Annotated in this window: 105 protein-coding genes and 4 pseudogenes (1 of these 109 only partly in view); 60 read left to right on the top strand and 49 right to left on the bottom strand. The window is 68.2% G+C overall.

Translation table 11 applies throughout. The features are described from left to right. Nucleotides 1–695: 695 nt before the first annotated feature. Nucleotides 696–995 carry an H-NS histone family protein gene (locus HWX22_RS00005; protein WP_175914775.1) on the bottom strand — a complete coding sequence of 100 codons (300 nt, stop codon included), beginning with the start codon at nt 993–995 and terminating at the stop codon, nt 696–698. 246 nt (nt 996–1,241) lie between these two features. Here HWX22_RS00005 and HWX22_RS00010 point away from each other — a divergent pair. From HWX22_RS00010 to HWX22_RS00015, 3 genes and pseudogenes are all read left to right on the top strand, one after another. Continuing rightward, nucleotides 1,242–1,340: pseudogene (locus HWX22_RS00010) on the top strand (4Fe-4S dicluster domain-containing protein); the annotation flags it as partial. A gap of 22 nt (nt 1,341–1,362) precedes the next feature. Then, nucleotides 1,363–1,461 (top strand): annotated as a pseudogene (locus HWX22_RS31870) (LysR family transcriptional regulator); the annotation flags it as partial. 559 nt (nt 1,462–2,020) lie between these two features. Continuing rightward, entirely contained in the window at nt 2,021–2,599 is a 579-nt protein-coding gene (locus tag HWX22_RS00015; RefSeq protein WP_059699963.1) for a DUF4337 domain-containing protein, read from the top strand. A 523-nt stretch (nt 2,600–3,122) separates the two neighbouring features. On the opposite strand, the gene HWX22_RS00020 is transcribed toward HWX22_RS00015, so the two are convergent. Continuing rightward, the gene (locus HWX22_RS00020; RefSeq protein ID WP_175914776.1) at nt 3,123–4,283 is read right to left on the bottom strand and encodes a DUF4382 domain-containing protein; all 1,161 of its coding nucleotides are present in this window, start codon (nt 4,281–4,283) and stop codon (nt 3,123–3,125) included. A 366-nt stretch (nt 4,284–4,649) separates the two neighbouring features. Between HWX22_RS00020 and HWX22_RS00025 the strand changes: the two genes are divergently transcribed. Next, nucleotides 4,650–4,862, top strand: coding sequence for a hypothetical protein (locus HWX22_RS00025; protein WP_059524815.1), 213 nt, complete (start codon nt 4,650–4,652; stop codon nt 4,860–4,862). A gap of 48 nt (nt 4,863–4,910) precedes the next feature. Here HWX22_RS00025 and HWX22_RS00030 read toward each other — a convergent pair whose 3' ends face one another. The 4 genes from HWX22_RS00030 to HWX22_RS00045 all read right to left on the bottom strand — a co-directional run bounded on the left by HWX22_RS00030 (nt 4,911) and on the right by HWX22_RS00045 (nt 8,241). Then, a complete protein-coding gene (locus HWX22_RS00030; RefSeq protein ID WP_175906399.1) occupies nt 4,911–5,213 on the bottom strand; it encodes a hydrogenase maturation factor in 303 nt (100 codons plus the stop codon). Nucleotides 5,214–5,299: 86 nt separating this feature from the next. Next, nucleotides 5,300–5,722 (bottom strand): NUDIX hydrolase, encoded by a 423-nt coding sequence (locus HWX22_RS00035; protein WP_175906397.1) that lies wholly within the window; start codon nt 5,720–5,722, stop codon nt 5,300–5,302. A 98-nt stretch (nt 5,723–5,820) separates the two neighbouring features. Continuing rightward, on the bottom strand, nt 5,821–7,209 hold the full coding sequence (locus tag HWX22_RS00040; protein WP_059818823.1) for a uracil-xanthine permease family protein: 1,389 nt from the start codon (nt 7,207–7,209) through the stop codon (nt 5,821–5,823). 36 nt (nt 7,210–7,245) lie between these two features. Then, nucleotides 7,246–8,241, bottom strand: coding sequence for a LysR family transcriptional regulator (locus HWX22_RS00045; RefSeq protein ID WP_175906863.1), 996 nt, complete (start codon nt 8,239–8,241; stop codon nt 7,246–7,248). 133 nt (nt 8,242–8,374) lie between these two features. On the opposite strand from HWX22_RS00045, the gene HWX22_RS00050 reads away from it, so the two are divergent. From HWX22_RS00050 to HWX22_RS00060, 3 genes are all read left to right on the top strand, one after another. Beyond that, complete coding sequence (locus HWX22_RS00050; RefSeq protein WP_175906395.1) at nt 8,375–9,091, top strand: SDR family oxidoreductase; 717 nt, start codon at nt 8,375–8,377, stop codon at nt 9,089–9,091. Nucleotides 9,092–9,267: 176 nt separating this feature from the next. Further along, nucleotides 9,268–9,603 carry a putative quinol monooxygenase gene (locus HWX22_RS00055; protein ID WP_175906393.1) on the top strand — a complete coding sequence of 112 codons (336 nt, stop codon included), beginning with the start codon at nt 9,268–9,270 and terminating at the stop codon, nt 9,601–9,603. Continuing rightward, on the top strand, nt 9,600–10,757 hold the full coding sequence (locus HWX22_RS00060; protein ID WP_175906391.1) for an iron-containing alcohol dehydrogenase: 1,158 nt from the start codon (nt 9,600–9,602) through the stop codon (nt 10,755–10,757). Before HWX22_RS00055 ends, HWX22_RS00060 begins: the two co-directional genes overlap by 4 nt. A 13-nt stretch (nt 10,758–10,770) precedes the next feature. Here HWX22_RS00060 and HWX22_RS32330 read toward each other — a convergent pair. Next, nucleotides 10,771–10,884 (bottom strand): annotated as a pseudogene (locus tag HWX22_RS32330) (LysR family transcriptional regulator); the annotation flags it as partial. Nucleotides 10,885–10,914: 30 nt separating this feature from the next. Here HWX22_RS32330 and HWX22_RS00065 point away from each other — a divergent pair. Next, nucleotides 10,915–11,499, top strand: coding sequence for a putative glycolipid-binding domain-containing protein (locus HWX22_RS00065; protein ID WP_175906862.1), 585 nt, complete (start codon nt 10,915–10,917; stop codon nt 11,497–11,499). A gap of 20 nt (nt 11,500–11,519) precedes the next feature. On the opposite strand, the gene HWX22_RS00070 is transcribed toward HWX22_RS00065, so the two are convergent. Both HWX22_RS00070 and HWX22_RS00075 read right to left on the bottom strand, forming a co-directional pair. Then, entirely contained in the window at nt 11,520–12,512 is a 993-nt protein-coding gene (locus HWX22_RS00070) for a sulfonate ABC transporter substrate-binding protein (RefSeq protein ID WP_175914777.1), read from the bottom strand. 209 nt (nt 12,513–12,721) lie between these two features. Then, complete coding sequence (locus HWX22_RS00075) at nt 12,722–13,129, bottom strand: DUF427 domain-containing protein (protein WP_175906386.1); 408 nt, start codon at nt 13,127–13,129, stop codon at nt 12,722–12,724. A gap of 361 nt (nt 13,130–13,490) precedes the next feature. On the opposite strand from HWX22_RS00075, the gene HWX22_RS00080 reads away from it, so the two are divergent. Next, complete coding sequence (locus HWX22_RS00080) at nt 13,491–15,152, top strand: ABC transporter substrate-binding protein (protein ID WP_175914778.1); 1,662 nt, start codon at nt 13,491–13,493, stop codon at nt 15,150–15,152. A gap of 43 nt (nt 15,153–15,195) precedes the next feature. Here HWX22_RS00080 and HWX22_RS00085 read toward each other — a convergent pair whose 3' ends face one another. The 6 genes from HWX22_RS00085 to HWX22_RS00110 all read right to left on the bottom strand — a co-directional run bounded on the left by HWX22_RS00085 (nt 15,196) and on the right by HWX22_RS00110 (nt 21,112). Then, the gene (locus HWX22_RS00085) at nt 15,196–16,143 is read right to left on the bottom strand and encodes a TauD/TfdA family dioxygenase (RefSeq protein WP_175914779.1); all 948 of its coding nucleotides are present in this window, start codon (nt 16,141–16,143) and stop codon (nt 15,196–15,198) included. A gap of 171 nt (nt 16,144–16,314) precedes the next feature. Further along, nucleotides 16,315–17,271: a TauD/TfdA family dioxygenase gene (locus HWX22_RS00090; RefSeq protein ID WP_175906381.1), complete on the bottom strand. Its 957-nt coding sequence runs from the start codon at nt 17,269–17,271 to the stop codon at nt 16,315–16,317. Nucleotides 17,272–17,434: 163 nt separating this feature from the next. Continuing rightward, nucleotides 17,435–18,292, bottom strand: a complete 858-nt coding sequence (locus HWX22_RS00095) for an ABC transporter ATP-binding protein (protein WP_175906379.1) — start codon at nt 18,290–18,292, stop codon at nt 17,435–17,437. Nucleotides 18,293–18,327: 35 nt separating this feature from the next. Continuing rightward, on the bottom strand, nt 18,328–19,152 hold the full coding sequence (locus HWX22_RS00100) for an ABC transporter permease (RefSeq protein WP_175906377.1): 825 nt from the start codon (nt 19,150–19,152) through the stop codon (nt 18,328–18,330). A gap of 22 nt (nt 19,153–19,174) precedes the next feature. Beyond that, complete coding sequence (locus HWX22_RS00105) at nt 19,175–20,014, bottom strand: ABC transporter permease (RefSeq protein ID WP_175906375.1); 840 nt, start codon at nt 20,012–20,014, stop codon at nt 19,175–19,177. A 15-nt stretch (nt 20,015–20,029) separates the two neighbouring features. Beyond that, nucleotides 20,030–21,112, bottom strand: a complete 1,083-nt coding sequence (locus HWX22_RS00110) for an ABC transporter substrate-binding protein (RefSeq protein WP_175906372.1) — start codon at nt 21,110–21,112, stop codon at nt 20,030–20,032. A gap of 39 nt (nt 21,113–21,151) precedes the next feature. Between HWX22_RS00110 and HWX22_RS31770 the strand changes: the two genes are divergently transcribed. The 13 genes from HWX22_RS31770 (at nt 21,152) to HWX22_RS00170 (ending at nt 32,410) form a co-directional block, all read left to right on the top strand. Next, nucleotides 21,152–21,529, top strand: a complete 378-nt coding sequence (locus tag HWX22_RS31770) for a hypothetical protein (protein ID WP_175980754.1) — start codon at nt 21,152–21,154, stop codon at nt 21,527–21,529. 336 nt (nt 21,530–21,865) lie between these two features. Beyond that, nucleotides 21,866–22,048 carry a Flp family type IVb pilin gene (locus HWX22_RS00115; protein WP_044843866.1) on the top strand — a complete coding sequence of 61 codons (183 nt, stop codon included), beginning with the start codon at nt 21,866–21,868 and terminating at the stop codon, nt 22,046–22,048. An 88-nt stretch (nt 22,049–22,136) separates the two neighbouring features. Continuing rightward, nucleotides 22,137–22,616, top strand: a complete 480-nt coding sequence (locus HWX22_RS00120; RefSeq protein ID WP_175906371.1) for a prepilin peptidase — start codon at nt 22,137–22,139, stop codon at nt 22,614–22,616. A 20-nt stretch (nt 22,617–22,636) separates the two neighbouring features. Then, nucleotides 22,637–23,677, top strand: a complete 1,041-nt coding sequence (gene cpaB / locus HWX22_RS00125; protein WP_175906369.1) for a Flp pilus assembly protein CpaB — start codon at nt 22,637–22,639, stop codon at nt 23,675–23,677. Nucleotides 23,678–23,731: 54 nt separating this feature from the next. Then, on the top strand, nt 23,732–25,114 hold the full coding sequence (locus HWX22_RS00130) for a type II and III secretion system protein family protein (RefSeq protein WP_059818834.1): 1,383 nt from the start codon (nt 23,732–23,734) through the stop codon (nt 25,112–25,114). Between the two features lie 12 nt (nt 25,115–25,126). Then, nucleotides 25,127–25,510 carry a CpaD family pilus assembly lipoprotein gene (locus HWX22_RS00135; protein WP_059524851.1) on the top strand — a complete coding sequence of 128 codons (384 nt, stop codon included), beginning with the start codon at nt 25,127–25,129 and terminating at the stop codon, nt 25,508–25,510. A gap of 22 nt (nt 25,511–25,532) precedes the next feature. Then, the gene (locus HWX22_RS00140) at nt 25,533–26,756 is read left to right on the top strand and encodes an AAA family ATPase (protein ID WP_175906367.1); all 1,224 of its coding nucleotides are present in this window, start codon (nt 25,533–25,535) and stop codon (nt 26,754–26,756) included. Next, nucleotides 26,753–28,183: a CpaF family protein gene (locus tag HWX22_RS00145; protein WP_175906365.1), complete on the top strand. Its 1,431-nt coding sequence runs from the start codon at nt 26,753–26,755 to the stop codon at nt 28,181–28,183. The genes HWX22_RS00140 and HWX22_RS00145 overlap by 4 nt, the downstream gene beginning before the upstream one ends. Then, a complete protein-coding gene (locus HWX22_RS00150) occupies nt 28,180–29,157 on the top strand; it encodes a type II secretion system F family protein (RefSeq protein ID WP_175906362.1) in 978 nt (325 codons plus the stop codon). The genes HWX22_RS00145 and HWX22_RS00150 overlap by 4 nt, the downstream gene beginning before the upstream one ends. Further along, a complete protein-coding gene (locus HWX22_RS00155) occupies nt 29,154–30,098 on the top strand; it encodes a type II secretion system F family protein (protein WP_175906353.1) in 945 nt (314 codons plus the stop codon). Before HWX22_RS00150 ends, HWX22_RS00155 begins: the two co-directional genes overlap by 4 nt. Continuing rightward, complete coding sequence (locus HWX22_RS00160; protein WP_175906351.1) at nt 30,095–30,952, top strand: tetratricopeptide repeat protein; 858 nt, start codon at nt 30,095–30,097, stop codon at nt 30,950–30,952. Before HWX22_RS00155 ends, HWX22_RS00160 begins: the two co-directional genes overlap by 4 nt. Beyond that, nucleotides 30,949–31,377 carry a TadE family protein gene (locus tag HWX22_RS00165; protein WP_175914780.1) on the top strand — a complete coding sequence of 143 codons (429 nt, stop codon included), beginning with the start codon at nt 30,949–30,951 and terminating at the stop codon, nt 31,375–31,377. The genes HWX22_RS00160 and HWX22_RS00165 overlap by 4 nt, the downstream gene beginning before the upstream one ends. Then, nucleotides 31,370–32,410 (top strand): TadG family pilus assembly protein, encoded by a 1,041-nt coding sequence (locus HWX22_RS00170; protein ID WP_175914781.1) that lies wholly within the window; start codon nt 31,370–31,372, stop codon nt 32,408–32,410. The genes HWX22_RS00165 and HWX22_RS00170 overlap by 8 nt, the downstream gene beginning before the upstream one ends. Here the strand turns inward: HWX22_RS00170 and HWX22_RS00175 are convergent. Together HWX22_RS00175 and HWX22_RS00180 are read right to left on the bottom strand one after the other, a co-directional pair. Beyond that, nucleotides 32,374–33,636: a glycosyltransferase family 87 protein gene (locus HWX22_RS00175; RefSeq protein ID WP_175914782.1), complete on the bottom strand. Its 1,263-nt coding sequence runs from the start codon at nt 33,634–33,636 to the stop codon at nt 32,374–32,376. The genes HWX22_RS00170 and HWX22_RS00175 overlap by 37 nt on opposite strands. A 16-nt stretch (nt 33,637–33,652) precedes the next feature. Continuing rightward, nucleotides 33,653–34,729, bottom strand: coding sequence for a glycosyltransferase family 2 protein (locus HWX22_RS00180; RefSeq protein WP_175914783.1), 1,077 nt, complete (start codon nt 34,727–34,729; stop codon nt 33,653–33,655). Between the two features lie 290 nt (nt 34,730–35,019). On the opposite strand from HWX22_RS00180, the gene HWX22_RS00185 reads away from it, so the two are divergent. Next, nucleotides 35,020–35,394, top strand: coding sequence for a phage protein NinX family protein (locus HWX22_RS00185; RefSeq protein WP_175914784.1), 375 nt, complete (start codon nt 35,020–35,022; stop codon nt 35,392–35,394). A 16-nt stretch (nt 35,395–35,410) separates the two neighbouring features. Here HWX22_RS00185 and HWX22_RS00190 read toward each other — a convergent pair whose 3' ends face one another. Continuing rightward, nucleotides 35,411–36,400, bottom strand: a complete 990-nt coding sequence (locus HWX22_RS00190; RefSeq protein WP_175914785.1) for an ABC transporter substrate-binding protein — start codon at nt 36,398–36,400, stop codon at nt 35,411–35,413. Nucleotides 36,401–36,611: 211 nt separating this feature from the next. Then, nucleotides 36,612–37,490, bottom strand: coding sequence for a LysR family transcriptional regulator (locus HWX22_RS00195; protein WP_059524865.1), 879 nt, complete (start codon nt 37,488–37,490; stop codon nt 36,612–36,614). A 100-nt stretch (nt 37,491–37,590) separates the two neighbouring features. Between HWX22_RS00195 and HWX22_RS00200 the strand changes: the two genes are divergently transcribed. Then, a complete protein-coding gene (locus HWX22_RS00200) occupies nt 37,591–39,159 on the top strand; it encodes an MFS transporter (protein WP_175914786.1) in 1,569 nt (522 codons plus the stop codon). A gap of 63 nt (nt 39,160–39,222) precedes the next feature. On the opposite strand, the gene HWX22_RS00205 is transcribed toward HWX22_RS00200, so the two are convergent. The 4 genes from HWX22_RS00205 to HWX22_RS31875 all read right to left on the bottom strand — a co-directional run bounded on the left by HWX22_RS00205 (nt 39,223) and on the right by HWX22_RS31875 (nt 43,361). After that, nucleotides 39,223–40,401 carry a LysR family transcriptional regulator gene (locus HWX22_RS00205; RefSeq protein WP_175914787.1) on the bottom strand — a complete coding sequence of 393 codons (1,179 nt, stop codon included), beginning with the start codon at nt 40,399–40,401 and terminating at the stop codon, nt 39,223–39,225. A 24-nt stretch (nt 40,402–40,425) separates the two neighbouring features. Then, nucleotides 40,426–41,154, bottom strand: a complete 729-nt coding sequence (locus HWX22_RS00210) for an aspartate/glutamate racemase family protein (protein ID WP_175906333.1) — start codon at nt 41,152–41,154, stop codon at nt 40,426–40,428. Nucleotides 41,155–41,176: 22 nt separating this feature from the next. Further along, on the bottom strand, nt 41,177–42,709 hold the full coding sequence (locus tag HWX22_RS00215; protein ID WP_175914788.1) for an NCS1 family nucleobase:cation symporter-1: 1,533 nt from the start codon (nt 42,707–42,709) through the stop codon (nt 41,177–41,179). 319 nt (nt 42,710–43,028) lie between these two features. Continuing rightward, nucleotides 43,029–43,361: a hypothetical protein gene (locus HWX22_RS31875; protein WP_244135171.1), complete on the bottom strand. Its 333-nt coding sequence runs from the start codon at nt 43,359–43,361 to the stop codon at nt 43,029–43,031. Nucleotides 43,362–43,393: 32 nt separating this feature from the next. Here HWX22_RS31875 and HWX22_RS00225 point away from each other — a divergent pair, with 32 nt between their 5' ends. Beyond that, nucleotides 43,394–43,942, top strand: coding sequence for a DUF3005 domain-containing protein (locus HWX22_RS00225; RefSeq protein ID WP_175914789.1), 549 nt, complete (start codon nt 43,394–43,396; stop codon nt 43,940–43,942). A gap of 51 nt (nt 43,943–43,993) precedes the next feature. Here HWX22_RS00225 and HWX22_RS00230 read toward each other — a convergent pair whose 3' ends face one another. Together HWX22_RS00230 and HWX22_RS00235 are read right to left on the bottom strand one after the other, a co-directional pair. Next, on the bottom strand, nt 43,994–44,758 hold the full coding sequence (locus HWX22_RS00230) for a DUF4397 domain-containing protein (RefSeq protein ID WP_175914790.1): 765 nt from the start codon (nt 44,756–44,758) through the stop codon (nt 43,994–43,996). A gap of 427 nt (nt 44,759–45,185) precedes the next feature. Further along, nucleotides 45,186–46,493 (bottom strand): MFS transporter, encoded by a 1,308-nt coding sequence (locus HWX22_RS00235; protein ID WP_175906325.1) that lies wholly within the window; start codon nt 46,491–46,493, stop codon nt 45,186–45,188. Nucleotides 46,494–47,026: 533 nt separating this feature from the next. Here HWX22_RS00235 and HWX22_RS00240 point away from each other — a divergent pair. Beyond that, the gene (locus tag HWX22_RS00240) at nt 47,027–47,473 is read left to right on the top strand and encodes a MarR family winged helix-turn-helix transcriptional regulator (protein WP_059818847.1); all 447 of its coding nucleotides are present in this window, start codon (nt 47,027–47,029) and stop codon (nt 47,471–47,473) included. Between the two features lie 36 nt (nt 47,474–47,509). On the opposite strand, the gene HWX22_RS00245 is transcribed toward HWX22_RS00240, so the two are convergent. The 5 genes from HWX22_RS00245 to HWX22_RS00265 all read right to left on the bottom strand — a co-directional run bounded on the left by HWX22_RS00245 (nt 47,510) and on the right by HWX22_RS00265 (nt 53,375). Then, entirely contained in the window at nt 47,510–49,789 is a 2,280-nt protein-coding gene (locus HWX22_RS00245; protein WP_175906323.1) for a molybdopterin cofactor-binding domain-containing protein, read from the bottom strand. Nucleotides 49,790–50,009: 220 nt separating this feature from the next. After that, nucleotides 50,010–50,657: an isochorismatase family protein gene (locus HWX22_RS00250; RefSeq protein ID WP_175914791.1), complete on the bottom strand. Its 648-nt coding sequence runs from the start codon at nt 50,655–50,657 to the stop codon at nt 50,010–50,012. Between the two features lie 19 nt (nt 50,658–50,676). Beyond that, nucleotides 50,677–51,717 (bottom strand): 2,5-dihydroxypyridine 5,6-dioxygenase, encoded by a 1,041-nt coding sequence (locus tag HWX22_RS00255; RefSeq protein WP_175914792.1) that lies wholly within the window; start codon nt 51,715–51,717, stop codon nt 50,677–50,679. A gap of 48 nt (nt 51,718–51,765) precedes the next feature. Beyond that, nucleotides 51,766–52,596 (bottom strand): alpha/beta hydrolase, encoded by an 831-nt coding sequence (locus tag HWX22_RS00260; RefSeq protein WP_059818851.1) that lies wholly within the window; start codon nt 52,594–52,596, stop codon nt 51,766–51,768. Nucleotides 52,597–52,622: 26 nt separating this feature from the next. Then, a complete protein-coding gene (locus HWX22_RS00265; protein ID WP_175912500.1) occupies nt 52,623–53,375 on the bottom strand; it encodes an Asp/Glu racemase in 753 nt (250 codons plus the stop codon). 299 nt (nt 53,376–53,674) lie between these two features. On the opposite strand from HWX22_RS00265, the gene HWX22_RS00270 reads away from it, so the two are divergent. The 4 genes from HWX22_RS00270 (at nt 53,675) to HWX22_RS00285 (ending at nt 58,516) form a co-directional block, all read left to right on the top strand. Next, entirely contained in the window at nt 53,675–54,838 is a 1,164-nt protein-coding gene (locus HWX22_RS00270) for an FAD-dependent monooxygenase (RefSeq protein WP_059818853.1), read from the top strand. 196 nt (nt 54,839–55,034) lie between these two features. After that, complete coding sequence (locus HWX22_RS00275) at nt 55,035–55,541, top strand: (2Fe-2S)-binding protein (protein WP_059818854.1); 507 nt, start codon at nt 55,035–55,037, stop codon at nt 55,539–55,541. Continuing rightward, nucleotides 55,531–57,966, top strand: coding sequence for a c-type cytochrome (locus tag HWX22_RS00280; protein WP_175914793.1), 2,436 nt, complete (start codon nt 55,531–55,533; stop codon nt 57,964–57,966). Before HWX22_RS00275 ends, HWX22_RS00280 begins: the two co-directional genes overlap by 11 nt. Before the next feature lie 217 nt (nt 57,967–58,183). Continuing rightward, nucleotides 58,184–58,516 (top strand): hypothetical protein, encoded by a 333-nt coding sequence (locus HWX22_RS00285; RefSeq protein WP_059818855.1) that lies wholly within the window; start codon nt 58,184–58,186, stop codon nt 58,514–58,516. A 112-nt stretch (nt 58,517–58,628) separates the two neighbouring features. Here the strand turns inward: HWX22_RS00285 and mmsB are convergent, their stop codons facing one another. The 3 genes from mmsB to HWX22_RS00300 all read right to left on the bottom strand — a co-directional run bounded on the left by mmsB (nt 58,629) and on the right by HWX22_RS00300 (nt 62,601). Beyond that, nucleotides 58,629–59,519, bottom strand: coding sequence for a 3-hydroxyisobutyrate dehydrogenase (mmsB, locus tag HWX22_RS00290; protein ID WP_175914794.1), 891 nt, complete (start codon nt 59,517–59,519; stop codon nt 58,629–58,631). A gap of 113 nt (nt 59,520–59,632) precedes the next feature. Then, nucleotides 59,633–61,159, bottom strand: a complete 1,527-nt coding sequence (locus HWX22_RS00295; protein WP_175914795.1) for a CoA-acylating methylmalonate-semialdehyde dehydrogenase — start codon at nt 61,157–61,159, stop codon at nt 59,633–59,635. Nucleotides 61,160–61,281: 122 nt separating this feature from the next. Then, on the bottom strand, nt 61,282–62,601 hold the full coding sequence (locus HWX22_RS00300) for an MFS transporter (RefSeq protein WP_175912505.1): 1,320 nt from the start codon (nt 62,599–62,601) through the stop codon (nt 61,282–61,284). A 156-nt stretch (nt 62,602–62,757) separates the two neighbouring features. Here HWX22_RS00300 and HWX22_RS00305 point away from each other — a divergent pair, with 156 nt between their 5' ends. Further along, complete coding sequence (locus tag HWX22_RS00305) at nt 62,758–63,711, top strand: LysR family transcriptional regulator (protein ID WP_175914796.1); 954 nt, start codon at nt 62,758–62,760, stop codon at nt 63,709–63,711. Between the two features lie 123 nt (nt 63,712–63,834). Here the strand turns inward: HWX22_RS00305 and HWX22_RS00310 are convergent, their stop codons facing one another. Together HWX22_RS00310 and HWX22_RS00315 are read right to left on the bottom strand one after the other, a co-directional pair. Next, nucleotides 63,835–64,557 carry a haloacid dehalogenase type II gene (locus HWX22_RS00310; RefSeq protein WP_175912507.1) on the bottom strand — a complete coding sequence of 241 codons (723 nt, stop codon included), beginning with the start codon at nt 64,555–64,557 and terminating at the stop codon, nt 63,835–63,837. Between the two features lie 307 nt (nt 64,558–64,864). Further along, entirely contained in the window at nt 64,865–65,503 is a 639-nt protein-coding gene (locus HWX22_RS00315) for a hydrolase (protein WP_175912508.1), read from the bottom strand. Nucleotides 65,504–65,737: 234 nt separating this feature from the next. On the opposite strand from HWX22_RS00315, the gene HWX22_RS00320 reads away from it, so the two are divergent. After that, nucleotides 65,738–66,631, top strand: coding sequence for a LysR substrate-binding domain-containing protein (locus HWX22_RS00320; protein WP_175912509.1), 894 nt, complete (start codon nt 65,738–65,740; stop codon nt 66,629–66,631). 244 nt (nt 66,632–66,875) lie between these two features. Next, nucleotides 66,876–69,128: an EAL domain-containing protein gene (locus HWX22_RS00325; protein ID WP_175912510.1), complete on the top strand. Its 2,253-nt coding sequence runs from the start codon at nt 66,876–66,878 to the stop codon at nt 69,126–69,128. 4 nt (nt 69,129–69,132) lie between these two features. Here the strand turns inward: HWX22_RS00325 and HWX22_RS00330 are convergent, their stop codons facing one another. From HWX22_RS00330 to HWX22_RS00340, 3 genes are all read right to left on the bottom strand, one after another. Further along, complete coding sequence (locus tag HWX22_RS00330) at nt 69,133–70,242, bottom strand: diguanylate cyclase (protein ID WP_175914797.1); 1,110 nt, start codon at nt 70,240–70,242, stop codon at nt 69,133–69,135. 55 nt (nt 70,243–70,297) lie between these two features. After that, a complete protein-coding gene (locus HWX22_RS00335) occupies nt 70,298–71,302 on the bottom strand; it encodes a chemotaxis response regulator protein-glutamate methylesterase (protein ID WP_175914798.1) in 1,005 nt (334 codons plus the stop codon). A 393-nt stretch (nt 71,303–71,695) separates the two neighbouring features. Then, the gene (locus HWX22_RS00340; RefSeq protein WP_039357299.1) at nt 71,696–71,920 is read right to left on the bottom strand and encodes a hypothetical protein; all 225 of its coding nucleotides are present in this window, start codon (nt 71,918–71,920) and stop codon (nt 71,696–71,698) included. A gap of 345 nt (nt 71,921–72,265) precedes the next feature. Here HWX22_RS00340 and HWX22_RS00345 point away from each other — a divergent pair, with 345 nt between their 5' ends. From HWX22_RS00345 to HWX22_RS00360, 4 genes are all read left to right on the top strand, one after another. Further along, a complete protein-coding gene (locus tag HWX22_RS00345) occupies nt 72,266–72,955 on the top strand; it encodes a DUF969 domain-containing protein (protein ID WP_059689837.1) in 690 nt (229 codons plus the stop codon). After that, complete coding sequence (locus HWX22_RS00350; protein ID WP_175912056.1) at nt 72,952–73,902, top strand: DUF979 domain-containing protein; 951 nt, start codon at nt 72,952–72,954, stop codon at nt 73,900–73,902. Before HWX22_RS00345 ends, HWX22_RS00350 begins: the two co-directional genes overlap by 4 nt. A 10-nt stretch (nt 73,903–73,912) precedes the next feature. After that, nucleotides 73,913–74,935, top strand: coding sequence for a DUF2891 domain-containing protein (locus HWX22_RS00355; RefSeq protein WP_059700026.1), 1,023 nt, complete (start codon nt 73,913–73,915; stop codon nt 74,933–74,935). 257 nt (nt 74,936–75,192) lie between these two features. Then, nucleotides 75,193–76,257, top strand: coding sequence for an asparaginase (locus HWX22_RS00360; protein WP_175914799.1), 1,065 nt, complete (start codon nt 75,193–75,195; stop codon nt 76,255–76,257). An 81-nt stretch (nt 76,258–76,338) separates the two neighbouring features. On the opposite strand, the gene HWX22_RS00365 is transcribed toward HWX22_RS00360, so the two are convergent. Beyond that, nucleotides 76,339–77,313, bottom strand: coding sequence for a LysR family transcriptional regulator (locus tag HWX22_RS00365; RefSeq protein ID WP_059689844.1), 975 nt, complete (start codon nt 77,311–77,313; stop codon nt 76,339–76,341). Between the two features lie 154 nt (nt 77,314–77,467). On the opposite strand from HWX22_RS00365, the gene aspA reads away from it, so the two are divergent. Both aspA and HWX22_RS00375 read left to right on the top strand, forming a co-directional pair. Continuing rightward, on the top strand, nt 77,468–78,874 hold the full coding sequence (gene aspA / locus HWX22_RS00370) for an aspartate ammonia-lyase (protein WP_175914800.1): 1,407 nt from the start codon (nt 77,468–77,470) through the stop codon (nt 78,872–78,874). 103 nt (nt 78,875–78,977) lie between these two features. Further along, nucleotides 78,978–80,477, top strand: coding sequence for an amino acid permease (locus HWX22_RS00375; protein ID WP_059524912.1), 1,500 nt, complete (start codon nt 78,978–78,980; stop codon nt 80,475–80,477). A 33-nt stretch (nt 80,478–80,510) separates the two neighbouring features. Here the strand turns inward: HWX22_RS00375 and HWX22_RS00380 are convergent, their stop codons facing one another. After that, a complete protein-coding gene (locus tag HWX22_RS00380; RefSeq protein ID WP_175912052.1) occupies nt 80,511–81,200 on the bottom strand; it encodes a phospholipase in 690 nt (229 codons plus the stop codon). Continuing rightward, the gene (locus tag HWX22_RS00385; RefSeq protein ID WP_175912050.1) at nt 81,197–81,592 is read right to left on the bottom strand and encodes a hypothetical protein; all 396 of its coding nucleotides are present in this window, start codon (nt 81,590–81,592) and stop codon (nt 81,197–81,199) included. Before HWX22_RS00385 ends, HWX22_RS00380 begins: the two co-directional genes overlap by 4 nt. Before the next feature lie 96 nt (nt 81,593–81,688). Between HWX22_RS00385 and HWX22_RS00390 the strand changes: the two genes are divergently transcribed. From HWX22_RS00390 to HWX22_RS00410, 5 genes are read left to right on the top strand one after another with little or no spacing between them, the layout of a single operon-like run. Further along, nucleotides 81,689–84,091, top strand: coding sequence for an MCP four helix bundle domain-containing protein (locus HWX22_RS00390; protein ID WP_175914801.1), 2,403 nt, complete (start codon nt 81,689–81,691; stop codon nt 84,089–84,091). Between the two features lie 2 nt (nt 84,092–84,093). Then, nucleotides 84,094–84,834, top strand: coding sequence for a methyl-accepting chemotaxis protein (locus HWX22_RS00395; RefSeq protein ID WP_244135172.1), 741 nt, complete (start codon nt 84,094–84,096; stop codon nt 84,832–84,834). Further along, entirely contained in the window at nt 84,831–85,415 is a 585-nt protein-coding gene (locus tag HWX22_RS00400; protein WP_175914802.1) for a hypothetical protein, read from the top strand. The genes HWX22_RS00395 and HWX22_RS00400 overlap by 4 nt, the downstream gene beginning before the upstream one ends. A gap of 26 nt (nt 85,416–85,441) precedes the next feature. After that, entirely contained in the window at nt 85,442–86,401 is a 960-nt protein-coding gene (locus tag HWX22_RS00405) for a chemotaxis protein CheX (RefSeq protein ID WP_059818871.1), read from the top strand. 36 nt (nt 86,402–86,437) lie between these two features. Further along, nucleotides 86,438–86,803, top strand: a complete 366-nt coding sequence (locus tag HWX22_RS00410) for a response regulator (protein ID WP_175914803.1) — start codon at nt 86,438–86,440, stop codon at nt 86,801–86,803. Nucleotides 86,804–86,840: 37 nt separating this feature from the next. Here the strand turns inward: HWX22_RS00410 and HWX22_RS00415 are convergent, their stop codons facing one another. Beyond that, complete coding sequence (locus HWX22_RS00415) at nt 86,841–87,722, bottom strand: LysR family transcriptional regulator (protein WP_175914941.1); 882 nt, start codon at nt 87,720–87,722, stop codon at nt 86,841–86,843. 117 nt (nt 87,723–87,839) lie between these two features. Between HWX22_RS00415 and HWX22_RS00420 the strand changes: the two genes are divergently transcribed. After that, a complete protein-coding gene (locus tag HWX22_RS00420) occupies nt 87,840–89,291 on the top strand; it encodes an MFS transporter (RefSeq protein ID WP_175914804.1) in 1,452 nt (483 codons plus the stop codon). Between the two features lie 183 nt (nt 89,292–89,474). Beyond that, the gene (locus tag HWX22_RS00425; protein WP_175914805.1) at nt 89,475–90,269 is read left to right on the top strand and encodes an enoyl-CoA hydratase; all 795 of its coding nucleotides are present in this window, start codon (nt 89,475–89,477) and stop codon (nt 90,267–90,269) included. Between the two features lie 139 nt (nt 90,270–90,408). On the opposite strand, the gene alr is transcribed toward HWX22_RS00425, so the two are convergent. Next, a complete protein-coding gene (gene alr, locus HWX22_RS00430; RefSeq protein WP_175914806.1) occupies nt 90,409–91,530 on the bottom strand; it encodes an alanine racemase in 1,122 nt (373 codons plus the stop codon). Between the two features lie 303 nt (nt 91,531–91,833). On the opposite strand from alr, the gene HWX22_RS00435 reads away from it, so the two are divergent. After that, nucleotides 91,834–92,205: an MAPEG family protein gene (locus HWX22_RS00435; protein ID WP_175912041.1), complete on the top strand. Its 372-nt coding sequence runs from the start codon at nt 91,834–91,836 to the stop codon at nt 92,203–92,205. Nucleotides 92,206–92,253: 48 nt separating this feature from the next. On the opposite strand, the pseudogene HWX22_RS00440 reads toward HWX22_RS00435, so the two are convergent. Further along, nucleotides 92,254–92,577, bottom strand: a pseudogene (locus tag HWX22_RS00440) (LysR family transcriptional regulator); the annotation flags it as partial. 281 nt (nt 92,578–92,858) lie between these two features. Here HWX22_RS00440 and glnH point away from each other — a divergent pair. From glnH to HWX22_RS00475, 7 genes are all read left to right on the top strand, one after another. Then, the gene (glnH, locus tag HWX22_RS00445) at nt 92,859–93,611 is read left to right on the top strand and encodes a glutamine ABC transporter substrate-binding protein GlnH (RefSeq protein ID WP_059450633.1); all 753 of its coding nucleotides are present in this window, start codon (nt 92,859–92,861) and stop codon (nt 93,609–93,611) included. 15 nt (nt 93,612–93,626) lie between these two features. Continuing rightward, complete coding sequence (gene glnP / locus HWX22_RS00450) at nt 93,627–94,334, top strand: glutamine ABC transporter permease GlnP (protein WP_175912039.1); 708 nt, start codon at nt 93,627–93,629, stop codon at nt 94,332–94,334. Beyond that, entirely contained in the window at nt 94,331–95,059 is a 729-nt protein-coding gene (gene glnQ / locus HWX22_RS00455) for a glutamine ABC transporter ATP-binding protein GlnQ (protein ID WP_014899691.1), read from the top strand. Before glnP ends, glnQ begins: the two co-directional genes overlap by 4 nt. 20 nt (nt 95,060–95,079) lie before the next feature. After that, the gene (locus HWX22_RS00460) at nt 95,080–96,129 is read left to right on the top strand and encodes a C45 family peptidase (protein ID WP_175912037.1); all 1,050 of its coding nucleotides are present in this window, start codon (nt 95,080–95,082) and stop codon (nt 96,127–96,129) included. A gap of 15 nt (nt 96,130–96,144) precedes the next feature. Continuing rightward, nucleotides 96,145–97,479: an aspartate aminotransferase family protein gene (locus tag HWX22_RS00465; RefSeq protein ID WP_175914807.1), complete on the top strand. Its 1,335-nt coding sequence runs from the start codon at nt 96,145–96,147 to the stop codon at nt 97,477–97,479. Between the two features lie 25 nt (nt 97,480–97,504). Further along, complete coding sequence (locus HWX22_RS00470; protein WP_175914808.1) at nt 97,505–98,059, top strand: carboxymuconolactone decarboxylase family protein; 555 nt, start codon at nt 97,505–97,507, stop codon at nt 98,057–98,059. Nucleotides 98,060–98,388: 329 nt separating this feature from the next. Further along, nucleotides 98,389–99,201 (top strand): extensin, encoded by an 813-nt coding sequence (locus HWX22_RS00475; protein WP_175912033.1) that lies wholly within the window; start codon nt 98,389–98,391, stop codon nt 99,199–99,201. A gap of 114 nt (nt 99,202–99,315) precedes the next feature. Here HWX22_RS00475 and ahpF read toward each other — a convergent pair whose 3' ends face one another. Next, nucleotides 99,316–100,914: an alkyl hydroperoxide reductase subunit F gene (gene ahpF, locus HWX22_RS00480; RefSeq protein ID WP_175914809.1), complete on the bottom strand. Its 1,599-nt coding sequence runs from the start codon at nt 100,912–100,914 to the stop codon at nt 99,316–99,318. A 124-nt stretch (nt 100,915–101,038) separates the two neighbouring features. Further along, nucleotides 101,039–101,602, bottom strand: coding sequence for an alkyl hydroperoxide reductase subunit C (ahpC, locus tag HWX22_RS00485; RefSeq protein ID WP_059607791.1), 564 nt, complete (start codon nt 101,600–101,602; stop codon nt 101,039–101,041). A 321-nt stretch (nt 101,603–101,923) separates the two neighbouring features. Between ahpC and HWX22_RS00490 the strand changes: the two genes are divergently transcribed. The 3 genes from HWX22_RS00490 to HWX22_RS00500 are packed head-to-tail and all read left to right on the top strand — an operon-like array spanning nt 101,924 to nt 104,903. Then, the gene (locus HWX22_RS00490; protein ID WP_175914810.1) at nt 101,924–102,880 is read left to right on the top strand and encodes an ABC transporter substrate-binding protein; all 957 of its coding nucleotides are present in this window, start codon (nt 101,924–101,926) and stop codon (nt 102,878–102,880) included. Nucleotide 102,881: 1 nt separating this feature from the next. Beyond that, the gene (locus HWX22_RS00495; RefSeq protein WP_059818882.1) at nt 102,882–104,186 is read left to right on the top strand and encodes a cation:dicarboxylase symporter family transporter; all 1,305 of its coding nucleotides are present in this window, start codon (nt 102,882–102,884) and stop codon (nt 104,184–104,186) included. A 15-nt stretch (nt 104,187–104,201) separates the two neighbouring features. Further along, nucleotides 104,202–104,903 (top strand): amino acid racemase, encoded by a 702-nt coding sequence (locus HWX22_RS00500; protein WP_175914811.1) that lies wholly within the window; start codon nt 104,202–104,204, stop codon nt 104,901–104,903. A 21-nt stretch (nt 104,904–104,924) separates the two neighbouring features. On the opposite strand, the gene HWX22_RS00505 is transcribed toward HWX22_RS00500, so the two are convergent. Beyond that, nucleotides 104,925–105,818, bottom strand: coding sequence for a LysR substrate-binding domain-containing protein (locus HWX22_RS00505; protein ID WP_175914812.1), 894 nt, complete (start codon nt 105,816–105,818; stop codon nt 104,925–104,927). A gap of 177 nt (nt 105,819–105,995) precedes the next feature. On the opposite strand from HWX22_RS00505, the gene HWX22_RS00510 reads away from it, so the two are divergent. Genes HWX22_RS00510 through HWX22_RS00520 form a run of 3 tightly spaced genes read left to right on the top strand, consistent with a single transcriptional unit; the run spans nt 105,996 to nt 108,968 of the window. Next, on the top strand, nt 105,996–107,162 hold the full coding sequence (locus tag HWX22_RS00510) for a branched-chain amino acid ABC transporter substrate-binding protein (RefSeq protein WP_175914813.1): 1,167 nt from the start codon (nt 105,996–105,998) through the stop codon (nt 107,160–107,162). Between the two features lie 17 nt (nt 107,163–107,179). Next, on the top strand, nt 107,180–107,719 hold the full coding sequence (locus tag HWX22_RS00515; protein ID WP_175914814.1) for an L-2-amino-thiazoline-4-carboxylic acid hydrolase: 540 nt from the start codon (nt 107,180–107,182) through the stop codon (nt 107,717–107,719). Beyond that, a complete protein-coding gene (locus HWX22_RS00520; RefSeq protein ID WP_175914815.1) occupies nt 107,712–108,968 on the top strand; it encodes a Zn-dependent hydrolase in 1,257 nt (418 codons plus the stop codon). Before HWX22_RS00515 ends, HWX22_RS00520 begins: the two co-directional genes overlap by 8 nt. Nucleotides 108,969–108,989: 21 nt before the next feature. Here the strand turns inward: HWX22_RS00520 and HWX22_RS00525 are convergent, their stop codons facing one another. Both HWX22_RS00525 and HWX22_RS00530 read right to left on the bottom strand, forming a co-directional pair. Continuing rightward, entirely contained in the window at nt 108,990–109,826 is an 837-nt protein-coding gene (locus HWX22_RS00525; protein ID WP_175914816.1) for a cytochrome c, read from the bottom strand. A 233-nt stretch (nt 109,827–110,059) separates the two neighbouring features. Next, on the bottom strand, nt 110,060–111,036 hold the 3' portion of the coding sequence (locus tag HWX22_RS00530) for a hypothetical protein (protein ID WP_175914942.1). Its footprint extends 322 nt past the window's final position; only the last 977 of its 1,299 coding nucleotides appear in the window; its start codon lies beyond the right edge, outside the window; its stop codon occupies nt 110,060–110,062.

The following is a 111,036-nucleotide window of genomic DNA, read 5'->3' on the forward strand; positions in this document are numbered from 1 at the left end:
TACCTTGCGCCGTCAGAGTTTGCGGCGAAACATCGGGCAACCGCGGATACTCCTGCCGCTTTCCAGGAGTTGGTTTAATGGGACTTTGCTAGAAGCCCATTGGCCCTATTGATGGGGGCAGGTCATTGAGGCATGTGTGCCACGCGATGCGCCAAGGCGATTTTTCGTCCCTGAGCGATTCAGCGGATGTGTTGCGTTGAATGGTGGAATCCGCGTCGATCTGAATCAATTGCGGTGATAGAGAGATGCCGCTTACGCTGGCAGCTCAGTCAAAATGTCCGAATGATGAGTTTCTGTCGCATAGCAGCTTTATGCCGCGGCGTCGGTCGAATGGCGGGTTTAGGCAAGCACCGATATTCATCTTCGTGAGGCGGGCGCCCGCCCGCAACCCACAGCAGTCACGTGCGCAGATGGTGTCAAGGACGGCTTCTGGCCGAGCTCAGTCCAACGTTGAACTGGCACGGTGCTCAGCCATTGTTTGGTCCACGTAGGTCGGAGGTCTCCGCATTTGCGCCATTCAGCGAATGCTCGCGAATGTCGCCAACCTGCTACGGAACGTGACCCAGTCGGCTGGTGTGCAATAGCGTAGCGGAACCAGGACTGTGTCCGGTGTGTTCATCGGGCGCTTTATGCACGTGCTTTGGCTGCCGCGGATATTACCTTTCCGCGGTCAGCCACGTCATGGGTGAAGTGACTTACTCCTGAATCAGGAATCGATTGCGGTTCTTGGCATCTTTGATCCAGGCAGGCGCGCGGCCGCGGCCCGACCAAGTTGCGCCGGTCTTGGGATCGCGATATTTTGCTTCTAGCGGCGCCGTTGTCTGCTTTGCCGACCGGCCGCGACGCGTACCAAAGATATCCTGCTCGGTAATGTCGTACTCGGTGACCTTAGCACGGATGTCGTCAACAACAGATTGGAATTCTGCTACCCGGGCGGCTTCAGTCTTCGCAGCCAAGGCGTCCATTTGAGCTTTCAGCTCCTTGTAGGTTGCCATGTTTTCCTCCTCTGGTTGTGCTGCGCACATGATAGCGGTTTCAACTTACGAGAAGGAGCGAATCGAGAGGTACGCATTACTCAATCGTGGCCGTGGCCGACGGACACGTTCGAGTTCCCGGATTTTGAATCCTGGGCGGACCACCGGTTTCCATTCCGGCTCGAATTCCACTGGAAGCGCGGCGGTACAGCTCCGAGTACAGCCACGATTGCTTGAAGGCGTTCGGGTAGGCGTTGAGCTCGTCCGAACTGCGTGCACTGCAAGACCTGCGACATCAATGACGCGACGCAGAACATCGTGTGGGTCACGCCGGAAGGCGGCGGCCCGAACTGTCCAAACATGTAAACGCAGAGGCCGGGAGTGTAATCGCCATGCCGCAGAGGCGGAGAGCGCCGCGGTCTAGATGGCCGCGCAGCCGCGCGGGCTGGCACGACTCGCCGTGCCGATGTCGTTCGGGTTGCGCTGGGGCGCGCTTTCGTGAACGCAGGCGGAACAGGCTAATTCCTGGGAAACTGAATATTCTGTTGCGTCGGCGGTTCCCGGAAGCTTGGAAAACAGGTGCGGACCGCCGATTTTTTAAGCATCCGCGTATTAAAGCGACAGGAATTGAGTGTTATTGCCGGCCGGCAAGTCTGTCGTGTGCCCGTTTCGCACCTCAAAACGACGAGAATTGGTTGTCAAACCGCAACATCAATTGATTAACTCTACACCATCGGGAGCGCTTTTTTCGTAAGTGGGGCGGGTTTTTCTGCACGTATCATGTCGGCGCTCTACGATTGGCCGATCTTCTTGACGGCTTCCGCGAGCCGGGCAGTTATCCGGCGAGCGAATCGCGCGAGTGTCGAACGAGGCTGCAACGATGAATTCTTGGCTTCGACCGAGCGACGATGATCTCTGCGCGCTTGCAACATGGCCACTGCTATGACGCACACGCGTTCGGTGCCCGGGGCGTTGCCCGAAATCGCCCTCGTGCCGGATAATCGCCGCATTATCCCGACAGAACGCGTATCACGCGGGTGCCAAGGATGTCTGAAGAATACGAAGTTCATGGTCCTCACGACCATGCGGTGGAACATCACGCGGCTCACGATGGTGATCACGGTACGTCGCGCATCGCGGTGCTGACGGCCGTGCTTGCCTGCTTCGGCGCGATATCTGCCTATCAGAGCGGTGCCGACGAAAGCCTTGCGTTGCTCTACAAGAATGACGCCGCGATCCGGAAAACCGAGGCTGCGAACCAGTGGGCCTACTATCAGGCGAAGGGCAATAAGCAGAACCTCGCCGAACTCGGTGCGGCGTTGAGCCCGGAGACGTCGCCGCAGCGAAAGCGGTTCGAGACGGATGCCGCGAGATACCGCGCCGACAAGGAGCCGATCCGGGCACGTGCCGAGGCGCTGGAAAAGGAAGTCGAGAAGAACAACGTGGCGAGTGAGGAGCGGATGCACCGACACCATCGATGGTCGCAGGCGACGACCATCATCCAGATCTCGATTGCACTAGCGGCGATCACGATCCTCACGCGACGGTCATGGATGCAGGGTCTGTCGATCGGCGTGGCCGCGATTGGCATCGTGATCGCGGGTTTGGCCTTCTTTGGGGTTTGATTGACGGGGATGCCGTCACGGTCCAGTCGTGTTGCGCTCGTGTATGCGTGAGGTCACGCGCGCATCAGAGGTGATCGCGGAGGATTGGCACGAGACAGGGTTCTGGGGAGTTCCTGCCGTAGAGCGTGTAGCTAGAGGTCTCGGCGCACGCGCGACCTACGATTTCCGCCGAATTGAGGGGAGCTTACCTGGCGGTACGGTGCGAGCGGTGATTGTAGTCGGCTGCCTTCCGCCATTCCCACGCCATGTCTGTCTTGCAGCGGCCATGAAAAAAGGCCCGCGTACGCGGGCCTCGTTCAATCAGCAATTGCCTTTCTTTGCCTGTCCGGGCGGGCAGAACCCGTTCCCCGGCCCGCCTTGCGGTGCGACGACCACCGGCGGACCCGGAACATATGCGACGCACCCGCTGAGCGCGCCGACCACGCTCGCCGCCGCGAGCAATGCGATAACTCCTTTCTTCACTTCGTTCTCCCGTTTATTGATGAAAGGGCCGTGCGGCCCTTTCGATGATGCTGTCGATGCGTCAGAAACTGAAATTGACGTTCGACTGGCTGGTCGTTGCATTGACGTTCGTCGATTGCGTTGCGCCCGACGCTGCGTCCGCCTCGATCGTATATTGTGCCGCGGCGCCCGGCGATGCAGCCAGCGCGACCGGCAGCGATCCCGAGTAAGTGCCGACGATCGGCGCGGCCGTGGGTACATTGAGCGCGTACGCGCCCGTATCCATGTTCGCGTTGATCGACGTGATCTCGTACGCTTTTGCATCGACGGTCTGCAGTGCCCGCACGAACGCGTCGGCGCTTGCCGTCACCGTGCCGCTGACCGTGCTCATCGTCGATGCCGGCAGCGCGATCGGCGCGTTCGACGTCGACACCGCCGTGGTCGTATTCACGACGACCGGAACCGAGCGCACGATGCCAGACGCGAAGTTGTTCTGCACGACCACCACATCGTAGTTGCCTTGCGTCGAGCTCTGGATCAGCGGCGACAGCACGAACTTCCCGGTGCCATCGGCAACCGTGCCGCGGACCACCTTGCCGCCTTGTTCCGCATACACGGTCGCGCCGGCTTCGGCCGATGCGACGTAACCGGAGATCGCACCGCTCACGACGGTCGGGATCGCGGTGACGACCGGCTTCAGCGCATACGTGCCGTTGCCCCGTTGGACGATCGACTTGCACGCGTTGAAGTCGAGCACGAGGTCGACGAGCGTGTTCGGTTGAACCGTGAAAGGTTGGATGATCTTGTAGCCGCTTTGGGTTGCGCTCGGCGTTGCCAGTGCCTGCTCCGAGCCGCCCGTCGGGACGACCGAGTTCGCGAGATTGTTGCCCTGGTTCGACGCGAGAACCAGGCGGACCTGCTGATACTGGCCGGCCGGCAGCGCGGTCTGCCCGATATCGGCGAGCGCGCCGTTGGTCAGCGACAGCAGGTCGATCCTCTGCGGTGTGGCCAGCGTGATCGTCGACCAGCCGGCGTCGTTGTCGGAAGCATTCCCGTTCGCATTGACGCGAACCTGCGAAACGGTAATGAAGACATGATCGAAGCCGCATGAAGGCGCATCGGTCATCGCGACATGCAGCGTGCCGGTTTGCGGGCTGCCGCCATCGTCGCCGCCGCCGCACGCTGCAAGCGCGAACGGCACCGCTGCCGCACATAGTGCGGCCTTCCAGAATGTATTGTTCATTGTTTTGTCCCCCTCCGAGAAATTATTGTGGGTGCAACGAAGCATAGCGTCGGGGAACGTCCACAGTGTGGACAGCTTTGAAACGAACCGTAAATTCTGCGTCGGAGCGTAAGGGGAGGCGCTTCTCCACCGGTATTCGCGACCCCGTGGCACGTATTGCGGCGCGCGGGGAATGAATCATGCTCCGAACCGATCGGCGAGAACGAGTGTCGCCGGAACACGGCCCATTTCGCGATCGGCGAAAACTTGATCGGTGAAAGCACTGAATCCGCCCCGATTATTTCGCCGCTATAGTCGAAGCACGAACGGTAGTCGCGAGCGCCATGCGCCGCCCCCGTTCAGGTAACAACTGTAGACGGGTGCTGTATGAAAAACACAATCGAAAAGACCACCGGACCGGTATGGGGTGTGGCGGCAGGCGTGCTCCTGGCTGCCGCGGGACTGAGTCTCGGCATTTTCCCGAAGTCGCTGAACAGCATGGGAACCGCAAACGACTTCATGGCATCCGGCGTCGCGATGCTGGGGATCTTCCTCGTCGTCTATTCCACGCACGAACTACGACGAAAACGCCTGAACTGAGCGTCGGGGCACCGTCTCCGCGCAGAACGCTCCGGCCCAATTGCCGGCTCAGGAATGCGCGCGCCCGTCGGTGGAGCCGGAATCGACCAACAGGTCGTCGACGATGATTTCGCCGGCCGCCCGGCCGGCGCGCAGCGCGTTGAGGGTGTCGTCGAACAGGCGGCCGCCGTCGTCGCCGAGCCGGACCGGCGCCAGCAGGCGCGGCGCACTGCCGGCCGCGCGAACCTGCACGACCGCCACGAACCCGAACCGAAGCGTGGCGGGTGGCGGCGCGTGGTCGCGCGGTTCGTCGAGCCGGAATTCGCAGCGGACATCGATGGTGTATCCGCGGTAGGTGTACGCACTGTTCATCTGCAGCTCGCTCGAAAGGGAACGCGACGACGGACCGTGGGCGCATGATATCGGCTCGTGCGAGCCGGTGGGGGTGGGGTGTCTACCTACTTGAGGATTTCGTGCCGGTAGACGAGCTCGACGATGCGCTTCGTCGGGATGCTCGCGCGCAGCGCATCGACGTTGTCGATGCGAAACCACTTGCACTTCTCGATCTCGTTGCTCGCCTGGGCCTTGTGCTCCGGGCCGACTTCCGCGAAGAACACGTGGTGCACCTTCGCGAGCCCGGTGAACTGCATCGAATAGACGAGGTTCTGGCCGACGATGCCGGTTTCTTCCAGCAGTTCCCGATGTGCGGCCTCGAGCGGCGTTTCGCTGCGCTTGATCGTGCCGCCGGGCAGCGCCCAGCGCGACGAAACGCGCGCAACGAGCAAGACCTGTTGTTCGCGGTAGCAGACGACGGTCGCGCGTTCCTTGACGAGGACCGCACTGGCTTCCGGCGCATTGGTGGAGACGGGGGCTTGAGGCATGCCCCGATTCTAGCGAGACTCGGGCGCCCGGCCAAGCCGGAGCCGCCGAGCGCGACGCGGCCCGTCGGTCGGGCCGCGTCGTCATGGAGTGCGTAGCGTTACTTCTGTTCCGGCAAGAACCAGTTCATCACGAGCGCGCAGATGCCGCCCGTCGCGACGCCCGATTCCAGCACGTTCTTCAACGCATGCGGCAGGCTGTTCAGGATGTCCGGCACTTGCGACACGCCGAGGCCGAGCGCGAGCGACACCGCGATGATCAGCAGCGCGCGGCGATCGAGCTGGATGCCGGACAGGATGTTGATGCCCGATGCGGCCACCGCGCCGAACATCACCATCGCCGCACCGCCGAGCACGGGCTCGGGCACGGCCTGCAGCGCGCCCGCGACGACCGGGAACAGGCCGAGCACCACGAGCATGCCCGCGATCCAGATGCCGACGTAGCGGCTCGCGACGCCGGTAATCTGGATCACGCCGTTGTTCTGCGCGAACACGGAGCTCGGGAACGTGTTGAACACGCCGGCCAGCAGCGAGTTCGCGCCGTTCACGAGCACGCCGCCCTTGATCCGCTGCATCCACACCGGCCCCTCGACCGGCTCCTTCGAGATCTTGCTGGTGGCGGTGACGTCGCCGATCGCCTCGAGCGACGTGACGAGGTAGATGATCAGCATCGGCACGAACAGCGACCACGAGAAACCGATGCCGAAGTGCAGCGGCGTCGGGACCTGGAACACCGCGGCCTGATGCACGCCCGTGAAGTCCAGGCGGCCGAGCACCGCGGCCGCGGCATAGCCGATCGCGAGCGCGATCACGAGCGCGGTGCTGCGCACCCACACGATCGGCACGCGGTTCAGCAGGATGATCGTGCCGAGCACGAGGCACGACAGCGTCAGGTTCTGGGCGCTCGCGAACGTGCCGTTGGCCATCGCGCCGTAGCCGCCGCCCATGCTGATGAGGCCGACCTTGATCAGCGTGAGGCCGATCAGCAGCACGACGATGCCGGTGACGAGCGGCGTGATCAGGCGCTTCACGAACGGCAGGATGCGCGACACGCCCATCTCGACGAACGAACCGGCGATCACGACGCCGAAGATCGCGGCCATCACGGTCTCGACCGGCGTGCCCTGCTTGACCATCACGCTGCCGCCGGCGATCAGCGGGCCGACGAAGTTGAAGCTGGTGCCCTGCACGATCAGGAGGCCGGCGCCGAGCGGACCGAAGCGCTTGCACTGCACGAAGGTCGCGATACCGGAAATCACCAGCGACATCGACACGATAAGGGTCGTATCGCGGCTCGATACGCCGAGCGCCTGGCAGATCAGCAGGCCGGGCGTGACGATCGGCACGATGATCGCCAGCAGGTGCTGGAGCGCCGCGACGAAGGCGACCATCGGCGCAGGCCGGTCATTGGGGCCATAGACGAGGTCGCGCGACGAATCTGCGTCGTCGGCACCGTGGGAGGCGGATCGGGCGGGGGAGGCGGGTTGCATGGCGAGCGGGCCGGACAGGATGGAAAGTGCGGCATTTTAGCCGAAGGGCCCGCCGGCGCCGTCGGGCGCGTTGCAATGGCCGCGCTTCGGTGCGCGCGGTGCGCGGGCCGCCGGATACGCGCGTTTGCACACGTCGATGACGGCCTCGCGCAGACGGCGATGCACGGGATCGCGCTGCATCCGCGGATGCCAGAGCGCGGAGATCAGGATCTCGGGCAGCCGGACCGGTATCGCGAAGCTGCGCAGCCCCAGTGCGTCCACGAGCCCCGGCGTGAAGGCGTTGCCGAGGCTCGAGCGCGGCACGAGCGCAATCAGGTCGGTGCCGGCCGCGACGCGCATTGCATCGGGGTAGCCGGGCACCACGACCTGCACGATGTGAGCGGGCGCGAGCGTGTCTGCCGGATCGTTCGCCGGCCCGCCGAAGTCGCCGAGCTGCGATGCGATCACGTGACGGCAGGCCGCGTAGCGCGCAGGCGTGATCCTGGCCGCCGCGAACAGCGGATGCCCGGCGCGCGCCACCGCGACGTGTCCGTCGTGAAAGAGCTCGCGCGTGTGCAGCTCGGGCGCGTCGTCGCCGCGCTTGCCGATTTCCAGGTCGACCGTGCCGTCGCGCAGCGGCCCCGGATCGCGGTCGAGCCTGGCGACGAAACGCACGCGCACGCCGGTTGCGATGTCGCCGATCGTGGCGACCACCGGGCCGGCGAGCATGTCCATGAACGACGCGGCCGCCCGGATGGTGAACGTGGACGACAGCGTGGCCATGTCGACGTCGGCCGAGGCCGGACGAAGCACGGCACGCGCGTCGCTCGCGATGGCGTGCACGCGATCGCGCAATGCCGATGCGTGCGGCGTCGGCACGAGCCGGCGTCCGGCACGCACGAGCAGTGGATCGCCCGTGGTGGTGCGCAGTCGCGTGAGCGTGCGGCTCATCGCGGAGGTGCTCAGTCCGAGCCGGCGCGCGGCGCCGGTCACGCTCCCTTCGGTCAGCAGCACGTCGAGCGCGGCGACGAGGTTCAGGTCGATGTCTTCCATCCGGACAGCATACGACATCGCACGGCATGACAGGGCGTTCAACGCAACTATTGGTTGAGTTTGGTGCGTCTGGTGCATGTGATGGTGCGCGCCTATAGTGGCCGGATGACGAACTCCGGCAAAGGTGAAATCCATGCAATCGACCGTATCGAACCCCAGGACACCGTCGATCCTGCTCGTCGCGGCCTCGCGCGGCCTCGGGCTCGCGATGGCGGAACAATTCCTGAACAAGGGCTGGCACGTCACCGGAACCGTGCGCGCGGCACCGGCGCGCACGCAGCTGCACGCGCTCGCCGAACGCTTCGACGGACGGCTCGAGATCGAGACGCTCGATATCTGCGCGCCGGAACAATTGGCCGCACTGCGTGCGCGTTTGTCGGGCCGGCGCTTCGACATGCTGTTCGTGAACGCCGGCACGACCAACGACCCGAACGAAACGATCGGCGACGTCACGACCGACGAATTCGTGCGCGTGATGATCACGAATGCGCTGGCGCCGATGCGCGTGATCGAGGCGCTGCAGGATCTCGTGACCCCGGATGGCCTGATCGGCGCGATGTCGTCGGGGCAGGGAAGCGTCGCGAACAACGTGAGCGGCATGCGCGAGGTCTACCGTGGCAGCAAGGCCGCGCTGAACCAGTTCATGCGCAGTTTCGCAGCGCGCCAGGCCGGCACGCCGCGCGCGATGGTGCTGATGGCGCCGGGCTGGGTCCGCACGGAACTCGGCGGGCCCGATGCGCGATTGACGATCGACGAAAGCGTGCCGAGCCTCGTGAACGTGTTGATCGGGAAGCAACGGCGCGCCGGGCTCGAATACCTCGATTACCAGGGGCATACCGTGCCGTGGTAGCGGCCGGCGCAGCGGGGCGCGTGACGATGCGCTGCGCACGCGGCGCCGATTCAATACAATGCGACGTCGGGGCGTCGGCACCGCGTCGGGCCGCCGACCGCCACTTTCGGCGCGCAATCGCGCATGGTGGAATGACGGCCCGTCATGACGGGCCGCTGGCGAATACGGAGCGCAGCATGAACGAACCTTACCTGCAGGTCATCGCGCATTTCTTCGCGACACCCGGCAACGGCGACCGCGTGATCGAACTGCTGGCCGAACTCGCGCCGGCCACGCGCACCGAGCCGAAAAACCTCGACTATGAATACTTCCGGTCGCCGGTCGATCCCGACCACATCGTGATCCTCGAGCGCTATCGCGAGGCCGACGGCCTCGACGTGCATCGGGAAACGCCGCATTTCCAGCGGATCGGAGTCGGTGCGATCTTTCCGTTGCTCGATCGCCGCGACGTGACGCGCTACATGGTGCAGCCGGACACCGGCACGGCGACGCCACCGGGAGGCACCCGATGAACCCGTTTCAATTCCGTACCGTTCCGACGCAGATCGTCGAATTCGGCGCTGCTCGCCGGCTCGGCGCGCTGTTGCGCGAACGCTTTCCGGCGCTCGCGCGGCTGTGCGTCGTCACCGATGCGTTCCTGCATCGCAGCGGCGTGCTCGCGCCCGCGCTGGAGAGCCTCGCCGCGCACGGCTGGCAGGTGACCGTGATCGACGACGTGATCGCCGATCCGCCCGAGCACGTCGTGCTCGAAGCGACCGCGCGGGCGGTGGCGGCCGATGCGGAAATCGTGCTCGGCCTCGGCGGCGGTTCGTCGATGGACGTCGCGAAGCTGATCGCGGTGCTCGCGCCGGGGCGGCAGGCGCTGGCCGACATGTACGGCGTCGACAAGGTTGCGACGTCGCGGCTGCCGCTCGTGCAGATACCGACGACGGCCGGCACCGGCTCCGAAGTGACGGCCGTGTCGATCGTCACGGTCGGCGAGGCGCGCAAGATGGGCGTCGTGTCGCCGCACCTGTTCGCGGACGTCGCGATCCTCGACGCCGAGCTGACACTCGGGCTGCCGCGCGCGGCCACGGCCGCGACCGGCATCGACGCGATGGTGCATGCGATCGAGGCGTATACGTCGTCGCGGCTCAAGAATCCGGTGTCCGACATGCTGGCCGTGCAGGCACTGACGCTGCTGTCGCGCAACCTGCTGAAGGCATGCGACGACGGCGGCGATCGCCACGCGCGCGAAGCGATGCTGGTCGGCGCGATGTTCGCCGGCCAGGCATTCGCGAACGCGCCGGTCGCGGCCGTGCATGCGCTGGCCTATCCGGTCGGCGGCATTTTCCACGTGCCGCACGGGCTGTCGAACGCGCTCGTGCTGCCGCATGTGCTGCGCTTCAACGCGCCGGCTGCCGCACCGCTGTATGCCGAACTCGCGGCGATCGTCGCGCCATCGGCGACGGGTAGCGACGAAGCGAGAACGCAGGCGTTGATCGACGAGATCGATCACCTGATCGTCGCGACGGGCATTCCGCGCACGCTGCGCGAGGTCGGCGTCGGCGAGGGCGACCTGCCGAGGATGGCGTCGGACGCGATGCTGCAGACGCGCCTGCTCGTGAACAATCCGCGCGAAGTCACGGAAGCCGACGCGCTGGCGATCTATCGGCAGGCGTGGTGATCGCGACGCGCTTGCCGTGCGCGAGCGCATTGCCGCAGGCCGGTGCCTGCACGACGCCGATGCCGCCGCCGGCCAGGATCGTGTCGAACATCGGGCGTCGGTGGCGCGTCGCCGTCACCGTCTGGATCAAAGGCTCATGCAACCGACGGGAGGCGACATGACGCAACGGGACGAAGCAGCGCGCACGCGATGCGTCGCGTGGCAGAACACGCAGACCTGGCAGGCGGCCGAATGGTGCCGGCTCGTCGAGACGCATGCGGGCATCGACCTGTCGGGCGCGGTCGCGGGCGCGATCGACGGCACGCCGTTTCGCGTCGACTATGCGATCGCGTGCGGCGCCGACTGGCTGACGCGATCGGCGCACGTGGCGTACTGGCTCGGCGCAGCGCCGCCACGGCAGCTCGCAATCGAACGCGACGCGGCGCGCTGGACGATCGACGGCGTCGACGCACCGGCCCTCGCGGGCGCGACCGACATCGATCTCGGCTTCAGTCCGTCGACCAACACGCTGCCGATCCGGCGTCTCGGGCTGGCGGTCGGCGCGTCGGCCGTCATTCACACGGCCTGGCTGCGTTTTCCGGCGTTCGAGATCGTGCGCGGCGAGCAGCGCTATGCGCGCACGGCGAAGCACGTTTACCGCTACGAGAGCGGCACGTATGCGGCTGATATCGCGGTCGACGATGCGGGCCTCGTCACCGATTACGACGAGTGGCGGCGCATCGGCGCGACGCGTTCGCCGTAACGCGGCGCAGCGACGGCGCGTCAGCGCGCGTTGGCGACCGTCACCTTGCCGGGAATCAGCTTCAGCGCGCTGAACGCGTCGGCGATGCTCTGCTGATACGCGAGCGTCGCATCGGTGACGGGCTGCACGCCGTAGCCGGCGCGCTTGAGCGCGACTTCGAGCGTCGGCGCGTCGAGGCCGACGAGCGGCGACAGTTGCGCGGCGACTTCCGGAACGTGGTCGCGTCCCCAGCGATCGACCGCGTCGACTTCGTCGAGCAGCGTGCGCAGCACCTGCGGTTGCGCGGCGGCATATTTGCGCGCGGCGAGGTAGTACTGCGTGTTGCGCACGAGCCCGTCGCCGTTCGCGATCACGCGTGCGCCGAGCTGCCGTTCGGCGGCCGCCAGATACGGATCCCAGATCACCCACGCGTCGACACTGCGCTGCACGAACGCGGCGCGCGCGTCGGCGGGCGTCAAATAGATCGGCTGGATGTCGGCATACGTGAGGCCCGCATGTTCCAGCGCCTTCACGAGCAGATAGTGGACGTTCGACCCCTTGTTGAACGCGACCTTCTTGCCGCGCAACTGCGCGACGGTGCGGATCGGCGAATCGGGCAGCACGACGATCGCCTCGCCGTGCGGCGCGGGCGGTTCGTTGCCGAGATAGACGAAATCGACGCCCGCGGCCTGCGCGAAGATCGGCGGCGTTTCGCCGACCGTGCCGACGTCGATCGCGCCCGCGTTCAGCCCCTCGAGCAATTGCGGGCCGGCCGGGAACTCGAGCCACTGGACCGTCACGCCCTGGATCGCGAGCCGCTTCTCGAGCGTGCCGCGCGCCTTGAGCACGACGAAGTTGCCGTATTTCTGGAAGCCGACGCGCAGCCGCTTCTCGCTGCCCTGCGCCAGTGCGGGCGTGCCCGCGAGCGGGCCGAGCGCGAGCCCGGCCAGTCCGGCGGCCGCGCCGTGCAGCCACTGGCGGCGGCGCGGATTTGCCGGGGTCGTTTCAACGTCTGCGTGTGATTCGTCGTTCATCGAGGCGTCCTGCTGGCGGGTTCACGGGTCGCGCGCGCTTGCGGCGCGATCGGCACGGGACGCAGCCGGATGCGCAAGCTGCGCGCGGCCGGCCCGCGCCGGATGCACGACGATACGGCCGCGCGAATCGGCGGCCAACCAATGAATCCGCATATGCAAATCAGCGGCCGGACGATACGTGAACGACGGGCCGGCAGGCGCCGCCGCACTCAATCGGTGCCGAGCGGGCTTTCCTCGATCGAGTCGACGCGATCCGGGTAGAACGCGAGGTGCGCGCGAATCGATTCGACGGCCGGGTTCGGATGCTCGTACGTCCACACCGCGTTGGTCGCGCGTTCGCCGCCGGCGGGAATCGAGTAATACGCGCAATCGCCCTTGTACGGGCAGTACGTCGCATGGTCGGTGCGTTGCAGCAGCGCAATGTCGGCGTCCTCGCGCGGAACGTACAGCACGGCCGGATAGCTGGCCTCGCGCAGCGCCAGCGCGTGGCGCGTATCGGCGACGACCTTGCCGGCCACCTTGACCACCACGCGCGACGGATGCGGTTCGATCGTGATCGGATGATCGGGGCCCGGCGACTTCACGGGACGAGAGGGCGTATCGGGGCTGATCGACATCGTGGGTCCTCCAGGAAGGGGCAGCGCGCCGGCAGGCACGCCGCGCCGCAACGTGCGCGCGGGCGAATGCGCGCGCGCCGGTGCCGGCGTTGACCAACCGATACGATGCGCCAATTCCGGAGAACCTGCAGGGGGCCGGAAGGCGGACCGCGAACGGCGTCGCTGCATGACGCGGAGCGGTGGCGCTTGGCAGCCGGAATTCGCCGGCATGCCCCGACGCTCGTGCGGACATTTTCATGCAGCGGCAGCGCGATGCATCCGCCGCGATAAGCAACGCGGAATTAATTGGTAAGCGATCGGCGGGCGGCGCGCGAAGATCGGCGGTCGTCATTCGCATGACAGTCCTTTCTCGATCGCCACCATGAAGATTCCATTCGTTTTGTTCTCAGCGCATCGCGCGCGGCCCGCATCCGTTGCCGTTGCAGCGCTGCGCGGCATGGCCGCGTCGCTGCTCCTCGCCGGCGCGGTCACGCACGCGTTCGCGGCGCCGGCCGGCAAGACGCTCGTGTTCTGCAGCGAAGGCAGCCCGGCCGGCTTCGACCCCGGCCAGCACACGACCAGCACCGATTTCGACGCGAGCACGTACACGATCTACAACGGGCTCGTGCAGTTCAAACGCGGCACGCTCGATCTCGCGCCGTCGCTCGCGGCGAGCTGGGACGTGTCGTCCGACCAGCGCGTCTACACGTTTCACCTGCGGCGCGGCGTGAAGTTCCAGACGACCGCGTGGTTCAAGCCGACGCGGCCATTCCAGGCGGACGACGTCGTGTTCACGTTCCGCCGGATGCTCGACCCCGACGATCCGTTCCGCAAGGCCTATCCGGTCAGCTTCCCGTACTTCAGCGATCTCGGATTCGACCGCAACATCGAGCGTATCGAGAAAATCGATGACGACACGGTGCGCTTCGTGCTGAAGTCGCCCGACGTCGTGTTCGTGCGCAATCTCGCGATGGCGTTCGCGTCGATCCTGTCGGCCGAATACGCGTCGCAGTTGACGGCAAGCCATCGCGAGGCCGACATCAACCAGTTCCCGGTCGGCACGGGGCCGTTCCAACTGCGCGCGTACCAGAAGGACGCGACGATCCGTTACGACGCGAACCCCGACTACTGGAAGCCGGACGACGTGAAGCTCGCGCATCTCGTGTTCGCGATCACACCCGATCCGGCCGTGCGCCTGCAGAAGCTCACGGCGGGCGAGTGCCAGGTGTCGGTGTTTCCGCGGCCGGCCGATCTCGAGACGGTGCGGCGCGATCCGAAGCTGACGCTGTTTTCGGGGACGGGCTTCAACGTCGGCTTCGTCGCGTACAACACGCAGCATCCGCCGCTCGATCGCGTCGACGTGCGGCGCGCACTCGACATCGCGATCGACAAGACGGCGATCATCAAGACTGTGTTCAACGGCGACGCGACGATCGCGACGAACCCGATGCCGCCCGCGCAATGGTCGTACAACCCGCGCCTGAAGGACGCGCCGCGCGATCCGGCCGCGGCGAAGGCGCTGCTCGCGCAAGCAGGATTCCCGAACGGTTTCGACCTGACGCTGTGGGCGATGCCGGTGCAGCGCCCGTACAACCCGAACGCGCAGCTGATGGCGCAACTGATCCAGCAGGACTGGGCGAGGATCGGCGTGCGCGCGAAGATCGTCAGCTACGAGTGGGGCGAGTACAACCGCCGCGCGAAACGCGACGGGCAGCACGACGCGATCCTGTACGGCTGGTCGGGCGACAACGGCGATCCCGACAACTGGCTCGGCACGTTGCTCGGCTGCGACGCCGTGCACGGCAGCAACCTCGCGAAGTGGTGCAACGCGGATTTCGAGCGGCTCGTCGATGCGGCGCGCACGAACGCGGACGTCGCGAAACGCACGTCGCTTTACGAGCAGGCCCAGGTCGTATTCAAGAGTCAGGTGCCGTTCACGCCGATCGCGACATCGATCGTGTCGCTGCCGATCTCGAAGCGCGTGCACGGGGTGACGTTCTCGCCGCTCGGCGGGCACCGGTTCGACGGCGTCTGGCTGGATTGAGGAAGGCAGGCCGGCGCGCGTGCGCCGGCTGTCGACGCGACAATCAGTTCAGTGCGACCGCGGCCGCTGCTTCGACCGGCGAGCCTTCGAGCGCGACGGATGACCGGCCGTCGGGGCCGACCGGCACGTCGCCGACGAGCGTCGTGCGATAGAGCTGGCGATCGAAGTCGAGATCGAAGATGTCGACCGGCGCGAGATGCGCGGTCGCGCGGTTGTCCCAGAACGCGATGCTGCGTGGCTCCCACTTGAAGCGGATCGTGAATTCCGGCCGCGTCACGTGCTCCCACAGCAGTTCGAGCAACGCCTGGCTCTCGCGCGGCGTCAGCCCGACGATCGACTTCAGGAAACTCGGGCTCACGTACAGCGCACGTTCGCCGGTCTCCGGATGCACGCGCACCAGCGGATGCTCGGTCACGAGCGGGCGGCGCTCGACGGCTTCATCGAATGCGCCGGTCGCGCGCGCACCGGCCGGCGGCGTGAAGCGGTGGATGCCGCGCAAGCCGTCGACGAAGCCGCGCAGCGGCGCCGACAGCGTCTCGTACGCACGCACGAGGTTGGTCCAGTGCGTGTCGCCGCCGTACGGCGGAATCGTCACGCCGCGCAGGATCGACGCCCACGGCGGATTGACCGCGGCCGTCACGTCGGTGTGCCAGCCCGTCCACGGCCGGCGCACCGGCTCGCCTTCGAAGCGCGTCGCCTTGCGATGCTTCGCGATCGAATAGACGGCCGGGTGATCGTCGACGTGCCCGAACACCGGATGGCCGACGGTCGGCTCGCCGAACTGCGCGGAGAACGCGACATGCTGCTCGTGCGTGAGGAATTGCTCGCGGAAGAAAATCACGCGCCATTTCAGCAGCGCGGCGCGAATCGCGGCGATCTGCGGCGTGGTCAACGGCTGGGTGAGGTCGATGCCGCGAATCTCCGCGCCGATGTGGGCGGACAGCGGGATCACGTCGACCGGCTGGGCGGCGGGTTCGGGTAGGGCGCTCATGCGACGCTCCTGGCGGAAGTGAACGGGGTGGACGGCCGGCGACATCGTTGCGCATGCAAGCGTCGGCCCGGTGGCGGAAACGTCATGGTCGGATCCTCCGGTCGGCAATGCGGGAATGCTGGAAGGGGGCGGCACGGCGGCGGCCGAAGTCGCCGCCGCGCGCGGCGAACGTCATTGCAGCGTCGCGCCGGGCCCCTTCAGCACGACGCTGCGGCGGCCGTCGACGCCGACCGGCACGTCGCCGTGAACGGTCGCGCGACGCACGACGCGGTGCGCATCGCCGTAATCGTTGATCGCATAGTGCTGCGTCGCGCGGTTGTCCCAGATCGCGACGTCGCCTTGCTGCCAGTTCCAGCGCACGGTGTTCTCGAGGCGCGTCACGTGTTCGTGCAGCACCTGCAGCAGATGCGCGGAATCCTGCGACGACAGCCCCTTGATCTTCTGCACGAAGTGCCCGAGCACGAGCGTGCGTTCGCCGGTCTCCGGATGCACGCGCACGACCGGGTGTTCGGTTTCGTAGACGGTCGACGTGAACACTTCGCGGTAGCGCTTCAGTTGCGTGTCGTCGGCATGCACGTGCGTCGACGCGTAGTCGTAAGCGTTCGTATGCACTGCCGACAGCGTGTCGGCGAGCGCGCGCAGCGATTCGGGCAGATGCGTGTACGCGGCGGCCGTGTTGGCCCACACCGTGTCGCCGCCGAATGGCGGGATCACGACCGCGCGCAGGATCGACACCTTCGGATACGCGTCGACGAAGGTCACGTCGGTGTGCCACGAATTGGCGCGCGCGCCGTGCGCGGAATCGAGTTCGAGCAGGTGCGCGCTGCCGTCGACGGACGGCACGGTCGGGTGCGCGACGATATCGCCGAAGCGGCGGGCGAAGGCTTCCTGCGCCGTGTCGTCGAGATGGCCCTGGTTGCGGAAGAACAGCACCTTGTGGCGCAGCAGCGCGGCCTGGATCGCGTCGAACGTCGCGTCGTCGAGCGCGCCGGACAGCCGGACCCCGGCGATCTCGGCGCCGATCCGGCCGGCGACCTGGCGAACCTGAAGCGGGACGGCGGCCGTGCGCGGTGCGGCGGCGTGCGAAGCATGCGATGACGGGTGAGCGGCGTGCTGGACTTCGGACATCGGGAGTCTCCTGGATCGGATCGGTCGAGTCTCCATTCAAGCAGGGATCGCGCGGAACCGGAACCGATGAATCGTCACATCCTTAGCGCGCGCCGCGATGATCGATATGTGTCGTCATGCTGAGCAATTCGGGCACGGTGTCGGGTCATGCGGCGCGACCGTGTCACCACGCGAGCCGCCATTCGCCGATCCGGTGCGCATCGGGCGCATCGACGCGCCTTGCCCGACCGCCATCGCCACCATCGCCGCCACCCGGCGGTGCACGATCGTCGAAATCGGCGAGCACCGTGTCGCGCAGCCGCGCGAATTCCGGCGAATCGCGTCGGCGCGGTCGCGGCAGCGCGACGTCGACGATGCGCTCGATGCGCCCGGGGCGCGGCGCCATCGTGACGACGCGATCGCCGAGATAGACGGCTTCGTCGACGTCGTGCGTGACGAGCACCATCGTGATGCGTTCCTGCTCCCAGATGCGCAGTAGTTCGTTCTGCATTCGCGCGCGCGTCTGTGCATCGAGTGCGCCGAACGGCTCGTCGAGCAGCAGCACACGCGGCCGGTTGACGAGGCCGCGTGCGATCGCGACGCGCTGCGCCATCCCGCCCGACAACTGGTTCGGGTACGCATGCTCGAAGCCGTTCAGCCCGACGAGCGCGATGTGCTCGGCCACTGCGCGTCGCTTGCTCGCGGCGTCGAGCGGCGCATTGCGCAGCGCGGCCTCGACGTTCTGCGCGACCGTCAGCCACGGGAACAGCCGGTGATCCTGGAACACGATCCCGCGCTGCAGCGACGTGTCGCGCACCGGTTCGTCCCCGGCGCGGATTTCGCCCGCGTAGTCGGTGTCGAGCCCGGCGATCAACCGCAGCAACGTCGACTTGCCGCAGCCGCTCGCGCCGACGATCGTGACGAATTCGCCGGCACGCACGTGCAGCGACACGTCGTCGAGCACTGCAAGCGTCGCGCCGCGTTGCGCATAGCGCTTGCTCACGTGGAGGATATCGAGCGAATCGGAAGCGAGGTTCGTCATGGCGGAGAAGGAAGCGACAGGAAGAAGGAGGGCGATCAGCGGCGCAGCTCGCCGCGCCGGGCCAGCACCTTGCGTTCGACCGCACGCGCGATCGCGTTCAGCGCCCAGCCGGTCACGCCGACGACGATGATTCCGAACAGCACGAGGTCCATCCGGAACTGCTCGCTGCCGTCGATCAGCGTGTTGCCGATCCCGCTGCCCGCGACGAGCAGGTACTCGGCGCCGAGCGTCGCGAGCCACGAGTAGATGAGGCCGAGATACAGCCCGGTGAAGATCGATGGCAGCGCGGCGGGCAGGAGCACGTAACGCACCAGCTGAAGCCGCGAATAGCGCAGCGCGCGGGCCACGTCGACATACGCGCGCGGCACTGCATGAATGCCGTCGCACGTATGCGTGGCGACCGGCAGAAGCGCGGCGAGTGACAGGAACACGACCTTGGCGGCGTCGCCGAGGCCGAACCAGACGGAAATCAGCGGAATCCACGCGAACAGCGAGATCTGCTTGAACGTGTCGAAGCTCGGGCCGACCACCCGCGCAGCGATGCGCGACAGGCCGAGCGCGGCGCCGAGCAGCAGGCCGCCGGTCGCGCCGATCGCGAAGCCGCACGCTTCGCGCGCGAGCGAAGCCGACAGCGCGCGCGCCAGCGCACCGCTGGTCGTCTGGGCCCACGCCGTGTGCAGCACGTCGGTGGGGCCGACCAGCAGCCCGCTTTTGACGAGATGCGCGGACGAGACGGCCCACCAGAGCGCGAACGCGCCGAGTGGCAGGACGAAACCGCGCCAGTCGGGCACGGGAAAGCGCCGGGCGGTCGAGACGGCGGGCGACGAGGCGTCGGGTATCGACGTGGCGGCAGGCGGCATGAGCGGCATCCTTGGATCGGGTTCAGCCGCGGAACGCGGACGGCACGCCACGGCGCAGCCGTGCTTCGAGCGCGTCGAGCAGCCGGTTGATTGCGAGGCCGACCGCGCCGACGACAATCACCGCCGCCATCACGAGGTCGAGCTGGAACAGCTGGCGCCCGTACACGATCAGGTAGCCGAGCCCTTCGGACGATGCGACGAGTTCGACGACGACGAGCGCGAGCCAGGATTTCGTGAAGGCGAGTCGTACACCGGTCGCGAGCGTCGGGATCGCGGCGGGCAGCACGACGTGGGCGATGCGCTGGCGGCGCGTATAGCCGAACACGCGCGCGACTTCATCGAGCACAGGCGGCGTCTGGCGGAAACCCTGCAGCGTGCTCATCGTCACGGGGACGAGTGCCGCATGCGCGATCAGCAGGTACTTCAGCGGCTCGCCGACGCCGACGAGCAGCAGCAGGAACGGCAGCCAGCCGAGCACGGGAATCTGCACGAGCGCGTTGAAGCCGGGCAGCACGTAGGCTTCCAGCGCGCGCGACAGGCCGAGTGCCGCACCGGTCGCGAAACCGAGCAGCGTGCCGGCCGCGAAGCCGACCAGCACGCGCTGCAGGCTGATCAGCGTATGGCGCGCGAGATCGCCGCTGGCGGCGAGTTCCGCGAGCGAGTCGGCGACCTGTTCGGGCGGCGGCAGGATCTGCGGCGCGATCCAGCCGCGCGCGCTGCCGACGCTCCACAGCGCGAACAGCAGTGCGGGCAGCGCCCACGGCGCGAGCCGCCACGCCACGCGCTTCACGGCCGCCGCGCGGGACTGCGCCGCGAGCGCAGGCGGGTCGGACGACGGAATCGGGATCGCGGTGTCGCTCATCGGGGCCGGTCCGGGTCAGGAGAGGGGCTTGCCGGACGCGTCGTAGCGCGGCCAGTAGTGCTCGAGGTGCTGCGCGCGCAACGCGTTGTCGAGATACTTCGGTTCGAACCAGCCGTCGACGTCGACCGGCTGGCGGATCAGTTTCAGCTTCAGCGCGTCCTGCGCGACGGCCTTGTAGCGCGCGACGAGGAATGGATCGATCAGCGGCGACAGGCGGTCCTTCAGGCGCTGGTTCGCAAAGTCGGCCTGCCACGACGCATACGGCACGCCGCTTTTCGCCCAGAGCTTGAACAACGCGTCGCGGTTCGCTTCATCGGACGACCATTGCGCGCCCTTGACCAGCGCGTCGACGACACGCTGCACGATGTCCGGATGCGCGCGCTCGAAGTCGTCGAGCACGAGCAGGTGGGTCTGGCGCGTGAACTGCGGGCCGTCGTTCTGCGATTCGTAGATGATCTTCGCAAGCCCCGCGTCGCGCAGTTTGTACAACTGATAGTCGCCGACCGATGCATCGATACCCTTCGACGCGAGCGCGGCAAGCGAACTCGCCGAATCGAGGTTGATCACGCGCAGGTCGCGTTCGCCGAGGCCGTTCTTCGCGAGTGCATTGTCGGCGACGAGCTGCAGGTTCGTGCCCCGGAAGATCGATACGCGGCGGTCCTTCAGGTCGGCGATCGAGCGGATCGCGGAGTCCGGCGGCACCGCGATCTTCACGCCCGAGCGCACGCTCGCGGCGAGCAGCAGGCGCGTCCTGATTCCGTTCGAGCGTGCGAGCACCGCCGGCAGGTCGCCCTGGTAGGCAAAGTCGAGCGCCTTGTTGGCGATCGCCTCGTTGACGGCCGGGCCGGCGCCCTTGAAGAACAGCCACTGCACCTTGATGCCGTCGGTCGCGAACTCCTTTTCGACCAGTTGCTGCAATTGCGCGGTGGCCGCGCTCGACCCGCCGAAGGTCTGCGGATCGCCGGCGCCCTGCTGGGCGACGCCGATGCGGATGGTGGCGGGCTTGTCGGCGTGCGCGGCGACAGCGGGGAACGCGACGAGGGACGCGATCAGCAACGATCGCAGCAGGCGCAGGGGGGACGGGAATCGGTCGATCATGGCGCGTCGGATGGCGAGGAGTGGAAATCGGGCCGGAGGATGTCGAACCATTCTGGAGGACGCCGCCGGCGCGGGACAAGCAACGATTTGAACTATGCTTATCGCCGCGTTTCCGGTTGGCAAATCACGCGTGGCGCCACTTGGAAATGTCGAATCGCGCCAACGCCGAGCACCGATCCCGCAGCCGATCGGCGCGTGCAATATTTTCCGGATCGCGCTGGAATGCACGAAAGGATTGCCGGGCAACGCACGCGGGAGTTTGTTCTGAATTCGTCAATGCGAAGCGCGCGGCATATCGAAAAACTGAATAAAAAACCATCGAAGTTAACGCCGGCGGCAATGATGCGGCCGGGCATTAACATTCTTACTCCGAGCCATGACCGGCCTGCCGCGCCACGATGGAAAAGCGGTAAATGACGTGCGCGTATTTCATCGCTGAAGCGCTCCGCTCATAAATGCATTCCGACGCCAAATTATTTGAATTCGCCCAAAAAATTGTATATACCCTAGACGAATCGGCGTGTTCCGCATCGTGTCAATGCGGCTCGCCACAAACGCGCGAATGTAGCGGCCAATGCCGCCGCCGCACACCACGCGTTGCAGCGATCGAATGGATTCCGGGGAATGCGCACGGTCCGATGCCGGGGCCGCCGCATGAGTCACGAATGGGCGAACGCCGTGCGCACCACCCCGTGCAACACCGCGTCATTACATTCAACGGTCGATCACCGACCCCGCCACACGGAGGTTGTCATGCTGCAATACGTCAAGACCTTGCTGCGCGATGAACGTGGTGTCAGCTCGCTCGAATATGCGGTTCTGGCCGGTATCGTCGTGGTCGCGCTGGCGGCGGTCGGGGTGATTCTCAGCAGCACGTCCGGCGGCTTGCCGGCCGTGTTCACCGCACTGATCAACAAGGTCACGGCGTTGATCTGATCTCCTGAACCCGCGCGCCGTCGGCGGACACACGGATCCGCAGCGGTACGACGTATCCAGCCGGGGCGCGCCGACGGACGGCTCTCCGATGCTCTTTCTCGTACAGTCGGCGGCGACGCTCGTGCTGGTGTCGCTCGCGACGCAGGACCTGCGCGAGCGGCGCTTGTCCAATCGCGCCGTGCTGGCGTTCGCGATGCTGTATTTGATCGCGGCGGCACTCGCGCGCGACGGGCTCGCGCAACTCGCCGGTCACGTGGCGACCGCCGCGGCGATGCTGCTGCTGTTCGCCGGCTTGCGTCACGCGGGCTGGATGGGCGGCGGCGACGTGAAGCTGGCGGCGGCGGTGTTCCTGTGGGCCGGCCCGACGCTCGCGTTCCCGGTGCTGACGCTCGTCGCCGCGAGCGGCGCCCTGTATGGCGTCGCCGCGCTCGCGGCCGTTGCATGGCGGCGTCACACCGCGCCGGCACGTGCGATCGCGCCGCGCGGCGTGCCGTACGGCATCGCGCTCGCGCTCGGCGGCATGCTGGCCGTCTGGGCGCCGTTTCCTCACGCGGTTTCGCTTACCTAGACCGGGGGACGCACGCCGCCATGCCCAAACCCCTGAGAATGGCCGTGCTGATCATCGCTGCCGCGATCGGCGCGTTCATCCTGCGTCAGCTGTATGTCTCCGCGTCGACGCCTTCCGCGCCCGGCGAAGCGGCCGAGGTGAGTGTGCGCGTCGCGGCGGCGGACCTGCCCGAAGGGCTGCTGCTGCGCGATAACGATCTCGCGTGGAAGCGCATGCCGCGCACGCAGGTGCCGGCCGGTGCGTTCGTCGAGTCGCAACCGGGCGCGGACCTGAAGGGCGCGCTGCTGCGCAACCGTGTCGACGCCGGTGCGCCGATCCGTGCGGACAACGTGATTGCGGCCGGCGCGCCGGATTTTCTCGCGGCCGCGCTGCAGCCCGGCATGCGCGCGATCTCGGTGCCGGTCGACGACGTGTCGGGCAACGCGGGGCTGATCCAGCCGGGCGACTTCGTCGACGTGGTGCTCACGCAGGAGATCGGCGGGTCCGCGACGACGCCCGGCACGTTCGAAGCGGAGACTGTCGTGCGGCGCGCGCGCGTGCTCGCGGTCGGCTCGGAATTCCAGCGTGCGAAGACACCCGCGAGCGCACCGGACGCGCCGGTCCGCGCGCGCACGGTCACGCTCGAGGTCGCGCCGCGCACCGCTCAGGTCGTGCTGGTCGCGACGCGCCTCGGCTCGCTGTCGCTGGCGTTGCGCAGCTTCGCGACGAGCGATCGCCGCCAGGCGGCGGGCGGCGACGAACAGGAGCCCGATACGCCGCCGGTGTGGGCCGGCGACGTGTCGCGCGCGGCCCGTGACGCGGCGCGGGCGCCGTCCGGGAGAACGGACGGCGGCACGCGGCCGACGGTGCAGGGCAACACGGTCGTGATCTATCGCGGCTCGTCGGTCGACGACGGGTCGCGCGGCGGCGGCATCGGCACGCCGGGCTTGCCGCCGCTGCCGTCCGGGTGGCCGGCTATGTCAGGCACGCCAGGCATGCCGGTTGCGCCGGCTGCGCCCGCGGGCGGGAATGCTGCCGCGGACGCGACGGCGCAAGCGCCGCGCGCGGCCGTGCCGCAGTGACGGCATGACGATTCGGGCCGGCCGCCCGGCGGCCGGCATTTGACGGGAAGACGCATGGTGCGCATGGTTCGTTGGATCGCTTTCTGGTGCCTGGCCTGCATCGTCGCGCCGGGCGTCGTGCTCGCGCCGCGCGCGCAGGCGGCGGACGCCGGCGCGGCGTTGTCGATCGCGACCGGCAAGGGCGAGATGCTATCGCTGTCCGAACCCGCGACCGCGATGTTCGTCGCGGACCCGAGCATCGCGGACATCCAGGTGCCGTCGCCGCGCACCGTGTTCGTGTTCGGGAAGAAGGCCGGCACGACTACGCTGATCGCGCTCGGCGCGAACCATCGGCCGATCCTGCGCCGGACGGTGATCGTGCAGGTCGATACCGTGTCGCTGCAGGCGGTGCTCGACAGCCGCTTTCCGCAATTGAAGCTGTCGGTGTCCGGCGCGCCGGGCTCGCTGATGGTGTCGGGCAAGGTGCCGAGCGCAGCCGACGCGGACGCCGTGATGCAGTCGCTCACACCGTATCTCAACGACAAGGAAAAGATCGTCAACCGGCTCACGCTGTCGCGCCCGATCCAGGTGAACCTGCGCGTGCGCGTGACCGAGGTGAGCCGCAACGTCACGCAGCAGCTTGGCATCAACTGGAGCTCGCTCGGCGCGGCCGGCAACTTCGTCGGCGGGTTGTTCAACGGACGTACGCTGATCGATCCGACGACCAAGCTGTTCAACCTGTCGCCGACCGGCGCGTATTCGATACTCGGCGGTTTCCACGCGGGGCGCTGGTCGATCGACGTCGTGCTCGATGCGCTCGACCAGGAAGGCCTGATCACGATGCTCGCGGAGCCGAATCTCACCGCGATGTCCGGGCAGACCGCGAGCTTCCTCGCCGGCGGCGAAATTCCGATTCCGGTCGCGCAGGCCGGCACCACGACCGGCGCGATCACGGTCGAGTTCAAGCCGTTCGGCGTGTCGCTCGACTTCACGCCGACCGTGCTCGCCGACAACCGGATCAGCCTGAAGGTGCGGCCGGAGGTGAGCGAGGTCGACTCGAGCAACAGCGTGACGACCGGCGGCGTCACGGTGCCGGGACTCTCCGTGCGGCGCGTCGAGACGACGGTCGAGCTGTCGAGCGGGCAGAGCTTCGCGATCGGCGGCCTGCTGCAGAGCCAGACGGCCGATACCGTGTCGCAGATCCCGGGGCTCGGCCGGCTACCGATCATCGGCCGGCTGTTTTCGTCGAAGAACTTTCAGGACAACAAGACCGAGGTTGTCGTGATCGTGACGCCGTACATCGTGCAGCCGACCGGCCCCGGCCAGCTCGAGCAGGCGCTCGACACCGTCGCGCGGCCGAGTAGCGATCTCGAGTTCGCGATCCAGCGCAATCTCGGGATCGACATGCTGTCGGGCGACACGCCGCGCCTCGTCGGCGCCGCGGGCTTCGTGTACTGACCGGAGGACCGCATGCGAATTCGAACCATCGTCTCCGTCCTGTTGCCGCCGGCGCTGGCGGGCTGCCTGTCGGCGCCGCCGCCGATCAACCTGCCCGATGCGCGCGCGATCGGCTTCGACGGCGTGCACGCGGTGCCGCCCGACTGCGCGAAGCTGATGCAGCCGTCGCATCTCGTCGATGCCGGGTTCGGGCGGCCCGGCGTGCCGTTCGGCTGCGCGACCTACACGAATCTCGCGACGATGCTCGCGCGCCCGGAGGATCTCGTCGCGCCCGTGCCGTATGGCGGCGCGGACGCGCAAGTCGCGGCCGACGCCGTGCGCCGCTACGTCGAGGATCGCGTGAAGCAGCCCGCGCCCGGCAAGACGTTGACGACGACCGGCTCGCCCGGCCATTGACCCACTCCCGATGCGAAGCGCGATGCCGCCCATGAACGTCCTCGACCGCCAGAATGCCAAGCACGCCGCCGCAGCCGGAGCGGCGGACCTCGTCGCGGTCGTGTCCGATGCCGGCAGCGAGGACGTGATCCGGCGCGTCGCGCAGGATCTGTCGATCACGCGCGCTCATGTGCAGCCGGGCAATTGCGACGACGCGATCCGGCTGTTGCAGCAGCATGAACGCTCGCCGCGCCAGCTGATCGTCGACGTATCGAATTCGGTGCTGCCGGTATCGGACCTGATGCGGCTCGCCGACGTGTGCGATCCGTCGGTGAGGGTCATTGCGATCGGCACGCAGAACGACGTCGGGCTGTTCCGCAACCTGCTCGGCATCGGCGTGCAGGACTACATCGTGAAGCCGCTGACCGTCGAGTTGATGCGGCGCGCGCTGACCGCGACGGAATCGGTCGTGCAGGCGCGCACCGGCAAGATCGTCGCTTTCGTCGGCGCGCGCGGCGGGGTGGGCACGACCACGATCGCGGTGAGTCTCGCGCGCTGCCTGGCGGGCGAGAAGCGCCGCCGCGTCGCGTACGTCGACCTCAACCTGCATGGCGGCGGCGCGAACTCGATGTTCGGGCTGTCGAGCAACAACGGGCTGATCGAATTGCTGAACATGGAGCAGCGCCCCGACGACGCGTTGTTCGACCGCATGTTCGTCACGAAGGGCGACCGCTTGCACGTGCTGTCGGCCGAACTGGCGTATGGCGAGGACGCGCCGCTGCGCGACGATGCGGTCGCGTTGCTCGTCGACATGCTCAAGGACCGCTTCCACTACGTGCTGTTCGACGTCGGCACCCGCGCCGGCAAGCTGTTCGAGGACGCGCTGGCGGTGTCCGATCTCGTCTATATCGTCGCCGACCGTTCGGTGCACGCCGCGTACGAAGCCGCGCGGCTTGCGCGCTTCGTGAAGGAGCTGCCCGGCGAGCGGCTGCTGTCGATGATGCTGAACAACCCGCTCGAACCGGTCAAGGGGCGCGTCGCGCAGACCGACTTCGAGGACGCATTCGGCGGCGTGAGGCTGCGCGAGCTGCCGCACGAGCCGCAGCCGCTCGCGGTCGCCGAGAACCTCGGCGAGCCGATCGAGCGCGCGAAACGTCACGGCTTCCTGGACGAGATCCGGCTGCTCGCGAACGGCATCACCGGCGAATCGATGGCCGTCGCCGAGCCGTGGTACGCGCGCTTCGTCAAATGGAGGAAGGGATCGTGACGTTCGGCACCCGCAAGCAGTCGACGCCGGACCCGGCGCCGGCAGGGGCGCCCGCCGCGCCGCCCGACGGCGCGCCCGGGCCGGGCCCAGGCGCGGGTCCGGCCGCGAGCCCGGCGCCCGCGTCCGCGTCCGCGCGCGCGCTGGCGTCGGCCGATACCCAGGAGGCGCTCATTCGCTCCGGCAAGTTCGATGCGATTCGCACCGCGGTGTTCTCGTCGATGAACATGTCGGCGGCGCTGATGAAGACGCGCGACGAAGTGCGTGCGGGCATCGAGCAGGTGGCCGCGCACACCGTCGAGCGCGAACGCCTGAAGATCACGACGGGCGAGCAGGTGCTGATCGTCGATGCGATCCTGAACGACATGTTCGGCGTCGGGCCGATCGAGCCGCTGCTCGCCGACGACACCGTCTCCGACATTCTCGTGAACGGCCCCGATCAGGTGTACGTCGAGCGCGCGGGCCGGCTCGAACTTACGCCGCTGAAGTTTCGCGACAACGCGCACGTGACGAGCGTCGCGCAGCGGATCGCGGCGGCGGTCGGGCGTCGCGTCGACGAAAGCAGCCCGATGGTCGACGCGCGTCTCGCCGACGGCAGCCGCGTGAACGTGGTCCTGCCGCCGATCGCGATGCGCGGCGCGTCGATCTCCATCCGCAAGTTCGCGAAGCGCGACATCACGCTCGCGCGCATGGCGCATCAGGGCAATATCTCGCACGGGATGCTTCAGGTGCTGAAGATCGCGTGCGCATGCCGGCTGAACATCGTGATCTCGGGCGGTACCGGTTCGGGCAAGACGACGCTGCTCAACGCGATGTCGCAACATATCGAGGAGCACGAACGGATCGTGACGATCGAGGACGCGGCCGAACTGCAACTGCTGCAACCGCACGTCGTGAGTCTCGAGACGCGGCCGGAGAATACGGAAGGGCTCGGCGGGATTTCTCAGCGCGACCTCGTGCGCAATGCGCTGCGGATGCGGCCCGACCGCATCATCCTCGGCGAAATCCGAGGCGCGGAGGCGTTCGACGTGCTGCAGGCGATGAATACGGGGCACGACGGCTCGATGACGACGATCCACGCGAACTCGCCGCGCGACGCGATCAGCCGGCTCGAAAGCATGGTCATGATGGCGAACGCGAATCTGCAACTGCTGTCGATCCGGCGCCAGATCGCGAGCGCCGTGCACCTTTTCGTGCAGGTCGAGCGGATGCGCGACGGCGTGCGCCGCGTGACCCGCATCACCGAGATCGTCGGGATGGAGGGCGAGGTGGTGATCACGCAGGATCTCTTCGCGTTCCGTCAGGAAGGCGACACGACGCGGGACGTGGTGAAGGGCGTGTTCGAGGCGTCGTCGCTGCGGCCCGCATTCGCACCGCGCGCCGCGTATTACGGCGTCGAGGACGCGCTTTCCGAGGTATTCCGGCAATGAGCGCCGCGGACCTGTTCGCGCTCGGCGCATTCGTCGTGATCCTCGCGGTGGGCCTCGCGCTGTCCGCGCTGCTCGATCGTGCGCGCCACACGCCGGAGCAGCGCATTCGCGCGCGGATGCGGCACCTTGCGCCATCGCTGGCGGGCCGGGAGGCCGGTGCGGCCGCGGCGCCCGGCATCGCGCTGTTCAACCTGCCGCGCCGGCAAAGCCGCGCGCGTGCGTGGCTACAGCGTTACGTGACGCGCGTGCGGGCGGTCGGTGGCGAACGCGGGATGCGGATCGTCGTCGCCGGTACGCTCGCCGGCGCGATCGCCGCGATCGCCGTGGTGGAGCTCGTCGCGCTGCCGAGCGTACTTCATCCGCTGATCTACGTCGGGCTGCCGCTGGTAGCGATGCGCGCCAGTTACCGCGCGCTGGTCGAGCGGTTCCGGCTGCGCTTTCTCGAAGCGTTCCCGGACGCGATCGACCTGATCGTGCGCGCGGTGCGCGCGGGCATTCCGGTCACGCAGGCGATCAGCACGGTCGGCGACAGCGCGGCGGAGCCGGTGCGCTCGACCTTTCGCACGATGGGCGACAGCCTGCGCGTCGGCGCGGATCTGAAGGACGTGCTGACGCTCGCGGCGGACCGGCTGATGATCGCGGACTTCTCGTTCTTCACCGTCTACCTGCTGCTGCAGCGCGAGACGGGCGGCAGCCTCGGCGAGACGCTCGACGAGCTGTCGAGCATCATTCGCACGCGCCGCGACATCCGTCTGAAGACGCGCGCGTTGACCGCCGAGGGGCGGATCACGACGAAGATCATTTCGGCGGTGCCGTTCGTGATGATCGGTGCGCTGTTCCTCGTGAACCGTGCGTACGTGATGCTGCTGTTCGACACGCATCCCGGACGCGTGATGCTGACGATCGCCGCGGCGCTGCTGACGATCGGATTACTGACGATCCGCAAGATCTCGAAACTGGATACCGCGCGATGACGATGTCGATGCTGGCCGCCCGCGGCCTCGAACTGTTGTTGTTGCTCGCGTGCGTCGCGGCGGCGCTCGTGCCGCCCGGCGGCGGTACACGCCGACGGATCGCGGAGCGAGTGCAGCAGGCGGCCGGGCAACGCTCGCTGTCGCTGGCGTCGGGGCGGCTGCAGCCGGGCGAGGTGCGTCAGGACCTGACGCGGCGGCTCGCGCAGCTCGGCGAGCGGCTGCCCGTGCTCGACCCGATGCAGCGCGCGAAGCTCGGGCTGCAGCTCACACGCGCGGGTTTTCGCGAGCGGCGTGCGGTGTCGTCGATGATCGGCATCAAGCTGAGTTGCGGCGTGCTGTTCGCGGGCGTCGCGATCGTGTTCAGCCCGTACATTCCGCGCTTCGGCGAATACTTCGTGATCCGGGCGCTGGCGATGGTCGCCGCGTTCGTGATCGGCGTGATCGTGCCCGAATACGTGCTCGGCGCGATGATCCGGCGGCGTCGACGCATCATCTCCGCGTGCTTTCCGGATGCGCTCGACCTGCTCGTGATCTGCACGATGGCCGGCAACAGCCTCGCATCGGGCGTGCGGCGCGTCGCGCGCGAACTCGAGCGGATCTGCCCGCCGCTCGCCGACGAGCTGAAGGTGTGCGCGGACGAGCTGACGCTGAGCGGCAACGTGGCCGAAGCGCTTGCGCATTTTTCGATACGCGTCGACTTCGCGTCGGCACGCTCGCTTGCCACGACGCTCACGCAATCGCAGCGATTCGGCACGCCGATCACGCAGGCGCTGCGGACGCTGTCGCGCAGCGAGCGGACCGAGCAGATCGTCGCGCTCGAGGAACAGGCCGCGAAGCTCGCGCCGAAGATCACGCTGCCGATGATGCTGTTCATCCTGCCGACGGTCGGCCTGATCGCGGCGGGCCCGGCGGCGATCCGCCTGCTCGAGGTATTCAAATGACACGATCCGTCCTCCGTGCGCTCGCGTTCGCGGCCGTGTTGCCGGTGCTGGCCGGCGGGTGCGCGCCGGGTATCCAGACGCGGCCGGCGTTGTCGCACAAGAGCGACGACCCGCAGGCCGAATTGCGCATTGCCGACAGCGCGCTGGCCGGCGGCAACGTCGATCTCGCATCGACGCTGTACGAGAAGGTGCTTGCCCGGCATCCCGATTCGCTCCCGGCGCGTCTGGGGCTCGGCGACGTCAACTACCGCGCGGGCGATCTGGAGCGCGCGCGTATTCTCTACGAGCAGGCGCGGCAGCAGGCGCCCGCCGAACTCGGGCCGCAGATCGGGCTTGCGCGGGTCGCGTTGCGGCAGCGTCGGCTCGACGAGGCCGCACGGCGCTACCGCGACCTGCTGGCCGCGCAGCCGAACCTTCCGCTCGCGGCCGAAGGGCTCGGCACGGTGCTCGATCTGCAGGGCCGCCACGAGGACGCGCAGGCCGTGTACCGGGATGCGTTGCGCGCGCATCCGGATGCGCAGGGGCTGCGTGTCGACCTCGGGCTGTCGCTCGTGCTGGGCAACCGGCCACGCGAGGGCGTGAACGTATTGCTCGACGTGGCTGGGCTGCCCGACGCGCCGTGGCAGGCGCGCCAGAATCTCGCGTTCGCGTATGGCGTGCTCGGCAACACCGATTCGGCGAAGAAGCTGCTGTCCGCGGATCTGCCCGCGTCGGCGGTGGCTGACAATCTGCGCGTCTACCAGGCGGTGCGCGCGCAGCTCGCGTCGCGCCCGGCGTCCGCCGCGGCACGACCGTCGACAGGCGCCGCGCTCGAGCCGCGCGCCGTGCGGCCCGCCGCGGAGGCCGAAAAATGACACGCGGGGCGATGGGCGCGCGCCGCGCGCGCGGCGTCATATCGCTCGAATTCGTGCTGATGCTGCCGTTCCTGTTGATGGTGCTGATCGGCATCATCGACACCAGCCTGCTGCTGTGCGACAAGGCCGTCATCACGAACGCGAGCCGCGAGGCCGCGCGCGCCGGCGTCGTGCTGCGCGTGCCGATGCTGACCACGACGCAGATCGCCAGCGTCGCATCGAGCTACACGCAGAACAGCCTGATCACCGGCGGCACCGCGACGACGCCGACCGTGACCGTGACGCAGGCGAACGGCACGACGTCGGGCACCGCGCTGACGGTAACGGTGACCTACACGTATTCGGGGCTGGTGCTGGGTTCGGCATTCAGCGCGCTGACCGGCCCGGTGACGATCTCGGCCAGTTCGGTGATGCTCTATGAGTGACGCCGCCGACGCGCCAGGGATCGGCGCCGTGCGCGAGCGCGGTTCCGTCGCGCTGTTCTTCCTGATGTTCCTGATTCCGCTGCTGTCGTTCGGCGCGCTGGCGATCGACATCGCGTGGGTGGCCACGGTACGCAACCAGCTGCAGAACGCCGCCGACGCGGCTGCGCTCGCGGCGGCCGACGCGATGATGTCGCCGACCGGCGGCGCGCTGAACTGGTCGCAGGCCGCGCCCGCGGCGAACGGCGTGATCGCGCGGAACGCGGCGGCAGGCGCACCGCTGGCGACCGGCACGGTGACGACCGGCTACTGGAACGTGACGCGCAGCCCCGCGTCGATGCAGCCGACCACCATCACGCCCGGCTCGTACGATGTGCCCGCGGTGCAGGTGACCGTGTCGCGCGCGCCGGGCGTGAACGGCGGGTCGATTCCGCTGCTGCTCGGCGGGCTGCTCGGTATTCCCGGCGCGTCCGGCAGCGCGACCGCGATCGCGGTGCTCGCCGCGCCCGGCGGGGTCGCGGCGGGCGGGCTCTTTCCGATCGCGATCGACCAGTGCGTGTACAACCAGTACTGGAACGCGGCGACCAACCAGCCGCTGATCAATCCGTTAACCGGCCTGCCGTACGAATTCTCGATCACGAACGGCCAGACCTACGGCACGCTGTGCATGGGCGGCCAGTGGACGTCGTTCCAGTCGACCGCGACCGACACGACGACGATGGGCGGCCTGATGGTGACCGGCAACCCGACGACGCTCAACATCGGCGACAGCATCTATCTCGCGACCGGCGTGAAGGCCACGCTCTACACGTCGGTGCCGGTCGGCACGACGGTCGTGCTGCCGGTCGTCACGCAGACGGCGAGCAGCACCTACGTGCCGATCGTCGCGTTCGCGGCGTTCCACATCGACGTGTCGCTCGGCGGGACGTACAAGTACATCCAGGGGCACTTCGTCGCCGGCGTGAAGATGACCGGCGTCGCGACGGGCGTCGGGCCGTACTACGGCGTATACGTGCCGCCGCGGCTCGCGCTGTGAGCGTCGTGGCGCGCGCGGCGCAGCAGCACGAGCAGCGCGAAGAGCGTCACGGCCGGGCCGATCTGCGGCCACTGGAGCCACGGGTTCAGGTATTCGACGATCGGCAGTGCCCACATCAGCGCGATCGCGGTCTGTTCGCCGCGCAGCCACCCGTCGCGCCAGCCGATCGACAGCATGCAGGCGATCGCGATGGCGAGCCATGAGAGTTCGTAGTGCCACAGGTACGGGTTGGCCACGAGCGTCGCGACCGTCAGCACGGCGGCGCGCACGCGGGTATCGCGCGACTGCGTCCATGCGATGCAGGCGGCCGCGATCGCGATCGCGGCGATGCATGCCTGGGCGGCATACGCGGCGCCGAGCGGCACGCCCGAGAGCCGGAACGCCGCGAACGGCGTCGGCGACGCGAGCCAGAACACGACGCCGTGTTCGAGGACGATCGAGCGTACGAGGTCCGTGCCGGCGGCGAACAGGCGCAACGACTCGATGCCGCAGACCAGGACGCTTAGCGCGACGAACGTGCCGGTGGCGAGCGCAGCCCACGCGATCGTGCGCCATGCGCGTGTCGCCACCAGAACGAACGGGAACAGTAGCGCCATCTGCGGCTTGACGGACAGCAGTCCGATGCAAAGGCCCGCCCACATCGGCCGCCGCTCGGCCCAGTAGACGGCCAGCGCCGCGCACGATGCGGTCAGGAACGCGTTTTGCCCGAGCGCCCCGGTGACGAACACGCACGGCGCGCCGAGCAGCGCAACGATGCCGGCGCGCCATGCGCCGGGAATCACGCCGAGACGCGCCACGCGCCACGCGGCGAGGCCGAGCACGGCCACGCCGAACGCGACGAACAGCGGATAACCGAGCGCGAAGGGAAGCAGCGCCAGCGGCGTCACGAGCAGCAGATACGTGGGCGGGTACAGCCACGGAGCGAAGGCGTCGCGACGAAGATTCGGGAACAGTTCGGCCGTCAGCCGCGAGAATACGGAGAAATCGTATGCCTGCGAGGGCGAGCCGTGCAGCATGACGTACGACGCGGACCAGAACACTGAGAAGTCGGCGCCGGCGCGTGACAGGACGCTGCCGTGCGCATGGCGCACGACGGATATCCAGATCGCGACGAACAGCGCGGACAACGCCAGCATCAGCATGCTGTACAGGATGACGCGTCGCGGTGTGAGCCACGCGACGACCGGGCGCTCCGCCGAGCGCAGCGATTGCCGGGGAATGTCCAATTGCGGCCGCCCGGTTCTACTTGAACGACGCCTTGCGAGCGGCGACGCCGGTTGCCGCCGGCAGCGCCGTCCGGCGGCGCGCGGCGTTCGCGCGCTTCAGCGGGAACTGCAGCAGCTTCGATGCCGGCTGCCCGGCGGCATCGCGCTCGGTACGATAGCGTCGCCTCACGAGATAGACGGGGCGCTGCTTGGACTCGTGATAGATCCGGCCGAGGTATTCGCCGATCACGCCGATGCCGATCAACTGGATGCCGCCGACGAACAGCACGACGGAAATCAGCGACGGGTAGCCATGCACCGGGTTGCCGAACAGCAGCGTTCGCACCACGATGAACGCGCCGTACACGAGCGACAGCATCGCGAACGTGAGGCCGACGTAGGTCCACACGCGCAGCGGCACGGTGCTGAAGCTCGTGATGCCCTCGAGCGCGAAGTTCCAGCGGCGCCATCCGGAGAACTTCGAGCGGCCGCCGCTGCGCGGCGCGCGCGTGTATTCGACGATCGCGGTGCGAAAGCCGACCCACGCGAACAGCCCCTTCATGAACCGCCGCCGCTCCGGCAGCGCGCGCAGCGCATCGACGACCTCACGATCCATCAGGCGGAAATCGCCGACGTTTTCCGGCATTTCGACTTCGGACAGCGCATTGTGCACGCGATAGTAAAGTGCCGCCGCCGCGCGCTGAAGGTACGGATCGCACATCCGGTCGGTGCGTTTCGCGGCGACGACTTCGGCGCCGCCGCGCCAGTGTTCGATCATCGCGGGAATCAGCGCGGGCGGGTCCTGCAGGTCGGCGTCGATCAGGATCACCGCGGCGCCGGCGGCCTCGTCGAGGCCCGCGGTGAGCGCCGCTTCCTTGCCGAAGCGGCGCGTGAGATCCACGACGTGCACGCGCGGGTCGCGGGCGGCGACCGCGACCAGCCGGTCGAGCGTGCGGTCGCGGCTGCCGTCGTTGATGCAGACGATCTCGAAGCGCACCCCGGCGACCGACTCGAGAACGGGCAGCGTTTCTGCAAAGAATGCGTCGATCGTTTCCTCTTCGTCGTGAAACGGCACGACGAGCGATATCAGCGGCTTCCTGGCGTGCGTGGACATGCTGCGGTTCCCCCGAGAGATCCGGCCTGCGCTGCACCGTATGGTTCCGGTTGTCGTTTGCCGAACGGGCCCGGCCCGGTTCGGCGTGAAGTCGGTTCCGGCCTGTTCGTCCACCGCGTACCGGACGACAGGCGTTGCGTTCATTGTAGGCAGGAATCGCCGATTCGTAACACGTATCGATGGATTTGCACGCCGGACAGGTTTGCCGGGGGAAACATCGGACGGCGGCGCGTCGGCGAACCGCGCGCAGCGGCGCTAGGATGGCGTTTTCAAGGCCGCTGGAGGGCGCGATGCAGGTTCAGGATCTGGCCGGTGCGCCGCTCGATTTCTGGGTGGCGATGGTGGAAGACCTCGGCGCGCCGCGCGTCGATGCCGCAGGGTGCACGGTCATTCGCGAATCGGGCGGCACGCCGGTGCTGTACGCGCCGTCGTCGTCATGGGCGGACGGCGGCCCGCTGGTCGAACGCTTGCCGTTCGGCGCGTTCGAGCGCGACGGCGGGCACGGCGCGTGGCGCGCGGTGCTGCATCGGGCCGTGCCGGCGGCAGGCGAGCGCTGCACGTTCAACCAGTCGGGGCCGACGCTGCTGGTCGCCGCGATGCGCACGCTGGTCGCGTCGACGTTCGGCGACGACGTCCCGGATCTCGACATGTCGAAACCGCGCTGAGCGCGCGCGAAACCGATTAGGCGGCCGACAGGTTGCGTATCGCGATCGACGCGACGTCGACGCGCTTGGGCAGGATCGCGTCCGCGGCAGCACGGTCGGCGATCCGTTGCAGCACGTCGATGTCCGCGCCGGTGACGCCGCGCTGCGCGAGCGCCGCCCGGCGGACGATGTCGGCGGCCGCATCGCGCGGCAGGCGCGTGAGCGACGCATAGACGGCCCCGTAATCGACAGGGTGCGACAAGGCCCACTGGCCGGCGCGGGTCAGGCGCGCGAGCACGTCCGACAGCGCCGCGCGCTTGGATCGATCGTCGAGCGTGTCGACGGGCGACGTGAGGAACGCGAGCCCCGAATTGATCCCGCTGCCGTCGCGCACGATGCGCGCACCGCGCCGAACCACGTGTCCGTAATACGGATCGAAGGTCGCCCAGATGCCGATCTGCTTCGCCTCGAATGCGGCGAACGCATCGACCGGCAGCACGAAGCGCACCTCGACGTCGCCCGGTGCGAGGCCGTGTTCGCGCAGCGCGCCGTACAGCTGGTATTGCGAGATGCTGCCGCGCGCCGACGACACGACGACGGTGCGCCCCTTCAGGTCGGCGACGGTGCGCACCGGCGAATCGGGCTGCACGACGATGCCGAGCGACGTCGGCGAGCCGACGCGCGTCGCGACGATCCGCAACGCCGGATCGCCGAGCGCGGCCGTCAACACCGGCAGGTCGCCGGCCGGCGCGAGATCGATCGCGCCCGCGCGCTGCGCTTCGAACAACGGTGCCGCGCCCTGGAAATTCGCCCAGCGAAACCGGTACGGCACGCCGTCGAGCACGCGCGCGGCTTCGGCCAGCGCGCGCAGGCCGCCGGCCTGGTCGCCGAGCACCAGCGTGACGTTCGACAGGTCGGGACCGGCCGCGCGCACGGGCAATGCTGCGGCACCGGCCAGCGGTGCGGCGGCCAGGGCGGCGACGCGCAGCAGGGCGCGGCGGCGGGCCGGGGCGGGGGGCGAAGTCATCGGCGGCGGGTCCTCGGTGATCCGCGCGCAGGTCGCGCGGTTGCCGGGCAGATTACGGAATCGGTTTCGCGCCGGCAAACATCGAATCGCGAAATGCTTATTCACGCGAGGCTGGTGAGTGGCGGTGTGGAGAAGCCAAGGCCGCGGCCGCCCTCGACGCATGCTCGGCGGCGGCGGGGCGGCGCCAGTCCGTTGCTGGCGCGAACAGGCCCTAGCCAGCGGCCGGAACGGTGCGCAGGAAGGCGCGCACCGCGGGCGCCTTTTCGAAGCGCCGATGCGCGAGCGCGAGTTCGGACATGATCGGCTTGCCGGCGATCGGCCGGTACACGACGCCCGGCAACGACACGCAGCCGGCGAGCGCGTCCGGGATCACGGCGACCCAGCCGTTCACCGACACGCACGCGAGCACCGCGAGCAACCCGCCGGGCCGCGCGGCGATCACCGGCGCGAAGCGGCCGCGGCGTGCGACTTCGAGCGTGCCGCGTTCCTGTTCGGGTACCGCGAAGCGTGCGTCGGCGAGATCGGCGGCGCGCACGGCGGTCATCGCCGCGTAACGCGAATCGGCCGGCACCGCCGCGACGAACACGTCGCGTTGCAGCGTGACGATCCGCAGCCCGCCCGGCAGCGGCAACGGCGGGCGCACGTATGCGAGGTCGAGCCGGCCCGTGTCGAGCTGCTTCGCGACGTCGTCCATCGGCACCTCGCGCAGGTTCAGCTCGATACGCGGATGCGCGGCGCGGAACGCGCCGACCGTGCGCTGCAGCGTGCCCGAATAGACGGCCGACGACACATAGCCGATCTCGAGGCGGCCGAGCTCGCCGCGCTCGGCGAGCGTCGCGAGTTCGCGCCCGCGCTGCAGATGCTCGAACGCGGCGCTCGCCTCGGCGAGAAACGCCTCGCCGGCCGCCGTCAGCGTGACCGCGCGGCGCGAGCGCTGGAACAGCCGCACGCCGAGCACCCGCTCGGCTTCCTGGATCTGCCGCGTGAGCGCGGGCGGCGCCATGTCGAGCGCGTCGGCCGCGCGGGCGAAATGCAGGTGCTGCGCGACGGCCAGGAACGCGCGCACGTGACGGAATTCAAGCGGATTCATGATTGCGATTTTCGTCAATGAAACTGCATGGATATGTCAATGACAGGCAATACGGGCCAGCCTAGCATACGGCTCGTCCCTCTTGCTCTGGAGCCCGTCGATGTCCCAGTCTTCTCCCGCCCGGCGCGCGGGCGCGCCCGCCGCCGCGCATCCGCGTGCCCGCCTGCCGGCCGCCGCGACGCTCGCGGTCGCCTCCGCGACGTGCTCGCTGATCGTGCTCGACACGAACGTCGTCGCCGTGTCGCTGCCGAGTGTCGCGCGCAGCTTCCATGCGAGTTTCGCCGACATCGAGTGGGTCGTGAGCGCCTACATGACCGCGTTCGCCGCATGCCTGCTGCCGGCCGGCGGGCTCGCGGATCGCTTCGGGCGCAAACGCATGCTTGGCGCGGGGCTCGCGCTCTTTGCGCTCGCGTCGCTCGGGTGCGGGATCGCGCCGTCGGCCGGCTGGCTGATCGCCGCGCGCGCGGTGAAGGGCGGCGGGGCCGCGCTCTTGCTGACGGCCGCGCTCGCGGTGATCGCGAACCGCTTTCCGGACGGGCGCGAGCGCGCCCGCGCGTGGGCGATCTGGGGGATGTGCATGGGGATCGCGACGGCCGTCGCGCCGCTGGTTGGCGGCGCGATCACGCAGTGGATCGGCTGGCGCTGGGTGTTCCTGCTGAACCTGCCGGTGTGCGCGCTGCTCGCGATCGGCACGCGCGTCGCGATCGACGAGTCGCGCGACCCGCATGCGAAACGGGTCGACGCCGCGGGCAGCCTGCTGTTCGGCACGGCGCTCGCGTGCGCGATCGCGGCGCTGATCGGCGCGCCGTCGCACGGCTGGCTGTCGGCCGCGACGCTCGGCCGGTTCGCGCTCGCCGGTGTGCTGCTGGCCGCGTTCATCGGCGCGGAGCGCTGGCAGGCGCGGCCGATGATCGATCTCGCGCTGTTTCGCCAACCGCGCTTCGTCGGCGCCGTGCTCGCGATGTTCGGCTACGCGGCGTGCGCGCAGGTGATGATGACGTTCCTGCCGCTGTACCTGCAGAACGCGTTCGGGATGTCGGCGATCGACGCGGGGCTCGGGATGTTGCCGTTCGCGTTCGCGATGATCGCGGGACCGTCGCTCGGCGGCATGCTCGCGTCGCGCGTGTCGTCCGGCGGCGTGCTGGCGGGCGGGCTCGCACTGATCGGCGCGGGCAATCTCGTGACCGCGGCGCTGACCGCCTGCGGCGACTACCGGCTCGTGGCGCTCGGGATGTTCGTGACGGGCTGCGGTGCCGGCATCATGAACGGCGACACGCAGAAGGCCATCATGGCGTGCGTGCCGCCGAACCGGACCGGAATGGCGTCGGGCATTAGCACGACCACCCGCTTCTCGGCGATCGTGACGGCCGTCGGCGTGCTCGGCGCGGTGCTGGCCGCCAGCACGCACGCGCGACTCGACCGGATGTTGTCCGCCGTGGCGGACGTGCGCGCGTTCGTCGATGCGCCGTTCATGTCGAGCCTGCTGGCCGGCGATCTCGGGCAGGCGCTGGCGCACGTGCCGCCGTCGGCCGCGCGCACGCTCGCCGACGCGGCGCCCGCGGCCTTCGCGAGCGGATTCGCGGCCGCGCTGACGTTGAGCGGCGTGCTCGCGCTGGCTGTCGCCGTCGTTGCATACACGTTGCTTGCGCAACCGATGCGCGATGTGTGACGTGTGCCGCGAGCGACGCGCTTCCCGTTGCACGCGACGACGCGGCGTCGTCGAGCCCGCGGTTCAGCGCGATTTCATCGCGAGGCGATGGATGCGCGCCGCGCGCGCGACGTGCGGTCGCTGCGATGCACCGCAATGCGTCGCCTGCCGGCGGCGTGTGCGCCGCGTCGGCTCGGGCGGGGCATCGATGATCGGCGCGTTCGTTCGCGCGTCCGCATCCGCGTTCGCATTCGCGGCGACCGCCGCAACGGCCGGCCGTGCCGCTTCCGCATCGAGCCAGCCGCGCGTCGCCTCGGCGATCAGCCCGCGCAGCCAGCGCACACCGTCGACGCAGGCGCCCGATTCGTTCCACGTCATCCGGTACACGATGTCGGGCGGCTCGGCCGGCAGCGCGACCGTGCCGAGCGGCAGCAGCTTCGCGTAGTGGCGCGCGAGCCGGTACGTGGTGGTCAGGATCAGATCGGAGCGCACCAGCGCATGCGCGGCGAGTTCGAAGTGCGGCAGCGTGACGACGATCCGCCGTTGCAGGCCGACGCGTTCGAGCTGCCGGTCGATCGCGCCGGACGCTTCGAGCCACGACGGCGTCGGGCACAGTTGCGGCGCCTGCGCGAACTCGGCGGCCGTCATCGCGCCGCGCCGCGCGAGCGGATGCGTCGCGCGCATCAGGCACACGACGCGATCGTCGAACAGGTCGTCCTGCCGGAACCGCGACGAGCGGGCAGGGCGGTTGTCGATCACGACGTCGAGCTCGCCGTCGGCGAGTGCCCGTTCGTCGTCGAAGCCGTCGCCGAGCGGATGAAACACGAGCTGCGCGTTCGGTGCGCGTTCGCGGAACAGCGCGACGAGCTTCGGCACGAACAGCACGTTCAGGTAGTCGGGGCAGCCGATCCGGTAAGTGCGCACCGACGTGCGCGCGTCGAAGGTCGGCTGCTGGATGCGGATGAAGTCGATCACGCGCAGCGCGTTGCGCAGCGGCTCGATCAGCCGCGCGCCGAACTCGGTCGGCACCATTCCGTAGCGGCTGCGCACCAGCAGCGGATCGCCGAGCAGCGTGCGCAGGCGCTTGAGCGCGGCGCTCGTCGCCGGCTGCGACATGTTCAGCCGCACGGCCGCGCGCGACACGGTGCGCTCGGTGAGCAGCACGAGCAGGATGCGCATCAGCCGCGCGTCCAGCACGTCGAGCGCGCCCGTTGCGTCGGACGCGTCGAGGGCAAGGCCGTTCGGCTTCGGTGCGTCCCGCATGGCGCTACGCGTTCGCGCGGCCCGTCATTTGGCGAAGGTGCCCGGCCAGCCGACGATCCGCTTCGGACGCGGCGGCGCATACGTACGGACCTTCGACGTCTTCAGCTTCAGGCGCACCAGCGATTCGGCAAGAGCGACCGCGGCCGACACGCCGTCGACGACCGGCACGCCCGTGCATTCCTCGATCTGCCGGTCGAGGCCGGCCATCCCGCCGCAGCCGAGGCAGATCACTTCCGCGTGATCGTCCTTCACCGCGCGCTGCGCCTCGCCGACGATCGACTCGATCGCGCGGGCCGGGTTCTCCTCGAGTTCGAGCACCGCGAGACCGCTCGCGCGCACCGATGCGCAGCGCGCATCGAGTCCGGCGAGCTTCAGGCGATCCTCGATCAGCGGCACCGTGCGGTCGAGCGTCGTGACCACGGAATAGCGGTGGCCGAGCAGCATCGCGACGCTCGCGGCCGCTTCGGTGATGTCGACGACGGGCACCGTCAGCAGTTCCTGCAGCCCTTCGCGGCCGTGTTCGCCGTAGCCGGCCTGGATCACCGCGTCGTAAGGCTCGTCGTAGCTCAACACGCGGTCCATCACGGCGATCGCCGCGAGGTAGCTCTCGAAGTTGCCCTCGACCGACTCCGCGCCGAAGCGCGGCGTCAGCCCGACGATCTCCGTGCCGGGCGACGCGGCGGCGCGCGCCTGCGCGGCGATGGCGTCGGTGATCGATTCGGTCGTGTTGACGTTGACTACCAGGATTCTCATCGGTGCACTCCGTATGCTGCGTTCAGTGTCGGGCGCAGGCGACCGCAATGTGTTCGCCCGAGCGCTCCTCGTATTGCCGTTTGCGATCGGCCGTCAGCCAGTAAACGCTGCCCGCGATGGCCGCGCCGAGCAGCCAGGAGAACGGCGTCATCGCGCTGAAGGCCGGCACGACGGCGAGCGTGATCGAGATCAGCGCGGACGGCAGCAAGGCCGCGAGCGCCTTGTGGTTCACGCCGCGCGTATGGAAATAGGCGCCGGTCGGCGCTTCGGTATAGAGATCCGGCACGTTCACGCGCTGCTTGCGCAAGAGCCAGTAGTCGACCGTGATGATCCCGTACAGCGGGCCGAGCAGCGCGCCGAGGCCGGACAGGAAATAGACGATCACAATCGGGCTGTTGTACAGGTTCCACGGCAGGATCAGCACCGCGACCGTCGCGCTGATCAGGCCCGCGCGGCGGAACGTCAGGCGGTGCGGCGCGAGGCTCGTCAGCACGAAGGCCGGTGCGACGAAGTTCGCCATGATGTTCACCGCGACCGTCACGATCAGGAATGCAAGACAGCCGAGCACGAGGAACAGCTTGTTCGGCACCGTCGCGATGATTTCCGTCGGGCTGTGGATGATCTGGCCGTTCAGCTTGAACTGTGCGCCCGCGAGCACGAAGCTGATCGCGGCGAACACCACGATGTTCACCGGCAGGCCCCAGAAGTTGCCGACCCGCACCGTCTTCGCACTCGGCGACGAGCGCGCGAAATCGCAGAAGTTGAGCACCAGCGTGCCGTAGATCGCGAGCCACAGCGAGCCGCCCGCGAACACCTCGGTCCACATCTTCAGGCCGGTCATCGGCTTGCCGATCGACATCGCGAGATGGCCACCGGTGCGGCTGAACATCCATGCGGCGAGCGACAGCGTCGTGACGAGAATGACCGGGCCGGCGAGCCCCTCATACTTGCGGACCATCTCCATGCCGTAAGTCAGGATGCCGATCTGAACCAGCCAGATTGCGACGAACGTGATCCAGCCGAGCGTCGACAGCCCGAGGATCGCATCGTGGTCGAAGGCGGCGAGGCCCGGCCAGATCGCGGTGAGCAGCACGCGCAGCACGACTGACGCGAGATAGGTCTGGATTCCGAACCATGCGATCGCGATCACCGCGCGGATCATCGCGGGCAAGAGCGCACCGTAAATGCCGAAGCTCATCCGGCTGATCACCGGGAACGGCACGCCGGTCTTCTGGCCCATGTAGCCGGTGAGGTTCATGAAGCAATACACGAGCACGGCGCCGATCGCGAGCGACGCGAGCATCTGCCAGCCCGACAGGCCGAGCGCAAACAGGCCGATCGCGAACGAGTAGTTCGCGATGTTGTGCACGTCGTTGGTCCAGAGCGCAAAGATGCTGTAGCGGCCCCAGGTGCGGCCCTCGGCCTTGGTCGGCGCGAGGTCGGCGTTGTGCAGCCGCGGGCTCAGCGCGGGATCGCGCGCGGCCGTATCGGTTCGATGCAGTGCGTCCTGCGCGCCGAGCACGATGCCCGCGCGGTGGGTGGCTTCCAGTTGCACGCCTTGTCTCCTTCCATGTGCGGGGCGCGAACCGGCAGCGTGTGCACGCAGCGCGGGCCGGCCGCCGTGGACGTTATGTCTCGGATTTGTTCGCGAGTATGGGCGGCGGGCGCGGCGATGGGAAATTAAATATTCGGCTGGGCGTCATTTGAAAAATGAATGGGGATCGATCGACTGCGCGGCACGCGAATTGCGTATTGAAGGGTTCCATCCACATCGACATCAGCGGAGGTGTCATGCAGCGATATTCCATTCGTCACGTATCGCGGGCCGTCTTCGCCGGCATCCTGATCGCCGGCCTGGCGGCGGGTGCGGGTTGTCAGAAAAAGAGCGACACCGGCACCGGCGCGAGTTCGGACACGAGCGCCACCGGCGGCATGGCGCCGGCGCCGTCCACCGCACCCTCGGGCATGCCGGGCAGCGGCACGGCCGGCGGCGCGGCGAGCATGCCGGGCGCGGCATCCGCGCCGACGGGCGCAAGCGGCGGTTGATCGCGGGAGCGGGCGGCGTGCGCGGGCAGATTGCCCGTGCGCCGCCGTAACGGCGTTCCGCTCGGCACGTGCGTCGCAGGACGTGCGCGGGTAGCGCGCTGCGTGTGAAAGATTTGCAAGGACCGTTGTAGCGATTCCCGGAGCGGCGCCGGCCGCGTCATGCCGGCGCGCGCCGTCGGGAACAGGAGGTGCGATGCAGAACGCGGAATCGAACCCAACCCCGGAACAGCAGCGGGAACAGATCCAGAAGAGCCCGGTGAAGACGCCGGCGGCCGGCGACATGCCGGATGCGGCGACCCAGGCAGCCGAAGTCGCGAAGCATCCGCTGACACCGGAGGCGGTCGCGGCGAAAACGCCGACCGGCCTGCCGCCGATCGACGTCGACGCGAATGCGGTCGACAGCGGCGACCCCGTGCGTCGTGCGGCCGGCCGGATCGTCACGCTCGACAACGCCAACATGGCGATGACGGACAACACGGTCGACGTCGACGGCAAGGGCCTGGAGGCGCGTTCAGGCGCGACCGAATGGCACGACAACGTGATTTACTCGAACGCGTCGCTCGACGACGCGGTCGACACGCCCGACGAAGGGCTCGGTGGGATCGAGAGCCGCCCGGGCGGCAACATGCCGCAAATCGCGACGCGGCCGGGCTGGCGCGTCCGCTATGTCGGCGACGTCGATGTCGAGCACGGCGACGGCACGCGGGCCGAGCACGTGATCCGCCTCGAGCGGACCGACTGACGCATAGATGGACGCGGGGCGGACCGCCGGCCGGCGGTCCGCCGATGGCCGTTACTGCGGGCCGAGTTCCTGCGCGGACGTGTCCGCATCGTTGCCTTGCGCGACGAGCACGTGGACGTCGTTCGGCGTCACGTCGCCGATGCCGCCCGACGGAATCGTCACCAGCAGCCAGTCCGCGTTGTTGTTGATGCTCACGGGTGCGGTCTTCAGGATAGGCGACTTGCTGCCGGCCGTCGTGACGATCACCTGGTAGCTGCCGCCGTTCAGATAGACCGAATCCTGCCCGGATGCCGGCACGGCGTTCTGATACGCGGCGCCCGCCAGCGTCGGGCTTTGCGCGTTGATGTCGGTGCCGGGAGGCACGACGTACACGTCGATGTTCTGCGCGTTCGGCGACGCGTTGAAGCTGCGCACGCGCGCCTTGTCGGACAGCAGCTTCTTGTCGAACGGGTCGTCGATCACCGAAATCGCCGACGACGTGCTCGGCAACGCGATCGTGGTGTAGTGATGGCCGTTCGCCGCGCCGAACGACTGCGACGCGACGGTCGTGGTCGTTCCCGATACGTCGTAGCTGACGGTCTGCGTGCCCGAGTCGATGTCGTGATAGCGGGTGACGCCTTTGTACGCGACGCCCGACGCGTCGACCTTCGCATTCAGGTAGTAATCGAGATTCGGGCCGGCCGGCACCGCGTTGATGAAGCGCGCCTGCGGTTTCGAGATGCCGAGTTCGGTGCCGACGTCGTTGCCGTCTCCGCCGCATGCCGCGAGCATGGAAACGACCGAGCACAGGGCTGCTATTGTTCGAATGGATTTCATTGTCGTCCTCTCATTCAGGGAACCTGATTGCGATGCGGTGTCGCCGCGCGAGGCATCGCGCGGTACGCAGCGCCGGATTGAAGGAAGGAATTGCCGTCCGCCGGGGCGGCGGGCGCATGGATGTCGCAAGCGATGTGCCCACGCGACGGAATCGGCACGGGCGCCCGTGTGGCGGAGGTGCGGCATGCAGGGCAGTTGCGTGCCGCGCCGGATCGTGCGAGTCGGGGTTGGATGCTTGTAAAAAGGCGATGCAACCAGGGAGCGCGCGACGTGTGCCGAAAAGGCGTTTCAAACGTCGACCGTTGTGCGCTGCGGCCGACGCGGGACAGGGGGCGGTGATTTTCGCGCATATCGTTGCGTGCGCATCGATATGAGGAAGATCATGCGGTCGCGCGGCGACCTGGCGGCGCCGCGCGCGTGATGTGCATCACCGATTCACGAGCTTCGCCGGATACGCGAGCGCGAGTGCGCAACCGACCAGCATGCATGCGGCAAAGCCGTATAGCCCCGCGCTTTGCGAATGGAACGTGTCGCGCAGCCAGCCGATGAAGTAAGTGCTACCGAAGCCGCCGAGGTTCGCGATCGAACATGCGAAAGCGATCCCGCCCGCCGCAGCCGAGCCTTTCAGGAACGTGGACGGCAACGCCCAGACGACCGGCATCGCGGCGGCCGCGCCCGCGTTGATTAGCGAGAACAGCAACACGGTCGCGAGCGTGCCGTGCGACGACGCGGCGGCAAATGCGAGCGCGACGGCCGACACCAGGAACGGCACGACGATATGCCAGCGGCGCTCGCGCGCACGGTCGGAGCTCGCGCCGCAATACAGCGTCGCGAGCACGGCCGCGGCATTGGGGATCACCATCAGCCAGCCGATGTGATACGCGTCCTTCACGCCTGTGTCGCGCAGGATCGTCGGCAGCCAGAAGCTCACCGCATACAGCCCGAGCAGCACGCAGAGGTCAATGAGACCGAGGGCCCACACCTTCGGGTCGGTGAACGCACGGCCGAGCGCATGACTCTTGTTCCCGGACGGATCGGCGTCGAGGTTGGCGCGCAGCGTGCGCTTCTCATCGGGGTTCAGCCAGCGCGCGGTTTCGATGCCGTTGGGCAGCCAGCGCAGTACCGCGAAGCCGAGCAGCACGGACGGCAATGCCTCCAGCAGGAACAGCCACTGCCAGCCGCCGAGCCCGTGCGCGCCGTCGAACGCCCGCATGATCCAGCCGGAAATCGGGCTGCCGATCATGCTCGACAGCGGCAGACCGACCATGAACAGCGCGACGATCCGCGCGCGGCGCGCATCGGGATACCACTGCGTCAGGTACAACAGCACGCCGGGCAGGAAGCCGGCTTCGGCGGCACCGAGCAGGAAGCGCACGATGTAGAACTGCATCGGCGTCTGCACGAACATCGTCGCGCCCGACAGCAGACCCCACGTGATCATGATCCGCGCGATCCACAGCTTCGCGCCGACGCGTTGCAGCACCAGGTTGCTCGGGACTTCGAACAGGATGTAGCCGCCGAAGAACAGGCCGGCGCCGAGCCCGTACACGGTGTCGCTGAACTTCAGCGCGTCGAGCATCTGCAGCTTCGCGAGCCCGATGTTGATGCGGTCGAGATAGGCCGCGAAATAGCACAGGCAGAACAGCGTGATCAGGCGCAGCGTGACCTTGCGGTATAGCGCGCCGTGCAGCGTGTCGTCGGCGGAGACGGCTGCGCTCGGGTGTGCGGTAGACATGGGATTGCCCCTGTTCGAATGTGACGGATGAAGTGGGTGGCCGTTCGACGCGAGCGAAGGTTCGCCGCGCGCTGGAGTCTGTATAGCACGCCAATTACATAGCGTACACACTAGAAAATACGGAATCGCACTGGCATGAAAACATCCGTTTTAGGATCGATCGATGTGCCGTATAAGGCCTATGTTTTTCGAGGAATTATTCGGGGAAAAGCACATATTTTCGCGAACATCACGAGCGGATCCGGATGCACAAAACTCGTGCGTGTGCGCTTAAAAGTGGAGTGTGTGCATGCAAGTGCCTCGGTGGTGCGATAGCGTGCGTTCGGTAGTCCGCAGGATGGTGCGAACGGCACCCTTGGGGCGCGGTGTCGTGGGCGGGTCGGCACAGTCGGGCAATCGTCAGGTCAAAGACGGAGCGGGCGCGACGAACCCTGACGTGCCGCAATGAAGCGACCACCGCGCGAACGATCGTGCCGATTCGAGGGTGTACACTGCTTGCCTTTCTCATTCATGCCGCGCGGGCCTTCATCTTCATGGCGTCTTCCAAGGATTCCTACGACTTTCACGACCAGGTCGGGCACCTGCTGCGCCGCGCCTATCAGCGGCACGTCGCGATCTTCCAGGAAGCGATCCCCGATTCGGACCTGACGGCCGCGCAGTTCGTCGCGCTGTGCGCGGTCAAGGAAAAGCAGGCGTGTTCGCTGAACGACATCGTCAAGGCGACCGCGATCGACCAGGCGACGATCCGCGGCGTCGTCGATCGGTTGAAGGCGCGCGAGCTGATCGAGGTGCTGCCCGACCCGAACGACGGCCGCAAGCTGATCGTGCGCGCGACCGCGGCGGGCCTCGCGCTGATCGACCGCACGGTGCCGTTCGCGCGGCAGGTGACCGAGCGCACGTACGGGCCGCTCAATCCGGGCGAACGCGTCGCATTGCAGTATCTGCTGCGCAAGATGATGGAGGCCGATGGCGACGCGTGACGCGCGGCGCCGTCCGGCCCTCGACGCGAACCACCCTTACACCGCGCGTGCTGCGGCGGGCGCTTCCGCACCAGGAAGCCGGCCGGCCTCGCGCAGCGCTGTACGCACCGTCTCGGGCGTGAACGGCGGCGCGTAGAAGCGCACGCCGGTCGCGTCGAACAGCGCATTCGCGACGGCGGCTGGCCCCGGCACCGACGCCGATTCGCCCGCGCCGAGCGGCGGCTCGCCTTGCCGCGGCATCAGCACCACGTCGACATCCGGCACTTCGTCGAACGTCAGGATCGGATAGCTTGCCCATTCCCGCGAAGCGACCTTGCCATCGGCAAACCGCACACGCTCCTTCAGCGTGCGGCTCAATACCTGGATCACGTTGCCGTGGATCTGGTGACGCACGCCGTCCGGGTTGATCATCGTGCCGGTGTCCTGGCCGACCGTCACGCGCTCGATGCGGATTTCGCCGGACACGCGATCGACGCTCAGGTCGACGATCCATGCGGACCATGCCGCGCCGAAACCGGGGAAGCGACTGTGCACGTAGCGCGCATACGCGACGCCGCGCCCGCGCACGACGCGCGATCCTTCGTGTTCATGGTTGCGGCCCGCGCACGGGGTCCAGCCCGCGCGATCAGCCACGGCCTGCAGCAGTTCGCGCGCGCGCGTGTCCTTGAGATGCCGAAGCCGGAACGCGACCGGATCGATGCCGGCCAGCACCGCGCATTCGTCGACGAACGCGTCGTGCGCGAACGAGTTCGGTAACGCCGACACGCCGCGCAACCACGATGCGCGCACGAGCGGCGCGAGATCCTCGCAGACGAAGCGGCGGTTCGGGCTTTCATACGGCGACACGGCCGTGCGGTCGCCCATCTCGAACACGCGCGGCTCGGGTGCGATCGCGCCGGTCAGGAGCGTTGCGAGCAGCGGCGCGTCGTTCGATGGATAGCGCGTCGTGAAGTCGTAGCTCAGCAGGCGGCCGTCGCGCGTCACGGTGCCCGTCACCTGCATTAGTTGCCCGGCGCCCTTCGGTTCCCACAGATGTTCGTCCGCGCGTGACAGTTGCACGCGCACCGGACGGCCGACCGCGCGCGACAGCAGCAGCGCGTCGCCGCATACGTCGTCCGCGCCGTTGCGGCCGTAGCAGCCGGCTGCTTCCATTCGTACGATGTCGAAATCGGCTTCGTCTCGCGCCACGAGCGTCGCGAGGTCGTAGCGCAGCGATACGGGGTTCTGCGTGCCGGACCATACGGTGATCCGGCCGTCGCCGGGCGCGCGATAGTCGGCGAGCGCGCACGACGGGCCGATCGAGCCATGCATCTGGAACGGCCATGCATAGGTGCGCGACAGCGTGATCGTGTCGGGTTGCGTGCGTGCCGCGTCGACGTCGCCTTCGTCGAGCAACAAACGGCGTTGCGCGGGCGCGGCGGCGATCGCGGCCGCGGGCGTATCGAGCGGCGGCAGCGCGGGATGCGGCCGCCACGTGACGCGCAGCTGGCGCGCCGCGCGGATCGCGTGTTCCTCGCGCTCGGCCACGACGCCGACGAAATCGCCGATCGCGACGATCGCCACGGGCCCCGGCACGTCGGCGACCGACGCGCGATCGACGTCGACCAGCGACGTGCCGACGAACGCGCCGCTGTCGTGGCCTGCATACGGCGGCCGCACGACGCGGCCATGCAGCATGCCCGGCACGCGCATGTCGTGCACGAACGTGAGCTGGCCCGTTGCTTTCGCGGGCAGGTCGACGCGCGGCGACGATCGGCCGACGATCCGGTAGTCAGCGGGATCCTTCGTGCGGGCATTCAGGTCGAGCGTCAGTGCGATGCGGTGCTCCGCGACGAGCGCGGCGAACGTCGCGGCGTGCCCGTGTGCCGGCGCGGAGATCGTTCCGTCGTCGATGCTCAACTGCGCGAGATCGACACCGAAACGCTCGGCGGCCCGCATCAGCAATGCGTGGCGTGCCTGCGCGGCCGCGCAGCGCAAGGGCGTCGCGGAAATCTGGATCGTCGCGCTCGCGATGGTCGGACCCTGGTTCGGCGTCGCGGCCGTGTCGCCGAGCACCATCGTCACGCGCGCGGGCGGCACGTCGAGTTCCTCGGCCACGATTTGCGCGAGCGACGTGCGAATGCCGGTGCCGAGGTCGACATGGCCGTTGAACGCGAGGATGCGTCCGTCGTCGAGAATCGCGACGAACACCTCGGGTAGCACCGGCACGTACGACGACAGGCTGCCCGGCTGGCCGGGCGCCGGCCTGGGCGGCGGCGCGGGCGGCCGGATCACGGTCAGGCAGCCGTCGCGCGCAAGCAGTTCGGAGCGATTCACGATCGAGGTGTCCTGTCGGAGAGGGCGCGGCTGGCGGGCGCACGGGCTTCGGCGTGCAGACGCTGCGTGCCGCGCACGAGGTGGCGGCCTGGGCTTGCGCGACGGCGCACGCGGTCAATCTAGGTCGCCAAAACCGCAGCGTCAATCGCACGCGGGTGAAGGGTGAGGGCGCGGGCGACGGCCAGGCCGCCGCCCGCGCGGCACGGAGTGGCGTGGCGGCTCAGCGCGCGTGCACGGTATCGATCGCCGCGATCGCATCATCGAGCGGCATCACGGCCGCATATTTCTGCTGCATGTCGAACAGGTTCGCGTCGTGCGGCGCGATCGCGCGATCGCCGACGCAATCGGCAAGCACGAGCGGACGGAACCCGTGCGACATCGCGTCGACCACGCTCGCGCGCACGCAGCCGCTCGTCACCGCGCCGGCAACGAGCAGCGTCTGCACCGCGCGCTGCGCGAGCCACGGTGCAAGCTGCGTGCCGAAAAACGCCGACGGCACGGTCTTGCGCACGACGAGTTCGCCGGCGGCAGGCGTGAGTTCGGGCACGATCGCGCTGTTCGGATGGTGCTCGGTCAGCGTCGCCATGCCGGGCACCTTCAGCGAGAACACGTTGTCGTCGCTGCCGTCGTCCGCGTACACGATGCGGCTGTGCGCGACCGGCCAGCCGCGTTCGCGCGCGAGCGCGAGCGCCCGCGTCGTGCGCGCGATCGCCGGCGCGATGTTGCCGCCGCCGAACGTCGCGGGATCGGCGAAGCCGGCCACGAAGTCGACGATCAGCAGTCCGATGTTGCCGTGCGGCGGCAGCGGCGTGCCGAAACCCTGCTGGCGATAGACGTTCGCTTCGGCATGATGGGAAAGGTCGGTCATGGTGTCGGGCACTCGTCTGTCAGGCGGGTTGGTCGGTCACGCGGCCGTCGCGCACGACGGTCTCGCCGTCGAGCTCGACCGTGCAGCGGCGCAGCGGGATGTCGATGTGGCAGGTGGTCGTTCGATTGCCGCCGCCTTCGTTGTTCGGGCCGAGCGAGAACAGGAAGTTGCCTTCGAACGCTCGCGCATCCATCCCGATCGTCGCCTCGCGGTCGTACAGGCCGAGCGTCGACCAGCGCGCACGCGGCTGCAGCCCCCAGCCGATGTGCGAGATCGCGTAGCCTTCCGGGTCGGCGAAGGTTTCCATGTAGTCCCGCAGCAGATCGGCGTCGATGCCGCCTTCGATGCGCGTCGCGTAACCGCCTTCGACGGTCAGCGCGATCGGCTCGCTCACGTAGTGCTTCTGCGGCAGCAGGATGTCGCCGCGATCGATCACGATCGTGCCGCGCGCGGTGCGATCGTTCGGGTAGGTCAGCGCGAAACCGCTCGGCCAGTGGTCCCAGCGGCCCGGCGCGTCGACGAAGCCGTATTCGGCGGTCGGCGGGAAATCGCCGAGCGGGCACACGAGGGCGGTGCCGGCCGCGGAGGTCACGCGCATCTCGCGCGCGGCGGCGATTTTTTTCGCGGCACCGAGCACGCGCGTGCGATCGGCCAGCGTTGGCAGCATGCGCACCAGCACCTCGGGCGGCTCGACCGCGAGCAGGATCTTCGTGCCGGACTTCAGGATGTCGTGCTGCTCGGGCGAGAACAGCAGCGTCATCAGGTCGAGCACGAGGTCGCTCTCGCGCAGCGCGGCGATTGCGGCTCGGTTGCCGGTCAGCGGCGTCGTGCCGAGATACGCGAGCGGGTCGCGGCTGAACGCGTTCTCGCCGTTCACCGGCGGCAGGTCGAGCCGGTTGACGATCGCGCCCATCGATTGCGTCGCGATCAGCGCGCACGACAGCGTCTGCGGGTGAGTGGCCGCGCTCGTCAGGATCGTGACGGTCTGGCCCGGTTCGAGGCGCGACAGCGTGAGCACCTGCTTCCACGCGTCGATCAGTTGATAGTCGCTGACTGGCATCGTCGGCTCCGGTAAAAGCGTGAAGGGAAAAGGGGGGGCGACGTGGAATCAGGCCGCGAGCGGCGCGCCGAGGAAGTCGCCGAAGGCCGCGTAGAAGCCCGCCGCGTTGTCCCACGGGATCATGTGGCCGGCGTCGGGCACGCGCACGTGCCGCATCGACGGTGTCGCGTGCTGCAATTCAGCGACGTCGTCGTCGCGCACCACGTCGCCGCGCTCGGCCGTGATCAGCAGGGACGGCACGGTCAGTCGTGCGGCATCCGCGTGGAAGTCGTCGGTGTGGAAGCCTTCGTACGACGCGCGCACCGCTCGCTCGTCGCACGTGTGCAGCCATTCGGCGCGCAATTGCAGTTCGGCGTCGGTCCAGGTCGGACAGAACGCGCGCATCCCTTCGGCGTCGGTGCCGGCGCGCGCGAGCGTCATCGAGTCGATGTACCACGGCAGCTTGCCCGGATAGTCGCGGCGGTTCGGGCCCGACACCGGCGGATCGACGAGCACGACCGACTCGAGACCGCCGATGTCGCGCCGCGCCGCGCGCGCGGCGATCCGCGCGCCCATCGAATGGCCGACGAGGCTCGTGCGCGGCAGGCCGAGCGCGGCGATGAGCGCCGCGACGTCGTCGGCCTGCGCGTCGAGGCCGTAGTCGAGCGACGGCGACGCGTCGGACAGCCCGCGACCGCGCACGTCGAGCACATAGGTGTCGAACGCCGCGCCGAACACTTCGCCGACGAAGCCCCACGTGATCGCGGGGCTCGTGATGCCGGGAATCAGCACGATGGCGGGTCGCGACGCGCGCGCGCCTGTCGCGCCGCCGTAGCGCAGGTAGTGCTGGCGGATGCCGTTCGCGCGGACGTTTGCGCCGTACAGGAAAGTCGAGGACATGGAGAGGCTCCGAAGTAGCGGGGGGCTCAGTACGCGCCGGACAGCAGCGCGCCGGCGCCCGGCACGACCGGTTCGAGATCGAGTTCGCGCAGCATCGCGTAGGTCGTCGCGATCGCAGCCGTGATCACGGGCTTGCCCGTCATCGCCTCGACTTTCGCAACAGCCGGCAACGACGGCATCTGCACGCACGCCGACAGCACGATCGCATCGGCGTCCTGGTACGGCAGCGTCTTCACAATGTCGGGCAGGCGTGCCGGGTCGTGGCGGCCGACGTCGAGGTTGTCGGGAATCTCGAGCGCGCGATACGCGATCACTTCATAGCCTTCGTTGCGGATGTAATCGACCACGAGTTCGGTCAGCGGCAGCATGTACGGCGCGACCACCACGATGCGCTTCGCGCCGATCACCTTCAAGGCGTCGACGAGCGCGCCCGCGCTCGTCAGCACCGGCGCCTGCGCGCCGTTGTCGGCCGTGTGTTTCGTGAGGCGCGCCTGCGACACGCGGTGATAGCCGCGGCCCATCGCCATGATCGCGACGAGGCACGCGTAGCCGAGCACGTCGACGCGCGCATCGCTCAGCTCCACCGCGCAGCGGTCGGATTCGGCATCCATCGCCGCGAGTTCTTCCTTGACGACCTTCTTCATCCGCATCCGGCTCGAGTGATACGTGAAGCGCTCGGGCCGGATCGCCTCGCGCAACCGCAGCATCGCGGGAATCTCGGTTTCCATCGTCGTGTTGGAACTCGGCACGATCTGGCCGATGCGGTAGGTCTTGCTCATGACGGGAGGCTCCGTGTCGGTAAGGGTGGGGCGGCACGCTGGCGCGAGATCGCCTGATTTCGAGCAAAGTCTAGTGTGTACATTTGAAAATGGCAATGGATCAAAATGATCGCCGTTCGGCAGTCATCATTTACGAGTGCGTAAAGTTGAGGAAATATTGGTGTTTTCCCGGATGATTGAATCGCCGACAACAATCCGCTTGTTCTGAATAAATTGAGTGTGTACGCTACATAGACGCCATTCAATTCGCCCGTTCTCCGTGCCGCGTTCGGCGACGGGCTCACGATCAGGAGATCCGCATGAGCAAACCACGTATCGCAATCATCGGCGCCGGTCTCGGCGGCACGGCCGCCGCGGCGCTTCTGCAGCGCCGCGGCTACGACGTCGCGCTGTACGAGCAGGCGCCGGCGTTCTCGCGCCTCGGCGCGGGCATTCATCTCGGCCCGAACGTGATGAAGATCATGCGGCGCATCGGGTGCGAGGACGCGCTGGAGACGATGGGCTCGCATCCGGATTACTGGTACAGCCGCGACTGGCGGACGGCCGACGTGTTGTCGCAGATTCCGCTCGGCGACTACGCGCGCAAGACCTACGGCGCGAGCTACCTGACCGTGCATCGCGGCGATTTCCATGCGCTGATGACGCAGGCGGTGACACCCGGCACGATCCGCTTCGGCAAGCGGCTCGCGTCGGTGGAGGACACCGGCGACGCGGTGCGTCTGACGTTCGCCGACGGCAGCGCCGAGACGGCCGACATCGTGATCGGCGCGGACGGCGTGAATTCGCGGATCCGCGAGCATCTGCTCGGTGCGGAGCCGCCGCGCTATACAGGCTACGTCGCGCATCGCGCGGTGTTCCCGGCATCGCTGCTCGGCAACAAGCCGTACGACATGTGCGTGAAGTGGTGGTCGGAGGATCGTCACATGATGGTCTACTACGTGACCGAGAAGCGCGACGAGTACTACTACGTGACCGGCGTGCCGCAGGCCGAGTGGCCGGAAGGCGTGTCGATGGTCGACAGCAGCCGCGATGAAATGCGCGAGGCGTTCGCGGGTTTCCATGCCGACATCCAGCATCTGATCGACGTGTCGCCGTCGATCACCAAGTGGCCGCTGCTCGAACGCGACCCGCTGCCGTTGTGGAGCCGCGGCCGTCTCGTGCTGCTCGGCGATGCGTGCCATCCGATGAAGCCGCACATGGCGCAGGGCGCGGCGATGGCGATCGAGGATGCGGCGATGCTCACGCGCTGTCTCGACGAAGTCGGCATCGGCGATCACGCGGGTGCGTTCGCGCTGTATGAGACGAATCGCGCGGCGCGTGCGTCGAAGGTGCAGCTCGTGTCGCACAACAACACGTGGCTGCGCACCAACGAGGATCCGTCGTGGGTGTTCGGCTACGACGTGTTCGACGTGCCGCTCGTGTCACCGTCACCGTCGCGCGGCAACGTGGCGGCCGTTGCCTGACGCGCGCGCGGTGTCCGAGCCGGATGCCGCGCCGCCATATCGTCGATCGACGCGGCGGCACGCGCGCATTTCGGCGTGTTATACGTCGGCGTTGCGCGCGATGCCGGCCGTCGCGAGTCGGCGGCCGTGCCCGCCGCCGGCCCCAGGCCTCGGCCCGCCGGTCTTCCGGCCCGCGCCCCGCATTCCGGATCCATTCATGTCCCATCCCGCTTCTCCGTCGCGGCCGCTCGCGTTTCGCGTGAACGGCACGCCGCTCACGTTCGACGCAGCCGCGCCCGACGCGCCGCTGCTGCTGATCCTGCGCAACGACTGCGCGCTCAACGGCCCGAAGTACGGCTGCGGGTTCGGCCAGTGCGGTGCATGCACGGTGCTGGTCGACGGGCAGGCGACGCGCGCGTGCGTCGTGCCGGCCGCCGCCGCACATGGGCGCGACGTGACGACGCTCGAAGGGCTCGGCTCGCGCGCCGCGCCGCATCCGATCCAGCGCGCGTTCATCGACGAGCAGGCCGCGCAGTGCGGCTATTGCCTGAACGGGATGATCATGAGCACGAAAGCGCTGCTCGACCGCAATCCGTTGCCGGACGATGCGACGATTCGCGACGCGTTGCGCTTCAATCTTTGCCGCTGCGGCACGCACCTGGAGATCATCCGCGCGGTGCATCGGGCCGCGCGCTATCTGCGGGATGACGGCGATGAAGCATGACCCGAGCGTGCCCGCGCAGCCCGAAACCGATGCGGACGATGTGCGATGCGATGAAGTGGCGGCCGGTTCGGCGCGGCGTGCGGATGACACGGCGTGCACGCATCGCGGGCGCTACGAGTGGCCGATCGGCGATACGCGCGCGCAGGCGTCGTTCGATGTCGAAACAAGGACCACCGCCGATGGCCGGATGACGACGTGGCGCTATCGCGCGCAGGCCGGTGAGACGGCGGATGTGCGGCGCGCGATGGCGGAGGGCGGGGCGTTGACACCATCTTCGCCGTTCGTCTATCGACATGCGCAGACGTCGATCGAGATGGCCGACATCCACCACGCGATTCCCGGCCATGCGCACGCGTTCGCGCGCGAATCGTTCGTCGACGAGCTGGCCGGTGCGCTGAAGCGCGATCCGGTCGCATTGCGTCTGCAGCATCTTGATGCGTCGCGCGATGCTGGGCCGCGCGAGATTATCCGGATGGTCAGCGAACGCGCCGCGTGGGGCGAACCGGCGACGGCGCACGTATCCGACCGCTTGAACGGACGCGGCTTTGCATTCGACGGGGCCGGTGCGCCCGATGCGTCGTCCGGGGACGAAAACGTGCAAGCCGATGCGGGTCGCGACAACGCCCCGCACTGGTCCGCGTGGGTCGTCGATCTCGACGTCGATCGTGCGACGGGCGAGGTCGCGGTGCGCCGCGTCGTCGCCGGACAGGGCACCGGCAATCCCGGGCGGGCGTCGATGGCGGGCTTGCCCGCATGGCAGATCGAGGCGACGATTTCGCGCGTGATGGGCGCGCGGCTGTCCGCGCGGCCGGCGCATGACGAGACCGGCGGCGATGTCGCGCCGGATGCGATCGCGCATGAACTCGTCGCGTTCGACGACGCCGCGCCGGGCGCGGATCGCGCCCGCTCGCTGTCGGCGTACGATGCGCAACGGATCGAGCAGGCGGCCGCGCCGGCCGCGGCCGCAATCGCGAACGCGCTGCATGACGCGACGGGCGTGCGTTTTCGCGCGCCGCCGTTCGATGCCGCGCGCATTCGCGAGGCGCTGACTCGGCCGGCACCGGTGGATTCAGGCGAGAGCCATTCCGGCACGTCGCGCCGTGCGTCGTCGCGCTGGCGCCGCTGGCTCGCTGGCGGTGGCGCGGGCGGGGTGGTCGGCGGGCTGATCGGGCTCGCGTGCGCGATTCTGCCGGGCCCGGCACCGATCGCGCCGATCGCATCGGGCGGTGCGGACGGCGCGATGTGGAGCGCGGCGACGCTCGAACGCGGTCGCCTGATCGCGCTCGCCGGCGATTGCGCGGTCTGTCATACCGCGCCCGGCGGCGCACCCAACGCGGGCGGTCTCGCGCTCGACACACCGTTCGGCACGATCTACACGACCAACATCACGCCCGATCCGGAAACCGGCATCGGCGCATGGTCGTATCCGGCGTTTGCGCGTGCGATGCGCGAAGGCATCGGCCGCGACGGCACGCATCTGTATCCGGCGTTTCCGTACACCGCGTTCGCGAAGCTGAGCGAGCCCGACCTGCTCGCGCTCTATGCCTATCTGATGTCGCGGCCGCCGGTGACGCATGCACCGCCGAAGACGAAGCTGCCGTTCCCGCTCGACCAGCGGCGCCTCGTCGCCGGATGGAACTGGCTGTTTCACGACGCGCGGCCGTTCGCGCCGGACCCGGCGCGCTCCGCGACATGGAATCGCGGCAAGTATCTGGTCGACGGCGCCGCGCACTGCGGCGCTTGCCATACGCCGCGCAACGCATTCGGCGCGGAACAGGGCGGGCGCGCGTACCTGGCCGGCGGCGAGGCCGAGGGATGGGTCGCTCCGCCACTCGTCGCGTCGCCGGCGTCACCGGTGCCGTGGACCGAAGACGCGCTGTTCGACTACCTGCGCACCGGTTTCTCCGCGCAGCACGGCGTCGCGGCTGGGCCGATGGCACCGGTGGTCGCGGGGCTCGCGGCGCTGCCCGAATCGGACGTTCGGGCGATCGCGCATTATCTGACGTCGCTGTCGCCGCCCGTCGATGCGGCCGTGGCGGCCGACACGGCGACCCGCCGTGCGCACGGTGCGGAAGCCGTCGCGACGCTCGGCCTCGAGAGCGGTCGGCGCGCGTTCGATGCCGCGTGCGCGGTGTGTCACTCGGAATCGGGCGGGGTCGGGCATTTCGGCGTGCGTCCGCTGATGGGGCTCAACACGAGCGTCAGCCAGGCCGCGCCCGACAACCTGCTGCGGGTGCTGCACGACGGGATCGACCATCCGGCCACCGACGCGCTCGGCTACATGCCGGGTTTCCGCGACGCGTTCGACGACCGGCAGATGGCCGAGCTTGCCGCGTACATCCGCGCGCGCTACGCGCCCGGTCAACCGGCGTGGCGAAACCTGGAGGAAGCCTCGGCGAGAATCAGGCAGGCACGCTCGCACTGACCGGCGCACGTGAAGAAGCAGTACGGCGGCCGGAGAAAAAGCGACACACGGGGCAACGCCGGGCGCGCCGCGGCCTCGTAAATCTTGCCGCGGACACCCATCGTTTAACCATTCGAAACAATGTGTTCATCGAAAAGGGCATGATCTCCGGCAATCGGGCAGGCATACTGTCGCCTATGTTGCTCAATGCCGTCGAATCGACGTGCGCTTGCCCCCCATGTCCATCCCTGTACCTTTTCGATCCCTGCGAGGGTTGACCATCGCGGCCGCTGCATGCTTGCTCGCCGCGTGTTCAACCGCCTCCGACGTGACCACGACGTCGAACCCGAACGTCTTCACCGTGACGACGCGCACGCTCGGCATGTCGACGACGTGGGCCGACGCCCATGAAAAAGCCGTCAACGAAGCGACCAACTACTGCACGCAGCGCGGCATGCGCGCGAGCCTGAAGCAGGAGTCGGTGACCGGCGGCCGCCGCGTCGACGCGCGCTCGGAACTCGCGTTCGAGTGCCATCCGACCTTCGAGACGGCGTCGAACCCGCGCGGATAAGCGCCGCGTCGCCCGCGCGGCCGTGGCCTCCACGCCCGTGCTGCTCCGGAAACGAATCGACCCGCGATGCCGTTGACGGGCATCGCGGGCCGACGCACGTCCGTCGGTCGCGTTACGCGGGCTGCGCCTCGTACAGCTTCACGCACGCGGAGAAGTCCAGCGTGCCGAGCCCTTGCTGGTTCATCGACTGATAAAGCTGCTGCGCGAGCGCACCCATCCACACCGGCTGCCGTGCGCTGCGCGCGGCTTCGGTCGCGAGCCCGAGATCCTTCAGCATCAGGTTCGCGGCGAAACCGCCCGAGTAGCCGCGCGCGGCGGGCGCCGCGTCGTTCACGCCCGGGTATGGGTTATACGCGTCCGAGCTCCAGCAGCGGCCGGTCGACGTGTTGATGATGCCGGCCAGCACGGCCGGATCGATGCCGAGCGCGGCGCCGAGCGCCATCGCTTCCGACACGCCCATCATCGAGATTCCGAGCAGCAGGTTGTTGCAGATCTTCGCGATCTGCCCGGTGCCCGTGCCGCCGCAATGCACGACATTCTTCCCCATGTCGAGCAGCACCGGGCGGATGCGCTCGAACAGCGCGCTTTCCGCGCCGACCATGAAGGTCAGCGTGCCGGCCTGCGCGCCGCCGGTGCCGCCCGACACCGGCGCATCGGCGAGCGGGAAGTCGCGCTGCGCGGCGGCGTCGGCCAGCGCGCGCACGGTGTCCGGATCGATCGTGCTGCAGTCGACGAACGTCGCGCCGGCGTGCGCGCCGGCCAGCACGCCGTCGTCGCCGAGATAAACCGCGCGCACGTGCTGCGCGGCCGGCAGCATCGTGATCACCAGCGACGCGCGGGCGGCCGCGTCACGCGGCGACGCGGCCGCCGTCGCGCCCGCACGCACGGCGGTGTCGACCGCGTTCGCATCGAGGTCGAATACCGTCAGCGTGTGACCGGCCTTGAGCAGGTTGGCGGCCATGGGGCCGCCCATGTTGCCGAGTCCGATGAATGCAATTTCCATGTACAGGCTCCTGTGTCGACCGGACTTGGCGCTTCAGCGCTTAGTCCGGTCCCATGCTTCGCGGTCGACCGGACTTGGCGCTTTAGCGCTTGGTCCGGTCCCATGCTTCGCGCTCAGCGCAACGCGATCGTCGTGTTCACGCCGCCGGCCGTCGCGTCGTCGTCGAACCAGCGCGCGGTGACCGTCTTCGTCTGCGTGTAGAACTGCACGACCTGCTTGCCGTACGGGCCGAGATCGCCGAGCTTCGAGCCGCGCGAGCCGGTGAAGCTGAAGTAGGGGACCGGCACCGGAATCGGGATGTTGATGCCGACTTGACCGACGTCGATCTCGCTCTGGAACTTGCGCGCGGCCGCGCCGCTCTGCGTGAAGAGGCCGACGCCGTTGCCCATCGGGTTCGCGTTGACGAGCGCGATCGCGTCGTCGAGCGTGTCGGCTTCGAGCACGACCACCACCGGCCCGAAGATTTCTTCCGTGTAGATCGACATGTCGGTCGTCACGCCCGAGAAGATCGTCGGGCCGACGAAGTTGCCGTGCTCGTAGCCGGGCACCGTCACGTCGCGGCCGTCGAGCAGCAGCGTCGCGCCTTCCTTCACGCCCGCGTCGATCAGCGACAGGATGCGCGCCTTCGCCGCCTTCGACACGACCGGGCCGACGTCCGTGCCGGCTTCCGCACCGGCGTTGACCTTCAGCGCCTTCGCCTTTTCGACCAGATCGGGCAGCCAGTCACGCGCCTTGCCGACCAGCACCACGACCGACGTCGCCATGCAGCGCTGGCCGGCCGCGCCGAAGCCCGCGCCGACCAGCGCGTTGATCGACTGCTCGCGATGCGCATCCGGCAGCACGACCGCGTGATTCTTCGCGCCCATCATCGACTGCACGCGCTTGCCGTGCTGGCTGCCGAGGTTGTACACGTGCGTGCCGACGCGCGTCGAGCCGACGAACGAGATCGCCTTGATGTCCGGGTGCGTGCAGAGGCGGTCGACCACCATCTTGCCGCCGTGCACGACGTTCAGCACGCCCATCGGCACGCCGGCCTCGATCGCGAGCTCGACGAGCTGCATCGTCGACAGCGGATCCTGCTCGGACGGTTTCAGCACGAACGTGTTGCCGCACACGATCGCCATCGGGAACATCCACAGCGGGATCATGCCGGGGAAGTTGAACGGCGTGATGCCCGCGCACACGCCGATCGGCTGGCGCAGCGTGTAGGTGTCGACGCCGCCCGCGACGTTCTCCGCGAACTCGCCTTGCTGCAGCGTGCCGATCGAGCATGCGTGCTCGACCACTTCGAGGCCGCGGAAGATGTCGCCCTGCGCGTCGGGCAGCGTCTTGCCTTGCTCGGCCGTCAGCGTGTGCGCGATCCGTTCGAGATTGCGGCGCACCAGATCCTGGAACTTCAGCATGATGCGCAGCCGCGCGCCGATCGGCGTCGTCTTCCAGGTCTGGAACGCGCGCTGCGCGGACGCGATCGCGGCATCGACCTCGTCGAGCGTCGCGTACGGCACGCGGCCGATCACTTCCTGCGTCGCGGGGTTGACGATGTCGCCCCATTCGGCGCTTTGCGAATCGACGAACGCGCCGTCGATCAGCAGCTTGGCGGTGGGCAGGGCGAGGGTGGTCTGGGGAACTGCGGCGTTCATGGAACTCTCCGGAAACGGTGGTGCGAAGAAAATGGGTGCCCTGCGTCCGTCGCGCGTTCGGCCACGGCGGACGGCAGGTCGAATGGAAACCGGGTAAGGACGGGCCGGCGGGCGTCGATGCGTTACGTCCGTGCCGGACGCATCAGTGCGGTGCACGCGAGCGCGAATACGCCGAAGCCGACGAGGTACGCGATCACGTAGTGCGGCTGGCCGCCGCCCGCTTTGAGCAGCGACGTCGCGATCATCGGCGCGAAGCCGCCGCCGATCACGCCGGCGAGCTGCACCGACAGCGAGATGCCGCTGTAGCGGATTTCCGCCGGGAACTGCTGCGCGAACAGCAGCGACTCCGGTGCGTAAAGAATCGGGAACACGACGCCGAGGCCGAGCACGATCGCCCACCATGCGTACGACGTCTGCTGCGTGCCGAGCATCATGAAGAACGGCGCGGCGAACGCGCACATCAGCACGAGGCCGATCGCGAACATCCGGCGCTGGCCGATGCGGTCGCTCAGATGCCCGCACAGCGGCATCGTGACGAGCGACAGCGCCGCGCCGGCCGTGATCGCGTGCAGCATGTCGGCCTTCGGCAGGTGCAACTGCTGCGTTGCATAGGCGAGCGCGAACGTGACGACCATGTAGAACCACGTGTTCTCGGCGGCGCGCGCGCCGACGATCGTCAGCACCTCGCGCGGATGGCGGCGCAGCGCGGCCGTCACCGGCGACTTCTCGGCCTTGCCCTGGCGCTGCATCTTCTCGAAGTCCGGCGACTCCGGCACCTTCGCGCGGATGAACCAGCCGAGGCCGACGAGCGCGATGCTCGCGAGGAACGGCACGCGCCAGCCCCACGACAGCATGTCGGCTTCGGGCAGCGCGGCCACCGCCGCCATCGCGACCGACGACAGGATCAGCCCGAGCCCGACGCCCGTCTGCGGCAGGCTGCCGAACAGCCCCTTGCGGCCCTTCGGCGCGTGCTCGACGGCCATCAGCACCGCGCCGCCCCATTCGCCGCCGACCGCCATCCCCTGCAGGAAGCGCATCGCGATCAGCAGGGCGGCAGCCCAGTAGCCGATGCGGTCGTACGACGGGATCAGCCCGATGATCATGCTCGGCACGCCCATCAGCAGCAGCGTGATCATCAGCATCGACTTGCGGCCGATGCGGTCGCCGAAGTGGCCGAACACGATGCCGCCCATCGGCCGCCCGATGAAGCCGACCGCGAACGTGCCGAACGCGGCGAGCGTGCCGACGACGGGGTCCAGCGACGGGAAGAAGATGCGGTTGAATACGAGCGCGGCGGCGGTGCCGTAGAGGAAGAAGTCGTACCACTCGATCGTGGTGCCGGCCATGCTGGCCCAGCCGGCCAGCAGGTAGTGCCTCGCGGTGCGGGCAGGGGCCGGCGTCGCGACGGCGGCATGCTCATCGAGGGTGGATCGCGTCTGCATGGTGTCTCCGTATTTATTGCCCGCGGCTCATGGTCCGCAGGTCACGGTCGAGTATAGTTATGCGCGGATCCACGATGTACCGACAAGAAAACCGGTTGGATGTGCATTTATGCATATCGACGGCCGGCCCGGAGACTCCTGCCCTTTTTCCCGCCGATGCGACACGCCACCGAGCCGGTTTCCGGCAACCTGAACTGGGACGACCTGCGCTTCTTCCTCGAAGTCGCCCGCACGCAGCGCGCGAGCGGGGCGGCGAAGCGTCTCGGCGTCGACTACACGACGGTCGCGCGGCGCATTCGCGCGCTCGAGGCCGCGATGGGCACGCTGCTGTTCGACAAGTCGCGCTCCGGCGGCTTCACGCTGACGGCCGAGGGGCAGCGGCTCGTCGCGTATGCGGACGCGATGGAGACGACCGTGCACTCCGCGTGCGACCAGGTCGCCAATACCGGCGAGGCGCTGTCGGGCCACGTGCGGATCGGGTCGACCGAGGGGTTCGGCTGCTTTTTCCTCGCGCCGCAGCTGGCGCGGTTTCGCGTCGCGCATCCGCACGTGACGGTCGATCTGCTGCCGGTCCCGCACTTCGTCAACCTGCCGAAGCGCGAAGCCGATCTGGCGATCACGCTCGAGCGGCCCGAACGCGGGCCTTACGTGGTCACGAAGCTGTGCGACTACCAGTTGCGGCTCTATGCGACGCGCGACTATCTGGCGAACCACGCGCCGATCACGTGCACCGACGATCTCGCGCGGCATGCGTTCATCAGCTACGTCGACGATCTCGCGTTCAGCAGCGAGCTGCTGTATCTGGAGCGCGCGGTGCCCGGCGCGACCGCCGGATTGCGCACGACGAGCGTGATCGCGCAGGTGTTCGCGGCGCTGCAGGGCGGCGCGCTCGCGATCCTGCCGTGCTTCATGGCGGCCACGCAGCCGGCGCTGGTGCCGGTGCTGCCGGACGACGTGGTCGTCACGCGGTGCTTCTGGCTGACGTGTCGCGAGGACCTGCGCAAGCTGCGCCGCGTGACGGCGCTATGGGATTACCTGCGCGCGGCGGCGGACGCGAATCGGGCATTGCTGATGGGGGAGTCGGAGCAGGTGCGATTCGTCGGCGATTGAGCGCGGCGGTGCGTCACGGGCGATTCGTCCCGTGTTGATCGGCGGCGACGACGAACGTAACCGGGCCGCGGTGACGACCCGGACGTTCATGTCGTCATCGCGATCCGGGCACGCGGCCGTGCGTCAACCCGGACAGCCGAGCCGATCGGCGAGTTCGTGCAGGTTCTTGACGTCGAAATCCCACGCGCCGTCGGCTTTCAGATCCGTCGTCTGGTTCGGCCCGTGTTCGGTCGGCCGCAGCACGAACGCGGTCGCGAGCCCCAGTTGCCGCGCGGCGGCCAGATCACCGTTGTGCGCGGCGACCAGGCACAGCTCGGCCGGCTCGACGCCGAGAATCTCGACCGCTTCGGTGTAGACCTTCGGCGACGGCTTGTACGCGTGCGCGACTTCGGCGCCGAGAATCGCGTCCCACGGCAGGCCGCCGTGTTTCGCGACGTCGACCATCAGCCGGATGTTGCCGTTCGACAGCGGCGCGATGATGTAGCGCTGTTTCAGCCGCTGCAGCGCCGCGACGGAATCGGGCCATGGATCGAGCCGGTGCCACGCGAGGTTGAGCGCGTCGATCTCCGCGTCGGGCACGCCGTCGATCCCGTAGCGGTCGAGCGTGCGCACGAGGTTCTCGCGATGCAGCACGTCGAGCCGCACGTAGCGCCTGCGCCCGCTGCGGATTTCCTCCATCGACGGCGCATATTCGCGGCGCCATGTATCGGCGAATTCGAACGGATCGCGATCCGGCGCATGGCGCGCCAGGAACGTGGCGGCTTCGCGCGCGACGCCGTTTCTCCAGTCGACGATCGTTCCGAACACGTCGAAAACGAGCGCCTTGATGTCGGCAGGGTTCGTCATGGGATTCCGTGAAGGTCGGTCGAGGGAGGCGCGATGCGCGGCGTGGCGACACGCGTGACGCCGGTTCGAACGACATTGAAGCACGTATCCGTGAACGTGGCTGGCCGTGCGGCATCGAAGGTGCCTGGAGGAGGGCAGCCACGGCATCCGACGCGGATCCTGGGGCCGCGCCGGAGACGGCTTACCCGTCGGACAGCGACCACGTGGTGTAGATCGCGTTGTTGCCCGCCCGGGCCGACCGGCTCGGGCGGGTCAAGTCACGCAACGCGCGCTTGCGGCCGCGACGCGCGTCGGGTTCGCGCCGGAATCAGCTCTTGTCGTACGCGAACTGGATGCCCGCGGTGCCGCCAGTTTCGATGAACAGTTTCATGAACGCGGGAACGGTTTCGCTGCGCGCCCAGTCGCGCTGCAGTTCGCAGAACAGCTGCGCGACGCTGATCATCTGGCCGCCGGCCTGCTCGATGCGACGCAGTGCGGCCTCGTGCGCGGCGACCGACGTGCCGCCGACCGCGTCGACGACCACATAGACTTCATAGCCGGCCTTCAGCGCGTCGAGTGCCGGGAAGGTCAGGCAGGCCTCGGTCCACAGCGCGGTCATGATGAGTTTCTTGCGGCCGGCGGCCTCGACGGCCTTGCGGAACTCGACGTCTTCCCACGAGTTGATGCTGGTGCGGTCGTAGGTCGGATAGCCTTCGAGCGCGGCGCGCAATTGCGGGATCGGCGGCTTGTTCAGGCCGGTCTTCACGTTGACGGTCGAGTGGACGATCGGCAGGTTGTACGTGACCGCGGCCTTCGATGCGCCGACGATGTTGTTGATCAGCAGCTGGCGATCCATCGACGCGATGGAGTTCACCTGGACCGGCTGGTAATCGATGACGATGAACGCCGCGTTCTGCGGGGTGAGCAGGTGGTCGTTCGCCGGATCGCGAATCGGTTCGCTTGCCATGGTTATCTCCAGAAACAAGGCAGGAAGTGAGAGAAATCCCGACGGTCCAGGGTAGGGCTGCCGCGGCGTCGGGATCGCCGTCGCGGCGGTGCGCCCGTGCCGTCGCAGACGTCCGATGTGATCGCACGGCGGGCGAATGCTGCTGGCCTGGCCATCGAATAAAGATGCTATTCGCGCAACAACCGGGTTTCCAGCCCCTTAGAATGCCGTCAGTGTTCTATGGATGGAACAATCATGGATGACCTGAACGACCTCTACTATTTCGTGAAGGTGGTCGAGCACGGCGGATTCACGCAGGCGGGGCGGGCACTGGATGTCCCGAAGTCGACGCTGAGCCGGCGCATCGCCGCGCTCGAAGCGCAATACGACGTGCGGCTGCTGCAGCGGACCACGCGTCATTTCACGGTCACGGAAACCGGCCGCGAATTCTACGAGCGCTGCCTCGCGGTGCTGGTCGAAGCCGACGCCGCGCGCGAGGTGATCGAGCGCCGGCACGCGGAGCCGCGTGGGATCGTCCGGGTGAGCTGCCCGACAGCACTGCTCGAATATCGCGTGAGCGAACTCATCGCGCGCTTCATGGCGATCCATCCGGCGGTGCACGTACATCTCGAGGCGACGAACCGCCGCGTCGACCTGTTGAGCGAAGGCTTCGACCTGGCGCTGCGCGTGCGTTTTCCGCCGCTGGAAGACAGCGACCTCGTGATGCGGATCCTGGGCGACAGCCCGCAGCGGCTGGTGGCCGCGCCGCAGTGGCTGAACGGGCGCGCCGTGCCGACCGAACCGGCCGAGCTGGGCGGCGAGCCGAGCCTCGACTGGGGGCCGGCGCGGCATCATGCGTGGCAGCTGGTCGGGCCGAACGGCGAGCAGGCGCAACTGCGCCATCACCCGCGCTACATCTCCGACGACATGCACGCGTTGCGCGACGCGGCGATGCACGGCGTCGGCATCGTGCAACTGCCGTGCATGGTCGTCGAGGATGCCTTGCGCGACGGCACGCTGATCGACGTGCTGCCGGGGTGGGCGCCGAAGGGCGGCGTGATTCACGCAGTGTTCCCGTCGCGGCGCGGGCTCCTGCCGCGCGTGCGGCTGCTGATCGACTTCCTCGCCGAACATATCCGCAAGGACTGACGGCGGCGTAATAATCAGACGAATCGGGTTCCGGCGACCGGCCGGCCGCGACCGCGCGTAAGCCCTGATGCGCAGGGACGCGCAGGGCTGCACGGATTGGTATTAAATGTACTTTGGTGCGCATCAGGGGCGCACCCGAATGGGGACGCACCGGGGGCACGACGTAATCCCGGTGCGGAAAACGGCACGAAGCATCGCTAACGAATCGGGCGCATCAGACCCGGTCGAACTGACGGCAGGATTCATGTCGAATACCGAACCGCAAAGTTCTCGCTACAGCCTCGGCCTCGCAGCGGAAGTGCTCGCATCCGAGCAGAGCGTGCTGAGGCTGATCACGCGCAACACACCGCTGCCGGAACTGCTCGTCGAGGTATGCCGGCGCGCCGAGGCGCTGCTCGGCGACGGCGCCTCGTGCACGATCCTGCTGCTCGACGCGGACGGCGTGCACGTGCGCGTCGGCGCCGCGCCGTCGCTTCCCGCGCAGTACAGCGCGGCGATCGACGGAGCGTCGATCGGTCCCGCCGCGGGCTCGTGCGGCACGGCGATGTACGAGCGCCGGATGGTCGCCGTCGACGACATCGAAACCGATCCGCTGTGGGCCGACTTTCGTTCGTTCGCGTTGCCGTTCGGCCTGCGCGCGTGCTGGTCGGTGCCGTTTCTGGACGAAGCGGGCACCGTGCTCGGCGCGTTCGCCGTCTATCACCGGACGCCGCGCCGGCCCACCGACACGGAAACCGACCTGTTGCGCGACATCGGCAACAGCGTCGGCCTCGCGGTGCACCAGGACTGGATCGCGCGGCAGCTCGTGCGCAGCGAGGAACATCACCGCCTGGTCGTCAACAGCCTGAACGAAGGGATTCTCGTCGTGTCGCCCGACGGCGTGGTGGTCGCGAGTAATCCGAGCGCGAACCGGATGATGCGCGTGAAGGGCGATCTCGTCGGCCGCCGGTTGTCGACGGTGATCCTGTACAAGCTGTACGAGGACGGCACGCCGATCGCGCCCGACGACTGGCCGAGCCGGCGCGCGTTCACCACGGCGATGCCTCAGCTCGACTACTCGGTCGGCTTCGGGCTCGCCGATGGCGACGTCATCTGGGTGCGCGGCAACGCGGTGCCGATCGTGAAGCCGGGCGAGTCGCAACCCGAATCGGTGCTGGTGTCGTTTCACGACATCGGCCCCGTGCGCGAGGCGCAGCAGCAGCTGCGCTACCTGGCGACGCGCGACGCGCTGACGGGCCTCTACAACCGGCGCTGGCTCTCCGACCGGATGCGCGAGCTGTTCGGCGCGCGCGATGCGGCGGCCGGGCCTGCGCGTGTCGCGATCCTGTTCATCGATCTCGTCGGCTTCAAGAAGGTCAACGACACGGCCGGGCACGACGCCGGCGACGCGCTGCTGCGCAGCGTCGCGGCGCGCCTCGCGGCGTGCGCGGGCGGGCGCCACGCGCTCACGCGCGTCGGCGGCGACGAGTTCGTGATCCTCGTCGACGACTGCGACGATCCCGACGCGCTCGCCGTGCTCGCGCGCGAGGTGATCGATACGATCGCGAAGCCGTTCGAGATCGCGAACAACGAGTACTGGCTCGGCGTGTCGATCGGGATCAGCGTCGCGCCGCGCGACGGCGACGACGCGGCCACGCTGATGCGCAATGCCGATTCCGCGATGTACGACGCGAAGCAGCGCGGCCGCAACCACTTCACGTTCTTCACCGCGCAGTTGAACCTGCGCCTGCAGCGCCGCTTCGCGATCGAGCAGTCGCTGCGGCGCGCGATCGCCTCGGATGCGCTGCGGCTCGCCTATCAGCCGGTCGTCGACGCGCGCAGCGGCCGCACGGTCGGCGCCGAAGCGCTGCTGCGCTGGACGAGCCCCGAGCTCGGGCCGATGTCGCCGGCGGAATTCATCCCGGTCGCGGAAGATACCGGGCTCATCGTCGCGATCGGCCAGTGGGTGCTCGAAACGGCCTGCCGGCAAGCCGCCGAATGGCGCCGCACGATCGCCCCCGACCTGATGCTGGCGGTCAACCTGTCGCCGCGGCAGTTCCACGAGGGGCTCGTCGAGTCGGTCGACCGCTGCCTCGAACAGACGCGGCTCGATCCGGGCGCGCTCGAACTGGAAATTACCGAAGGACTGCTGATGAACGACACGGACACCGTGCTGCCGATGCTCGAGGCGCTCACGGACATGAACGTGCGGATCTCGGTCGACGACTTCGGCACCGGTTATTCGTCGCTCGCGTACCTGAAGCGTTTCCCGCTGCACAACCTGAAGGTCGACCGTTCGTTCGTGTCGGGCGTGCCCGATCATCGCGACTCGGTCGCGATCACGCAGGCCGTCGTCGCGATGGCGCATTCGCTCGGGATGAAGGTTACCGCGGAAGGCGTCGAGACCGAGGCGCAGTCGTGGTTCCTGCAGCAGATCGGCTGCGACATGCAGCAGGGTTACCTGTTCGGCCGGCCGCTCGATCCGGCCGACTACGCGCGCCGGCTCGTCACTGTCTAGGCGTTCACGCGAAACCGCCGCCGTCCGGCGACGCAGGCGGGGTACTGGGTGCCGGCGGTGCGGGCGGCGCATCGATCTCGACGCGATTCTTGCCGTCGTGCTTCGCGCGGTACAGCGCGTGATCGGCGGCCTCGATCAGCGACGTCGTCGGCAGGCCGGCGGCCGGCACGATGCTCGCGCCGCCGATGCTGATCGTCACGTAGCGACCCGTCGACGAGTGCGCGTGCTCGAGCCGCAGCGACTCGACCGCGAGGCGGATCTTCTCGCCGAGCAGCCGCGCGGCGCCCGGCGACGTGGCCGGCATCACGACCGCGAACTCCTCGCCGCCGAAACGCGCGGCGAGATCGCCGGATTGCCCGAGACAGCGTTCGATGGTGGCCGCGACCTGCTTGAGCACGCCGTCGCCCGACACGTGGCCGTACGTGTCGTTGTACAGCTTGAAGTTGTCGACGTCGATCATCAGCAGCGACAGCTCGCTGCGCTCGCGCGTGCCGCGCCGCCATTCGGCGGCCAGATATTCGTCGAGATAGCGGCGGTTCGACAGCCCGGTCAGGCCGTCCGAATGCGTGAGGCGCCGCAGTTCGAGATTGGCCTCCAGCAGTTGCTGCTGCGATTGCCGCAGCGCGCGATAGGCTTCGTCCCGCTGCAGCAGGTTCATGTACGAGCGCGAGTGATAGCGGATCCGCGCGATCAGCTCGATGCGGTCCGGCAATTTCACGAGGTAGTCGTTCGCGCCGGCCGCGAACGCGGCGCTCTTGATCACCGGCTCTTCCTGCGTCGACAGCACGATGATCGGCACGTCGCGCGTCGCCGGATTCGCACGGTACGCCTTCACGAGGCTCAGACCGTCGGTGCCGGGCATCACGAGATCCTGCAGGATCACGGTCGGCCGCGTCTCGATCGCGGTCGCCAGCGCGTCGTCCGAGCGCGGGCAGTAGTGGAAATCGATGCCGTCCTCGTCGACGAGCGCGCGTCGGATGGCTTCCGCGACGATCGTCTGGTCGTCGACCAGCAGGACCATCGCGGGCGCGTCGGCGTGCGGCGTGGGCGCCGCGTGCGCGGCGTCGAACGCCGCATGCAGCCCGCCGGGCGGGCGGGTGAGGTCGCTAGTCATGATTGATGCAGGGTTGCGCCATGGTAGCGATGGGTGTGACAGGGTTTCATCGGGTTCAGATTCGCGCGAGCGCCACCAGCTCGCCCGCGATGCGCTCGAGCGGCAGGATCGCGCGCGCGGCGCCGAGCGTCGCGGCCGCCTTCGGCATGCCATAGACGGCGCTGGTCGCCTCGTCCTGCGCGATCGTATGACAGCCCTTCATCCGCAATGCCTTCAGGCCGATCGCGCCGTCCCGTCCCATGCCGGTCAGCAGCACGCCGATCACGCGTCCCGGCCAGTGCTCGGTCAGGCTGTTGAAGAATACGTCGACCGACGGCCGGTACGGCGTGGCGGCCGGTTCGCGCGTGTATTCGAGCGTGCCGGTGCGCGTGACGCGCAGGTGATCGTCGGTCGCCGCGAGCAACGCGACGCCGGGCTGAGGGCGGTCGCCTTCGTGCGCGACGCGTACGGTCAGCGGTGTCTGGCCGTCGAGCCATTGCGCCATCCCTTCGGCGAACGCGCGATCGACGTGCTGGACGATCACGATCGGCGCGCTGAAGTCGGCCGGCAGGCTGCCGAGGATCGACGCGAGCGCGCCGGGGCCGCCGGCGGACGCGCCGATCGCGATCAGCGGGCCGCCGCTCGTGCGCGAGGTCGTGCCGGCCGCGCGGACGCCGCCGGGCGCGTCGAGCAGCCGGCCGATCTGGTCGATCTTCGCGAGCAGCAGCCGCGCGGTGTCGCCGCACGCGCCTTCGCCGAGGCGTGGCGTGTCGACCGCGTCGAGCGCGCCGGCGCCCATCGCTTCGAACACGCGCCACGCGTTCGCGCCGATGCAGCTCGTCACGATCAGGATCGCGCACGGGCGGCTGGAACGCATGATCCGCCGCGTCGCCTCGATGCCGTCGAACTTCGGCATGATCAGGTCCATCAGCACGACGTCGGGCGGTTGCGCGGCGCACATTTCGACGGCTTGCGCGCCGTCGGTCGCGACCCACAGCACGCGATGCTCGGGCCGGTGCGCGAGCGCGCGGCGCATCGCCTCGACGGCAAGCGGGAGGTCGTTGACGATGCCGATGTTCACAAGCGGGATACTCCGGTCGGTTCGTAGTGTTGGATATGGGCCGGGTTCATGAAAGGCAGTGCCGGGCCGGCGCCGCCGAACGGCATCGGCGGGCGGATGGCACGAAATTCTTTTCGACTGGCGACGCCCCGAATGCTGTCATGCGGCGCGAGCGGCGGCAATCGAAAAAATTGGGCATTGCGTCGATTCCGACCCTTTCCTCTGTGGGCAGACGGCATTTTTTGCCGCCCGGGAAGACGGACAGCGATGTGCAGGATTATGCGGCAGCGCGGCAATCCGTCGTCGACGCGTTCGTGACGGCGCGAAGCGCGGCGCCCGGCACGGGCGCACGCGCAGGCACCGGCGAGCCGGTCGCGCAGGCCGGCACACCGCGCGCGGTGCGCGTCCAGTCGTTCAATGGCTGCGGGCGTACCCCTGGATCAGCGCGCGCATCATCCCTTCGACCGTTGCGTCGAGCAGATCGGCTTCCTGCTCCGATTCCTCGACGAGCGCGGCATAGGCGGTTGCGAGCGTCACGCGGTCGACTTCGTGGCGTTGTTCCATCAGCGTCACCATCCCGTCCTTCGCCAGATGAGCGGAGAACGCGCGGCTGCCGATGGTCTGGAATACGTCGATCATGGCGGCTCTCCCGAACGTTGCGATGCCTTCCAGTGTAGTCGGCGCACCGGCGCTGCGCCATGCGCGGCGGGGCGCGGGCCGTCCACGGCACGCCGGCCGGAATCGTGCGTTGCCGCGCGCGCGTTGCCGCCGCCGGCCGCCGCCGCCGGCCGCGATTCGTTCCGCCGAAACACAGCGGACACACGACCGGCGCAACGTGGCATCGGTTTCAACGTTTACCCGAAGCTTCAAATTGTCGACTTTTTATCGATAAAGTCTCGTGTTAGATTTTGCCGCCTGAACCCGGTCGAAACCGGGCGGGAGGCGCGCCTTCACGGCGCCACGAATCCATCGCAAGGAGGGGCAATGCTGGTGCTGATTGGGGTGCCGATCGTCGTGATCGGTTTCGCGCTGCGCTTCAACGCGCTGCTGGTGGTGACGATCGCGGGCCTCGCGACGGGGCTGGCGGGCGGGATGAATCTCGTCGACATCGTCAGCGCATTCGGCAAGGCGTTCACCGACAACCGCTACATGGGGTTGATCTGGCTGACGCTGCCGGTGATCGCGCTGCTCGAACGCAACGGGCTCAAGGAGCAGGCGAAGCGGATGATCTCGCGCGTGCACGCGGCGACCACCGGCCGCGTGCTGATGCTGTATTTCGTGCTGCGCCAGGTGACGGCCGCGCTCGGCCTCACGTCGCTCGGCGGCCACGCGCAGATGGTGCGGCCGCTGATCGCGCCGATGGCTGAGGCCGCGGCCGTCAGCCGGCTCGGCGACCTGCCTGAATCCGTGCGCCAGCAGATCCGCGCGCATGCGTCGGCCGCCGACAATGTCGCCGTGTTCTTCGGCGAGGACATCTTCATCGCGATCCAGTCGATCCTGCTGATCAAGGGCTTTCTCGAACAGAACGGGATCGTGGTCGAGCCGCTGCACCTGTCGGTCTGGGCGATCCCGACGGCGATCGCCGCGCTGCTGATCCACTGCACGCGGCTCGCGCTGCTCGATCACCGGCTGTCGCGCAGCTTCGGCGCATTCGGGCGGGAGGGCGCGCGATGATCGGCCTCGAACCGCTGTACACGCTCGCCGGCCTGATGTTCGGCGCGTTCGCGTGCTTCAACCTGATGGACCGCACGAACCCGCGCCGCGTCGTCAACTTCGCGTTCTGGGCGATCTACGCGCTCACGTTCCTGTTCGGCGCGCTGCTGCCGCACTTCGTGACGGGCTGCCTCGCGATCGCGCTCGCGCTGATCGCGGGCTCGGGCAAGCTCGGACGCGGCAAGTCGGACGAATCCAGCGAAGCGGCGGGCGCGCGGCGCGACGCGAAGGCGCTGCGCTTCGGCAACCGGCTGTTCCTGCCGGCATTGCTGATTCCCCTCGTCACGCTGATCGGCACGTTCGCGCTGAAACGGGTGCCGTTCGTCGATCCGAAGAGCGTGACGCTGATCTCGCTCGTGCTCGGCACGCTCGTCGCGTTCGCCGTCGCGCTCGCGATGCTGCGCGATTCGCCGGTTCACGCGCTGAAGGAGGCACGTCACACGATGGACGCGGTCGGCTGGGCCGCGATCCTGCCGCAGATGCTCGCGGCGCTCGGCGCGCTGTTCGCGGTCGCGGGCGTGGGCGGCGTGGTGTCGGGGCTCGTGAGGGAGTGGGTGCCGATCGATTCGCCGTTCGCGGTCGTCGCCGCCTATACGGTCGGCATGGCGCTGTTCACGATGATCATGGGCAACGGGTTCGCCGCGTTCCCCGTGATGACGGCCGGCATCGGCCTGCCGCTGATCGTCCATCAATTTCACGGCAACCCGGCGATCCTCGGCGCGATCGGGATGCTGAGCGGCTTCTGCGGTACGCTGATGACGCCGATGGCCGCGAACTTCAACATCGTGCCGGCCGCGCTGCTCGAACTGAAGGACAAGAACGGCGTGATCAAGGCGCAGTGGCCGACCGCCGTGCTGCTGCTGGCCGTCAACACGCTGCTGATGTACGCGTTCGTATTCCGCTTCTGACGAGGTGTCCATGACCGACCGGCTGACTCCCGAACTCGCATCGAAATTCGCGTCGCTCGCGCTCGCGCACCTGACCCGCGAATATCCGAACAAGCTCACGCATTCGCTCGAAGGCCCGCACGACGTGCAGGGGCCGCGCGCGCTGCACCCGATCTTCTACGGCAGCTACGACTGGCATTCGTGCGTGCACGGCTACTGGCTCGTGCTGAGCGTGCTCGAACGCTATCCGGCGCTGCCGGAGGCCGAGCGGATCATCGCCGTCGTCGACGCGCACTTCACCGACGCGAACGTCGCCGGCGAACGCGCGTATCTGGCGCTGCCGCACAACAGCGGCTTCGAGCGGCCTTACGGATGGGCGTGGCTGCTGGCGCTGTCCGCGCAGCTGGAGCGGCTCGCGCTGAAGGGCGTGGTGCCGCAGGCCGCACGCTGGGCGAAGACGCTCGCGCCGCTCGCCGACCTGTTCGTCGCGCGCTTCGAGACCTTCCTGCCGAAGGCCACCTATCCGCTGCGGGTCGGCACGCACTTCAACACCGCGTTCGCGCTGGCGCTCGCGCTCGACTTTGCGCGCGCGACGCAGCGCGACGGGCTCGCGGCGCTGATCGTCGATACGGCGAAACGCTGGCATCTGAACGACGTCGCGTGCCAGGCGTGGGAGCCGTCGGGCGACGAGTTCCTGTCGCCCGCGCTGATGGAGGCGGAGCTGATGCGGCGCGTGCTGCCGGCCGCCGAATTCGACGGCTGGTTCGCGCGTTTCTTGCCTGATCTCGCGCGTGGCGAGCCGGCGACGCTGTTCGAGCCGGCTACGGTCAGCGACCGCAGCGACGGCAAGATCGCGCATCTGGACGGATTGAATCTGAGCCGCGCGTGGTGCCAGCGCTCGCTCGCCGGCGCGCTGCCGGAAGGCGATGCGCGGCGCGCGAAGCTGCGCGATGCGGCCGACCGGCATCTCGCGAGCGCGCTCGCGCACGTGGCCGGCGACTACATGGGCGAGCACTGGCTCGCGACGTTCGCGCTGCTGGCGCTGGACGCGTAGTTGCGGCGTCGGTTGCCCGCGAAGCCGAGCTCGATGTTGCGCTAGCGCTCGGGCTCGAGATCCTGGTTCGTCGCGGCGATAGGGTCGCCGCCGCCGCCGAGGCCCGCGTTCGAGCCCGGCGGGTTCGATGGCTTTGCATCCGGCGCAATACCGCTTTCCACGGGGCGCCCGGCTCGACCCGGCGGCAGAGTCGATACACTGCCGTACCGGTTGCACGGGCCCCGGCATATCAGGCCCCGACGAAGGAGACAGCACAGATGGACACCCAACGCGCAGCGGTCGTGACGTACCGCGGCAATGCGATCGAGAACACGCACGTCGCCGATGTGGCGGTGGTGGATGCCGGCGGCAAGCTGCTGTTCCGGCTCGGCGATCCGTTCCGGATGACGCTCGCGCGCTCGGCGGCGAAGCCGGCCCAGGCGCTGTCCGTGATCGAGACGGGCGCGCCGGAGCGTTTCGGTTTCGACGAAGCGGACATCGCGCTGATGTGCGCATCGCACAGCAGCGAGGAGCGGCACATCGCGCGCACGCGGGCGATGCTGGCGAAGGTCGACGCGCAGGAGTCGGATTTGCGGTGCGGCGGCCATGCGCCGCTGTCGGACGCGGTGTACCGGTCCTGGATCAAGCGCGACTACACGCCGACCGGCGTGTGCAGCAACTGCTCGGGCAAGCACGTCGGGATGCTGGCCGGCGCGCGGGCGATCGGCGCCGCGATCGCCGACTACCATCTGCCGACGCATCCGATGCAGATGCACGTGAAGCACGTGGTCGCCGATGCGTGCGGCCTTCCCGACGACGAGGTCGACTGGGCGATCGACGGCTGCAACCTGCCGACGCCGGCGTTCCCGCTCGACCGCCTCGCGCGTCTTTATGCATCGCTGGCAGACGGTGCGGATACGGTTGAAGCCGGCGGCGCGGCGACGACCGATCGCGTGCGCGCGCTGGCGCGCATTCACCATGCGATGACGGCCCATCCCGAGCTGGTCGCCGGAGAAGGGCGCTACTGCACGGTGCTGATGGAGGCCTTCGACGGGCAGGTCGTCGGCAAGCTCGGCGCGGACGCGTGCTACGGGATCGGCGTACGCGCATCGGCGCGCACGCGGGAACTTGGCGCCGACGGCGCGCTCGGCCTCTCGGTGAAGATCGAGGACGGCAACATCGACGTGCTGTACATGATGGTCAGCGAACTGCTCGAACGGCTGCGGATCGGCACGGACGCGCAGCGCGCGCGGCTCGCCGCGTTCCACCGGCCGCGGATGCTGAACACGCAGGGCGTCGAGATCGGGCACGCGACGTTCCCGTTCGAATTGCAGCCGGCCTGATGGCGGCTGTCGTGCCGATGCCGCGTGCCGAAGGTGCATGCGGCGTCGGCGCTGGCTTGCCGGCCGGCGCGACGGCCGCTGCTACGCGCCCGCGTCGCGAATCTTCGTCAGCTCGACTTCCGACAGCTCGCCGATGTGCGCGAGATGCTCCGCGAGGAAGTCCTTCAGCACGCGCAGCTTCGCCGAGCTGCGCCGGTTCGCCAGATACGCGATGTAGATGTAGTCGCCCGTGAGCTTGTTCTGCAGCCGGTAGCGCGGCAGCACGGCTTCGAGCCGGCCGCTCGCGAGCAGGTCGCGCACCAGCCAGATCTCGAATTCGGCGATGCCGAGGCCCGCGCAGGTCGCGTCCAGCAGCAGTTCCGAATGGTCGGTGACGAGGTTGCCGGCCGGCAGCACGCTGTGCCGTGCATCGCCGCGCACGAGCTCCCAGCGCGGATCGCCCTCGGGATGCACGTAGCGCAGGCAGTTGTGATGCCGCAGGTCGTCCGGCGTCGCGGGGCGCCCGCAGCGGTCGAGGTAGCCGGGCGTCGCGCACAGGATGCTGTCGTTGCGCGACAGCCGGTGCACGACCAGGTTGTCCAGGTAGTTCTCGCCTTCGTGAATGTCGAGATCGAAGCCGCCGGCGACGAGGTCGTTGTGGTTGTCGGTGAGCCGCACGTCGAGCTGGATCGTCGGATAGCGTGCGAGAAACGGCGCGATCAGCGGCGCGAGATGGCGGCGGCCGAACGCGACCGGCGCGGTGAGCTTCAGCGGGCCGCTCGGCTGTGAATTGAGCTCGGCAACGACGCGCAGCGTGTCGTCGAGATCGGCGATCAGCGTGACCGCGCGTTCCAGGTAGATGTGGCCGGCCTCGGTCAGCGTCACGCTGTGCGTCGAGCGATGCAACAGCGCGACGCCGAGGGCGTCCTCGATCGCCGTGATCTTGCGCGCGACCGTCGACGTCGACACGCGCATCTCCTTCGCGACCGCGGAAAAACTTCCCATTTCGACGACCCGCACGAATGCGCGCATCGCGCCGAGGTGATCGATGCCGGTGTCTCTCGCCGTTGTTTTCATTCGTCTCTCGCTGTTGCATCCCACGCAAAACCGCTTTCGATAATACAGAAGCGAGGTTCTTTATGCAAAGGCATAGAATGCGATCCCGTCGTACGGGGAAGCGGTGAACGCAGCCGGTTTCCCGCGTCGGCAGAGACAATTCAGGAGGGGCACCATGACGGAAAGCGGCTTCCGCGTCGAGGCGGATCTTTTAGGGAAACGAAGCATTCCGGATTCTGCGTACTACGGCGTCCATACGCTGCGCGCGAAGGAGAACTTCGACATTTCGGGGCGCACGATCGCGTCGCTGCCGTACCTCGTCATGGCGCTCGCGGCGGTGAAGGAAGCCGCTGCCGATGCGAACTGCGAGCTCGGGCTGCTGCCGGACGCGTATCGCGACGCGATCGCCGCCGCCTGTGTCGAGATCCGCGAGGGCCGGCTGCACGATCAGTTCGTGGTCGACATCATCCAGGGCGGGGCCGGCACGTCGACCAACATGAACGCCAACGAGGTGATCTGCAACCGCGCGCTCGAAATCATGGGGCATGCACGCGGGCAGTACGAATACCTCCATCCCAACGAGCACGTCAATCTCGCGCAGAGCACGAACGACGTTTATCCGACCGCGATCCGGATCGCGACCTGCTTCGCGGTCGAGCATCTGCTCGACGCGATGGCGCGCCTGCGCGATGCGTTCGCGGAGAAGGCCGACGCGTTCTCGGATTTGTTGAAGCTCGGCCGCACGCAGTTGCAGGACGCCGTGCCGATGACGCTCGGCCAGGAATTCTCGACCTACGCGGTGATGGTGACGGAAGACATCGCGCGACTGCAGGAAGCCGGCTTGCTGATGCGCGAGATCAATCTCGGCGCGACCGCGATCGGCACCGGCATCACCGCGCATCCGGAGTACGCGCAGAAGGCGCTGGCCGCGCTGCGACGCATCACCGGCCTGGACCTGAGCACCGCGCCGAACCTGATCGAAGCGACACAGGACTGCGGCGCGTTCGTGCAGGTTTCCGGCGTGCTGAAGCGGATCGCGGTCAAGCTGTCGAAGATCTGCAACGACCTGCGGCTGCTGTCGAGCGGCCCGCGCGCCGGCTTCGGCGAGATCAACCTGCCGCCGGTGCAGGCCGGCTCGTCGATCATGCCGGGCAAGGTGAACCCGGTGATTCCGGAAGTCGTGAACCAGGTCGCATTCGAAGTATTCGGCAACGACCTCACGGTGACGTTCGCCGCCGAGGCCGGCCAGCTTCAGCTCAACGCGTTCGAGCCGGTGATCGCGAGCGCGCTGTTCCGCAGCTTCGGTCACCTGACGGCCGCCTGCACGACGCTCGCGGAGCGCTGCGTGAGCGGAATCACCGCGAACCCCGAGCGGTTGCGCGAAACGATGGAGCGGTCGGTCGCGCTCGCGACCGCGCTGAACCCGTACATCGGCTACAAGCGCGCGACGGCCGTGGCCGCCGAGGCCCACGCGAGCGGCAAGTCGATCCGCGAAGTTGTGCTCGATCGCCAGTTGATGACCGCCGCGCAACTGGACGAAGCGCTACAGCCCGAAGCGCTGATCCGCCCGCGCGCGTACTGATTCCGGCCGCGCGGCGCCGGCGCATGCCGCCGGACGCCCGTGCGCGGCCGTTCCCGCAGCGCCCCGTCGACGGGCGCGACACATCAAGAAACGGAGACACACCATGAAGCACGCCAGCGAGCGCGCGGCCGACACGGCCGGCGGCGCGGATCCCCGTCATGCCGACCGAGACGCGATGTTCGCGTCGCACGAATCCGGTTATGAGAAACAGTTGAAGCCGCGCCACGTGCAGATGATCGCGATGGGCGGAGCGATCGGCACCGGCCTCTTTCTCGGCGCGGGCGGACGCCTGCAGAGCGCGGGCCCCGCGCTGGCGGTCGTGTATCTCGTGTGCGGCGTATTCGCATTCCTGATCATGCGCGCGCTCGGCGAGCTCGTGATGCATCGGCCGACCAGCGGCTCGTTCGTGTCGTACGCACGGGAGTTCATGGGCGAGCGCGCGTCGTTCGTCGCGGGCTGGATGTACTACCTGAACTGGGCCACCACCGGCATCGTCGACATCACCGCGGTCGCGATCTACATGAAGTACTGGGCCGTGTTCACGGACGTGCCGCAGTGGGTGTTCGCGCTCGGCGCGCTGGGGATCGTGTCGGTGATGAACATGATCGGCGTGAAGGTGTTCGGCGAGATGGAGTTCTGGTTCTCGATCGTCAAGGTCGGGACGCTCGCGCTGTTCCTCGCCGTCGGCGCCGTGTTTCTCGCGAGCGGTCATCCGGTCGCCGGGCAGATGCCGGGGCTGCACCTGATCGCGGATCACGGCGGGATCTTCCCGCACGGGATCCTGCCGGCCGTGCTGATCGTGCAGGGCGTCGTGTTCGCGTATGCGAGCATCGAGCTCGTCGGCGTCGCGGCGGGCGAGACCGCCGATGCGCGCAAGGTGCTGCCGAAGGCGATCAACAGCGTGATGTGGCGCATCGCGCTGTTCTACGTCGGCTCGGTCGTGCTGCTGACGATGCTGCTGCCGTGGACCGCGTACAGCGCGCACGAAAGCCCGTTCGTCACGTTCTTCGGCAAGCTCGGCGTGCCGTACGTCGGCACGGTGATGAACGTCGTGGTGCTGACCGCCGCGCTGTCGAGCCTGAATTCCGGCCTCTATTCGACCGGGCGCGTGCTGCGTTCGCTGGCGATGGGCGGCTCGGCGCCGCGCTTCGTGTCGCGGATGAACGCGCGCGGCGTGCCGTACGGCGGGATCCTCGTCACGGTCGCGGTCAATGCGATCGGTGTGCCGCTGAACTACATCGTTCCGGCGCAGGCGTTCGAGATCGTGCTGAACATGGCGTCGCTCGGGATCATCACGACCTGGGGCTTCATCGTGATGTGCCAGATCCTGTTCCGCCGCGCGGTCAATCGCGGCGAGCTGAGCCCCGTGTCGTTCCGGATGCCCGGCGCGCCGTTCACGTCGTGGCTCACGCTCGGGTTCCTGGTCAGCGTGCTGGTGATGATGGCGTTCGATTACCCGGGCGGCACGTGGACCGTCGGGATGATCCCGGTCGTCGTGCTCGCGCTCGTGGTGGGCTGGAAGCTCGCGAAGCGCGGTGCCGCGCGAGAGGCGTCCGCTGCGGCCGCCGCGCCGATCGGCGCCGATCCGGCGAGCAACGTCTGACGATACGCACGGGCGGGTCGACCGCCCGTGCGCTCAGTTCGATCCGGTGCGCGCAGCGACCCAGCGGCCGAAGTCGCCGGCCATCTCCGCCGTGAGTTCGTGGCCGGCGTCGTAGAGGCGCGTGTCGTGCGCGACGCCGAGCGCCGTCAGCTTCGCATCGGCGGTTTCGGCCCACGCGACCGGCAGCTTGTCGTCGAAGCGGCCGTGCATCACCAGCGCGTGCAGCGCGCTCAATGCGTCGCGCGGCGCGATCAGCGGATCGATCTCCGGCAGGATGCGCCCGCACAGCACCGCGAACGCGACGACATCGGCCGGTGACGTGAGCGCGACGCTCGCGCTCATGATGCCGCCCTGGCTGAAGCCGGCGATCACGGTCGGCAGGGCGGCGTGTTCGTTGTCGGTGCCCCGGGCGCGCAACGCGCGCAGCAGCGCGATCAGCTGCACACGGCTCGCCTCCGCGCGGGCCGCGTCGATTTCCGGGCCGTTCGGGCCGAAGCGCACCGGAAACCACGCGTGCTGGCCGGGGCCGAACGTCAGCGGGCCGCGCACGAACGCAATTTCGATGCGCGGGTCGATCGTGCCGGCCAGATTCAGCAGATTGGTTTCGTTGCCGCCGACGCCGTGCAGCAGCAACAGGCGGCCTACGGGGCGGCCCGCGGCCGGGCGCAGCCGATAGTGGAGGCCGGATTCGGAGTCGGTGGTCAGCGGCAGGACGTCGGTCATTGCAAGGGTCCGGTGGGGAAGTGATCCGACAGTCTAGAACGCGCGGGAGGGAAGGTGAATCGCCGGATGGCGATTGATTGTTTCCTGATGAGAATGAATAGACGGCCATTCGCCATGTCGGCCGGCGCAGCGATTCCGGCCGCGCGGCAGAAGGTGCATACCCGATTCGATTCGCGGATAATGCGCAAACGTTTTACCGGTATTCGGCCGGATTGAATTATCGGATCGCAAATAAAAGAATGAATATCCGGATTCGATTTATCGAGGCCGCCGGGAACGCCCGCCGGGCCGTTCAGGCCAGAGGTTAACGGCCGATTCGAGAAAAACTTTAGGATTTTCTCGCCGCAATTGATCATTGCGATTTTCTCAACGACCGATTGATTTTCAGTCATCGGACAGTCATACACCATCCCCGATAATTCGGCGCTCACATTCTTTCAATAGACAAAAGGGCGATCGAAGCCGGATCGCTGCGGGGAGCTGTACTCATGACCATCCGTCATCGCATTACGCTGCTAGTCGTCCTGACGTTTTTCGCGCTGTCCGCGATCGGCGTGTACGCCGTGTACCAGACGCGCAAGAGTGCGTCCGAGGTGCGTCAGGTTACCCAGGGAATCGTGCCGAGCGCGCTCGCGTCGGCGGACCTCGTCGCCGACGTGAAGAACATCCAGATCGCGACGATGACGCTGGTGTACGCGCCCGACGCGAACACCGCCGCGCAGGCGCGCGACGAGCTGAAGGCGAAGCAGGGCGCGCTGCGCGCGGCGCTCGACGCCCAGGCGAAATCGGCGGTCGGCCGCGCGCAGGAAGGCCTCGTCGAGCAGGCGAAGGACAGCGCCGCGAACTACTTCGCCGCGATCGACGACACCGTGAAGATGAAGACCGACGGCAAGCCCGAGATGGCGCAGGCGTACCTGTTCGCGAACGTCGCACAGTATCGCGACGAACTCGAGGGCATCGTCGACACGCTGCGCGTCGAGAAGAACCGCCAGAAGGACGATGCGATCCGCGCGCTGAACGGCATGCTCGCGACGACGGCCACCGCGATCGCGGGCGTGGCGGGCACGGTGGTCGTGCTGCTGACCGCGCTCGGCTTCGTGCTGTATCGCCAGATCACGCGTCCGCTGATCGGGATGCAAACGGCGATGAGCGAGATCGCCACGAGCCAGGACTTCACGCGCCGCGTGCCGGTGGGCCGGATGGACGAGATTGGTCATTCGATCGTCGCGTTCAACGGGATGATCGAGAAGATCCAGGAGAACGCCGCGCAACTGAAACAGAAGACGGCCGACATCCAGGCAATGCTGCAGAACATGCAGCAAGGAATCCTGACGGTCGTCGAAGGCGGCGTCGTGCATGCGGAGTATTCGGCTTACCTCGAGACCATCTTCGAGACCGGCGACATCGCCGGACGCGACCTGATGGCGCTCGTGTTCGACGATTCGAGCATCGGCTCCGACGCGCGCTCGCAGGTCGACGCGGCCGTGCATGCGTGCCTCGGCGAGGACAGCATGAACTTCGCGTTCAACGAGCACCTGCTCGTCAACGAAGTCGCGAAGCGGATGCCGGACGGCCGCGAGAAATGGCTCGACCTGAGCTGGTCGGCGATCACCGACGAGACCGACACGGTCGTGCGACTGATGCTGTGCGTGCGCGACGTGACCGAGATTCGCGAGCTGACCGCGCAGGCCGGCGAGCAGCAGCGCCGCCTCGAGATGATCGGCGAGATCCTGTCGATCAGCCAGGACAAGTTCCACGACTTCGTGCACAGCGCGAAGGGTTTCCTCAGCGAGAACGAGCGGATGATCCGCCAGCACGAACGCGCCGATCATTCGATCGTCGCGGCGCTGTTCCGCAACATGCACACGATCAAGGGCAACGCGCGCACGTACAGCCTGCAGCATCTGACCAACATCGTGCACGAAGCGGAGCAGGCGTACGAATCGCTGCGCCGCGCGGACGGCGGCCCCGAGTGGAATCGCGATGCGCTGATGGACGACCTGGCCCGCGTGCGCGAAGCAGTCGACCACTACGCGACGATCAACGCGGTCACGCTCGGCCGGCATGGCGAGGCGGCGCAGCACGGCGGCACCGACTACCTGATGGTCGAGCGCGCGCATATCAGCGAGAGCCTGCGCATGCTCGACGGCGCCGATCCGGCGAACGCAAGCGACTGGCGCGCGGCGCGCGATTCGGTGCGCCGCCTGCTGAGCCAGTTCGGCACGCAGGGCATCGGCGATGCGCTGGGCGGCGTGATCGAATCGCTGCCGTCGCTCGCGGCCGAACTCGGCAAGCCGGCGCCCGTCGTGCATATCGACAGCAACGGCCATCGCGTGCGCAGCGAGATCGGCGCGACGCTGAAGAACGTGTTCATGCACCTGTTGCGCAACGCGATCGACCACGGGATCGAAACGTCGGAAGAGCGTCGCGCGGCCGGCAAGGCGCCGGCCGGCAAGATCGACATCGCGGTCGACGTGGAGGACGATGCGTTGCGCTTCGTGCTCGGCGACGACGGCCGCGGCCTCGCGCTCGACCGGATTCGCGGGATCGCGCGCGAGCGCGGCTGGATCGACGCCGGCAACGAAGCCGCGCTGACCGACGAAGCGGTGGCCGAACTGATCTTTCGCCCGGGCTTCTCGACCGCGCGCGCGGTGACCGAAGTATCGGGGCGCGGCGTCGGGATGGACGCGGTGCGCAACTTCCTGAAGCGCGACGGCGGCGACATCGCGCTGCGCTTCACCGACGATCGCGTCGGCGCGTCGTATCGCGCGTTCGAGACGATCGTGTCGCTGCCGGCGCGATTTGCGGCGGACGGCGCGGCCCACGACGCCGGGCAGCCGGCCGGCGCCGGCATCGCGAACGTCGACGCGAACGTCGACGCGGCGGAGTGATCGTGCAAGCGTGGATGATCCCGATCGGCGCCGCGCTGGCGGGCGGCCTGGTGGTCGCGGCGGTGGCCGCGATCGTGTGTCGCATCGCGCGAGCGCGGCTCGTTGCCGCGCTGACGCGCGAAGCCGGGGCGTTGCGCGCCGCGCTCGGCGCGGCCGATGCACGGGCCGATGAAGCCGTTGCCGCACATGCCGAAGCGGCGCAGGCGTGGGCGCGCCGCGAAGCGGCGCTCGAGGAGGCGCTGGCGCGCGAGGCGGCCGGCACCGGCGAGCAGCGCGACGCGCTGCAGGCGCTCGCGGCCGAGCGCGCCGCGCTGTCGCAGCATGCGACGAAGCTCGCCGACGAAGCCGCGCGGCTGCGCGGGCTGGCCGGCACGTTCGAACGCTGGCACGAGCAGATGATCTCGCTGACCACGCAGAACCAGGACATGCGCACGAAGAACCAGGAGCTGTCGGCGATCGTCGCGCACGTGTCGATCGTGTCGCTGAACGCGTCGATCGAGGCCGCGCGCGCGGGCACGGCCGGGCGGGGCTTCTCGATCGTCGCGAGCGAGGTGCGCGGGCTCGCCGCGCGCTCGCAGCAACTGTCGAACAGCTATCGCGACAGCCTGAATCGCAACGATCTCGTGACGGCCGCGACGTTCCAGGACATCCAGGCCGGCGGCAAGATGATCACGGCCGCGCTCGCGACGGTCGAGACGCTGGCCGGGCAGCTGCATGCGCGGCTCGAGGGAGCGGCGGCGTGATCACCGCGCAGGCCCGGGCCGGTTTCGAGCGGATCTTCTTCGATGCGGCGCGCACGCGGCTCGCGTCCGGCGGCGTGTGCGAAATCAGGCCGGCCGCCGGCGATGCGCACGACACGTCGCACGATCCGTCACGCGCGAAATCGCGCGCGACGCCGAAGGTGCCCGAGCACGTCGCAGTGCTGACGATCTCGGCACTGCATTTCCGGCTGCTGCTCGCGCTGCGCTTTCGCGACGACGAACCGACGCGTCGTCATTTCGCCGCCGCGACGCCCGGCGCGGGCGCGCAGCGGCCGCTGCCCGAGGCGTTCATGGAAGTCGCGAACCTGTGCTGCGGCGCGATCAACCAGGCGCTGACCGCGCCTTTCCCCGATCTCGGGATGTCGACGCCTTACCTGTTGAGCGGCGCGAGCGTCGACTACCTGCCGGCGCTGCATCCCGACTACGTGGCCGCGTACGGCGTGACGCTCGACGGCGACGTGCGGATCGGCGCGACGCTGTGCGTGTGCGCGAACGCGCCGGTCGATTTCCACGTGCCGGAAGCGGCGAGCGTGGACACGGGCGGCGAGCTCGAACTGTTTTGACCGATTGTGAGGAAGGACTCCGCGAGATGACCGTAGACCAACCCGTCAGCAAGGTGCTCGTGCTCGACGACAGCCGCGCCCATGCGGCGACGCTCAAGCGTTTCTGCGACGAGCACAACTTGGTCGGCCTGACCGTGCGGCGCAACCGGCTGCTGAAGGTGCTGCGCTCGAACATCGATCTCGGCGCGATCCTGCTCGCCGAGGACTACGGCGGCTCGCCGGACGAAAGCGCGATCATCGCGACGCAGATCGATGCGCTGCGGCCCGAGCTGCCGATCATCCTGCGCCGCGCGTCGAATGCGTCGCGCGACGGGCTGCCCGATGCGCTCGCGCGCGTCGCGTGCGCGGCCTACGTCGCCGACGACCTGACGCCGCTCAAGCGCGCGATCGACGAATACCTGTTCGGCCGCGACTACCCGAACGCGCTCGTGCGCGGCATCGCGGAGATCACCGAGGCGCGGCTCGACAGCCTGTTTCCGGGCCTCGCGATCGAGCGCGACACGCCGTGCATCGTGCGCGACCAGATCATCTTCGGCGAGGTGTTCAGCCTGATCGCGCTGGAAAGCGCGTGGTGCCGCGGCTACATGCTGCTGCAGACGAGCGAGCAGCCGCTGCTCGACATGATCGGCGGCACGCGCGACGACGGCCGCGCACCCGATTTCCGCGACGTGAACAACGTGCTCGGCGAGTTGACCAACCTCGTGTGGGGCGCGTTCAAAAACCGCTATCTCGGCGACGCGGAGGCGCTCGCGCGGCATCCCGTGCAGGTGCCGCTCGTCGTCAATCACAAGCAGAAATTCATTTCGTTCGGCGGCGACTGTCCGCAGCTGTGTTTCAAGTATCGGATGACCGACCCCGAGTCGGGACGATCGGTGCGGCTCGACCAGCGTTTCGTGTTCAGCCTGAGCTGGTCGCCGGAGGATTTCCGCGAATCCGTGCAGGACGTGGGGCCGATGGTCGAGTCGGGCGAACTCGAACTGTTTTGAATGTTGAAGTCAGCAACAAGGAAAGGGGAATACGGCATGGCAAAGATTCTGGTGGTCGACGATTCGGGCACGGTGCGCGACGAGGTCGCGGGGTTCCTGCGCAATCACGGGCTCGACGTCGCGACGGCGATGGACGGCAAGGACGGGCTCGCGAAGCTCAAGGCGACGCCCGGCGTGCGCCTCGTGATCAGCGACGTGAACATGCCGAACATGGACGGCCTGACGATGGTCGAGAAGATCCGCGGCGAGCTGGCGAATACGTCGGTCAACGTCGTGATGCTGACGACCGAAAGCAGCCCGGCGATGAAGGAGCGCGGCAAGGCCGCCGGCGTGAAGGGCTGGATCGTGAAGCCGTTCAAGGGCGACGCGGTGCTCGACGCGCTGAAGAAGCTCGCGGGCTGAGCGTGCAGGCTCGCGGCGCGTCGCCGTTGGCCGGCGGTCAGCGGGCCGCCGGCGCGGCGGCCGCGAATTCGTCGACGACCGCTTCGATCACGGCCTGCACGCGCGCGGTCTTGTAGAGATCGGCATGCGCGACGAGCCACACGTCGAAATGATTGCAGCGCCGTGCCATGAGCCGCACCAGTTCCGGTTCGGCGTCGGCGCGAAAGCACGGCAGTTCGGCCACGCCAAGCCCGGCGAGGGTCGCCTCGACCAGCATCATGGTCGACGAGGTCTGGAACATCACGCGGCCGCGTGAGGTCGGCTCGCCGCACAGCGCTTCCCACATCGTCGGCACCACCGGCTGCTGGTACATCACCAGATCATGGCCGTCGAACGCGCTGCCCGGCGCCGGTTCGCCGCGCTCGGCCAGATAGCCGCGCGACGCGTAGATGCCGGTTTCGAGATGCCCGAGCCGCCGGACGATCAGGTCCGGCGATTCCGGCCGCAACGTGCGGATCGCGAGATCCGCTTCGCGGCGCGTGAGGTTCGCAATTTCGGCCGACGTCACGCACACGACGTCGATGCCGGCATGCTTGCGCCGCAGGCGCGCGATGGCCGGCACCACGAAGCGCTTGCCGAGCGAGTCGGTGGTCGCGATGCGCACGGAGCCGGCCAGTTGCGCGTCGAAGCCCAGCACGCGCCGCTCGATGGTGAGCGAGGCGCGCTCCATCGTTTCCGCCGGCTCGAGCAGCGCTTCGCCGGCCGGCGTCAGTACATAGAGGGTCGGCGTGCGCAGGAACAGGCGCGCGGAGAGTTCGTCCTCGAGCGCCGCGATCCGGCGGCCGACGGTCGCCTGGTCGACGTTCAGCTGCGTGGCCGCGCCGCGCAGCGTGCCGGCGCGCGCCAGCGCGAGGAAGAAACGGGCGTTGTCCCAGTTCAGGCGCATCGGCGGTCTCCTCGGGAAGGGGGATGCACTTCTGCATCACGAAGATGCGAAATTATCACTTTTCTGCATCGCGCGCGGTTCCTAGACTCTCGGCATCAGCCTGGAGTCCTCATGACCGATCGCACGTCCCCTTGCCCCTCTGCGCGCGCTCCCGCGGCGGCCGCCGTACCGACCCCGGCGGCCGGCCGTCCGACCGCGCGCGAACGCCGCTTCACGCTGGCGCTCGTCGCGATCGGGATGTTCATGGCCGTGCTCGACACGACGATCGTCAACGTCGCGCTGCCGGCGATGCGCGCGAGCCTTGGCTCGACGGTCGCCGGGCTCGCGTGGATCGTCGATGCGTACACGCTCAGCTTCGCCGCGCTGATCCTCGCGGGCGGCGTGCTGGCCGACCGGTTCGGCGCGAAGCATGCGTACCTCGCGGGCCTTGCGCTGTTCATCGTTGCGTCGGCGGGATGCGGCTTCGCGCCGTCCGTGACCGTGCTCGTTGCCGCGCGCTTCGTGCAGGGCGTGGGCGCGGCCCTCTTTCTGCCCGCGTCGCTCGCGATCGTGCGCAACACCTTCGACGTGCCGGCCGAGCGGGCGCGGGCGATCGCGGTGTGGGCGAGCATCGCGTCGGTGGCGGCGTCCGTGGGGCCGGTGCTGGGCGGCGTGCTGGTGGAGGATTTCGGCTGGCGCAGCGCGTTTCTCGTCAATGTGCCGACCGGCGCGCTGGCGCTCGCCGGGGCGGCGGTGCGGGTTCGCGCATCGGCCCGTCGCGCCGCGCACCGCTTCGATTGGGCCGGCCAGCTCGCCAGCGCGACGGCGCTCGGCGCGCTGTGCTTTGCCGCGATCGAACTGCCGACGCGCGGCCCGGGTGCGGCGCAGGTGCTGACCGCGCTGCTGGTTGCCGCGCTCGCCGCGACGGTGCTGATCGTCGTCGAGCGGCGCAGTGCCGATCCGATGGTGCCGCTCGCCTGGTTTCGCAATCGCGTGTTCGTGGCGATGAACGTGATGGGCACGCTGGTCTACGTCGGCTATTTCGCGCTGCTGTTCATCCTGAGCCTGTACCTGCACGGCAGCGTCGGGCTGAATGCGCGGCAGACGGGGCTGATGCTGTTGCCGCTCGCGCTGAGCCTGTCGCTCGGCAACGTGCTGTCCGGCAAGCTGCATGATCGGGCCAGCGCGACACAACTGATGGCCGGTGGCCTGCTCCTCTCCACGTGTGCGGTTCCGGCGCTCGCGGCCGCGCTGACGCTGCGTGCGCCATGGCCGGTCGCGTGGGCGGCGATGGCGGCGTTCGGCACCGGTACCGCGCTGTCCGTGCCGCCGATGATCGCGACCGTGCTCGAACAGGTGCCGGCGGACGCGGCCGGTGTCGCATCGGGTTTTCTCAATGCGGCGCGGCAGGCAGGGAGCCTGCTCGGTGTCGCGTTCGCGGGCGCCGCGACGATGCTGTCGCCGAATCTGGCGATGGCACTGGGTTCGGTCGCGGCGCTCGGTTTCGCCGCGTATGCGGCGGCCGCGCTGGTCGCGCTGACGGCCGGCGCGCGGCTCGCGAAGCGGGCGCAGCGGCAGGCATGACGCGAAGGCCGTCGCTTCGTGGTGCGGCTGCACGCAAGCCCGCTTCGCCTGCCCGCCGGCCGGCCTCGCTGGACGTCGCGCGCAATGTGGAGGACGATTCGTGATCATGTCGATCGCGAATCCGGGCGCGTGTCGCCCGTGCTGCGGATTCGCGCCCGATCGAACCCCGTCGAGCGGAGCATCATGGAATCCCGTCACGAAACACCCGAGCCGATCCTGCTGCGCGACGTGCGCGACGGCGTCGTCACGCTGCGGCTGAACCGGCCGCAACAGTTCAACGCGTTGTCGGAGGCGATGCTGGCGAGCCTGCAGGACGCGTTCGATTCGCTGGCCGCCGATCCGCACGTGCGCTGCGTCGTGCTCGCCGCCGAGGGCAAGGCGTTCTGCGCGGGCCACGACCTGCGGCAGATGCGCGCCAAACCCGAACTCGATTACTACCGCACGCTGTTCGCGCAATGCAGCCGCGTGATGCTCGCGATGCGCGCGTTGCCGGTGCCGGTGATCGCACGCGTGCACGGCATCGCGACGGCGGCCGGCTGCCAGCTCGTCGCCGCGTGCGATCTCGCCGTCGCAGCGGACACCGCGCGCTTCGCGGTATCCGGAATCAACGTCGGGCTGTTCTGTTCGACGCCTGCCGTCGCATTGAGCCGCAACGTGTCGGCGAAGCGCGCGTTCGACATGCTCGTCACCGGGCGTTTCGTCGATGCGGCGACGGCGGCTGCCTGGGGGCTCGTCAACGAGGCCGTGCCCGAAGATGCGCTCGACGCGGCCATCGCGCGCAAGGTCGCGGAGATCGTCGCGAAGAGCCCGGCGGCGGTGCGCTACGGCAAGCAGATGTTCTACCGGCAGCGCGAACTGCCGCTCGACGACGCGTACGCGTTTGCGGGCGACGTGATGGCGCGCAACATGATGGAAGAGGACGCCGGCGAGGGGATCGACGCGTTCCTGGAGAAACGCAAGCCGGTGTGGCGTTCGTAGCGTGATGGCCGCGCGTGCGCATTGCCCGCGCCAGCGCGCTTTACACGTTGCAAAAGCAGACGGGCCGCTGGTAAAGCGGCCCGCGAGCTGATCCGGATGCGCGGCGACAGCGAGCGTGCCGCCGCATCCGTGCCGGGCATCAACGCCCGTAGCTGCCCGTGCGCAGCGCCGGCTGCACCGTCGACGCGCCGGGCGGCACGGTCACGACCGGCACGCGGCGCGCGAGTGCGCACATCAGCTCGTAGCCGATCGTGCCGCTGGCTTCCGCGACGTCGTCGACCTTCACCCGATCGCCCCACAGCTCGACGCTGGAGCCGATGCCCGCGTTCGGGCACGGCGTCAGGTCGACGGTCAGCATGTCCATCGACACGCGGCCGACGACGCGCGTCATCACGCCGTCCACCGCGATCGGCGTGCCGGTCGGCGCGTGGCGCGGATAGCCGTCCGCATAGCCGCACGCGACGACGCCGATCCGCATCGGCCGGTCTGCCGTGAAGCGACGGCCATAACCGACCGTTTCCTCCGGCGCGAGCGTCTGCACGCCGATGATCTTGCTCGTCAGCGTCATCGCGGCCATCAGCGGCGTGTCGGCGATGTGCCGCGACGCGCCGGTCGGCGACGCGCCATACAGGATCGTGCCCGGCCGCACCCAGTCGCGATGCGCGCGCGGATGCCACAGCACGGCCGCCGAATTCGATGCCGAGCGCTCGCCCGGAATCCCGGCCGTGGCCGCATCGAATTGATCGAGCTGCCAGTCGACTTCGCCTTCGTCGGCGTTCGCGAAATGCATCATCAGCGTGATCTTTCCGATCGACGGCGCGGCCGCCGCGCGTTCCCACGCGGCGCGGAATGCGTCGGGCCGGTAGCCGAGCCGGTTCATCCCGGAGTTCATCTTCAGCTGGATGTCGATCGGCTGCCGGGGCTTCGCGGCGATCAGCAGATCGAGCTGCGCGTCGCAGTGCACGGCCACCGTCAGCCGATGTCGATCGGCCAGTTCGACGTCGTCCGGCTCGAAGATCCCTTCGAGCAGCAGCACCGGCTTGTTCCAGCCGAGCTCCCGCACGCGCACGGCTTCGTCGAGATCGAGCAGCGCGATGCCGTCGGCGGCCGCGAGGCCCGGATAGATCCGCTCGATCCCGTGACCGTATGCGTTGGCCTTGACCACGGCCCATACGCGCGATTGCGCGGCGGTGCGGCGGATGAAGTCGAGGTTATGGCGGACGGCGTCGGGACGGATATGGGCGACGATGGGACGGGGCATGGGCGGGCTCGGGTCGAAAGTCGTTCGGCGCACGCGGCGGCGCGGCGCGGGTGAGCAGGCTGGCGCGGCAACACGCCAAGCCAGTGTTGAGCGCTATCTTATTGGTGTTCGACCAGTTTTAATTAACGTATTTGTTGGCGATTTGGTGGAATTTTTTGTGCCGGATCCATGCCGTCACTGCCTTCGGCAGGCGGTTTTGCCGAGTCTCCCGTCTAGAAAACCGGTGCGCGAACAGCCCGGCGCAATGCTAAGCTCTGCGCGACCGTGTCATTGATCAATGTAATCATAAAGGAGGAGACTTTGATGACGACGTCCCAGATCTGCCTGTTCATCGTGGCGCTGTTGCCGTTCCCGATGACGTTCCTGGCCAAGGCCCGCAAGGGCTACGACAACCACGCGCCGCGCGAGTACCTGGCAAGGCTCGAAGGCTGGCGCGCGCGGGCGCAGGCCGCGCACCAGAACGCGTGGGAAGCGCTGGCGCTGTTTACGGCCGCACTGGTCGTCGCATGGCACAACGGCGCGAATGCGCATCACGTCGATCAGCTCGCGATGGGGTTCGTCGCGATTCGCATCGTCTATGTGCTGACGTACCTGCTGAACTGGGCGTCGCTGCGCTCGCTCGTGTGGTTCGCGGGGATGGCCTGCGTCGTCGCGTTGTTCTTTGCCGCGCCGTGACGAGAGGATGAACGGGAGGCCCCCGCGTGGCCTCGGCGCGCGGGTTCGCTACGCACCGCCCGCGCCGCGCGCGTGACTGTCGTTGGATGCGGGCGCAACGATCTTCGCGAGCTGGAACGGCGGTGCATCGGCTTCGCGGCGCAGGAACGCGATCAACGGATCGAGCAGCCGATGCCGCGCCGACGGATTGCGGCGCAGCACGAAGCGCCATGACGCATCGCGTACGAGGCCCGGCACCAGCGGCACCAGGCGGCCGCTGCGCAGTTCGGGCTCGATCAGCGGCACGCGCCCGAGCGCGATGCCCGCGCCGCCCAGCGCCGCGCCGATCACCTGACTGAAACTGCTGTAGCGGACGATCTTCGTTTCGAAGTCGATCGCTCCGACGTCGGCGCGCATGGGACTCTCCGGTCGCGCCGAATCGTCGGGCGGGCGCCCATCCGCGCACGCCTTTCCTCCGATCAATCCCGCCCGTGCGGCTCGGGTTTGTCTCGATTCATTTTCCTGTTGAGCATTTTTTTGTTGTCGTAGTATCCGTGTTGACAACACTTGTTGCACTAAGGTCTAATTCAACATCGCATGTTGCGGTGCGGCTTGATGTCGTCGTTCCCCGGCCAGCCGGCCGGTTACATCGCTCAACCATGCGGAGAAAAGCCATGAGTCGCCGTTCCTTCCTGAAAGCCGTCGCGGTGGTCGCCGCGCTCGGCGCCAGCATCGCGCACGCGGATACCAAGACGCTCGTCGTCGGGACCGATACGTCGTTCATGCCGTTCGAGTTCAAGCAGGGCGACAAGTACGTCGGCTTCGATCTCGACCTGTGGGCGGAGATCGCGAAGGACCAGGGCTGGAAATACACGATCCAGCCGATGGATTTCGCGGGCCTGATCCCGGCGCTGCAGACGCAGAACATCGACGTCGCGCTGTCGGGGATGACCATCAAGGAAGAGCGGAAGAAGGCGATCGACTTCTCCGCGCCGTACTACGACAGCGGCCTCGCGGCGATGGTGCAGACGGACAACACGACGATCAAGTCGATCGACGACCTGAACGGCAAGGTGATCGCCGCGAAGACGGGCACCGCGACGATCGACTGGATCAAGGCGCACCTGAAGCCGAAGGAGATCCGCCAGTTCCCGAACATTGACCAGGCATATCTCGCGCTCGAGGCCGGCCGCGTCGACGCGGCGATGCACGACACGCCGAACGTGCTGTTCTTCGTGAACAACGAAGGCAAGGGCAAGGTGAAGGTCGCGGGCCAGCCGGTCAGCGGTGACAAGTACGGGATCGGCTTCCCGAAGGGCAGCGCGCTCGTGCCGAAGGTCAACGCGTCGCTCGTGAAGATCAAGGCCGACGGCCGCTACGCGCAGATCTACAAGAAGTGGTTTGGCGCCGAGCCGCCGAAGATGTGAGCGTGACGGCACTGCATGGCGCGGCCGGGCGGCCGCGCCGGTCTTGAATCGGACGGGGAGCGACAGGTGAATTTCGATTGGTCGGCGATCTGGGCGGCGTTGCCGGACCTGATGGACGGGGTCCGGTTGACGGTGTTCATCGCATTTTTCGGGCTGGTGGGCGGATTCGTCGTCGGGATGATCGCGGGCATGTTCCGCGCATACGGACCGAAGGCGATGAACGTGCTCGCACAGGTTTATATTGAACTGATCCGCGGCACGCCGATCGTCGTGCAGGTGATGTTCCTGTATTTCGCGTTGCCGCTGCTCGCGCATATCCGGATCGACGGCCTGACGGCCGCGATCATCGCGATCACGGTGAATTCGGGCGCGTATCTCGCGGAAGTGGTGCGCGGCGCGCTGCTGTCGATTCCGAAGGGGCTGACGGAAGCGGGGCTCGCGATGGGCCTGTCGATGCCGCGCGTGCTGCTGAAGGTGGTCGGGCCGCTCGCATTCCGGCGCCTGATTCCGCCGCTCGGCAACCAGTGCATCGTGAGCCTCAAGGACACGTCGCTGTTCATCGTGATCGGCGTCGGCGAATTGACGCGAAAGGGGCAGGAAATCATTGCCGGCAATTTCCAGGCGGTCGAGATCTGGACCGCGGTGGCCGTCATCTACCTGATGCTGACCGGCGCGATGACGCTGACGCTTCGGCTCGTCGAAAAGAGGATGCGCATCTTATGAGCATGATCGAATTCCAGAACGTGTCGAAGAGCTTCGGCCATGTGCCGGTGCTGAAGCATATCGACCTGAAGATCGACGCGGGCGAGGTGGTCGTCGTGATCGGTCCGTCGGGCTCGGGCAAGTCGACGATGTTGCGCTGTATCAACGCGCTTGAGAAGATCACCGGCGGCGAACTGCTGGTCGACGGCCAGAGCGTGCGTGGCAACGCATCGACGATCCGCAACATCCGGCTCGAAGCCGGCATGGTGTTCCAGCAGTTCAACCTGTTTCCGCAGATGACCGCGCTCGAGAACGTGATGTTCGGGCCGATCCAGGTACGCGGCGCGTCGCGCGCCGACGCGCGCGACCAGGCGATGGCGCTGCTCGACAAGGTCGGCCTCGAATCGCGCGCGAATCATTATCCGTCGGAGCTGTCGGGCGGCCAGCAGCAGCGCGTAGCGATCGCACGCGCGCTCGCGATCCGGCCGCGGCTGATGCTGTTCGACGAGCCGACGTCGGCGCTCGATCCGGAATTGCGCCACGAGGTGCTGAAAGTGATGCAGGATCTCGCGACCGAAGGGATGACGATGATCGTCGTCACGCACGAGATCGGCTTCGCGAAGCGGGTCGGCACGCGGTTGCTGTTCATGGATCAGGGCGGCATCGCCGAGGACGGCCATCCGGTCGACCTGATCGACCGCCCGCCGACACCGCGCCTGAAGGAATTCCTGAAACACGTGTCCTGAACGAAACCGAATCAACCGACATGCCGCTTTCCCCGTCTCCCGTCATCGCCGGCACGCCGTTCGACATCGGCGTGCGCCTCGGCGAGCTTGCCCGCCCCGTGTTCGATGCGTACATGCAGCAGAGCAGCGCATGGCAGGCCGTGCGCCGTTGGCGCGGCCATCCGTTCGTTGCCGCGCTGCGGCAGGCCGCGCTGGCCGCGTACCCCGATCTCGTCGCGGAACTGGACGGGATCGCGGCAGGCGTCGGCTGGCCGGCCGAGGACATCTTTCTGTGGAACTGCCGCGGCGAACTGATCCATCACGCGCCGGACGGCTGCACGACGCTCGCCGGGCGCGACGCGCACGGCACGCGCTGGATCGCGCACAACGAGGACGGCGATCCGTACCTGCGCGAGCGCTGCCTGCTGGTCGACGTGCAGCCGCAAGGCAAGCCGGGCTTCATCAGTTTCTACTACCCGGGCTCGCTGCCCGGTCACACGTTCGCCGCGAACCGCGCGGGCATCGCGCAGGCGATCAACAACCTGCGGATCCGCACGCCGGCGCTCGGCGTGCCGCGGATGATCCTCGCGCGCGCCGTGCTCGACGCGACGTCGCTCGATGCGGCCGCCGACGTGCTGCGCACGCATGCGCGCGCGAGCGGCTTTCACCACACGCTCGGCGCGACCGGCGATCCGCGGCTCCTGAGCATCGAGGCGAGCGTCGCGCGCTGCTCGGTCGTCGAAGTCGCGCGTCTTGCCGGTCACGCGAATCATCTCGTGCATCCGGGATGCGAGGGGGAAGCGCAGATCGTCACGCAATCGTCCGGCGATCGTCAGCGGCGTGTCGATGCGCTGACGCCGGGCATCGACGCGATCGACGAAGCCGCGCTGCTGCGCGTGCTCGGCGACCGCGCACCGGAAGGACTGCCGATCTATCGCGACGATCCGGCCGACCCCGACGACGAAAACACGCTGGCGACCGCCGTGTTCGCGATTCGCGACACAGCGATCGACTTCACCATTCACCAGCACGGCACGCAGCGCTTCGCGACGCGCATCGTGCCGTCCGCGCACGCGCGCAGCGCGTCCTGATCCATGAGGCAACGCATGACGACCGTTTTTCATCGCGCTCCACGCGCCACCTTGCCCGTCGCCGTCGCGGGCGACGGCATCGAGATCATCGATTCGACCGGCAAACGCTACATCGACGCGTGCGGCGGCGCGGCCGTGTCGTGCCTCGGCCACAGCAACCAGCGCGTGATCGATGCGATCAAGCGGCAGGTACAGCAACTGCCGTACGCGCATACGTCGTTCTTCACGACGGACGTGGCGGAAGAACTCGCCGACCGGCTCGTCGAGGCCGCGCCGGCCGGTCTCGAACACGTGTATTTCGTGTCGGGCGGATCCGAGGCGATCGAAGCCGCATTGAAGCTCGCGCGCCAGTATTTCGTCGAGAAGGGCGAGCCGCAGCGCCGCCATTTCATCGCACGTCGCCAGAGCTATCACGGCAACACGCTCGGCGCACTCGCGATCGGCGGCAACGCATGGCGGCGCGAGCCGTTCCTGCCGCTGCTGATCGAAGCGCATCACGTGAGCCCGTGCTATGCGTATCGCGACCAGCAGGCCGGTGAAACCGACGAAGCCTATGCACAGCGCCTGGCTGACGAGCTGGAGCAGAAGATCGTCGAACTCGGCGCGGAAAACGTCGCCGCATTCGTCGCGGAAACGGTGGTCGGCGCGACGGCCGGCGCGGTGCCGCCGGTGCGTACCTATCTGAAGAAGATTCGCGCGGTGTGCGACAAATACGGCGTGCTGTTGATTCTCGACGAAATCATGTCGGGGATGGGGCGCACCGGTTACCTGTTCGCGTGCGACGAAGATGGCGTCGCGCCCGACCTGCTGACGATCGCGAAAGGGCTCGGCGCGGGGTACCAGCCGATCGGCGCGACGCTGGTGAGCGATCGCATCTACCGGACGATCGTCGACGGTTCGGGTTTTTTCCAGCACGGCCACACGTATCTCGGTCATGCAACGGCCTGCGCGGCCGCGCTCGAAGTGCAGCGCGTGATCGCCGAAGAGAAGCTGCTCGACAACGTGAAGGCGCGCGGCGAGCAACTGCGCGCGTCGCTGCGCGAGCATTACGGCGCGCATCCGCATGTCGGCGACGTGCGCGGCCGCGGGCTGTTCGTCGGCGTCGAGCTCGTGCGCGATCGCGACAGCAAGGCGACGTTCGATCCCGCGCTGAAGCTGCATGCGGCGGTCAAGCGCGAGGCGATGCAGCGCGGGCTGATGGTGTATCCGATGGGCGGCACGATCGACGGCGTGCACGGCGATCACGTCCTGATCGCACCGCCGTTCGTCTGCACCGCGCAGCAGATCGACACGATCGTCGAACGGCTGTCCGGCGCGATCGATGCGGCGCTCGCATCGGCCGGCGCGTGAACCTTTACCTCATCGAATCCTCACCATGACGGACAGACTGCCTCCCTTCGATCCCGCATCGGCCACCGACGAGCAGAAGGCCGTGCTCGCCGACATTCTCAGCGGCCCGCGCGGCAACCTGAACGGGCCGTTCCTCGGCTGGATCGCGAGTCCCGAGCTCGCGCAGCACGCGCAGCGGCTCGGCGCGTTCTGCCGCTATCGCACGGGTCTGCCGCTGCGACTGTCGGAGCTCGCGATTCTCGTGACGGCCGCACGCTGGCGCTCGCAGGCCGAGTGGCACATCCATCATCCGATCGCGCTCGATGCGGGTGTGCCGGCCGCGACGGCCGACGCGATCCGCCGCGGCGTCGAGCCGGCGTTCGAATCGGACGACGATGCGCTGATCCATGCGTTCGCGAGCGAGCTGTACGACACGCGGCGCGTGAGCGATGCGACGTTCGCGCGCGCGCAGGCGCGTTTCGGCCACGAGACCGTCGTGAACCTCGTTGCGCTGCTCGGCTATTACGCACTCGTGGCGATGACGCTCAACACGTTCGGCATGCGCGCGGACGGACAGACCGATTTGCCGTTTCCGGAATAATCGCTGCATGCCGGATTGTGTCGATCGCGTTCATTGCGTATGTCGTTCATACGCGCCGGCGCGGCAAGGTGTGGCGCCGTTTCTCGACACGCGGTGCGTTCCCTGGCTCGCGGTGGTGCAGCGCGAATGGCCGACCTTCCGCGACTTCGATCGTCCGATGCAATATCGCTGGGGGCGATGTCGAACCGTCTGACGATAGGGCGACGCGGTGCGGCAAGGCCGCGCCGCTCTGGGGTCGACATCAATGAAACCAATTGTATTCGTGCGGGATCGGCCGCGATCGCACGCGTATGATGGCTTGTTCACGTCGATAAGATCGGTGAGCAAGCATGACTAGTACCCGTAAGACATTGATGATCGCCGGCGGCCTGCTGGTCGCCGCGGCCGGCACCGGCTACGTAATGCTCCTGCGTGCGGACCACCGCGCGATCGCGGAGGCCGGTATCGGCGATTCCGCAGCCCCTGCCGCCGCCGTGACGGCGGCGAACGACGGACACACCGCACAAGGCACGATCGCGCCGCCTGCGGCGGTCGCCGTCCCTTCCAAGCATGTCGATGAGGCCGTGCCGCAACCAGCGGCCGCACGGCCGCCGTCCGCGGCTCCTGCGCGTACGAGCGCGGCGCCGGCATCTGCTGCCGTTGCGCCGGTCGTCGCCGCGGCGGCGCCACCGGCGAAACCGAGTGCGCCGCCGCCGACCGTCCATGTCGTGACGATCGAGCCGGAGGTTGCGACCCCGCCGAAAGCCCAGCCCGCTCCGCCGGTAAAAGCGCCGGTACAAGCGGCGCAACCCGTGCAGTCGACGCCGCCGGCCCAGGCGACGCAGGCGGCTCGGCCGAGTCAGCAGGCGGAGCAGCCGACCCAGCGCGCGGCGCGCAAGCGCGACGGGCTCGAGCGGCACGCGGCCGCGACCCCCGCGATGAAATCCGAAACGCCTGAAACCGCGGCACTCGTGCGGGAATCGGCAAAGCTCGATCCGTCGTTGCCGCCACCGCGATACGTGGCGGCGCCGAGCGTCGATCCGCAGCATGCGTCGACGGGTGCGAATCCGGTCGCCGCCGCGATGACCGACCAGCTCGTCAAGCAGTCGAGCAGCTTCAAGGCAGCCACACCGGCGAACGCCGGGCCCGGCGTGGCTCAGTGAGAACGGAGCGGCGGCGCTCGCGCAACGCCGCTCGACGCCGGATAAAAAAGGGCCCCGCACGCCGACCAGGGCATGCGGGGCCAAGAGAGACGAACCTGCGCGGTGCGTCGCGCGTTACGCGGCGATCGCTTCTTCGACCTGCGGCGCGTCGGCGGTCGCCGGCGTCGCGTCTTGCCGGATCAGGTGATCGAACGCGCCGAGCGATGCCTTCGCGCCTTCGCCCACCGCGATCACGATCTGCTTGAACGGCACCGTCGTCACGTCGCCGGCGGCAAACACGCCCGGCACCGACGTCGCACCCCGCGCATCGACGACGATCTCGCCGTGCTTCGACAGTTCGATCGTGCCCTTCAGCCATTCGGTGTTGGGCACGAGGCCGATCTGCACGAACACGCCTTCGAGATCGACACGCTTCGTTTCACCGGAGCGCAGATCCTTGTAGACGATCCCGTTCAGCTTGCTGCCGTCGCCGGTCAGCTCGGTCGTCTGCGCCTGCGTGACGATCGTCACGTTCGGCAGGCTGCGCAGCTTGCGTTGCAGCACTTCGTCCGCGCGCAGTTGCGCGCCGTATTCGATCAGCGTGACTTCCTTCACGATGCCGGCCAGGTCGATCGCGGCCTCGACACCCGAGTTGCCGCCGCCGACCACCGCCACGCGCTTGCCTTTGAACAGCGGGCCGTCGCAGTGCGGGCAGTATGCGACACCGCGGTTGCGGTATTCGCGCTCGCCCGGCACGTTGATTTCGCGCCAGCGTGCGCCGGTCGCGAGGATGATCGTCTTCGCCTTCAGCACCGCGCCGTTGGCGAGGCGGATCTGGTGCACGTCACCCGGAATCAGCGCGTCGGCGCGCTGCACGTCCATGATGTCGACGTCGTACTGCTTCACGTGCTGCTCGAGCGCCGCGGCAAACTTCGGTCCTTCCGTTTCCTGCACCGACACGAAGTTCTCGATCGCCATCGTGTCGAGCACCTGGCCGCCGAAACGCTCGGCGACGACGCCCGTCGCGATGCCCTTGCGCGCCGAATAGATCGCGGCGGCCGCACCGGCCGGGCCGCCGCCGACGATCAGCGTGTCGAACACCGGCTTGTTCTCGAGCGACTTCGCGGCGCGGGCGCTGGCGCCCGTGTCGAGCTTCGCGAGGATTTCCTTCACGCTGCTGCGGCCCTGGCCGAACGATTCGCCATTCAGGAACATCGTCGGCACGGCCATGATCTGGCGTGCTTCGACTTCGTTCTGGAACAATGCGCCGTCGATCGCGACGTGGCGGATGCGCGGGTTGATCAGCGACATCACGTTCAGCGCCTGCACGACTTCCGGGCAGTTCTGGCACGACAGCGAGAAATACGTCTCGAACGCGTAATCGCCGTCGAGCGCGCGGATCTGTTCGATCACGTCGTCGTCGAGCTTGAGCGGATGGCCGCCCGTCTGCAGCAACGCGAGCACGAGCGACGTGAATTCATGGCCCATCGGGATGCCGGCGAAGCGGATACCGGCCGGCTTGCCGGGTTCGCCGATCGAGAACGACGGCTTGCGCTCGGCATCGTCGCGGCGTTCGGTCACGGTCACGCGCGACGTCAGCGACGCAATCTCGTTCAGCAGCGCAAGCAGTTCCTGCGATTTCGCGCTGTCGTCGAGCGACGCGACGAGTTCGATCGGGCGCGTGATCTTTTCGAGGTACGCTTTCAGTTGGTTCTTGAGATTGGCGTCGAGCATGGCGTTTCGGATTCCGTATTGATAATTATGGTCGGGCAGTCGTGCCGGAGAAGGGCGCGGGCCGCACGAGGCGGCCCGTGTTCGCGTGACGCGCGCGCCTCGTGCGAGGCGCGCGACGCGATCGTCAGATCTTGCCGATCAGGTCGAGCGACGGGGTCAGCGTTTCCGCACCCGGCGTCCACTTGGCCGGGCACACTTCACCCGGATGCGCCGCGATGTATTGCGCGGCCTGCACCTTGCGCAGCAGTTCGCCCGCGTCGCGGCCGATGCCGTTGTCGTGGATTTCGCACAGCTTGATCTCGCCTTCCGGGTTGATCACGAACGTGCCGCGCAGCGCCATCCCTTCTTCCTCGATCAGCACGTCGAAATTGCGCGACAGCGTGAGCGTCGGGTCGCCGATCATCGGGTACTTGATCTTGCCGATCGTTTCCGACGTGTCGTGCCATGCCTTGTGCGTGAAGTGCGTATCGGTCGACACGCCGTAGATCTCGACACCCAGCTTCTGGAATTCCGCGTAGCGGTCGGCGAGGTCGCCCAGCTCGGTCGGGCAGACGAACGTGAAGTCGGCCGGGTAGAACACGACGACGGACCACTTGCCCTTGAAGTTCTCTTCGGACACGGGCACGAAATCGCCGTTGTGGTATGCGGTTGCCTTGAACGGTTTGATTTGGGTGTTGATGATCGGCATCTTGCGAGTTCCTTTGCTTGGGTGTTGATGAAGTGTTGCCAGTATCCGGGTTCACCCCAGGTTTGTGAAATTGCTTGTTTCAATCCGCGGCATCGGGAATTTCTATCTGCTTCCGGCCCCCGTCGCGACGGGCCGTCCGGTCGGCCCGTGCCATCCGGGCCGGGCCTTTCGGCGGATTTCGGCCAGCCGGCGCTTCTGACACATTGGGCGTGCGGGAGGGCGCGGCGCCGGGCGACGGCGATGCGCCCCGCGCAAGGGCCCGGCGCCCGTTCGGCACGAACGGCTGCGCGGTCGTCAGACACTCTCCGTCCCACTGCCGCCATGAACCTTTTTTCCGGACGCGCCCTGTGTGCGCCGCTCGCGTGGTTCCGCGAGATCGTCCCCATGTGGCGATGCCTGCATCGGCTTCTGCGCGGTGTGGCCTGCGTATTCGTGACCCTCTCGTGTGCCGCGCCGGCGCTCGCCGTCGATGCGTCCGCGCCGGCCGCGACGGCGATACCCGCCACCACATCGACCGGCCTCGTGCAGATGCCCGACGGCCGGCTGCTCGCGCCCGAGTTCGCCCGCATCGTCTCGCGCGGCGCGCTCGTCGTCGCGGTGCTCGGCGTCGATCAGCCGCCGTTCTTCATGTCGCGCAACGGTGCAATGGCGGGCGTCGACATCGATCTCGCCGACGAACTCGCGAAAAAGCTCGGCGTGTCCGTGCAGTTCGACCGCGATGCGCGCACGTTCGACGATGTCGTTCACCTGCTCGCGACCGGGCAGGCCGACGTCGCGATCAGCAAGCTGTCGCGCACGTTGCCGCGTGCGCAGGTGATCCGCTTCAGCACGCCGTACATCAACCTGCGACGCGCGCTGCTGATCAACCGCGTCAGCTTCGCGGAACTCGCGAAAGGGCGCGCGCTGCCGGAAGTCGTGCGCGATTACCGCGGCACGATCGGCGTCGTCGCGGGGTCGGCCTATGCGGAATACGTGCGCAGCGACTTCCCGGCCGCGCGGGTGCGCACGTATCCGAGCTGGCCGGCGACGCTCGACGCGCTGAACGCCGGCGCGGTCACGGCCGTGTATCGCGACGAACTCGCGATCAAGCTGGTGATGCAGGACGACCCGACCGCGCCGATCCGCTTGCGCGTCGCGACCTTCGACGACCTCACCGACGCGCTTGCCGTCGGCGTGCCGGTGTCCACGCCGACGCTGCTCGCGTTCGTCAATCAGTTCCTGGCCGAGCGCAACAAGCGGCTCGACGTGAAATCCTTGCTCGATGCGATGGGTCGCTGACATGAACATGAACGAGAACATCAGGATCATGCCCCGCATCGAGCGGCTGCATGCGTTCGCGATCCATCCGTTGACGGTCTTCGGCAGCCTTGCGCTAGGGATCGTGGCGGGCGTGCTGTGGCCGGCCGCCGCGCCGAAGTTCGACTATGTGGGCCAGGTGTACGTCGGCCTGCTGAAGATGACGGCGCTGCCGTTCATGACGGCCGCCGTGATCTTCAGCCTGCAGCGGCTGCTGCGCGACGGCAGCGCGTCGGACCTCGTGATGCGCGTGATCGCGATCTTCGGCTGCGCGTCGGTGTTCGTCGTGGCGGTCGGCGCGGTCGTGCTGGTCGCGATGCGGCCGGGCGAGCATCTGTCGAACGCGACGTTGAAGGCATTCGGCGCGCTGGTCGGCAGCGACGGCGCGGCGAGCGACACCGTGATGACGCTGTACGGCACCGATCCCGCGGAGAAGTCGTCGGGCCTTGCCGACATGCTGATCGCACTGGTGCCCGGCAACTTCTTCGCGGCGCTCGCGAGCGGCGACACGCTGAAGGCGCTGGTGTTCTCGCTGTTCTTCGGCTTCGCGTCGGGACGCGTGCCGGCGAGCATCTCGGCGGCGCTGAGCCAGACGCTGGAGACCGTCTATTTCACGTGTCAGAAAATCATGCACTGGCTCGCGTATCCGACGCCGATCGTGCTGTTCTGCGGCGGCGCCGCGCAGATCGGCACGTCGGGGTTCGGGCCGCTCGAGGCGATGGTCCGCTTCGTCGCCGCGTTCGCCGTCGTCGCGCTCGTGCTGATCGCGGCCGCGATCGTCGTGATCTGGAAACGCTCGGGCGCGACGCTGGCCGAGACGCTCGCCGGGTTGCGCACGCCGTTCGCGATGGCGCTTGCCACGCGCAGCAGCGTGGCCTGCATGCCGAGCATGATCGAGTGCCTGGCCGACGGCTTCGGCTTTGCCCGTGCGCGCGTCGAACTGGTCGTTCCGCTTGCCGTGTCGCTGCTGCGCGTCGGGCCGATGGTCTATTACGCAAGCGCGACGCTGTTCGTCGCACAACTCTACGAACGGTCGCTCGGCCCCGGCGAGCTTTGCGTCGTGCTGGTCGCATCGGTGCTGGCCGGATTCGCGTCGACCGGCACGTCGGGCGTCGTGACGGTGTCGCTCGCCGGCATGGTGTGCGCGGCACTGCACCTGCCGTTCGAGGCTGCGTTCGTGCTTTTCGCAGCGATCGATCCGTTCTGCGAAATATTGCGGACACTGTTGCTGGTGATCGGCAACTCGGCCGTCGTATCCGCGATCTGCGCGCGGCCGCCGCGTGCGTGAAGGAGGGGAGGCGTCATGGCACTTGTCGGCGTACTGGGCGGAATGGGGCCGCTGGCCACGGTCGACTTCATGCATCGTGTGATTCGGCTGACACGCGCGCGTTGCGATCAGGAGCACCTGCCGATGATCGTCGCGAACCTGACGCGAACGCCCGATCGCTCGCGCGCGATCATCGACGGCGGGACCGATCCGCTGCCGGCGCTGCTCGATGGCATCGCGCTGCTGAACCGCTGCGGCGTGGACGTGATCGCGATGCCGTGCAATTCGGCGCATCACTGGTATGCGCCGCTGCGCGAACGCAGCGCGGCGCCGATCCTGCATATCGTTGATGCGTCGGTGGTCGCGTTGCCGGCGGGCGTGCGGCGCGTCGCAGTGCTCGCCACGGGCGGCACGCTGGTGTCGGGCTTCTACCAGGCGGCGCTGCGTGCACGCGGTTTCGAGCCGGTGATGCCGGGCGTGGCCGCGCAGCGCGATATCGCCGCGTGCATCGCGGCGGTCAAGGCGGGGAAGATCGATGCGTCGGTGCGGTGCCTGACGCGCGCGCTCGCGACGCTGGCGCGACGGGACGTGGGCGTGGCGGTGATGGGCTGCACGGAAATTCCGATCGCGGCGCGCGCGTTGCGCGATGCACCGTTCGCGTTGATCGACAGCACGCAGGAGCTGGCGCGCGCGACGGTCGCCCATGCGGTCGCGCGCGGATGGGGGCGGGCGGTGTGACGCAACGGCGGGGCGGCGCGCTTATGCGGCCATCCGCCGGAGCCAATCCGCCAGCCGTCTCGCGCCGTCCGGCATGTCCGTGTCCTCGCGCGTGCACAGGTAGTAGTCGCGCCCGTCGTCGAGCGCATGGTCGAACAGCTTCACGAGTTCGCCGCTCGCCAGTTCGCGCTCGACCAGCGGCGCGCGCAGCAGCGCCGCGCCGAGATCCGCGCGCGCCGCGCTTAGCGTAAGTTGCCCGTCCTCGAACATCGGCCCCACCGCGTGCGACACGTGCCGCACGCCGGCGCCCTGCAGCCAGTTGACCCAGGTGCTGCGATCCTCGTCGTGCACGAGCGGCGCCCGCGCGAGATCGGCCGGCGTGCGGAACGGCCCGTGGCGCTTCAGGAACGACGGGCTGCACATCGGCACCATCGCGCCCGGCAGCAGCCGCTCACAGCGGTAGCCGGGCCAGTCGCCGGTGCCGAAGCGGATCGACAGGTCGGACGCGTCGCTTCGATAGTTGCGGTGATGCGCATACAGCACGGTCACGTCGACGTCGGTGTTGGCGGCGAGGAACGCGTGCAGCCGCGGAATGAACCAGCCGATGCCGAGCAGCGGAATCAGGCTGATCGTGATCTGCCGCAACGACGACCGGTCGCGCACGAAGCGCGTCGCGCTGCGCAGCACCGAGAACGCGGTGCTGATCGAGCGGTAGTAGTCGCGCCCCTCGTCGGTAAGCGCGAGCAGCCGGCCTTCGCGCACGGTCAGCGGTGTCTGGATGAACGCTTCGAGCAGCTGCAGCTGGTGACTGACGGCGGACGGCGTGATGTCGAGCTCATGCGCCGCCGCGGTGACCGAGCCGAGACGCGCGAATGCCTCGAACGCGCGGACGGCGCGCAGCGGCGGATCGTGCGGCAATTGTTCGATATTTTTCATGTGTCGAATTTTATCGAAAAATCAGGGTAAGCGACAACGCAAAAATATCCCGTATTTACAGGCGATTACGTTATTGTGTCGGAAATGGCATAAGCATCCAACAATTGAGTATTTTGGGTGCAGGAGCCGAATATTTAATATTTTTCATGTTTTGATTCGAGTCCCCGATCCCCGCACATGAAAATCGCTTTTCTTCCCGCCAGCCTCGCATTCTCCGCGGCCACGCTGATCGCCGCCGTTCCCGCCTTCGCGCAGTCCGCGCCGCAGACGATCCAGATCGGTCTCGCCGCGCCGCTCACCGGCCCGTCCGCGCGGATCGGCAAGGACCTGCAGAACGGCGCGCAGCTCGCGATCGACGACGCGAACGCGACGCATCCGAGCATCGGCGGCAAGCCGGTCGTCTACAAGCTCGTCGCGGCCGACGATCAATCCGATCCGCGCACGGCCGTCGCGGTCGCGCAGCAGCTCGTCGACCAGCACGTGATCGGCGTCGTCGGTCACTGGAACACGGGCTGCAGCGTGCCGGCGTCGCGCGTCTACCGCGATGCGGGCATTCCGCAGATCGCGCCGGCGTCCACCGGCCACCCGTACACGCAGCAGGGCTACGCGACGGCGTTCCGCATCATGGGTCACGACGATGCGGGCGGCAACTTCACCGGCGCCTATGCGGTGAAGACGCTGAAGGCCAGGCGTATCGCGGTGATCGACGATCGCACGTCGTTCGGCGCGGGGCTGGCCGACCAGTTCATCAAGGGCGTGCAGGCGAACGGCGGCACGATCGTCGATCGCCAGTACGTGAACGACAAGACGACCGACTTCAGCGGCGTGCTGACCGCGATCAAGGGCAAGCGCGCGGATCTCGTGTTCTTCGGCGGGCTCGACGCGCAGGCCGCGCCGATCGCACGCCGGATGCGCCAGCTCGGCGTGAACGCGCCGCTGCTCGGCGCCGGCGGCTTCGTGAGCCAGACCTTCCTGTCGCTCGCGGGCAAGGACGGCGACGGCGTGACGGCGCTCGAACCGGGCCTGCCGCTCGACCGGATGCCGGGCGGCAAGGCGTTCGACACGCAGTACCGCACGCGCTTTCACGCGCCGATCGAGCTGCACGCGCCGTTCGCGTACGACGCGGCGGCCACGCTGATCGCGGCCGCGCAGAAGGCCGGCACGACGCAGCCGGCGAAGCTGGTCGCGGCCGTGCGCGCGATCGACCGGCCCGGCGTGACCGGCCGGGTCGCGTTCGACGCCGAAGGCAATCTGAAGGACCCGGCATTCACGATCTACCAGGTGCGCGGCGGCAAGTGGACCGTCGTCGACGTGCTCGGCGGCGCGCACCCGGCAACGAAATGACGACGGAGACGAATCCCATGACCGACACGACACATGCATCCACGGCGGCACCCGAGGACTCGCGCCTCGGCATTCTCGCGCGGCGCCGCATCGAAGCGGAAATCATCAAGCCGATCTACGAGATCATGAAGCGGGAATTCGGCACCGAGCGCGCGCAGGCCGTGATCGCGGAAGCCGTGCGCGGCGCGGCCGTCGACGCGGGCCGCACGTTCGCCGCGCAGGAGCCCGACGGTACGAGCGTGCAATCGTTCATCGCGCTGCAGGTGCTGTGGGAGAAGGACGACGCGCTCGACGTCGAGGTGCATCGAGCGGACGACGCGCACTACGATTACGACGTGCATCGCTGCAGCTACGCGGAGATGTATCACGCGATGGGGCTCGGCGAGATCGGCCACCTGCTGAGCTGTGCCCGCGACAGCTACTTCATCGAGGGTTACGACCCGCGCATCGCGCTGACGCGCACGAGCACGATCATGCAGGGCGGCGAGCGCTGCGATTTCCGCTATGCGTTGCGCACGACACCGCGCGACGACGCGCCGGAGGCCGGCAATGCGTGACGATTTCGCGGATGCACCGCGCGTCGACGGCGCGCGGTTGTGGGCGTCGCTCGAACGGATGGCGCAGATCGGTGCGACGCCGAAAGGCGGCGTCTGCCGTCTCGCGCTGACCGACCTCGACCGCGAGTCGCGCGATCTGTTCGTGCAGTGGGCGCGCGATGCCGGCTGCACGGTGCGGGTGGACCGGATGGGCAACGTGTTCGCGCGCCGCGCGGGCCGCCATCCCGATGCCGCGCCGGTGATGACGGGCTCGCACGCCGATTCGCAGCCGACCGGCGGCCGCTACGACGGCATCTACGGCGTGCTCGGCGGCCTCGAGGTCGTGCGTGCGCTGAACGATGCGGGGATCGAGACCGAGCGTCCGATCGACGTCGTGATCTGGACCAACGAGGAAGGGTCGCGCTTTGCGCCGGCGATGATCTCGGCCGGCGTGTTCGCGGGCGTCTATCCGCTCGAATACGGGCTGTCGCGCACCGACGGCGCGGGCAGGACGATCGGCGAGGAACTCGCGCGGATCGGCTACGCGGGCACCGAGCCCGTCGGCGGCTATGCGGTGCATGCCGCCTACGAACTGCATATCGAGCAGGGCGCGATTCTCGAACGCGCCGGCAAGACGATCGGCGTCGTGACCGCCGGGCAGGGGCAGCGCTGGTACGAGGTAACGCTGACGGGCGTCGACGCGCATGCGGGCACCACGCCGATGGAATTCCGGCGCGACACGCTGGTGGGTGCCGCGCGGATGATCGAATTCGTCGATGCGCTCGGCCGTCGCCATGCGCCGCATGCGCGCGCGACGGTCGGGATGATCGAGGCGCGGCCGAATTCGCGTAACACGGTGCCGGGTGGCTGCTTCTTCACGGTCGAGTTTCGCCATCCCGACGATGCGGTGCTCGACGAGCTCGACGCGGCGCTGCGTGCGGAACTAGCGCGCGTCGCGGCCGACGCCGGCCTCGGTGCGCGGATCGAGCAGATCTTCACGTATCCGCCGGTTCCGTTCGCGCCGCACTGCATCGACGCGGTGCGCGATGCGGCGCAGGCGCTCGGGCTGCCGCACATGGACATCGTTTCCGGTGCGGGTCACGACGCGTGCTACATCGCGCGCGTCGCGGCGACGGGCATGATCTTCGTGCCGTGCGTCGATGGGCTGAGCCACAACGAGGCCGAGGCGATCACGCCGGAATGGTCGGCGGCGGGCGCCGACGTGCTGTTGCGCGCGGTGCTGCAAAGCGCGCAGGAACCGGGCGCGTGATGCGCGCGTGACGGGCGCGGCTTACTTGCCCGCCTTGTGCCGCGCCATGAACGCGAGGTAGGCGACGATCTGGTCGAGCTCACGGTCGCTCAGCTGATCGGGCGGGAACGCCGGCATCACGCGGCCCGGCCAGTCGCGCACCGATGCCGGATTGCGGATGTATCGGCGCAGCGCGGCGGGCTGGAAGTAGTCGACCGGATTCATCGGCGCGTTCAGGTCGGGGCCGGCTTGGCTGCTGCCCGCGCCGTCGAGGCGATGGCACGCGAGGCATTGCGTGACGAACAGGCGCTGGCCCGCGCGCGCCGGATCGTTCGTCGGCAGCGCGGGATCGACGGCGAGCGATGGCCAGCGCGCGAGCGGCGACGATTCGATCGTGATGCGTACGATCTGATACGGCCATTGCTCGCCGCGCACCGACGATGCGTCCGGCCCCAGCCACACGAGATAGAACGGCCCGGCGCTGACTTGCTTGCCCGGCAGCTTCGGCCACGGATGCGCGGGGTCCTCGATCGCGAGCCACGCGACGGCTCCGGCCGGCGCACGGCGGCGCGCGAGATCCAACGGCAGTTGCGCGGCGAAACCGTCGGCCGCGCGTGTTTCGAGCACGCCGTCCGCCGGCAGCGGCGTGTCGCCGAGCAGGGCGGCGAACGGCACCGCGCGGAACGTCATCGGCTGGCCGTACGCGATGTCGCGCGGCACGTGGATGTCCGTCGCGTCGGCGCGCGCGAGCAGCGCCTGGCGCGTCAGCACGCGAGGCGTGCCGTCGGTCTCGAGTTCGAGCGAGCCCTGCGCGGACGCGCGCGTCGCGATCAGACACACCGTCACCAGCAACAGCGAAAACCACCGGCGCTTCAGCATTCGTTCTCCGTGGGGGCGTTCCGGCGGCGGCAGGGAGGCGAGCGCGCGGCCGATGAATGGAATCGGGCGACAGTCTAGCCGGTACGGGCGTCGCTGGCGAATTCGATGCGGGATTGGCGCAGTGGCGGCGATCGCGCCGGCCGGCGGCAGCGGGCGGGATCGCATTGCGCAAGTCGGCCGGCTGCGCAATTACACGGGGCGACGGTGTCGGTCCGGTCCCGTTCGCATCGCCGTCAATGTGTCGGACACTGCGCGTCGGTCTTCGGCAAAGGCGTTTCCCTTGCCGTGTCGAAATCGGCTTCGCGCGTCCCGGACGGCGTCAGCGATACGAAATGCATCGTCCCGCCGCGTGCCGCGAACCCGGCGATGCCGGTCGAACCCCACGGAATCGGCGAGCGTTGCGCGCCGCTCACCGACATGCCGGTTGGCGAAAGCGCCAGCGTCAGCAGCCGCCCGTCGCGCGTCGGCACATACGCATGCGTGCCGTCGACGCCGATTCCGGATTCCCGCACCGACGCCGGCAGGCAGTCGAGTGTCGCGAGGCGGCGGCCGTCCGGGTCGATCAGCATCGCGACGCCGCGATTGTCCGCCGTCGTCGTGACGACGACGAAGCGGTCGATCGCCGGCACGTACGCGGACGAATACACGTAGTACTGGATCGCGTCGCTCAGCGGCCCGAGCTTGTCGAGCTTCGCCGTGACCGGATCGAACATCGCGTATTCGAGCGTCGCATCCGTGCTGCCTTCGATGAATTTCTGCCAGACGAGCAGCGCGCGGTGCGGCGAGCTGGCGACCACGGGCCACCATTCGCGGCGGTGCGGCGCGACCGGCACGTGATTCAGCACGCGTCCGTCGGCATCGTAGGTTTTCACGTAGACACCGTTGCCGGTGCCGAGGTTGTCGACGCCGCCGCCGTCGATCCAGTCGGCGGAATAGAACACGACGAAGCGTTCGCCTACCGCGGCGACATGCCCGGAGTGACCGCCCGCCTCGACGTCGTTCGGGTAGGGCTTGATCGGCTTCAGGTCGCGCCGATAGACGCCGTAGCGCTGGCTGACCTCCTGCGGCGTGTTCCAGCCGTCCTCGAACGTGACGAAGATGTCGCCGCGCTGATTCTGCGCGATCGATACGGGCTCCTGCGCTTCCGGGCGGCTGATGAACGTACGGACGCGCAGCAGACGCGGCTTGCCCGGCAGCCATTCGCCGACGT

The sequence above is a fragment of the Burkholderia sp. BCC1638 genome, assembly GCF_902833195.1.
GTDB lineage: Bacteria > Pseudomonadota > Gammaproteobacteria > Burkholderiales > Burkholderiaceae > Burkholderia > Burkholderia diffusa.

What these genes read in the sequence shown, in the direction of transcription:
- HWX22_RS00005 (WP_175914775.1), bottom strand. Translation starts at nt 995, where the DNA reads ATGGCAACCTACAAGGAGCTGAAAGCTCAAATGGACGCCTTGGCTGCG.
- HWX22_RS00015 (WP_059699963.1), top strand. Translation starts at nt 2,021, where the DNA reads ATGTCTGAAGAATACGAAGTTCATGGTCCTCACGACCATGCGGTGGAA.
- HWX22_RS00020 (WP_175914776.1), bottom strand. Translation starts at nt 4,283, where the DNA reads ATGAACAATACATTCTGGAAGGCCGCACTATGTGCGGCAGCGGTGCCG.
- HWX22_RS00025 (WP_059524815.1), top strand. Translation starts at nt 4,650, where the DNA reads ATGAAAAACACAATCGAAAAGACCACCGGACCGGTATGGGGTGTGGCG.
- HWX22_RS00030 (WP_175906399.1), bottom strand. Translation starts at nt 5,213, where the DNA reads ATGAACAGTGCGTACACCTACCGCGGATACACCATCGATGTCCGCTGC.
- HWX22_RS00035 (WP_175906397.1), bottom strand. Translation starts at nt 5,722, where the DNA reads ATGCCTCAAGCCCCCGTCTCCACCAATGCGCCGGAAGCCAGTGCGGTC.
- HWX22_RS00040 (WP_059818823.1), bottom strand. Translation starts at nt 7,209, where the DNA reads ATGCAACCCGCCTCCCCCGCCCGATCCGCCTCCCACGGTGCCGACGAC.
- HWX22_RS00045 (WP_175906863.1), bottom strand. Translation starts at nt 8,241, where the DNA reads ATGGAAGACATCGACCTGAACCTCGTCGCCGCGCTCGACGTGCTGCTG.
- HWX22_RS00050 (WP_175906395.1), top strand. Translation starts at nt 8,375, where the DNA reads ATGCAATCGACCGTATCGAACCCCAGGACACCGTCGATCCTGCTCGTC.
- HWX22_RS00055 (WP_175906393.1), top strand. Translation starts at nt 9,268, where the DNA reads ATGAACGAACCTTACCTGCAGGTCATCGCGCATTTCTTCGCGACACCC.
- HWX22_RS00060 (WP_175906391.1), top strand. Translation starts at nt 9,600, where the DNA reads ATGAACCCGTTTCAATTCCGTACCGTTCCGACGCAGATCGTCGAATTC.
- HWX22_RS00065 (WP_175906862.1), top strand. Translation starts at nt 10,915, where the DNA reads ATGACGCAACGGGACGAAGCAGCGCGCACGCGATGCGTCGCGTGGCAG.
- HWX22_RS00070 (WP_175914777.1), bottom strand. Translation starts at nt 12,512, where the DNA reads ATGAACGACGAATCACACGCAGACGTTGAAACGACCCCGGCAAATCCG.
- HWX22_RS00075 (WP_175906386.1), bottom strand. Translation starts at nt 13,129, where the DNA reads ATGTCGATCAGCCCCGATACGCCCTCTCGTCCCGTGAAGTCGCCGGGC.
- HWX22_RS00080 (WP_175914778.1), top strand. Translation starts at nt 13,491, where the DNA reads ATGAAGATTCCATTCGTTTTGTTCTCAGCGCATCGCGCGCGGCCCGCA.
- HWX22_RS00085 (WP_175914779.1), bottom strand. Translation starts at nt 16,143, where the DNA reads ATGAGCGCCCTACCCGAACCCGCCGCCCAGCCGGTCGACGTGATCCCG.
- HWX22_RS00090 (WP_175906381.1), bottom strand. Translation starts at nt 17,271, where the DNA reads ATGTCCGAAGTCCAGCACGCCGCTCACCCGTCATCGCATGCTTCGCAC.
- HWX22_RS00095 (WP_175906379.1), bottom strand. Translation starts at nt 18,292, where the DNA reads ATGACGAACCTCGCTTCCGATTCGCTCGATATCCTCCACGTGAGCAAG.
- HWX22_RS00100 (WP_175906377.1), bottom strand. Translation starts at nt 19,152, where the DNA reads ATGCCGCCTGCCGCCACGTCGATACCCGACGCCTCGTCGCCCGCCGTC.
- HWX22_RS00105 (WP_175906375.1), bottom strand. Translation starts at nt 20,014, where the DNA reads ATGAGCGACACCGCGATCCCGATTCCGTCGTCCGACCCGCCTGCGCTC.
- HWX22_RS00110 (WP_175906372.1), bottom strand. Translation starts at nt 21,112, where the DNA reads ATGATCGACCGATTCCCGTCCCCCCTGCGCCTGCTGCGATCGTTGCTG.
- HWX22_RS31770 (WP_175980754.1), top strand. Translation starts at nt 21,152, where the DNA reads ATGTCGAACCATTCTGGAGGACGCCGCCGGCGCGGGACAAGCAACGAT.
- HWX22_RS00115 (WP_044843866.1), top strand. Translation starts at nt 21,866, where the DNA reads ATGCTGCAATACGTCAAGACCTTGCTGCGCGATGAACGTGGTGTCAGC.
- HWX22_RS00120 (WP_175906371.1), top strand. Translation starts at nt 22,137, where the DNA reads ATGCTCTTTCTCGTACAGTCGGCGGCGACGCTCGTGCTGGTGTCGCTC.
- cpaB (WP_175906369.1), top strand. Translation starts at nt 22,637, where the DNA reads ATGCCCAAACCCCTGAGAATGGCCGTGCTGATCATCGCTGCCGCGATC.
- HWX22_RS00130 (WP_059818834.1), top strand. Translation starts at nt 23,732, where the DNA reads ATGGTGCGCATGGTTCGTTGGATCGCTTTCTGGTGCCTGGCCTGCATC.
- HWX22_RS00135 (WP_059524851.1), top strand. Translation starts at nt 25,127, where the DNA reads ATGCGAATTCGAACCATCGTCTCCGTCCTGTTGCCGCCGGCGCTGGCG.
- HWX22_RS00140 (WP_175906367.1), top strand. Translation starts at nt 25,533, where the DNA reads ATGCCGCCCATGAACGTCCTCGACCGCCAGAATGCCAAGCACGCCGCC.
- HWX22_RS00150 (WP_175906362.1), top strand. Translation starts at nt 28,180, where the DNA reads ATGAGCGCCGCGGACCTGTTCGCGCTCGGCGCATTCGTCGTGATCCTC.
- HWX22_RS00155 (WP_175906353.1), top strand. Translation starts at nt 29,154, where the DNA reads ATGACGATGTCGATGCTGGCCGCCCGCGGCCTCGAACTGTTGTTGTTG.
- HWX22_RS00160 (WP_175906351.1), top strand. Translation starts at nt 30,095, where the DNA reads ATGACACGATCCGTCCTCCGTGCGCTCGCGTTCGCGGCCGTGTTGCCG.
- HWX22_RS00165 (WP_175914780.1), top strand. Translation starts at nt 30,949, where the DNA reads ATGACACGCGGGGCGATGGGCGCGCGCCGCGCGCGCGGCGTCATATCG.
- HWX22_RS00170 (WP_175914781.1), top strand. Translation starts at nt 31,370, where the DNA reads ATGAGTGACGCCGCCGACGCGCCAGGGATCGGCGCCGTGCGCGAGCGC.
- HWX22_RS00180 (WP_175914783.1), bottom strand. Translation starts at nt 34,729, where the DNA reads ATGTCCACGCACGCCAGGAAGCCGCTGATATCGCTCGTCGTGCCGTTT.
- HWX22_RS00185 (WP_175914784.1), top strand. Translation starts at nt 35,020, where the DNA reads ATGCAGGTTCAGGATCTGGCCGGTGCGCCGCTCGATTTCTGGGTGGCG.
- HWX22_RS00190 (WP_175914785.1), bottom strand. Translation starts at nt 36,400, where the DNA reads ATGACTTCGCCCCCCGCCCCGGCCCGCCGCCGCGCCCTGCTGCGCGTC.
- HWX22_RS00195 (WP_059524865.1), bottom strand. Translation starts at nt 37,490, where the DNA reads ATGAATCCGCTTGAATTCCGTCACGTGCGCGCGTTCCTGGCCGTCGCG.
- HWX22_RS00200 (WP_175914786.1), top strand. Translation starts at nt 37,591, where the DNA reads ATGTCCCAGTCTTCTCCCGCCCGGCGCGCGGGCGCGCCCGCCGCCGCG.
- HWX22_RS00205 (WP_175914787.1), bottom strand. Translation starts at nt 40,401, where the DNA reads ATGCGGGACGCACCGAAGCCGAACGGCCTTGCCCTCGACGCGTCCGAC.
- HWX22_RS00210 (WP_175906333.1), bottom strand. Translation starts at nt 41,154, where the DNA reads ATGAGAATCCTGGTAGTCAACGTCAACACGACCGAATCGATCACCGAC.
- HWX22_RS31875 (WP_244135171.1), bottom strand. Translation starts at nt 43,361, where the DNA reads ATGACGCGGCCGGCGCCGCTCCGGGAATCGCTACAACGGTCCTTGCAA.
- HWX22_RS00225 (WP_175914789.1), top strand. Translation starts at nt 43,394, where the DNA reads ATGCAGAACGCGGAATCGAACCCAACCCCGGAACAGCAGCGGGAACAG.
- HWX22_RS00230 (WP_175914790.1), bottom strand. Translation starts at nt 44,758, where the DNA reads ATGAAATCCATTCGAACAATAGCAGCCCTGTGCTCGGTCGTTTCCATG.
- HWX22_RS00235 (WP_175906325.1), bottom strand. Translation starts at nt 46,493, where the DNA reads ATGTCTACCGCACACCCGAGCGCAGCCGTCTCCGCCGACGACACGCTG.
- HWX22_RS00240 (WP_059818847.1), top strand. Translation starts at nt 47,027, where the DNA reads ATGGCGTCTTCCAAGGATTCCTACGACTTTCACGACCAGGTCGGGCAC.
- HWX22_RS00250 (WP_175914791.1), bottom strand. Translation starts at nt 50,657, where the DNA reads ATGACCGACCTTTCCCATCATGCCGAAGCGAACGTCTATCGCCAGCAG.
- HWX22_RS00255 (WP_175914792.1), bottom strand. Translation starts at nt 51,717, where the DNA reads ATGCCAGTCAGCGACTATCAACTGATCGACGCGTGGAAGCAGGTGCTC.
- HWX22_RS00260 (WP_059818851.1), bottom strand. Translation starts at nt 52,596, where the DNA reads ATGTCCTCGACTTTCCTGTACGGCGCAAACGTCCGCGCGAACGGCATC.
- HWX22_RS00265 (WP_175912500.1), bottom strand. Translation starts at nt 53,375, where the DNA reads ATGAGCAAGACCTACCGCATCGGCCAGATCGTGCCGAGTTCCAACACG.
- HWX22_RS00270 (WP_059818853.1), top strand. Translation starts at nt 53,675, where the DNA reads ATGAGCAAACCACGTATCGCAATCATCGGCGCCGGTCTCGGCGGCACG.
- HWX22_RS00275 (WP_059818854.1), top strand. Translation starts at nt 55,035, where the DNA reads ATGTCCCATCCCGCTTCTCCGTCGCGGCCGCTCGCGTTTCGCGTGAAC.
- HWX22_RS00280 (WP_175914793.1), top strand. Translation starts at nt 55,531, where the DNA reads ATGAAGCATGACCCGAGCGTGCCCGCGCAGCCCGAAACCGATGCGGAC.
- HWX22_RS00285 (WP_059818855.1), top strand. Translation starts at nt 58,184, where the DNA reads ATGTCCATCCCTGTACCTTTTCGATCCCTGCGAGGGTTGACCATCGCG.
- mmsB (WP_175914794.1), bottom strand. Translation starts at nt 59,519, where the DNA reads ATGGAAATTGCATTCATCGGACTCGGCAACATGGGCGGCCCCATGGCC.
- HWX22_RS00295 (WP_175914795.1), bottom strand. Translation starts at nt 61,159, where the DNA reads ATGAACGCCGCAGTTCCCCAGACCACCCTCGCCCTGCCCACCGCCAAG.
- HWX22_RS00300 (WP_175912505.1), bottom strand. Translation starts at nt 62,601, where the DNA reads ATGCAGACGCGATCCACCCTCGATGAGCATGCCGCCGTCGCGACGCCG.
- HWX22_RS00305 (WP_175914796.1), top strand. Translation starts at nt 62,758, where the DNA reads ATGCGACACGCCACCGAGCCGGTTTCCGGCAACCTGAACTGGGACGAC.
- HWX22_RS00310 (WP_175912507.1), bottom strand. Translation starts at nt 64,557, where the DNA reads ATGACGAACCCTGCCGACATCAAGGCGCTCGTTTTCGACGTGTTCGGA.
- HWX22_RS00315 (WP_175912508.1), bottom strand. Translation starts at nt 65,503, where the DNA reads ATGGCAAGCGAACCGATTCGCGATCCGGCGAACGACCACCTGCTCACC.
- HWX22_RS00320 (WP_175912509.1), top strand. Translation starts at nt 65,738, where the DNA reads ATGGATGACCTGAACGACCTCTACTATTTCGTGAAGGTGGTCGAGCAC.
- HWX22_RS00325 (WP_175912510.1), top strand. Translation starts at nt 66,876, where the DNA reads ATGTCGAATACCGAACCGCAAAGTTCTCGCTACAGCCTCGGCCTCGCA.
- HWX22_RS00330 (WP_175914797.1), bottom strand. Translation starts at nt 70,242, where the DNA reads ATGACTAGCGACCTCACCCGCCCGCCCGGCGGGCTGCATGCGGCGTTC.
- HWX22_RS00340 (WP_039357299.1), bottom strand. Translation starts at nt 71,920, where the DNA reads ATGATCGACGTATTCCAGACCATCGGCAGCCGCGCGTTCTCCGCTCAT.
- HWX22_RS00345 (WP_059689837.1), top strand. Translation starts at nt 72,266, where the DNA reads ATGCTGGTGCTGATTGGGGTGCCGATCGTCGTGATCGGTTTCGCGCTG.
- HWX22_RS00350 (WP_175912056.1), top strand. Translation starts at nt 72,952, where the DNA reads ATGATCGGCCTCGAACCGCTGTACACGCTCGCCGGCCTGATGTTCGGC.
- HWX22_RS00355 (WP_059700026.1), top strand. Translation starts at nt 73,913, where the DNA reads ATGACCGACCGGCTGACTCCCGAACTCGCATCGAAATTCGCGTCGCTC.
- HWX22_RS00360 (WP_175914799.1), top strand. Translation starts at nt 75,193, where the DNA reads ATGGACACCCAACGCGCAGCGGTCGTGACGTACCGCGGCAATGCGATC.
- HWX22_RS00365 (WP_059689844.1), bottom strand. Translation starts at nt 77,313, where the DNA reads ATGAAAACAACGGCGAGAGACACCGGCATCGATCACCTCGGCGCGATG.
- aspA (WP_175914800.1), top strand. Translation starts at nt 77,468, where the DNA reads ATGACGGAAAGCGGCTTCCGCGTCGAGGCGGATCTTTTAGGGAAACGA.
- HWX22_RS00375 (WP_059524912.1), top strand. Translation starts at nt 78,978, where the DNA reads ATGAAGCACGCCAGCGAGCGCGCGGCCGACACGGCCGGCGGCGCGGAT.
- HWX22_RS00380 (WP_175912052.1), bottom strand. Translation starts at nt 81,200, where the DNA reads ATGACCGACGTCCTGCCGCTGACCACCGACTCCGAATCCGGCCTCCAC.
- HWX22_RS00385 (WP_175912050.1), bottom strand. Translation starts at nt 81,592, where the DNA reads ATGACTGAAAATCAATCGGTCGTTGAGAAAATCGCAATGATCAATTGC.
- HWX22_RS00390 (WP_175914801.1), top strand. Translation starts at nt 81,689, where the DNA reads ATGACCATCCGTCATCGCATTACGCTGCTAGTCGTCCTGACGTTTTTC.
- HWX22_RS00405 (WP_059818871.1), top strand. Translation starts at nt 85,442, where the DNA reads ATGACCGTAGACCAACCCGTCAGCAAGGTGCTCGTGCTCGACGACAGC.
- HWX22_RS00410 (WP_175914803.1), top strand. Translation starts at nt 86,438, where the DNA reads ATGGCAAAGATTCTGGTGGTCGACGATTCGGGCACGGTGCGCGACGAG.
- HWX22_RS00420 (WP_175914804.1), top strand. Translation starts at nt 87,840, where the DNA reads ATGACCGATCGCACGTCCCCTTGCCCCTCTGCGCGCGCTCCCGCGGCG.
- HWX22_RS00425 (WP_175914805.1), top strand. Translation starts at nt 89,475, where the DNA reads ATGGAATCCCGTCACGAAACACCCGAGCCGATCCTGCTGCGCGACGTG.
- alr (WP_175914806.1), bottom strand. Translation starts at nt 91,530, where the DNA reads ATGCCCCGTCCCATCGTCGCCCATATCCGTCCCGACGCCGTCCGCCAT.
- HWX22_RS00435 (WP_175912041.1), top strand. Translation starts at nt 91,834, where the DNA reads ATGACGACGTCCCAGATCTGCCTGTTCATCGTGGCGCTGTTGCCGTTC.
- glnH (WP_059450633.1), top strand. Translation starts at nt 92,859, where the DNA reads ATGAGTCGCCGTTCCTTCCTGAAAGCCGTCGCGGTGGTCGCCGCGCTC.
- glnP (WP_175912039.1), top strand. Translation starts at nt 93,627, where the DNA reads ATGGCGCGGCCGGGCGGCCGCGCCGGTCTTGAATCGGACGGGGAGCGA.
- glnQ (WP_014899691.1), top strand. Translation starts at nt 94,331, where the DNA reads ATGAGCATGATCGAATTCCAGAACGTGTCGAAGAGCTTCGGCCATGTG.
- HWX22_RS00460 (WP_175912037.1), top strand. Translation starts at nt 95,080, where the DNA reads ATGCCGCTTTCCCCGTCTCCCGTCATCGCCGGCACGCCGTTCGACATC.
- HWX22_RS00465 (WP_175914807.1), top strand. Translation starts at nt 96,145, where the DNA reads ATGACGACCGTTTTTCATCGCGCTCCACGCGCCACCTTGCCCGTCGCC.
- HWX22_RS00470 (WP_175914808.1), top strand. Translation starts at nt 97,505, where the DNA reads ATGACGGACAGACTGCCTCCCTTCGATCCCGCATCGGCCACCGACGAG.
- HWX22_RS00475 (WP_175912033.1), top strand. Translation starts at nt 98,389, where the DNA reads ATGACTAGTACCCGTAAGACATTGATGATCGCCGGCGGCCTGCTGGTC.
- ahpF (WP_175914809.1), bottom strand. Translation starts at nt 100,914, where the DNA reads ATGCTCGACGCCAATCTCAAGAACCAACTGAAAGCGTACCTCGAAAAG.
- ahpC (WP_059607791.1), bottom strand. Translation starts at nt 101,602, where the DNA reads ATGCCGATCATCAACACCCAAATCAAACCGTTCAAGGCAACCGCATAC.
- HWX22_RS00490 (WP_175914810.1), top strand. Translation starts at nt 101,924, where the DNA reads ATGAACCTTTTTTCCGGACGCGCCCTGTGTGCGCCGCTCGCGTGGTTC.
- HWX22_RS00495 (WP_059818882.1), top strand. Translation starts at nt 102,882, where the DNA reads ATGAACATGAACGAGAACATCAGGATCATGCCCCGCATCGAGCGGCTG.
- HWX22_RS00500 (WP_175914811.1), top strand. Translation starts at nt 104,202, where the DNA reads ATGGCACTTGTCGGCGTACTGGGCGGAATGGGGCCGCTGGCCACGGTC.
- HWX22_RS00505 (WP_175914812.1), bottom strand. Translation starts at nt 105,818, where the DNA reads ATGAAAAATATCGAACAATTGCCGCACGATCCGCCGCTGCGCGCCGTC.
- HWX22_RS00510 (WP_175914813.1), top strand. Translation starts at nt 105,996, where the DNA reads ATGAAAATCGCTTTTCTTCCCGCCAGCCTCGCATTCTCCGCGGCCACG.
- HWX22_RS00515 (WP_175914814.1), top strand. Translation starts at nt 107,180, where the DNA reads ATGACCGACACGACACATGCATCCACGGCGGCACCCGAGGACTCGCGC.
- HWX22_RS00520 (WP_175914815.1), top strand. Translation starts at nt 107,712, where the DNA reads ATGCGTGACGATTTCGCGGATGCACCGCGCGTCGACGGCGCGCGGTTG.
- HWX22_RS00525 (WP_175914816.1), bottom strand. Translation starts at nt 109,826, where the DNA reads ATGCTGAAGCGCCGGTGGTTTTCGCTGTTGCTGGTGACGGTGTGTCTG.